The organism is uncultured Bacteroides sp., from assembly GCF_905207245.1.
Classification (GTDB): Bacteria; Bacteroidota; Bacteroidia; order Bacteroidales; family Bacteroidaceae; genus Bacteroides.
Map to the genome: position 1 here is coordinate 1 of NZ_CAJLKP010000007.1, position 115,343 is coordinate 115,343.

The window sequence follows — 115,343 nt, forward strand, 5'->3', positions numbered from 1 at the left end:
GCCGTAGCGGGCGGTACGGGTGTCGAACAGGTAATAGTTGCAAAAACCTTCATAGTCGGAAACGGCGAGGAGGTCTTTGGGAAGAGCGATGGAGAATGCTTTGATAATCCGGAAACCGTTGGAGTGGAGCGTACGGCAGTATTCGGGTGATTCGTCACCGTGCAACTGAATGTAGTCCAGCCCGAAGCGGTCGGCATACATATGGATGTTCTCTTTAGTCTCATTGACAAATACACCGACACGTTTGGCAAGGGTAGGCAGGTATCTGGGCATCTGGTACAGGTATCTGGGGGACTTGGGGTAGAAAATGAAACCGATCATGTCTACACCTAATACATCTACATTGCGGATGTTATCAGCTTCGGTCATTCCGCATACCTTGATTATTGTATCCATATTTACGATTAGACGATTTACAATTTGCACTTGAGAATACTTCGCTTAGAATTTACGAATATATGAATTTATGTGTAAGTTTCCAAACTTATATTTCATGAATGAGTTCTTTTAGGGTATTTCCGGGGTTTTCGGTACGCATAAATGCCTCTCCCATAAGGAAACCACGGAAACCGGCAGAACGCAATTGACGGATGGTTTCGGGACTGGAGATACCACTTTCGGAGACGAGTAGAGGAGGAGTCTCGAACTCAATGCCGGTAACAGCTTGTTGCAGTTCTTCTGCAATGCGGAAGGAATTCTCCACATCGGTGACGAAGCTGCCGAGGTGGCGGTTGTTGACGCCGACCATATCCGTCTCCTTATATATATAGGAGAGTTCGGACGAACTGTGCACTTCAAGCAGGACTTCGAGCCCCAGTTCATGAGCCTGAAGGGTGAGCGTGTGGCATTCGTCGGGCGTGAGGCAGGCGGCAATGAGTAGGACGGCGTCGGCCCCCACGATGCGGGCTTGCAAAAGCTGGTACTCGTCGATAATGAAATCCTTGCGTAAGATAGGTATATTGACGAGTGGGCGCACGGTGCGGATGTCACGCAGGGTTCCGCCAAAGAATTTCTCGTCCGTGAGGATGGAGAGGACGGAGGCACCGGCGGCTTCATAAGCCGGAGGAATAAGTTCGGCCTGTGCAGTTTCCTTAATCCAGCCTTTGGAGGGTGAACGGCGTTTGAACTCGGCGATGATGCCGGAGGGAGAAGAAGCAAGAGACTGCTTCATGCTGCGGTGCCGGAGGGTACCGGCAGCCTGTGCGGTGGCGTCTTCATGAAGCATAGCGGCAGCTTGTTCCTGCAGTTGACTGAGGGAGACTGCTTGTTTCTGCTGTGCTATTTCAATTCGCTTGTGGGCGATGATTTCGGATAAAATATCTTTCATTGTTTATGGTTTTTGGGAGTTGACAACTAATTCCCTTGTCAACTATTAATCATTATAAATTTCTTCAATGTTTCCAGTGCCCGTCCGCTTTCCAGCGATTCGCGGGCGATGGCGATACATTCTTCGATTTCCCTTTCAGGTTCCATCACCTGGATGGCAAAGGCGGCATTGACGATGACGCATTGCGTTTGGGCAGGGGTGGCGCGATTGTGGAGGATATTGTCGAAGATGCGGGCGGCGTCTTCCTTGCAGGCTCCGCCGAAGAGCTCTTCGGGGCGGGCGGCGTGGAAACCGAGGGCTTGCGGACGGTAGATGCGTTCATAATTACGCGTCATAACCTTAAACTCGTCCGTAAGGGAGATTTCATCATAACTGTCGAGGCTGTTGACTACGGCGAAATCAATGCCGAGCCTGTAAAAGACATTGGTGTAAAGACGCATCTGGGCAAGGTCGGCAACGCCAAGCAGTTGGTAGGCAGGCTTGCAGGGATTGACGAGCGGACCCAGCAGATTGAACAGGGTGCGCACTCCCAATGCCTTGCGCACAGGGCCGACGAACTTCATGGCAGGATTGAAAAGTTGGGCGTGCAGATAGGCGAGATTGCACTCGTCCATGCTACGTTTCAACTTGTCGGGGTCGTTGGTGAAACGGACGCCGTGCTGTTCGATGACATTGCTGGCGCCGCTGACGGAAGTGGCACCATAATTGCCATGTTTAGCTACTTTATAACCGGCTCCGGCTACGACAAAACAGGCACAAGTAGAGATGTTGAAAGTGTTCTTTCCGTCACCTCCTGTGCCGACAATATCAATGGGGTGATAGGGCGCGAAGTCGATAGGGACACAAGTCTCCATAAGGGCTTCGCGAAAGCCGATTAACTCTTCTACTGTGATGCTACGCATCTGGAAAACAGTTAGTAATGCGGAAATTTGAGCCTCGGGATACTTCTCCCGGGTGATATTAAGGAGGATTTGCTTGGTTTCCTCCGAAGTGAGCTCTTCGTGATTGAAGAGACGGGTTAATATATCTTTCATTTTTTAATTTACGAATTATGATTTGCGAATTATAATTGAAAAAAACTCAGCATTTGAAATGCCTCACATCAACGCCTGAAATGCCACATGTCAACGATTGAAATGCCACATGTCAGAGGCTGTGAAGTGACGCATCGGGCTTAACGAAGTGTGGCATTTGCCTTACCGAAGTGCCTCATTGAAAAGCCAGTTTTTCAGGATTGTTTTTCCGTCGGGCGTCAGCACCGATTCCGGGTGGAATTGTATACCGTGAATGTCAAACGTCCGGTGTTTCAGCGCCATGATTTGACCTTCGGGACTGAGGGCGGTGATGGCAAGCTCTTCGGGGAAATTCTCGGTATCCACTACCCAGGAATGGTAACGGCCGACAGGAATTTCAGCAGGCAGGCCGGAGAAGAGGGGGTCGGGAGTGATTAGTGGTGCGCTAATCACTATATTCGTTTGCACGCCGTGAAAGACTTCGCTCAGATTGGTAAGTTTGCCGCCGAAGACCTGACCGATGGCTTGCTCACCCAGGCAAACACCGAGTATAGGTTTGCGTCCGGCATAGGTGCGGATGACGTCGAGAAGCAATCCGGCTTCTTCGGGAATGCCCGGACCGGGGGACAGGATGATTTTGTCGTATGCTTCAAGTTCGTCGAGGGTGAAGCAATCGTTGCGCAGAACATCTACTTCTGCACCGAGTTCTTTCACCAAATGGGCAAGGTTGTAGGTGAAAGAGTCGTAGTTATCTATGATTACTGTTTTCATTGCTATTTTTGATTTCTACATTTTTTCTGCCATAATGATGGCCTTTTTCAGCGCTCCCAGTTTATTGTTGACTTCCTGCAACTCGTATTCTTCGTTGCTTTTGGCTACGATGCCACCACCTGCTTGGAACCAAAGAACTCCGTTACGGCTGACAAAGGTGCGGATGGTGATGGCTTGGTTCAGCGAGCCGTTTAGTCCGATAAAACCGATGCACCCTCCGTAGGCACCACGGTTGTGCGGTTCCAGTTCGCTGATGAGCTGCATGGCACGCACTTTCGGCGCGCCGCTCAGAGTGCCGGCGGGGAAGGTGTCGATGAAGGCTTTGATGGGTTTGGCATCCTCATTCAACGTGCCGCTGACACGGCTGACGAGGTGGATGACGTGGCTGTAATACTGCATCTCCTTGTAGAAATCCACTTTTACATCATGGCAGTTGCGCGAAAGGTCGTTGCGGGCAAGGTCGACAAGCATGACGTGTTCAGCATTTTCTTTGGGGTCATCGTGCAGGTATTGGGCATTCTTGGCATCCTGTTCAGGGTCTCCGGTGCGCTTAGTGGTGCCGGCAATGGGGTCGATGTAGGCATGGCGGCCTTCGATGCGACAGTGGGTTTCGGGGGACGAACCGAAGATACGGAAACCGCCGAAGTCGAAATAGAACAGATAAGGAGAGGGATTGATGCTGCGCAGGGCACGGTAGAGCTTGAAGTCGTCGCCTACGAAGCGTTGTTCGAAGCGGCGGGAGAGAACGATTTGGAAAACGTCTCCACGCAGACAATGGGCAATGCCTTGGCGGATATTTGCCTTGTGCTGTTCGTCGGTCAGCGAAGAAGTGGTTTCGCCGACGGCACGGAAGTCGTAGGCGGTGTAGTTGCGGTTGTGGATGGCCTTTTGCACGGTGTCCAGCTCACTTTTTTCACCGGGGGCGAGCATTTCGAGAAGCACCATTTCATTCTTGAAGTCATTGAAGACAATGAGATATTGATAGAGGATATAGAGCATATCCGGTGCGTCGTTGGTGGTTTCGCGGCTGTCCTTGACGGGGATGTCTTCGAAATAGCGCACGGCGTTGAAAGAGGTGTAGCCATAGAGGCCGCAGTAGCTGGCGTATTCACCTTCGACGTGGAAGCGGCTGAGGAAATCTTCCAAAGCATCCTCTACACGGTATTCTTGTGTGACGGGATGTTCTTCGCGGGTGCCGTCGGGCAGGCGGAAAATGGCCGTCCCGTGGTCGATGCTGACGCTTGCCAACGGGCAAAGGCCGATGAAGGAACGGTTGTTTTCGCTGCCGTGATAGTCCGAGCTCTCCATGAGGGCACTTTGAGGGAATACGTCACGGACCTTAAGATAGGTACTTACGGGAGTATGCAGGTCCCCGAGAATCGTACGACTATGCGTTTGGTAGTTGTATATATTCATAACCCTTTAATTTTTAATTTTCAATTTTTAATTAATTCAAGGTATGTCTCTATATCCTTGTCTCCACGTCCGGAAACGGTCAGGACAACCACATCTTCGGGCTTGAAAGTCAGTTTTTCGAGGGCACCGAGGGCATGGGCGCTTTCCAGGGCGGGGATGATGCCTTCCAGTTTCGTCAGTTCGTAGGCGGCACGGATGGCTTCGTCGTCATTTACGGCGAGGACGATGGCACGTTTTTGTGCAGCAAGGTTGGCATGTATGGGACCGATGCCCGGGTAGTCCAGTCCGGCGGAGATGGAATAAGGCTCTTCAATCTGTCCGTCTTCGTTCTGGATGACGTAGGTGCGGGCACCGTGGATGATACCCATTTTGCCGAGGGCGATGGTGGCGGCAGTCATTCCGGTATCTACTCCTTTTCCTCCGGCTTCGGCAAGGACGATTTGAACGCGTGTGTCGTCGATGTAGTGGTAAATGGTTCCGGCAGCGTTGCTTCCGCCACCTACACAGGCGATAAGGTAGTCGGGGCAGTCGCGGCCTTCTTTTTCCATAAGTTGCTTTTTGATTTCCTCGCTGATGACGGATTGCAGGCGGGCTACCATATCAGGATAAGGGTGCGGACCGACTGTGGAGCCTATAATGTAGTAAGTATCAGCAGGATGACAGCACCAGTCGCGGATGGCTTCGTTCGTGGCATCTTTCAGGGTCATGTTGCCGGAAGTGACGGGGATGACAGTTGCACCGAGCATCTTCATCTTTTCTACGTTGATGTGCTGGCGTTCTACGTCCGTCTTGCCCATGTAGACGATGCATTCCATATTCATCAGGGCGCAGACGGTAGCAGCGGCTACACCATGTTGCCCGGCGCCGGTTTCGGCGATGATACGGCGTTTGCCCATGCGGCGCGCCAGGAGGATTTGCCCGATGGTGTTGTTGATTTTGTGGGCGCCTGTGTGGTTCAGGTCTTCGCGTTTGAGGTAGAGTTTGCAGCCATACTTTTCGGAAAGGCGGTGGGCGTAATAGAGTGGGGAGGGACGACCTACGTAGTCACGCAGCAATCGGTCGAACTCTTGCTTAAAGTCTTCACTTTGCAGCACTTTGAGATAGGTGTTCTGCAATTCTTCTACACACTTGTGGAGTATTTCGGGAACATATGCTCCACCGAACTCTCCGTAATAGCCATCTTGATTTACTAAAAAACTCATAATCTTATATTTTTAATTTATTTCAGTTGACAAGGTTTTTAGTTGACAAGGGGACAAGGGGGAAGAGAAAACCGGTGAACTTGTATCTTGCTTCCTTGGCAACTAAAAAGAAAGAGCCCTGTCGCAGGTTGCGACAGGGCTCTTTCTTTTTCTATATAATGTTCACATATATACATACGAGCGCTGCTCCCTTACGACTGTCGGAGTTGTAACGGGCGCCACCACCAATATGTATTTACGAGCATTGTTTTCATTGTCTTTTTGTTTTAGCTGGGGGCAAATGTAATCACTTTGTTTTAAATACCAAAGAATTTCTTGCTTTTTTTCTTTCTAAGAACAATTTTCTTAAAAACTTGTTTTATAATGGTATAAAAAAAACAACCATTACTCATATAAAAAAGAAAGGATGAACTATGAAACGGAAACATTTAGTCGCCATTGGCGTATCGATTGCTATTCTCTTGTTACTTTACTGGTTATTGGTGGCCGAAGATATGAACGCTTGGCTGAACGTTAATTGATTTTTTGTGACTTTCTTGTGGAGTTATGCGGATAAAAATGTATCTTCGCAAAAAATCATAAGCTCATGAAAGGAATAAGTAACTCATTTTTGCGCACGATATGTGCGCTGGTAATAGGTCTGATATTGGTGATGTTTCCCAATGAGGCGGGCGATTACCTGGTTATAACGATTGGTGTCGTGTTCCTGATACCGTCGCTCTTAAGTATTATCGGGTATTTTGCAATGAATGCGGAGGAAAGGCACCGTCTTCCTATTGAGGGAATTGGTAGCTTGTTGTTCGGCCTTTGGTTAGTGATTATGCCCGGTTTCTTTGCTGATTTACTGACGTTTGTATTGGGATTTATCTTGGTGCTGGGAGGTATACAACAGATTGCGTCATTGTCGGCGGCCCGCCGTTGGATGCCGGTTCGTGCAGGATTTTATATCATTCCGGTACTTATTCTGATTGCAGGTCTGATTGCTTTGTTCAATCCGACAGGAGTACGTTCAACAGCGTTTATTATTATCGGCGTCACCAGTATAATTTATGCGGTTTCGGAGTTGCTGAACTGGTTCACGTTTACGCGTAAACGGCCGAAGATGCCGGTTGCACCGAAGGATAGGGATATTGAGGATGCGGAAATCATAATTTAGCGCAAAGTGCTAAATTGAGTTACGAGCTACCAGTTACGAGTTGCTGCGCTGTGTTGGTGTGCGAAAGTTTTTTTGCCTGGCTATTACACTGAAACTTACTCGTAACGGGTAGCTCGTAGCTTGTAACTTAATTTATTTCAGCCATTCATTTATCAGCTCCATCACCTCTTTCTTTTCTTTTTCGGGCAACGTACTGATGCGTGCCAGATGGCTTCCATTCGGCTGGATAAATATGTGAATATTCTTCTTATTTTTCAGCCAGGTGACGCCTGCTGCTGTCCACGGGTCGTTCTGACCATAGATGAAAATCATTTTCGGATCGTTCTTCTTTAGGAACTTTGTTATTTTCTTGCTAAGGGTTTTGTCGAAAGCCATATCTTTCAGTTCTTCGGGGAGCATCAGACGGTGCAGATAACCCTTGCTTGACTTGATGGAGAGGTATTCCTTGAAAGGCTCGATGTCATAACCATAGTAACCCAGTTCGCGGGCTGCCTGCACGAAGAAAGAAGCATTCGGGCTGTTGGGAGTGAAGTAGCCGGGTTCGCTGATGGCAAGCAGGTGCTTGAAAATGTCATCATCCGAAGCGGTGGTGGCGGGAATGGAACTGATGGGAGTACCCCATTGCCACAAGGCGAAGGAATATTCCAATACCGAGTAATCGTAAATTTCTTCGATAGGAACATTGAAGGAATATTTCTTTTCAGCACAATATTTCTCGAAACGGGGGAGCAGGGTTGCTTTCCGTTTCAATACTTCCAGTTGGAAATCTTCAATTTTCTTGCGGTTTTCGGCTGTGGATACATGGTGGAGGAAGGGTTCATGGCGACCGTCTTCTACTCCATAGCAAAGCGGGGCTACGTAGGGGACGGAAATATCTACATCGTCCGGATAGAAGGTGCGGTAGAGGAGGGTGGTTTGTCCGCCCTTACTGATACCTGTGGCAATCCATTTGCCCGGATAGATGTTCTTGAATGCGGTAGTGACGGCGTGCAAGTCGTCTGCGGAATTCTCGGCTGTGAGGTATTGCCAGTCCTTGGGTTCGGGAGTGGATTCCAGGAAATAACGGTATTCCACGAATATCATGTTGGCATTGAGAAGCTTTGAAAGTTCTTCGCGATATTTGGGGCGGAGGGCATAGGCGGCACCATAACCTTCGGTGACGATAACTGTGGGACGGTCGAAACCGACATGGGAAACGATGACGCGCTGGTGGAAACTGCCTTTTTCCGGATGGCGGTGATCCAACGGCTGAGTAAAATAGGTGACGTACTTCTCTGTGAATTCGGAGGTTTCCAACGGACGGACTTCCTTGATGGCGGAAATCTTACTTAATTTTTGTTTCAGAGCAGTTTGTGCGGATAAGGATGCCGGAACTGCCAGCAACACAAAGAGTAAAAAGGTCGCGTAGCGAATGTGTATGTTATTCATTATAATAGGATTTTAAATTCGGGGTAAAGATACTACATTTTCTGAATATTAGGAAGATGTACTTTTCTTTTGCCTTGATACTTTTTCTTTCGGGCAAACGAAAGAAAAAGTATAATCAACAGATTAAAAAAAGAGAGAGAACTGCCTCGCGGCACCTCTCCCCCTGCAAACTTAAAACAACCAACAAAAGAAATTTATTAAATGAGGAATGAAGAATGAAGAATTGCCGTGCGGCGTGCTTGCATAGCGCAGCTAAATTCTTCATTCCTCATTCTTCATTTAACGAATGAACAAGAGTTCTCTGTATTTGGGCAACGTCCACATCTGGTTGTCAACAATCAGTTCCAGCTTGTCGATGTGGTAACGGATCTCTTCCATGGCCGGCACGATGGTGTCGTGGTAGGCGATGGCTTTCTCACGTTCACTCTCAATCTTGTTGGCAACCTTGCGGGCTTCGATCATGGCATCTACATGCTCTTTGATGAAAGCGGTTCGGTCGGCAATCTCTTCGATGAGTTCCAGATTCTTGGCAGACAGTTTTGCAGCTTTATCGCCGGGGAACAGGTCTTTCATCTTGTAAACGTTGTCGATGAGATCCGTTTGATATTGCGTTGCCACGGGGATGATGTGGTTCATCGCCAAATCACCCAATACACGGGCTTCAATTTGGATTTTTTTAGTGTATGTTTCCCATTTCACCTCGTTGCGGGCTTCCAGCTCTTTCCGGCTCAGGACACCGGTGGCTTCAAACATCTTGATGCTTTCCGGTTTCAGATAGCTGTCGAAGATAAGGGGCACGCTGGTTTCGCAATCCAGACCGCGCTTCATGGCTTCGGCTTTCCATTCATCGCTGTAGCCGTTACCGTCGAAGTGGATGGGCTTGCAAATCTTGATGTACTGTCGAATCACTTCGAGAATGGCCGAAATCTTCGGCTCACCTTTTTCGATGAGGGCATCCACATCTTTTTTGAATTCCACCAGTTGTTCGGCCACGGCAGCGTTCAGGGCAATCATGGCGCAAGCACAGTTGGCTTCGGAGCCTACGGCGCGGAACTCAAAACGATTGCCGGTGAAAGCGAACGGGCTGGTGCGGTTACGATCGGTGTTATCGATGAGCAACTCGGGAATCTGCGGAATGTCCAGCTTCATGCCCTGTTTGCCACTGAGACTTACAAGGTCGTCCTTGGTGCTCTCTTCGATGTGTTCCAATACCTGTGACAACTGTTTGCCGAGGAAGCTGGAGATGATTGCGGGAGGTGCTTCGTTGGCGCCCAGGCGGTGTGCGTTGGTAGCACTGGAGATAGCTGCCTTTAGCAATCCGTTGTGCTTGTAAACCGCCATCAGGGTGTTCACTACGAAGGTGATGAAACGCAGGTTGTCTTCGGGCAGCTTGCCGGGACCCATCAGTCCGATACCGGTGTCCGTACCCAATGACCAGTTGTTGTGTTTACCGCTACCATTGACACCCTTGAAAGGCTTTTCGTGCAGCAATACGCGAAAGCCATGGTTGCGGGCTACTTTACGCATCAGTGCCATGATGAGCATGTTATGGTCTACCGCCAGGTTACATTCTTCGAAGATAGGAGCCAGTTCAAACTGGTTGGGGGCTACCTCGTTGTGACGGGTTTTGACGGGGATGCCGAGCTTCAATGCTTCAATTTCCAATTCCTTCATGAAGGCGGCCACGCGGGTGGGGATGGCTCCGAAATAGTGGTCTTCGAGCTGCTGGTTCTTGGCACTGTCGTGACCCATGAGCGTGCGTCCGGTCATCAACAGGTCGGGGCGGGCAGCGTAAAGTCCTTCGTCAATCAGGAAATATTCCTGTTCCCAGCCCAGGTAGGCAACCACCTTCTTCACTTCGGGATTGAAGTAGCGGCATACGTCTACGGCAGCTTTGTCTACGGCACGCAGGGCTTTCAGCAACGGTGCCTTGTAGTCTAGAGACTCGCCGGTGTATGCGATAAAAATGGTCGGGATGCAGAGCGTATCATCGACGATGAAAGCCGGAGAGGAGGGGTCCCATGCGCTGTAACCGCGTGCTTCGAATGTATTGCGGATACCGCCGTTAGGGAAGCTGGATGCATCCGGTTCCTGCTGGACGAGGAGTTTGCCTGTGAATTCTTCCATCACACCGCCTTTGCCGTCGTGTTCGATGAAAGCGTCATGCTTCTCAGCCGTACCTTCGGTGAGCGGGTGGAACCAGTGAGTGTAGTGGGTAACACCCATTTCGAGTGCCCATTTCTTCATGCCGGCTGCCACTTCATCAGCGATGCTGCGGTCCAGTGGGGCACCATTGTCAACCACGTCAATCAGTTTGGCATACACCTTGCTGGGCAGATACCTGAACATCTTTTCCTTGTTGAATACATACTTGGCATAATATTCCGACGGACGTTCCGCGGGGGCTGCCACTGCAACGGGTTTCTTCTTAAACGCCGTTTCAACTACTCTGAATCTCAATTTTGACATAATACCTTGAGTTGTAATTGTTGGTTTATAAAAACATATTTGTTAGAGTAAAAAAACTCTTGTTTAGTTGTAGGCTGATTCGCCATGTTCGTAAATATCGAGTCCTTCTTCTTCCACTCGTTTCGGAACGCGGAGACCGTGCACGATGTCGAGTCCTTTGAAGATGAGATAACCCATACCTGCCGCCCATGCGCCTACCACGAGGGCACCGAATACCTGTGCGCCGAGGAAGCCTGCACCTGCACCGTAGAAGAGACCTTCGCTGGTGGAGAAAAGCCCCGTGAGTATCGTTCCGAGAAAACCGCAGACACCGTGTACGGAAGAGGCACCCACAGGGTCATCAATCTTAAGAACTTGGTCGATGAACTCCACCGAGAAGATCATTACAATGCCGCAGATGGTACCGATGATGACTGCTCCAAGCGGGGAAACCGCATCACAACCTGCCGTGATACCTACCAACCCTGCCAAGATACCGTTCAGTGTGAGTGACAAGGACGGTTTGCTGAACTTCAACCAACTGACTACCAGTGCGAAGAAACCGCCTGCACAGGCTGCAAGGTTTGTGGTGAGGAATACGTGTGAGATAGCTTCCTGATCGGCGGTAGAAGCCGCCGCCAATTGTGAGCCGGGGTTGAAACCAAACCAGCCGAACCACAGGATGAATACGCCGAGGGCTGCAATCGTGAGGTTGTGTCCCGGAATGGCTCTGGATTTGCCGTCTTTGCCATACTTGCCGATACGCGGACCGAGGATAGCCGCACCTACCAGTGCGATCCAGCCACCGACAGAGTGGACCACCGTAGATCCTGCGAAATCGTGGAACGTAGTGCCGAACAGGTTCATCATGAACGAACCCTCTTCACCGTCCATCAGCCATCCGCCGCCCCAGGTCCAATGACCGGATACGGGGTAAATCAGTACGCTGATGAAGATGGTGTATACCAGATACATGGAGAATTTGGTGCGCTCTGCCATAGCCCCCGATACGATAGTGGCTGCTGTGGCGCAGAATACGGTCTGGAAAACCAGAAAACCTTCTGTGGGCAGTCCGCCACCGTCATAGAACGAGAGGTCGAAGAAGTGGGGCATTCCCACGAAACCGCCTACGCCGAACATCAGCCCGAAACCGATGAACCAGTAGAGAAGGGAGCCAAACATGAAGTCTACGAAGTTCTTCATCAGGATGTTGGCGGTGTTCTTCACCCGGGTGAATCCAGCTTCCACCAGTGCAAAGCCCGGCTGCATGAAGAATACCAGCATAGCGGCAAGAAGCATCCATACTGTGTTAAGTCCGTTTACCAGTTCTCCCGAGGTGTCGGGAACGGCTTTTTCTGTAGAAATCTGCTCTGTGATAGTTATAGCTGTGGTTGATAGACTGTCCGTTGTAACGACATCCTGTGCGAAAATTTCTGTTACCATGCAGGTTGCCATAAGGACAACACTGACTATCCACAGCTTGGCAATGCTGCGTTTTTTATATTTATCCATAAGTTTTTGCTTTTTGTTGTACTTGTATTTTTTGCTTCTTATCGATGGGGGTAAATATTCACTCCATTTATGCGAGACATTCGCCCCTTTGTGGTTTGTAGCTGCCCGAGCCTATCTTTCCTGCTCGGCATTATAGAGGGCGATGTCGCCCCTTTCGGCAGTGCGGATGCGGATGGCGTCTTCAATGGGGATGACGAAGATACGTCCGTCGCCGATTTCTCCGGTTTGTGCGGATTTGATGATGGCTTGCACGGTCTTCTCCGCATTCTTATCGCGCACTACGATGGAGACCAGAATGCGTTCAATGGAACTGGTGTCATACATTACGCCACGGTAGATGCGTGCCTGGCGGGATTTTCCTATGCCTCTTACGTCGTAGTAGGAGAACCATTCGATGTCCGCTTCAAGCAATGCGTCCTTTACATCCTCGAATTTGGTTTTACGGATAATTGCTTCAATCTTTTTCATACCTTAAACAATTTGTGGTTTTAACTTCTTTAGTTGACAGGGTTTTCAGTTGACAAGTTGACAAGGGCCTTCCGGTATGCCTGTATCTTATCCTTGTCCCCTCGTCCCCTTGCCTCCTTGTTCCCTATTCTTATTTCTCTTTTTAAAAACTAACGCCTGCTGCGAAGTAGGCTCCCTGCGTATGGGGATTGAATGTCAACTGCGCGAAAACGGGCAGTGAGAAGGAGTTGCTGAATTTGATCTCTTTTTCAGCTTTCAATGTAAGGTTGGTGACGTTGAACTTGTCGGCATATGCACCTTCCCATGGGATTATACCTACTTCTGCCGACCAGTCCAGACCCCCCAGTTTGAAAGGGGCACTGATGCCTACATAAGTGGAATAGGCTCTGTCGCCGTTTTCTTTCATGTAGTCGTCTCCGGCAAAATAAGTGTTCCAACTTAGTGCCAGAGGGCCGAAGTCGTATCCCAAAGTCGCTTCAAAGATATGTGCCGTGCTGTGCGCACCATACTTGAAGTAATCTCCCGTATATCCACCGTCTTTTTTGTGATAAGAGAACCAGTAATCGGTGACTGCCACACTGAAACCGCCTGTGGTGTAGTCCAGTGTAAGGTCAATTTCCCTGGCATCGTCTTTGTCGATTCCTACCGAACCCCATGCCGTCAGCGACAGGCCTTTGTATCCCACCGACATGCTGGGTTGAATGCTCACTCCGCCACAGTCTGTGCCACGCCAGATGTAACCACTTACCAGGTCGGCACCGACTGATGCCTCCACTTTCTCCTGTGCCTTTGCCGTGAAGGGTAGGGCTGCTGATAATAATGCGATTGCTATTACTTTCAATTTTACGTTTTTTGTATTCATATCCTTTTACCTTTTTAAATTTAGAAAAATTGCGGATGATCAGTCCGGTGAAACAGCTGTTATTTAAGTATAATGTTTTCTGTTAGTCGATACCATCTGTCATGCTGAGCTTGTCGAAGCATCTCTTCTCTCTACATCAACCATTTCCTGATTCTCTTCATCGCCTCCGTGCAATCTTCGTGATTGCCGAAAGCCGTCAGCCGGATGTAACCCTCTCCGCTGGGACCGAAACCTACGCCGGGTGTTCCCACTACGTTGGCCTCATACAACATTTGTTCAAAGAATCGCCAGGAACCGACTCCGTTCGGTGTTTTCAGCCAGATGTAAGGGGCGTTTACGCCGCCGTACACTTTCAGTCCGGCTGCTTCCAGACCTTCTTTCATCGTCCGGGCGTTGTTCATATAGTAATCTATGTTTTCCTTTATCTGTCGTTTGCCCTCCGGGGTGTATATGGCTTCAGCAGCCCGTTGGGTGATGTAGCTGGTGCCGTTGAACTTGGTGCATTGGCGGCGGTTCCACAGACGGTTCAGTGCAATGCGCTCGCCGGTAAGTGTAGCGGCTGTCAGTTCTTTCGGAACCACGGTGTATCCGCAACGTACCCCGGTGAACCCGGCTGTTTTTGAGAAACTGCGGAACTCGATGGCACACTTCTTGGCTCCTTTTATTTCATAGATGGAGTGGGGTACGTCCTCTTCTTGTATAAATGCCTCATAAGCTGCATCAAACAGGATGAGGGTATCATTGGCAAGTGCGTAGTCCACCCATTTCTTTAGCTGGGTCTTGGTCAGCGTGGTTCCCGTCGGGTTGTTCGGGTAACAGAGATAAACGATGTCGATGCGCTTGTCCGGTATCTCGGGGACGAAGTTGTTTGCGGCGGTGCAGGGCATGTAGGTCACGTTGCTCCATTTTCCGCCTTCTTCCAGCACTCCGGCGCGGCCACACATCACATTGCTGTCTATGTATACCGGATAGATGGGGTCGGTCACTCCCACACTGTTGTCGTGGCGGAGGATATCTCCGATGTTACCCGTATCGCTTTTGGCTCCATCATTGACGAACACTTCCGTAGGGCTGAAATGAATGCCTCTCGGGGCGTAATCGTGCTTGATGATGGCTTCAATCAGAAAATCGTATCCCTGTTCGGGGCCGTATCCGCGGAAAGTCTTCCCGTTTGCCATCTCATCCACTGCCTTGTGCATCGCTTCGATGCAGACCGGTGGCAGTGGGCGGGTAACGTCTCCGATACCCAAACGGATGACATCTTGCTTGGGGTGTGTTATCCTGAAAGTATTCACCTTTTTAGCTATGTCTGAAAATAAATAACTTCCCGGTAATTTTAAAAAATGTTCGTTTACTAATGCCATACTTTCTTGTTGTTTTAAGCGTATTGATAAATGAAGAATGAAGAATGATGAATGAAGAATTGGCTGCGCTATTGTGCCGCATGGTAATTCTTCATTCTTCATTCATCATTTATAATTAATTTCTCCATCGAACACCCTGACCGCTCCTCCGGTCATCATTACGTGTCCGCTTTTCTCGTCCCATTCAATGGTGAGAGTGCCTCCATCCATGATGATGTCTGATGTTCTTCCTGTTCTTCCTGTGAGGGCGGCTGCTACGGCAGTGGCGCAAGCTCCTGTGCCGCAAGCTTGGGTGATGCCCGAACCTCTTTCCCATACCCGCATCCGGATTTTGCCGTCTTCAAGTATCTGGGCGAACTCAACGTTAATTCGTCCGGGGAATAACGGGTGGTTTTCCAGTTTCGGGCCAATGTTTTCGAGGTCTATCTTTTTTATATCATCTACGAAGATTACCAGATGGGGATTTCCCATTGATACGATGGTTCCGGTGAATTTCCGTCCGTCGGATTCTACGGTTTGTTCCTGCATGTCGGCAGGGGTGCCCATGTCTACGGTGACGGTATCCACTTTTTCGTCTTCTACATGAAGTTTCAGTACTTTGATGCCCGAAAGAGTATCGAGGGTGACTGCTGTTTTTGAGGTCAGTCCATATTCGTATAGGTATTTGCCGATGCAACGGCTGGCGTTGCCACACATTTTGGCTTCGGAGCCATCTGCATTGAAGATGCGCATGCTGAAATCAGCTTTGTCCGAACTGCCGATAAGTACCAGACCGTCACTTCCAATTCCTGTGTGCGGGGCGCTCCATGCAACCGAAAGTTTTTCAGGACTTTCGATGGGGTATTTCGTGGTGTCTACATAGATGTAGTCGTTACCCGCTCCATGCATCTTGGTGAATTTAATCATTCTTGTCATTTTGTACTCTGTTAGTGAATTAATGTTTCCTTTTGTTTTAATCACGATGCAAAGATACGACATTTTGATTGTTATTTAATAAAAACAATACCTTATTTCTATTTTTGGTGTTTCATCTTTCAGTCGCTGCAAATATACACTATTCAAGTTTCAATTTAAAAGTTTGCAGAGGGATATTTGGCAGATTTGTTATTTATAGAATTATTTCCGCATATTCATTCTGGGTGAAAAAGGGAGTTAATGCTTGGTTTTTGCAGAAAAGTGAAGTTTGGGGGATGAAAAAACCGTTTCATAAATATCATTATGAAACGGTTTTATTGTTTTTAGTAACTAAATGTATTTCAAGAAATAGCTTATTACTGTCTTTGAAAAAGTTATTTCTTTTTCAATATCTCCTGCAATAATACAGGTTCATTGGTGGTGATAAAGTCCACACCTTCGCCGATGAGCCATTCCATGTCTTTGACATCGTTCACTGTCCAGGCATTCACTTTCATACCGAGGTCGTGGCATTCTTTAATCCATTCGGGGTGTTTCTTGAATACGCTGAAGTGATAGTCGGGACCGGCGCATCCCCATTCTTTCAACTCTTTTGGGCTGATGTCACCTTCCAGATAGTAGACGGGAGTATCTTTCGGGGCGAGACGGATAAACTCCTTACAGGCGTGGCGGGAAAAGGTGATGTACTCGGTGCGGTCTGCCAAGCTCATTTTCTTTATCATTTTCACGATTTGCTCTACAGCTCGGGTTTCCTGTTCGGGAGTTTTATGCGCTTTAAGCTCCAGGATAAGGCGGGTTTTCAGTTGCTTGGCCTTCTTGAGGTATTGCTTTAGGGTAGGGAGATTCTCACCATTATCGAGGATGATAGAAGTACACTCTTTCTCGGTGGATGTTTCCATACGGACACCTTTGAAGACACCGTCGTGGTCTACGATAAGTTTATTGTCGGCAGTGAGCCATACGTCGAACTCGGAACCGTAGCAATTGATAGAATCGGCTTTTATCAGAGCGGCGATGCTGTTTTGGGCGGAGCCATCTGTTTTCCAGAAGCCACGGTGAGCGATAACTTGGGTGTTTTGTGCCTGCACAGTGCCATATGCTGCAATGGATAGGGCAGAGGCGAATAAAAGTTTTTTCAGATTCATAGGTGTTTGATTTTAAATTCGCCGCAAGTTACGAAATAATCCTATATATGATGTTTCATTTATATGATAATTAACGCCGCATACGCCGTCTGCGACGATGGTGGCGTTTCTTCTGCTTATAGACACTGATCCGTTTCCATACAATCCAGACAAAGAGCGCACCGAAAACGGCAAAGATGAGGAGTACGATGCCGGTGTTCAGATTATCGCCTTTGACGCGGCTCCACATTTCGAGGACGAGTTCCGTGCGGTCGCCAAAGTCGCGAATCATGGCACAACGCTCTACGACTTTGCGGTCGGGGTACTGGATAGGATTGATTTGAATGCTGTCTGCTCCAGGACCGAAGAAGTAACTGAGGTCGGAGAATTGTTCAAGGGTGGTATCGAGCTTTGCCTCCATGATTTCGGGGGTTGCTACGGCACTGACGTAACCAATGGCATCCATGTTGCGCAGGGCAATGTCCGGCTGGCAAAGGTAGTTGATGAAGTAGCTGGCGGCTTTCACGTTGCGGGCATACTTGGGGATGGCCCAGCCATCGTACCAGATGTTGCTGCCTTCGCGGGGAACCGTATAATCGAGGCTGACACCCACGGCTTCGGCTTCTTCGATGGCCCAGACGGCATCACCGCTCCATGTGAGGTTGAGCCATGCCTTGTTTTTGGTCATCATTTCTTTTCCGAAGTCAGCTTCCCAACCGGCGATATTGGGTTTCATGGCTTTTAGGTATTGCTCTGCCAGGGCGATGGCTTCGGGGGAGTTGTCGTTCATCAGTTGCTCAACGGTGATGGTGCTGTCGGCAAGCTGACGGGCGTGGGCGTAGATGATGGCAGTGCCGTAAGCATCGCGGTAGCTGTCTTTCATCAAGATTTTACCACGGTTTACGGCATCCCAGAGGCATCCCCAGGAACTGACTTCTTCGAGGGTTTTGAATTTCTTGTTATAGAGAATGCCGGCCGTGCCCCACATGTAGGGAACAACATAGTCGTTAGTATGGCGGTTGGGCTGGCTGATTTTCTCCAGTTCTTTACGGATGTAAGGTGAGATGTTGGGGATGTAGTCCGGAGTTTTGCCAAAATCGCGGTTGATGGGGAGGAGGAGATCCTTTTTCAACATACGCTCAATGATGTATTCCGAGGGGCATATGAGGTCGAAGTCTTCCTGCCCACGTTCGATTTTGGTGAGCATGATTTCATTGATATCGAATACCTGGTAGATGATGCGGATATCTTCTCCTGTCTGCTCTTTGTACCAGGCGGGGAACTCGGCAAGGACGGTTTCGTCGATGTAGTCAGCCCAATTGTAGACTTTCAGGACACGGCTGCGCTTCTCGCCGGAGCTGGTGCAGGAGGCAAGGAGAAGGATGCAGAGGAGGAAGGATATGTATTTTTTCATTGTTTTTATTCTTTCTTGGAACGTTCCGCTCTCTTATTAATCACAATCAGCAACACTAACACCGTTATGAAGATGATGGTTGACAGCGGGCGCAATTCCGGGGTCAATCCTCCCTTGCGTGCATCGGCGTAGATATAGGTGGAAAGTGTTTCCAGACCTTCGTTTCCAATGGTGAAAATGGTCACTGCAAAATCATCGATGGAAAGGGTGAAGGCGAGGATAAAACCGCTTATCATTCCCGGCAGAATCTCCGGAAAGATGACCTTACGCAATGCCTGGAAAGGCGTAGCTCCCAGGTCGAGAGCGGCTTCGTAAACGTTCTGGTTCATCTTTTTCAGGCGGGGCATGACGCTGAGCACCACATACGGGGTACAGAAAGTGATATGCGCCAGCACCACCGTTGGGAATCCCTGCGAGATGCCGAAGCTGACAAACAACAGGAACAGCGACACACCTGTGATGATGTCTGCATTCATCATTGGTATGGCATTGGTGAAGTTCATCACTTGGCGGGCACGGGAACGCAGGTTGAAGATGCCGATGGCTGCCAGGCTGCCCAGCAGCGTAGATGCCGTGGCTGCAATCAGCGCGATGGCAAACGTGTTCCAGATAGCATTCATCAGCGAGTGGTGCATACCGCCGGTGAAGAGAGAACTGTATAATTTGGTGGAGAACCCGGTCCAGTTGCCCAGCACCTTGGCTTCGGTGAAAGAGAAAATCATAATAATCAGGATGGGCGAATAGAGCAGTGCCAGCAGCAACCACAAATATCCCTTGGCAAGTATACGTGTCATCATATCACACCTCCGCTTTCGTTTTGAGTACTGTCGTCCTCGTTTGTAAACAAGGCGGTGACGCCAATCAGCAACAGCATAATGAGCGACAGGGCAGCACCGTAGTTCCACATTCCGTTATAAATGCTCTCCTGTACGGTGGTACCGAACAACTTGATATTGTTCATCGTCAGCAGCTCGGCAATGGCGAAGGTGGAGACGGTGGGCATGAAAACCATCACCACGCCACTCATAATACCCGGCATGGAAAGAGGCAGAATCACTTTCCGGAACACTTGCAGAGGCGTAGCACCCAAGTCTTGGGCAGCTTCTATCAGGCTGCCGTCCATCTTCTGCAACGTATTGTAGATAGGGTATATCATGAACGGCAGAAAGTTGTAGACCATACCGAACACCAGCGCACCTTCGCCCAACGGCAGGTTGAGGAAGTCGAACAGTGCCACGGTGGCAAGTGTGCGTATCAGGATGTTCACCCACATAGGCAGGATGAACAGTACGACCATGGTCTGGGAAGTGTTGAAGCGTTTCTGACTCAGGATATATGCGGCAGGATAACCCAGAATGAAACATGCCAGTGTGGTGATGACGGCTATCCCGATGGAGTAAACAAATGTGTTGATGGCTTCGGGGTGCATCATGAACTTGCGGAAGTTGGCGAATGTGAACGCGCCTTCGGCGTCCGTGAAAGCGTAGAGCACGATGAGCAACAAGGGCATCACCACGAAGATGACGAGAAACAGGGCGTAGGGAACAGTCCAGTTCCGGCGACGCATGAAGAAACGGGATATATTACTGAGCACTTCCTTTCTTATTAGTGGGTTCAACAATAGCAGAGGGGGGCATCACCCGGATGTTCTGCGGAGCGATGGTGATGCCGACGCGGTCACCGTCGTCCCAGACGTCGTTGGTGTCGACAAAAATATCTTCGTCCCAGTCCGTAAACACGGTGAGATGGTAATGGTTGCCTTTGTAGAGGATAAATTTCACTTCACCCGTCAGATGGCCGTCTTCTTCGTTGTCTTCGAGGATGACATTCTGGAAATCAATCTCTATCTGTACGTTGCTGCCCGGTTCGATGCCTTGCACTTCGGCGCACTCAAAGGTATAGCCGAGGAATTCGACGTGCTGTCCATCAATCAGTCGTCCGGAGAAAGTGTTGCAGGTGCGTTCCTTCTTCATGACGTGGATGTCGAAGGGCTTCACGAGCAGGCCCACTTCGCGTCCGGCTTCGAAGCTGTGGTAGTCCTGCACCATGAATTCGTAACCTTCGTTGGTCTGCACCATCATTTCGTAGTGCACGCCTTTGAAGATGCAGGAGGTGACGGTACCTGTCAGTTGGGCGGCAGCAGAGGGTTCGAAGATATAAATGTCTTCGGGGCGAAGAACGACGTCGACAGGGGTGTTGACGCCGAAGCCCTTGTCCACACATTCAAATTCGTGTCCGGCAAAGGAGACGGATTTATCCTGAAGCATGAGGCCGTTCAGGATGTTGCTTTCGCCGATGAAGTCGGCAACGAAAGAGTTGATGGGTTCGTTGTAAATGTCGGTCGGGGTGCCTATCTGCTGGATGCGGCCTTCGCTCATCACAACGATGGTGTCGCTCAGGGTAAGGGCTTCTTCCTGATCGTGGGTGACGTAGATGAAGGTGATGCCGAGTTTCTGGTGCATCTCTTTCAGTTCCATCTGCATATCCTTGCGCATTTTCAGGTCGAGGGCGGCGAGGGGTTCGTCCAGTAGCAACACTTCCGGCTCGTTGACGATGGCGCGGGCGATGGCTACGCGCTGTTGTTGTCCGCCGGAGAGGGAGTCGACGTCACGGTCTTCGTAGTCCGTCATGCCCACCATGCGGAGGGCCTGTTTCACCTTCTTGCCGATGGTGGCTTCGGGCATCTTCTTGAGTTTCAGTCCGAAAGCGATGTTATTGTACACATTCAGATGAGGGAAGAGAGCATACTTCTGGAAGACGGTGTTCACCGGGCGTTGGTGCGGCGGTGTCTGTGTGATGTCGCGTCCGCCGATGGTGATGATGCCTTCCGAGGCGGTCTGGAAACCGGCTATCAGGCGAAGCAAGGTAGTCTTGCCACAACCGGAGGGACCCAGGATAGTTACAAATTCGCCCTTACGGACAGAGAGGTTCACATCATTCAGTACAGCCTTGTCTCCAAAGAATTTCGATACGTGCTCCACACCGATGATGCAGTCAGACTTTTGCATAAGCGTTATTAAGTTTAACCCAAAAACGAATTGAACGAATTCTGCTTTTTCGAAAAAAGCGGGGCAAAGGTAGGGAATAAATCGGGAATATGAAAGAGGAGGTGCATCGTAAATAATGCAACGGAATATTTTGTTTCGGAAAACATTATTATCTTTGAAGAAGATAAGCTGCATCTCAGCATAACTTTTTCATGCAAGCATGAAAGTTCTGTGTTCGATTTGCATTATCTTTGTCGCATTAATGAGTACCTATTAAATGTGTACTATATAGTATAAGGAGATAAGGACATGAGTAACAGGATATATCCCATCGGGATACAGAACTTCGAGAAGATTCGCAAAGAAGGGTACGTTTATGTGGATAAAACCGCATTGATGTATAAGTTGGTGAAGAGCGGAAGTTATTACTTCCTTTCCCGCCCCCGCCGTTTTGGGAAGAGCTTGCTTATTTCCACGCTCGAAGCCTATTTCGAGGCAAAACGGGACTTGTTTGAAGGCCTGGCGGTGGAAACTCTGGAAAAAGACTGGGTGAAGCGTCCTGTGTTGCATCTGGACTTGAATATCGGGAAATATGATACACCGGATAGTTTGGACAAGATACTGGACAGCAACTTGTCAAAGTGGGAAGAACTTTATGGAACCGGTGTTGCTGAGAGTACCCTTGCCCTGCGCTTTGCAGGAGTTGTGGGACGAGCCTATGAGCAAAGTGGCGAACGTGTAGCCATTCTCATCGACGAATATGACAAGCCCTTGCTCCAAGCTATCGGCAACGAGGAACTGCAACGTGAATTCCGTAACACTCTGAAACCTTTCTATGGTGTACTGAAAACCATGGATGGCTGCATCAAGTTTGCCCTGCTGACAGGAGTGACCAAGTTTGGCAAAGTCAGTGTGTTCAGTGACCTGAACAATCTGAATGACATCTCCATGGACGAGCCGTTTATTTCCATCTGTGGAATCACCGAAAAGGAGATACATCTTAATTTTGAAGAGGACCTGTACGAATTGGCAGCCGCGCAGAAAATGACGTATCAGGAAGTATGCAATGAGCTGAAAGAGTGCTATGACGGTTATCACTTCACGGAAAACACTGATGGCATCTACAATCCTTTTAGTCTGCTGAATACATTCTTTAAGATGAAATTCGGCAACTACTGGTTTGAAACCGGAACGCCTACCTATCTTGTGGAGTTGCTGAAACGCAATCACTACGACTTGGAGCGCATGGCGCATGAAGAAACGAATGCTGACGTGCTGAATTGTATTTATGGCGACGATGAGCCCATACCGGTCATTTTCCAGAGCGGATACCTCACGATAAAGGGGTATGATAAGGAATTCGGTCTTTATCGTCTCGGTTTTCCGAACCGGGAAGTGGAAGAGGGCTTTATCAGATTTCTGATGCCATTCTATACCCGTTTCAACCAGTTGGAAGCGCCGTTTGAGATACAAAGATTTGTTCGTGAGATACGTGCCGGGCAACCTAACGCTTTCTTTAAGAGGCTGCAAAGCTTCTTTGCTGACACACCTTATGAATTAGTGAAAGACTTGGAATTGCATTATCAAAACGTGCTGTTTATCGTCTTTAAACTGGTAGGTTTCTACACACAGGCAGAGTATCACACTTCGGAAGGGCGGGTGGACTTGGTGGTGAAGACTTCCGATTACATTTACGTCATGGAATTTAAACTGGAAGGTACTGCCGAGGAGGCTTTACAGCAGATAAAAGAAAAGCAATATGCTCTTCCTTTTGAGGCAGATCCGAGGAAATTATTCAAAATAGGTGTGAACTTCAGCAATAAAACAAGGAATATAGAGAAGTGGATTGTTGAATGACAGAATGCTACTCTTCATCGTTCCCAATGCCACACTTAAATACATGCAATGCCACACTTCATAACCGTTGAAGTGTGGCATTACGTTTGTTTAGATGTGGCATTCTACTTGCTGAGGTGTGGCATTATTTTTTATAATGTGTATGCCGCTTCATGCACCCCTGTTACAGCGCGTCCGCTCGGGTCATTCTTTCCTTGCAGTGCAGCATCCCAGGCAAGGGCTTCGGCTGTGGAACACGCCACGCTGGGGACGCTGGGAACACTGAGAGCTGCCGACCGACTGGGGAAATGCTCTTCAAAGATGCTGCGGTAATAATATTCCTCTTTGTTTTGCGGCGGATTGATGGGGAAGCGTTCGGCCACATGCTCCATCTGGTGGTCGGTGACGGCGGCAGAAGTGACGGCTTTCAAAGTATCAATCCAGTTGTAGCCCACGCCGTCCGAGAACTGCTCTTTCTGTCGCCAGGCAACGCTTTCGGGCAGCATATCCTCGAAGGCTTCGCGGACGATACGCTTCTCTACTTCTTTGCCCGGACACATTTTAACCCTGGGACTCAGGCTCATGGCTACATCCAGAAATTCTTTGTCAAGGAAAGGTACACGCCCTTCCACTCCCCATGCGGCAAGACTTTTATTGGCACGCAGGCAATCGTACATATGTAGTTTGGAGAGCTTACGCACCGTCTCTTCGTGGAAAGCCTGCGGGGTGGGTGCTTTGTGGAAGTATAAGTATCCACCGAATATTTCGTCGGCACCTTCGCCGCTGAGTACCATTTTGATACCCATACTCTTGATGACGCGCGCCAGCAGGTACATCGGTGTGGACGCGCGGACGGTGGTGACATCGTAGGTTTCGATGAAGTAAATGACATCGCGCAGGGCGTCGAGACCTTCCTGCACGGTGTAGTTGATTTCGTGATGAACGGTGCCGATGTATTCGGCCACTTCACGGGCTTTTATCAAGTCCGGTGCACCGTGCAGGCCAACGGCGAAGGAGTGTAGTTGCGGCCACCAGGCTTCACTCTGGTTGTTGGTTTCGATACGTTTGCGGGCATACTTTTTGGCAATGGCGGAAATGACGGAGGAGTCGAGTCCGCCGGAAAGGAGCACTCCGTAAGGAACATCGGACATGAGCTGGCGTTGGACGGCAGCTTCAAGAGAGAGCTTGATTAGTTGACAAGGAGATGAGGGGGAAAGTTGACAAGGGGACGAGTTGACGAGGGGACAAGGGGCTGCGCTGTCATTCCTACTTGTCAACTCGTCTCCTTTCTTCCTTGTCCCCTCGTCTCCTTCTTCCCTTGTCAACTTCTCCACCCCTTCCCAAGTCATCCAGTTGCGCTTGTACCAGCGTTGCATTTTGCCCTCGCTGCCCCGGTAGTAATGACCGGGAAGGAAGGGCTCGTATTCGTCGCAGAAGCCTTCGAGAGCTTTCAGTTCACTACCTACGTAGATACGGCCTTGGTCGTCGTGCCCTATGTAGAGGGGGATTACGCCAACGGGGTCACGGGCAATGAGGAAATCATCGGTTTCTTCATCGTAGAGGGCGAAGGCGAAGATGCCGTTCAATTCTTCGAGAAAGTCGATACCTTTGTCTTTGTAGAGGGCAAGGATAACTTCGCAGTCCGAACCAGTCCGGAAAGCGTATTTCCCGGCATAACGGGCACGTATTTCGCGGTGGTTATAGATTTCGCCGTTGACGGCGAGGATTTGTTTGTTGTCGGATGAATACAAAGGCTGTCCGCCGCTTTCGGGGTCGACGATGGAAAGACGTTCGTGTGCCAGAATGGCACTGCTGCCTACGTAGATACCACTCCAGTCGGGCCCGCGGTGACGGATTTTCTGCGCCATACGAAGCGCTTTACTTCTCAATTCCTGAGATTGAGATTGGATGTTGAAGATGCCTGCTATTCCACACATGATTATATCTGTTTTTAGGGTTAGTAAATGATAATTTAATGAAGAACTAAAAATGAAGAATTACCTTGCGGCATGCTTGCATAGCGCAGCCAAATTCTTCATTCTTCATTTTTAGTTCTTCATTTAATTAAATACTCATCTATTTTCTCTGCCGCCTTACGTCCGTTAGCCAGCGCATGCACCACGAGGCTTGCACCTCTGGCTGCATCTCCTGCCACGAACACATTCTCCGGAAACTCCGGTTGTTCCGGTTTCAGAAAGCCCATAGCCAGCAGTACCATGTCGGCGTCAATGACTTCCTTCTTTCCGGTGGGCTTCATGGTGGGGCGTCCACCATCTTGTGCTGCAGACCATTCCACCTCTTCCACTTCTACGCCGCATACTTTGCCGTTCTTCCCAATGAACCGGTTGGAAGCAAGGCTCCAATGACGGGTACAACCTTCTTCGTGGCTCGAAGTCGTCTTCAGTACAACGGGCCATTGCGGCCAGGGCGTGGAGTCATTGTGCCCTACGGGAGGTTGTGGCATGATTTCTATCTGAGTCACGCTCACAGCTCCCTGGCGGATGCTCGTGCCGATGCAATCCGACCCGGTATCTCCACCACCGATGACGAGGACTTTCTTTCCTTTGGCATTCACTAATTTATCCTTCGGAAAGGTCTCTCCGTCAAGGATGTGGTTCTGTTGTGACAACATTTCAAGGGCGAAGTGGATACCTTTCAATTCGCGTCCGGGGATGGCGAGGTCGCGTGCCTGCGGGGTTCCGGTGCAGATGCAATAGGCATCGAAGCCTGCGGGAAGTTTCTGTACGTCTACCGTTACGCCCATCTCAAATTGAATACCTTCGGCTTCGAGCACCCGCATGCGGCGGTCGATTACTGCTTTGTCGAGTTTAAAATTAGGAATACCATAGCGCAATAATCCACCGGGCATGGGTTTGCTATCGAAGATAGTTACTTCATATCCCCGGGCATTCAGCCGGCAGGCGGCGGATAATCCGGCAGGACCGGCGCCGATGATGGCCACCCGCTTTCCGTTGCGTTCGGGAAGGATAGGAGTGATATAGCCCTCACGGAAGGCAGCTTCGGCGATGGCGGCTTCATTCTCGCGGATAGTGACGGGTTCGTCGCAAGAGAGTTTCAGTACACATGATTTCTCGCAGAGGGCGGGGCAGATGCGTCCTGTGAACTCAGGAAAGTCGTTGGTAGCGGCGAGAACTTCGTAAGCTTCACGCCACCGGCCTTTATAGAGTGCGTCCTGAAATTCGGGTTGCTTGTTGCCCAGCGGACATGCCCAGTGACAGAAAGGGACACCGCAATCCATGCAACGTGACGCCTGAAGTTTGCGGTCGTGGCTGTTCAAAGTCTGTTCCACCTGACTGAAGTCGGTGATGCGTTCGTGGACAGGGCGGTAGCCCGCTTCCTGCCGTGGTATGGTTAAGAATGCTTTTGGATTTCCCATAATTGGATAAATTGAAAATTGAGAATTAAAAATTAAAAAATGATAGTTGGGAAATTGAGAATTGAAAATTAAAAATTGAAAAATAATAGTTCTGATAAAGCATTCTGTCATTTTTTAATTTTTAATTTTCAATTCTCAATTTAATAATCGCGTTGCATTTCCGCAATCTTTTGTTGTAGCTTCCGCATTTGTTCCTCTTGCAGTACTTTTTTGTACTCGATGGGGACTACCTGAATAAACTCATCCACATAGCGGTTCCAGTCGTCGAGCATCGTGCGTGCCAGACTGGAGCCTGTGTAGAGATAGTGCTGGCGGATAAGCTCGTGCAATTCTTTGCGGTACGAAGCCTCTTCGATGAGTGAGAGTTCCACCATCTCCATATTGCAGAAATAATCGAAGTTGCCGTCTTTGTTCCAGACGTAAGCCACACCGCCCGACATCCCGGCTGCGAAGTTGCGTCCTGTAGAGCCGAGGACTACGACACGTCCGCCTGTCATATACTCGCAACAGTGGTCGCCCACGCCCTCCACTACGGCAGTGGCGCCGGAGTTGCGGACGGCAAAACGTTCGCCTACGCGGCCATTGATATACACTTCGCCGCTTGTAGCACCATAAAGCAAGGTGTTTCCGGCAATGGTATTCTTTTCGGCCTGGAAGTTACTGCGCACCGGAGGCAGGACAGCGATGCGTCCGCCCGACAGTCCTTTGCCGAGGTAATCGTTCGCTTCACCTTCCAGCTTGAAGTTAACACCCGCTACAAGGAATGCGCCGAAACTCTGCCCTGCCGAACCTTTGAACTTCACATTCAGTGTGTGGGCAGGCAGACCTGCTTCGCCATACTTTGCGGCAATGGCACCGGAGAGCATCGCCCCGCAGGCACGGTCAGTGTTGGCAATGGTGTATTCCAGTGAGATTTCTTTCCGGTTCTCCAGCGTTTCGGCAGCGGCATGCAGCATTTCCACATCTTTCACGTGGTCGATGCCATGTTGCTGGTTGATGGTGTGGCGGATGGCAGCATCGTTCGGGATGCGTGCCAGAAGTCTGGAAAAATCAAGAAGCTCAAATTTGGGATTTCCCTCTATTGCCTTTTCTCTCCTCGTCAACTCATCTCCTTGTCTCCTTGTCTCCTCATCCCCTTGTCCCTTTCTTACGATAAGGTCCGTCCGCCCGATGATGTCATCCAGACGCTCCACGCCGATTTCAGCAAGATACTCGCGTACTTCCTGCGCCAGGAAGGTGAAGAAGTTTACCAGATATTCGCTCCGTCCGTGGAAACGCTTGCGCAGTTCTTCGTTCTGTGTTGCCACACCTACAGGACAAGTGTTCTGATGGCATTTGCGCATCATAACACAGCCCAGCACAATCAGTGCGCTGGTGGCGAAACCGAATTCTTCAGCTCCCAGCATTGCCATCAGCACGATGTCGCGGCCTGTCTTCAGTTGTCCGTCCACTTGCAGCATCACCTGCCCGCGCAGGCCGTTCAGTACAAGTGTCTGTTGCGTCTCGCTCAGCCCAAGTTCAGGCGAAATACCGGCATAGCGGATGCTGGAGGCCGGAGAAGCCCCCGTTCCCCCTTCTGCACCGGAAATAACGATGAGGTCGGCTTTGGCTTTTGCCACACCTGCGGCAATGGTTCCCACACCACTTTCCGCTACCAGTTTCACACTGATTTTGGCCCGTGGATTCACATTCTTCAAGTCGAAGATAAGCTGTGCAAGGTCTTCAATGGAGTAAATGTCGTGATGGGGCGGAGGGGAAATCAGAGAGATGCCCGGAATGGAATGGCGCGTCTTCGCAATCACCTGATCCACTTTAAAGCCCGGAAGCTGGCCACCTTCGCCCGGTTTTGCACCTTGTGCCACTTTGATTTGTATCTCATCGGCATTTACCAGATACTCCGTTGTCACGCCAAAACGTCCGGAAGCTACCTGCTTGATGGCGCTGCGCAAGGAAGTTCCGTCTTCACGCGGAGCAAAACGGGCACTGTCTTCACCACCTTCGCCGGTGTTGCTGCGGCCATGAATCTTGTTCATGGCAATAGCCATCGCTTCGTGGGCTTCCTTGCTGATGGAGCCGTAGCTCATGGCACCCGTCACGAAGCGGTGCATGATGCTTTCTGCCGGTTCCACTTTGTCAATGGGTATCGGGCTATGACGGAAATCAAGAAAATCTCTTAGAAAGATAGGTGCTTCCTTTTCGTCCACCAACCGGGTAAATTCCTTGAACTTCTTATAGCTGCCCAATCTTGTAGCCAATTGCAGGGTTGAGATGGTTTCCGGATTCCAGGCATGCTTTTCACCATCCTTGCGGAAGGCGTACAAGCCGGAATGAGGTAATGAAGAATTCTTCATTCCTCGTTCTTCATTTCTCATTATATCGTGCATTGCTATCGCATCACGTGCCACCTCATCCAGGCGGATACCGCCAATAGTGGATTTCAATCCGCCGAAATAAGCATTGCTCAGTTCTTCGCTCAATCCTACCGCCTCGAATATCTTCGCTCCCCGGTAGGAGCGGATGGTTGAAATCCCCATCTTACTCATGATTTTGAATAATCCCTTGCAGATGGACTTGATGTATTTCTTCTCTGCCGTAACATAGTCCAACTGGATATCTTTCTTAGCTACCAGCCTGTCTATTATTGCAAATGCCATGTACGGATTCAGTGCACTGGCACCAAAGCCCAGCAACAGAGCGGCATGCATCACTTCGCGTATCTCACCGCTTTCCACTACCAGTGCCGTCTGTACGCGTTTTCCTACCGAAATGAGGTGATGGTGCACGGCACTGACAGCCAGCAATGAAGGGATGGCTGCATGGGTGGCGTCCACATCACGGTCGGTCAGTACAATGTAGTTTACACCTTCGCTGACGGATTCTTCCGCCTGTTTGCAAAGGGTGGCGAGTGCTTCCTGCAACCCGGCGCGTCCTTTGGATGCCTCGAACAGCATGGGCAGTTTCACCGTCTTGAAACCTTTGTAGCGGATGTTGCAAAGGATGTCCAGTTGTGCATTGCTCAAGATGGGATGATTGAGGCGCACCATCTTGCAGTGGTTTTCGCTGGGTGTGAGGATATTCATGCCCACGGCGCCGATGTATTCCGTCAGTGACATCACCAATTCCTCTCGTATCGGGTCGATGGGTGGGTTGGTGACTTGTGCGAATTGCTGGCGGAAATAATTATATAGAAGTTGTGGTTTATCAGAGAGTACGGCAAGCGGCGTGTCGTTACCCATAGAGTTGATGGGTTCGGCACCCGTGGTACACATGGGGACGATGAGGCGCTCAACGTCTTCCTTGGAATAGCCGAAGGTGCGCAGCATGCGGTGATAATCGGGTACTGAGTGCTCCACTTTACGGCCGCTTTTCAGCTCATCCAGTTCAATGCGGTTCGTTGCCAGCCAACTGCGATAAGGTTTGGCTTCGGCAAGTTGCTTTTTCAGTTCACCATCGTAGTAAATTTCTCCCTTCTCAGTGTCCACCAATAATATCTTGCCTGGTTGTAGGCGACCTTTTTCCTTGATGTCTCCCGGTTCGAAGTCCATGACGCCTACTTCGCTTGCCACCACCATCATATCGTTGTGTGTGATGAGGTAGCGTGCCGGACGCAATCCGTTACGGTCGAGCATGCCGCCTGCAAAACGTCCGTCGCTGAACAGCAGTGCGGCGGGGCCATCCCATGGTTCCATCAGGATGGAATGGTATTCGTAGAAGGCTTTCAGGTCTTCGCTGATGGGGTTCTTTTCGTTGAAGGATTCCGGTACCAGCATAGCCATGGCGTGTGGCAAGCTCATGCCGGACATCACGAGGAATTCCAGCACATTGTCCAGTGAGGCACTGTCGCTCATGCCCGGCTGAATGATAGGGCGTATCTCTTTGATATCGCCCAGCGAAGGAGAGGAGAGCACACTTTCGCGAGCCTCCATCCAGCCACGGTTGCCGCGAATGGTGTTGATTTCACCATTGTGCGCCAGGAGGCGGAAGGGCTGTGCCAGTCCCCAAGTGGGGAAGGTGTTGGTGCTGAAACGGGAGTGTACCAGTGCCAGTCCGCTGGTGAAATAACTGTTGGTCAGGTCGGGGAAGTAGTTGCGCAGTTGCAGCGAAGAGAGCATACCTTTATAAATGATGTTCTTTGTGGACAGTGAGACGATGTAGAAATCCTCCCGTGTCGGGATGTCCCCCTTGCGCACTTTGTTCTCTATTCTTTTCCTTATTATGTAGAGCTTACGGTCTGCCGTTTCGCTTTCCGTAAATCCGGTGATGAAAATTTGTTTGATGTCCGGTTCGTTGGCAAGTGCTGCTTCACCCAATATTTCGGGGCAGGAGGGCACGTTGCGCAGGTGCATCAGCGTCAATCCTTCTTTTTCAATCTCTTCGATGATGATGCTCAGAATGGCTGACTGGGCTTTTTCGTCCTTAGGCAGGAACAGAAGTCCTGTGCCGTACTTTCCCTTTTCGGGAACGGGGATGCCTTGCAAGAGAATAAATTCATGCGGTATTTGCAGCATGATTCCTGCGCCGTCTCCGGTTTTGTTGTCCGCACCTTCCGCACCGCGATGTCGCATATTCTCTAATACTTTTAATGCCGATTCCACCAACTCGTGCGATTTACCTCCGTGAATATTCACCAGCATACCCACACCACAAGCATCATGCTCGTTTTCTGCGTCATACAAACCCAACTGTTTGGGCTGTTGCCGGCAAACGGACCGGTGTTTCTGTTCGGTTCTTGGTTGACCAGCCTTTTCCTTTGTTTTGTTGTTAAAAAGTTCTTCTTTCATCCTATTTGATTTACTTTATTCTGTGGTAATACTTGTTATTGCTATCAAATTGTTTGGCAAAGATATTATTTTGGTTTCAAAATGATGCAATAGTGGAGGGGATTCTAACTTGTAAAATTCCTACTAATAGGGATTGTGTTCTGGATTGAAAGAAAAACACTGTATTTTATTCTGTATTGTAATTAAAACTATGTGTATTTGTAATATATTATAAGTTATTCTGCCCTATATTATCAGAATCTATATCCCAATCCTATCTTCAAAGTGGGGCGTATACTCGAAGTGCCGTTGGTCGAGCCATTATATCCTACACCTCCCGCCAGATCAAGCAGAAAATGTTTCCATACTCTGCGGAATCCCCAGTAGGGGGTGATGGTGTAAATGGATGCTGCTTTCCACCCATTTGTAATGGCTATCGGGAAGGAATAGCCGAAGTTTACCGACAGATAGCCTCCTGAATTGCCAAAAGTGCGTTTATCTTTCCGGTGCCGTTTTTGCAAATTGTAGTAAAAGCGTGGTTCTATGGCAATATCTCCAGTTACCAGATGATAGTCTTTCGTCGAGAAATAAAATCCATTGTCTGAGTCCATCTCCAGGCCCAATAATTTCCCATATGAGTAGGAGCTGCCTGCACTGAATACAAGGGTTGCCCGGGGAGCAAAAGCATATTCATAACTATAAGCCAAGCCAATGCCGTTTAAAAGAATGCTATGTCCTGAGACGGTGGTACTTTGTGCCGATTTATCGCCTTTTTTATCTTGTGGGTGTGCATAAGCAGGTATGCTTAGTTGGAACATAATGAGTATAATCATTGCATAGCCGATGGCGGGCAGATGATGACGGAGGCTTTCTTCTTTTTTCATATAGTCTCTTTTTAAGTTAATAAATTAAGTATTTATCTATAAAGACATGGAGAAGTGCAAAACTCCCTACTGCTGAAGTGAAATTTCAAAACCAGAATTAATGAATAGTATCCTGTGGGATCTTTTCGGTTCACGGGCCAAGGGAAATTATAAACCCGGCTCTGACGTCGATCTTGCGGTAAAAGGTCCGATTTCTAAAGATGTATTATCCGCTTTACTCACAGCTTTTGAAGATTCTATATTGCCTTATTTCTTTGATGTGGTGATCTATGAACACATCACGAACGAAGCACTAAAAGAGCACATCGACCGGGTAGGTATAAGTATCTACAAACCTTTCATAATATTTTCATAAAGGGGAGTGAATCGTGTCTTTATCCCAAAGAAGGAGTAGAGCAATGGTAGTTCATATTGCCAAATTGCCACGTTGCCAAATTGCCAATACGTTAGTCCGTGGCAATTTTATAAAGTATATGCTCCGTAGTATCTCCGTACCATCTCCGTGTAATCTCCATATTATCTCCGTATCCGGTCCGTATCAACTCCGTACCATCTCTCTTCCTATAGATACGGAGCAGGTACGGAGTTGGTACGGACCGGATACGGAGATGGTTATTTCTTTAAGAGTCTCTTAAACTCAGTTTTTACCAGGAGGAAACTGTTATTAAAGCTTTTCAAGTAGAAAAGAGCCAGAATGAATATTCCACAACTGATAGCCGCATCTGCAATGTTGAACACCGGACTAAAGAACAGGAAATGATTTCCTCCTATGAATGGTATCCAATCAGGCCAGTTGAATTCAAAAAGAGGAAAGTGGAGCATATCTACCACTTTTCCATATAGCCAGTCGGCATACCCATGTCCCAAGGGTACAAATGTTGCAATCTCAGTGAATGTACTCTTACTGAAAATAACACCATAAAATATACTGTCGATGATATTGCCAATGGCTCCGTCCAGTATCAATGAGAAGCAGGCAATGTAGCCACGCTTGTAGTCAGCCTTCGCGAGTATGGAAATATACCATATGATCACACCGGAAAATAAGATACGCAAAACAGTTTGAATAAGTTTAGGCATTATCTGCATTCCGAAAGCCATGCCGTTGTTTTCTACAAAATGAATATAAAACCAGTCGGTGATGCGGATACTCTCGCCATAGTTCATATTTGTTTTAACCTCTATCTTTACGATTTGGTCAATAATTAAAACTCCCAATACAATAAGAACAGAAAAATATCCTTTGGAAAAAGCACTCTTCATATTTAATATAGTGTTGTTTATATGCTACTTCTTTAATATATGCCCCAAATGTACGAATTATATTTGATTATATGACAAGTAGATTGCCACGCCTATAAAAATGGCAACGTGGCAACGTGGCAATTTGGCAATATGGGATGTGTCCATCTTGTCGGATTGGAAGAATTTTCCGCTATCTCCTTTCAATATAGAACTAAACTTCTTTTGCTTGATATGAATTCGTAATTAAAAGCCTTTTGCTTTAATAAGTTTGTTTTTGTTAACGTTTTGATATAAAAATAACTTTTTTCTATTCTTTTGATAAATAAATTGAGGAAACATGAACTTTATGTTCTTGAGAATACTTATCTTTGCAGCGCAGAATTAAATACTGAATATATTATGTGTGGAATAGTAGGCTATATTGGTCAAAGAAAAGCCTACCCCATTCTTATCAAAGGATTGAAGCGATTGGAGTATCGCGGATATGATAGTGCAGGGGTAGCATTAATCAGTGATAACCGACAGTTGAACGTGTACAAAACGAAAGGTAAGGTCTCGGAACTGGAAACTTTCGTTACTCAAAAAGATATTTCCGGTAACATCGGAATTGCCCATACCCGTTGGGCTACGCACGGGGAACCTTGTTCCGCTAATGCACATCCTCATTATTCTTCCTCCGAACGTCTCGCTCTCATCCACAACGGCATCATCGAAAACTACGCCGTTCTCAAAGAAAAACTTCAAGCCAAAGGCTATTCATTCAAAAGCAGTACAGACACCGAGGTACTGGTGCAACTGATAGAATTCATCCAGAAATCCAGAAACATTGATTTGCTGACTGCCGTGCAACTGGCTTTGCGCGAAGTGATAGGCGCTTATGCCATTGCCGTGCTGGACAAAGACAATCCGGGTGAGATTATCGCAGCCCGCAAGAGCAGTCCACTGGTGGTGGGTATCGGTGAAGATGAATTTTTTCTGGCTTCGGATGCTACGCCCATCGTGGAATATACGGACAAAGTGGTGTATCTGGAAGATGAGGAAATTGCCGTGATACGTCGCGGAGAGAAACTGAAAGTAGTGAATCTGAAAAATGTGGAGTGCCCCCACGAAGTGAAGACAGTGGCACTGAACCTGGGACAGTTGGAAAAAGGCGGATACCCGCACTTCATGCTGAAAGAAATCTTTGAGCAACCTGATTGTATACACGACTGTATGCGCGGACGCATCAATGTGGAGAGTACGAATGTGGTGCTTTCCGCCGTGATAGATTATAAAGAACACCTGTTGGCGGCTAAACGCTTCATTATTGTGGCATGCGGCACTTCCTGGCACGCTGCCCTCATCGGGAAACATTTGATAGAAAGCCTTTGCCGCATACCGGTGGAGGTAGAGTACGCTTCGGAGTTCCGCTACCGCGACCCGGTGATAGATAGCAACGATGTAGTGATTGCCATCTCACAAAGTGGTGAGACGGCGGATACACTGGCTGCTGTGGAACTGGCACGTAGCCGCGGAGCATTTATTTACGGCATCTGCAATGCCATCGGTTCATCTATTCCGAGGGCTACGCACACAGGTTCCTACATTCACGTGGGACCGGAAATCGGTGTGGCATCTACCAAAGCATTTACGGGGCAGGTGACGGTACTCACCATGCTGGCGCTGACGCTTGCCAAAGAGAGGCGTACCATAGATGAAGGGCAATATCTTGCCATCGTACAGGAACTGAACCGCATCCCCGACAAAATGAAAGAGGTGCTGGAACTGAATAAGGATATTGCCGAGCTTTCCAAGATATTTACCTATGCCCATAACTTCATTTACCTGGGGCGTGGCTATTCCTATCCCGTAGCCTTGGAAGGTGCGTTGAAGTTGAAGGAAATCTCTTATATACATGCCGAGGGGTATCCGGCTGCTGAAATGAAGCACGGACCTATCGCACTGGTGGATGCGGAAATGCCTGTGGTGGTGATTGCCACGCAGAACGGGCTTTATGAGAAAGTATTGAGTAATATACAGGAGATAAAGGCACGCAAGGGCAAAGTGATTGCCTTGGTGACGAAAGGGGATACGGTAATCAGCAAAATTGCCGATACTTGCATCGAGCTGCCGGAAACAATTGAGTGTCTCGACCCGTTGATTACTACGGTACCCTTGCAATTACTGGCTTATCATATTGCCGTATGCAAAGGCATGGATGTGGATCAGCCCCGTAATCTGGCGAAAAGCGTAACTGTGGAATAAAATACTTAACGGGATACCCTTGTCAACTGATTTAATTGCTAAATTCGCATTTGCAAAACTTATAAACAATAACGTATAAGATGGAAGAACTGAAGCATGAATGTGGCGTCGCCATGATACGCCTGTTGAAGCCTCTGGAGTACTACGAACAGAAGTACGGCACATGGATGTACGGTTTGAATAAACTCTATCTCCTGATGGAGAAACAGCATAACCGCGGACAGGAAGGTGCCGGGCTGGCTTGCGTAAAGCTGGAAGCCAATCCCGGTGAAGAATACATGTTCCGCGAGCGTGCACTCGGTTCGGGCGCTATTACCGAAATATTCGATACGGTGCAGAGTAACTTTAAAGATCTGACAAAAGAACAATTGCACGATGCAGAATATGCAAAGAGCGTGCTTCCCTTTGCCGGTGAGGTGTACATGGGACACTTGCGCTATTCTACTACCGGGAAGAGCGGCATTTCTTATGTGCATCCCTTTCTGAGGCGGAACAACTGGCGCGCGAAGAATCTCGCCCTTTGCGGCAACTTCAATATGACAAACGTGGACGAGATTTTTGCCCGTATTACCGCAATAGGTCAGCATCCGCGCAAGTATGCCGATACTTACATCATGCTGGAACAGGTGGGGCATCGCCTCGACCGTGAGGTAGAGCGCCTTTTCAATCTCGCCGAAGCCGAAGGGCTGACGGGTATGGGTGTGACCCATTATATTGAAGATCACATCGACCTTGCAAACGTGCTCCGCACTTCAAGCAAAGAGTGGGACGGGGGCTACGTGATATGCGGACTGACCGGAAGTGGCGAGACTTTCGCCGTGCGCGACCCGTGGGGCATCCGTCCGGCATTCTGGTATCAGGATGAAGAAATAGCGGTGCTTGCCAGCGAGCGCCCTGTAATACAGACCGCCCTCAATGTACCGGCAGACAGGGTTAAAGAACTGATGCCGGGACAGGCTTTGCTGATAAACAAGGCGGGCAAGTTGCGTACTACACAAATCAACAAGGTGCGCGAACTGAAACCCTGTTCTTTCGAGCGCATCTACTTCTCCCGGGGCAGCGACGTGGATATCTATAAAGAACGTAAACTATTGGGTGAGAAACTGGTACCTAACATCCTGAAAGCCATCAATAACGATGTAGACCATACCGTCTTTTCCTTTATCCCGAACACGGCGGAAGTTGCCTTCTACGGCATGCTTCAGGGCTTGGATGATTACCTGAATGAAGAGAAAGTGCGTCAGATAGCTACACTGGGGCATAATCCCAATCTGGAAGAACTGGAACAGATACTTTCCCGCCGCATCCGTAGTGAGAAGGTGGCCATCAAAGATATCAAGCTCCGCACATTCATCGCAGAAGGAAACAGCCGGAACGACTTGGCTGCGCATGTGTATGACATCACTTACGGCAGCCTTGTGCCGGGTGTGGATAACCTCGTCATCATTGACGACAGCATTGTGCGCGGAACAACGCTGAGACAAAGTATTATCGGCATTCTCGACCGCTTGAATCCGAAGAAGATCGTGATTGTTTCTTCTTCTCCGCAGGTGCGCTACCCTGACTACTACGGCATAGACATGGCAAAAATGAGCGAATTTATCGCTTTCAAAGCCGCCATCGAGTTGCTGAAAGACCGGGATATGAAAGATGTGATTGCCGCCGCCTACCGCAAGTCGAAAGACCAGGTAGGACTGCCGAAGGAGCAGATGGTGAACTACGTGAAGGAAATCTATGCGCCCTTCACCGATGAAGAAATCTCTGCCAAGATGGTGGAACTGCTGACACCTGCCGGAACGAAGGCGAAAGTGGAAATCGTGTACCAGCCTTTGCAGGGACTGCACGAAGCATGTCCCAAGCATCGGGGCGACTGGTACTTCAGTGGTGATTATCCCACGCCGGGCGGGGTGAAGCTGCTGAACAATGCATTTATTGATTATATAGAACAAGTCTATCAATTCTGACAGCATTAGCTACAAGCTACGAGTGCCATGCGGTATGATAGTTTGCAGACAGACACAGCGCAGCCACTTGTAGCTCGTAGCTTGTAGCTCGTAACTAAGTAACTTTTATAACAAATATGAGAAATGTAACTCTTATCCTCGACGACGGGAGCCGCTTCCACGGCAAGTCGTTTGGCTACGAAAAACCGGTAGCAGGAGAGGTGGTTTTCAACACAGCTATGTCGGGTTATCCCGAGAGCCTGACAGACCCCTCGTATGCCGGACAGTTGATGACACTCACTTATCCATTGGTGGGCAACTATGGTGTGCCGCCTTTCACTATCGAATCAAACGGGCTGGCTACTTTTATGGAAAGTGAACGTATTCATGCGGAAGCCATCATCGTGAGCGATTACTCGGAAGACTTCAGTCACTGGAATGCTGTGGAGAGCCTTAGCGACTGGCTGAAACGTGAACAGGTGCCGGGCATCACGGGCATTGATACCCGCGAACTGACGAAGGTGCTGCGCGAACATGGTGTGATGATGGGACGAATTATTTTTAATGAAGAATTAAAAATGAAGAATGAAGAATTTCCTGAACAATCTGCTGTTTACGAAGGCGTGAACTATGTAGATAAGGTAAGCTGCAAGGAGATTATTCATTACTTTCCTAGTGGCAATGCCCTTCATAGCGCAGCAGATTCTTCATTCTTCATTCCTCATTCTTCATTAAAAAAGGTGGTACTGGTGGATTGCGGTGTGAAAACCAACATCATTCGCTGCCTGCTGAAACGGGATGTGGAAGTCATCCGTGTGCCTTGGGATTATGATTACAACGGATTGGAATTCGACGGACTTTTTATCAGTAACGGTCCGGGCGACCCGGATACATGCGATGCTGCCGTACAGAATATCCGCAAGGCGATGGAAAATGAGAAGTTGCCCATCTTCGGGATTTGTATGGGAAACCAATTGCTGAGCAAGGCAGGTGGAGCTAAGATTTATAAACTGAAGTACGGTCACCGCAGCCATAACCAACCGGTGCGTATGGTGGGCACAGAACGTTGTTTTATCACTTCGCAGAACCACGGTTATGCAGTGGACAACAACACGCTGACTGAAGACTGGGAACCGTTGTTTATTAATATGAACGACGGGTCTAATGAGGGTATCAGACATAAAAGAAACCCCTGGTTTTCCGCACAGTTCCACCCGGAAGCAGCCAGTGGACCGACGGACACAGAGTTCTTGTTTGATGAGTTTGTGAAACTATTATAAGTTGACGAGTTGACAAGATACAAGTTTTCCTTGCAGCATGAAAGAGCATTTCCTCTTGTTCCCTTGTCAACTCGTCTCCTTGTCAACTAAAAAATAAAAGACAATGAAAGAAAACAATATAAAGAAAGTCCTGTTGCTCGGTTCCGGTGCACTGAAAATTGGTGAGGCGGGTGAGTTCGATTACTCCGGCAGCCAGGCGCTCAAAGCGTTGAAAGAGGAAGGTATCCATACCGTCCTTATCAACCCCAATATTGCCACTGTGCAGACTTCAGAAGGAGTTGCTGACCAGATTTATTTTCTGCCTGTCACCCCATATTTCGTAGAAAAAGTCATTGCGAAAGAGAAACCGGACGGTATCATGCTTGCATTCGGCGGTCAGACGGCACTGAATTGCGGGGTTGCCCTCTACAAAGAAGGTATCTTTGAAAAATATGACGTAAAAGTGCTTGGCACCCCCGTACAAGCTATTATTGACACAGAAGACCGTGAAATCTTTGTTCAGAAACTCGACCAGATAAATGTAAAGACCATCCAAAGCGAAGCTGTGGAAAATGCCGCTGATGCCCGCCGTGCTGCTGCCACGTTGGGATATCCGGTCATTGTCCGCGCTGCCTACGCACTTGGCGGACTGGGTTCCGGCTTCTGTGACAATGAGGAAGAACTGAACGTGCTGGTTGAAAAAGCCTTCTCCTTCTCTCCGCAGGTGCTCGTTGAGAAATCATTGCGGGGCTGGAAGGAAGTGGAGTATGAGGTGGTGCGCGACCGCTTCGACAACTGTATCACCGTCTGCAACATGGAGAACTTCGATCCGCTGGGCATCCATACGGGAGAATCCATTGTTATCGCACCTTCACAGACGCTTTCGAATACCGATTATCATAAATTGCGCGAACTGGCTATCCGCATCATCCGCCACATAGGAATTGTGGGAGAATGTAATGTGCAGTATGCCTATGACCCCGAAAGTGAAGACTACCGGGTGATTGAAGTGAACGCTCGTTTGAGTCGTTCTTCGGCTTTGGCCTCCAAGGCTACGGGGTATCCGCTTGCCTTTGTTGCTGCCAAACTCGGACTCGGTTATGGTCTGTTCGACCTGAAGAACTCCGTGACAAAAACCACGAGCGCATTCTTTGAACCTGCTTTGGACTATGTAGTCTGCAAAATTCCTCGTTGGGACTTGGGCAAATTTCATGGAGTAGACAAGGAACTTGGTTCTTCGATGAAGTCTGTAGGCGAGGTGATGGCTATCGGACGTACCTTTGAAGAAGCTATTCAGAAGGGTTTGAGAATGATAGGGCAAGGCATGCACGGTTTCGTGGAGAACAAGGAACTCGTCATTGCCGATATAGATAAGGCTCTGCGTGAACCGACAGACAAGCGCATCTTTGTTATTTCAAAGGCTTTCCGCGCCGGATATACCGTAGACCAGGTGCACGAACTGACGAAGATTGACAAGTGGTTTCTGGAGAAGCTGATGAACATCATGAATACCAGCAAGGAGCTGCAGGGGCTCTGTCATTCTGAGCTCGCCGAAGAATCTACTCCCTCAGCGCAGTGCAGAGGAGAAGAGATTCTTCACTTCGTTCAGAATGACAAAGCGGCGCAAGAACTATTGCGAAAGGCTAAGGTGCAAGGCTTTTCTGACTTTCAGATAGCCCGTGCTATCGGTTTGGAGAAGTGTATGGATAGTGAAGACGGTATTCTTGCCATTCGTGCACTCCGCAAGAGTGTTGGCATCCTTCCTGTGGTGAAGCAAATTGATACCCTTGCAGCAGAGTACCCTGCACAGACCAATTATCTGTATCTGACGTATAGCGGCGTTGCTAACGATGTCCGTTATCTGGGCGACCGCAAATCCATTGTTGTTCTCGGTTCCGGTGCATACCGTATCGGTTCTTCCGTGGAATTTGACTGGTGTGGCGTGCAGGCATTGAATACCATCCGTAAAGAGGGCTATCGCAGCGTCATGATTAACTATAACCCCGAAACCGTATCTACGGACTACGATATGTGCGACCGCCTCTATTTTGATGAACTCACCTTTGAACGTGTAATGGATATCCTCGAATTGGAAAATCCACATGGGGTCATTGTTTCTACGGGAGGACAGATACCGAATAACCTCGCCTTGCGTCTGGATGCACAGAATGTGCCTATCCTCGGAACTTCCGCTAAAAGCATCGACAATGCCGAAGACCGTGAGAAGTTCTCCGCCATGCTGGACCGTATCGGCGTAGACCAGCCACGCTGGCGCGAACTTACGAGTATGGACGATATTAACGAATTTGTGGAAGAAGTAGGTTTCCCGGTGCTGGTGCGTCCGTCTTATGTGCTCTCCGGTGCGGCAATGAACGTCTGCTCCAATCAGGAAGAACTGGAACGTTTCCTTCAGCTTGCTGCTAATGTATCGAAGAAGCATCCGGTTGTTGTCAGCCAGTTCATCGAGCATGCCAAGGAAGTGGAAATGGACGCTGTGGCACAGAACGGTGAAATTGTTGCCTATGCCATCTCCGAACATATTGAGTTTGCCGGTGTGCATTCCGGTGATGCAACGATCCAGTTCCCGCCACAGAAATTATATGTGGAGACTGTGCGCCGCATCAAACGCATCAGCCGTGAGATTGCACGGGAACTGAATATCTCCGGTCCGTTCAATATTCAGTATCTGGCTCGTGAGAATGATATCAAGGTGATTGAGTGTAACTTGCGTGCTTCGCGTAGTTTCCCGTTCGTCAGCAAGGTATTGAAGATAAACCTGATTGAACTGGCTACGAAAGTCATGCTTGGGCTTCCGGTGGAGAAACCGAACAAGAATCTGTTTGAACTCGACTATGTGGGCATCAAAGCCAGCCAATTCTCTTTCAATCGCCTGCAAAAGGCAGATCCGGTGCTGGGTGTGGACATGGCGTCTACGGGAGAGGTTGGTTGTATCGGAAGCGATACTTCCTGTGCTGTGCTGAAAGCCATGCTCTCGGTTGGTTACCGTATTCCAAAGAAGAACATTCTGCTTTCTACGGGTACGCCGAAACAGAAAGTGGATATGCTTTCTGCCGCCCGTATGTTGCAGAAGAAGGGGTATAAGATTTTCGCCACAGGCGGTTCCAGCAACTTCCTTACAGAGAACGGAGTGGAGAATACCCGCGTCTACTGGCCCAGTGAGCCGGAAAATCATCCGCAGGCACTGGATATGCTGCACAATAAGGAGATTGATATGGTAGTGAATATTCCGAAGAACCTCACCGCAGGCGAGTTGGACAACGGTTACAAAATACGCCGTGCTGCCATTGACCTTAATGTGCCGCTGATTACGAATGCCCGTCTGGCAAGTGCTTTCATCAATGCTTTCTGTACGATGAGTGTGGATGATATTGCGATTAAGTCGTGGGAAGAGTATAAATAATTTCATGTTTCTTTGCATAACAAAGTGAGAAATATATTTGTTAGTCAGGGAGAATGGCTTAACTTTGCAAATATCAATGATAAGTATAGGAGAGTAGATTATGGATACAACGATGGAAACCATTTCATTTGAGTTGCCGAAAGCTGACTTGAAGTTATTTAAGGAATTGGCAAAGAAAATGGGCTGGACTATTACTGACAAAAAGTCGGGTATAGAGAAGGCTATGGAAGATGTGAGAGCCGGTCGTGTGTACAAAGCTAAGGATGCTGATGAGCTGTTTAAACAAATCTTGGGCTGATGGCATATTCGTTAACATATACCGGACAGTTTAAGAAAGACTTAAAACGCTGTCAGAAGCGAGGATTGGATATTGGGCTTTTATATAAAGTGATTACTTTTTTACAGGAGAATGGCTTTATTCCGGCTGAATATAAGCCTCATTTGTTGTCAGGACAATTCTCCGGTTGTTGGGAATGCCATATTAAACCGGACTGGTTGCTAATATGGGCACAGGATGATAAGGAATTGACTTTATTATTGCTAAATACCGGCACACACTCGGATTTATTTTGATAAACCTAAAAATAGGACTCCGTTGCACTTCAGATGCAGCGGAGTCTTTTTAGTTTTTATATGTTGCAAAACATACGCCTCTTTCTTCTTGGTTTCAAATAAATAACCTTACTTTGCGCCAGCACAGTTCAGCATAGTTGGCTTTGCTACTTTAATCCTTGATTAAACCTGTATCAGTATGAAAACAATTTTCACTCAACAGACAACGAAGGTAAAACAACTGGCCGACCTCATTAGCCAGGACATCTCTATGGGGCGCTATAAGACGGATGCCGCCCTGCCTTCCATCAATCAGTTGAGCCATGATTATAAAGTTTCCCGCGACACGGTGTTCAAGGCATTTATCGACCTGAAAGAGCGGGGAATTATAGACTCTACGCCAGGTAAAGGCTATTATGTAGTCAATCGCCAGAAGAATATCCTGTTCCTGCTCGATGAATATTCCCCTTTCAAGGACACACTCTATAACAGCTTCGTCCGCCGCCTTTCTGCTCAATATAAGGTGGATCTTTGGTTCCATCAGTACAATGAATCATTATTCAACGCCTTGCTTCGCGATTCCATAGGGCGGTATAATAAGTACGTTGTAATGAACTTCGACAATGAAAAATTCTCTTCATATCTCTATAAGATAGATACTTCCCGATTGTTGCTGCTTGATTTCGGTCGGTTTGATAAACGGGAGTATTCCTACATCTGTCAGGACTTTGGCGAGGCTTTCTATGGGGCAATGTCGCAATTGTCCGATAGGTTGCAACGCTATCATCGGCTTATTCTTTTTCTGCCGAAAGAGAGCAAGCATCCCAAAGAGACATGCGACTATTTCAAGAAGTACTGTACAGATAATCGTCTGGATTATGCCGTTATAGAAACGATGGATGAACAGGAGGTACGTGCAGGAGAAGTTTACATTGCCATTCGGCAGGTGGATGTTGTGGAGATTGTGAAAAGAAGCCATGTCGCAGGATTGACGTGTGGAGAGGATTTTGGTCTGATAGCCTACAACGATACCCCTGCTTACGAAGTGATTGACAAAGGCATTACAGCTATGAGCGTAGACTGGAGAGAGATGGGGACCATGACGGCAGACTTTATCCTGACAGGTAAACCCGTGCAAGTGTATCTGCCGACAAAAATTCATTTAAGAGGTTCTTTATAGCCTTTTTTATGGAATGCTTTCAGCATAGTTCAGCATAGATGAAGTATTATTAACCCAATAAAATAAGAGTATGAAAAAGTATCCGAAAATCGGGATTCGTCCCACCATTGATGGCCGCCAGGGTGGTGTGCGCGAGAGTCTTGAAGAAAAGACTATGAATTTGGCTAAAGCAGTAGCCGAATTGATCACCAATAATTTGAAGAACGGTGACGGAAGTCCCGTGGAATGTGTGATTGCAGATAGTACCATCGGACGCGTAGCGGAAAGTGCAGCCTGTGCCGAGAAGTTTGAGCGCGAAGGGGTAGGTTCTACCATTACGGTGACTTCCTGCTGGTGCTATGGTGCTGAGACGATGGACATGAATCCGCAGTATCCGAAAGCTGTTTGGGGCTTTAATGGTACGGAGCGTCCGGGAGCGGTGTATCTGGCTGCCGTGTTGGCGGGACATGCACAGAAAGGTTTGCCTGCATTCGGTATTTATGGCCGCGATGTGCAGGATTTGGATGATAATTCTATCCCTGCTGATGTGGCTGAGAAACTTTTGCGTTTTGCCCGTGCCGCACAGGCGGTGGCAACCATGAGGGGAAAATCTTACCTGTCAATGGGCAGCGTTTCCATGGGTATCGCAGGTTCTATTGTCAATCCCGATTTCTTCCAGGAATATCTGGGCATTCGTTGCGAATCTGTTGACCTGACTGAAATCATCCGCCGTATGACCGAAGGTATTTATGATAAGGAAGAGTTTGCTAAAGCGATGGCATGGACAGAGAAGTATTGCAAGAAGAATGAAGGCAAGGATTTCAATCTTCCCGCTAAGACCAAGACCCGCGAACAGAAGGATGAAGACTGGGAATTCATTGTAAAGATGACCATCATCATGCGCGACCTGATGCAAGGTAATCCGAAGCTGCGTGAGATGGGCTTCAAAGAAGAAGCACTTGGACATAATGCCATTGCCGCCGGTTTTCAGGGACAGCGCCAGTGGACAGATTTTTATCCGAATGGCGACTACTCCGAAGCTTTACTCAACACTTCATTCGACTGGAATGGTATCCGTGAGGCCTATGTGGTGGCTACTGAAAACGATGCTTGCAATGGTGTGGCCATGCTTTTCGGTCATTTGCTGACGAACCGTGCCCAAATCTTCTCGGATGTGCGTACGTATTGGAGTCCCGAGGCTGTGAAACGCGTTACAGGTAAAGAACTTACCGGTATGGCTGCCAATGGTATCATTCACTTGATTAACTCCGGTGCCACTACTTTGGACGGTACAGGTCAGCAAACAAATGCACAAGGTGAGCCTGTGATGAAACCTCATTGGGAAATTTCGGAAGCCGAGATGGAAAAATGCCTGGAAGCAACTACTTGGTATCCTGCCAATCGTGACTATTTCCGTGGCGGTGGTTTCTCTTCCAACTTCCTGTCTAAAGGCGGCATGCCTGTAACGATGAGCCGTCTGAATCTTGTGAAAGGTCTCGGTCCCGTGCTCCAGATTGCAGAAGGATGGACGGTGGAGATTGAACCGGAAGTTCACAAGCTGCTCGATGAACGTACGGACCGTACCTGGCCTACGACTTGGTTTGTGCCCCGCTTGTGCGACAAACCGGCATTTGAAGATGTATATTCGGTGATGAACAACTGGGGAGCCAATCATGGTGCTATTAGTTATGGACATATTGGTCAGGATTTGATTACATTGGCTTCTATGCTTCGCATCCCGGTTTGTATGCACAATGTGGATGAGAAGAAGATTTTCCGTCCGGCTGCATGGAATGCGTTTGGTATGGATAAGGAAGGGGCGGATTATCGCGCTTGCACAACTTATGGTCCGATTTATAAATAAACATTGAAATAACAGAAACATGATAACTAACGAACAGATAGAACAATTCATTGCCCAGGCGCATCGGGTAGGAGATGCCGGATTGACAATTTGCAGTAGTGGCAATATTTCCTGGCGCATTGGCGACGAGGTTTTGCTTTCGGGCACAGGCTCATGGGTACCTTCCCTTCCGAAAGAGAAAGTGGCCGTTTGCCGCCTTTCCACCGGAGAAGTGCTGAATGGGGTGAAACCTTCCATGGAGAGCGGTTTCCACCTCGGTGTATTGCGTGAACGTCCCGATGTGAATGTAGTCCTGCATTTTCAGTCGCACTATGCTACGGCTGTGGCTTGCATGAAGAATCGTCCCACGAACTTCAATGTGACAGCAGAGGTACCTTGCCATGTGGGAAGTGAAATTCCGGTAGTGCCTTATTTTCGTCCTGGGTCGAAAGAGCTGGCGCAGGGAGTGATTGACGCTTTGAAAGGCCATAATTCCGTCTTGTTGCTGAAACACGGGCAAGTGGTATGCGGAAAGGATTTTGACCAAGCCTTTGAGCGTGCCATGTTCTTTGAGATGGCGTGTCGCATCATCATCCAGTCCGGAGGCGACTACACGGTGCTTACTCCCGAAGAGATAGATGATCTTGAAACGTACATCTTAGGGAAGAAAACCAAATGATGAATACCTATCTGGCAGTAGATTTTGGAGGTGGAAGCGGTCGTGTGATGGCCGGTTCCACCTGCCAGGGTACGCTGAAGCTGGAAGAGGTGTACCGTTTTCCGAACCGCCAGGTGCGGATGGGCAATCATGTGTATTGGGATTTCCTTGCCTTGTTCGACGAGATGAAGAATGGGCTTCGGCAGGCTGTGCGCAAAGGGTATCATATCAGAAGCATCGGTATTGATACCTGGGGTGTGGATTTTGCTTTAATAGATAGGAATGGAAATCTGTTGGGAAATCCAGTTTGCTATCGTGATTCGCGGACGGATGGTTTGCCGGAAGAATTTTTTGATACTTCGGATCTGAATTCTCCGTGTATGGATGCTAATGTTTTCAGAAACTATCCTGGTGGTAATCTTTCCCGTCATTATTCCGAAGCGGGGATACAAGTAATGTCTATCAATACGCTCTTTCAACTCTACAGTATGAAGAAGAACAATGATGTGCAGTTGGAAGTGGCGGACCGCCTTTTGTTCATGCCCGATCTTTTCAGTTTCTTCCTGACCGGGGTGGCGAACAATGAGTATTGCATTGCCTCTACCTCCGAATTGCTTGATGCCCGTAGCCGTACCTGGAACTGGGAGTTAATTCGCCGTTTAGGAGTGCCGGAACATCTTTTTGGTGATATTGTGATGCCAGGCACCGTGCGCGGCAAGCTGAAACCGGAGATTGCCGAAGAAATCGGTTTTACGGAAGAAGTGGATGTGATTGCTGTCGGTTCTCACGATACGGCAAGCGCCGTTTTTGCTATTCCTGAGACGCAAGTGGATAAATCGCGTTGTGCATTCCTCAGTTCGGGAACCTGGTCTTTGCTGGGGGTGGAACTGGACGAGCCCATTCTCACGGAAGAAGCTCGGATATGCGGTTTCACCAACGAGGGTGGAGTAGGCGGAAAGATCCGTTTTCTCCAGAATATCACCGGCTTGTGGATACTTCAGCGTCTCATGGCACAATGGAAAGAGAGGGGCGAGGAGTGTACTTATGATGTATTGCTTTCTGCTGCTGAAAGTGCGGATATTTCTTCGGTTATTGATGTGGACAATAAAGTATTTCAGAATCCGGCTGATATGGAAGCTACCATAGCTGATTACTGTCGTGAACATCAGTTACCCATTCCTGTCACTTCGGGTGAGTACGTGCGTTGTGTACTTCAATCACTTGCCCAACGTTATAAACGGGCCATTGAGCAACTGAACCGCTTGCTTCCGTCTCCAATAGAGCAACTGAATATTATCGGCGGTGGGGGGCGCAATGCATTGCTGAATCGTCTGACTGCCGATGCACTGGGCATTCCTGTCATCGCCGGACCTGTGGAGGCTACTGCTATCGGAAATATTCTGGTGCAAGCCAGGACTTTTTTAAATGAAGAATGAGAAATGAAGAATGAAGAATTTCCTTTCGGCATGCTTTTACAGCGCAGCAAAATTCTTCATTCTTCATTTCTCATTCTTCATTTAAATTGGTTTATTTGCATTTTAATAAAATAACTATGGACACATCAATCAAACGTTATCCTGCCAAAGAGCATCATCAACCTGTGGAGCGCATCTGCCGGACACTGGAACTTCGTGACGACCCGGAACTGATAGCCGAATATCGTCGTCGTCACAGCCAGACAGCCATCTGGCCCGAAATACCTGCCGGTATCCGTGAAGCAGGTATTCTGGAAATGGAAATCTATCTGTTAGGCACCCGCCTGTTTATGATTGTCGAAGTGCCTGTGGGCTTCGACTGGGATACGGCTATGGAACGCCTTGCCTCCCTGCCGCGACAACAGGAATGGGAAGACTATATGGCCATCTTCCAGCTTGTGAAACCCGGTTCCACTGCCGCCGAGAAATGGCAGCCGATGGAACGAATTTTCCACTTATATGACTAACTGACAAAAGACAGAAATACCATGAACAACACCAAGAAAACCAGTATTATCAGCAAAGACGGAGTAAGTTATCTCATTCCGTTCATACTTATCACCAGTTGCTTCGCCTTGTGGGGCTTTGCCAACGACATCACTAATCCGATGGTGAAAGCCTTCTCCAAAATCTTCCGTATGAGTGTCACTGACGGGGCATTGGTGCAGGTGGCTTTCTATGGCGGATATTTCGCTATGGCATTTCCGGCGGCAATCTTCATCCGCAGGTATTCCTATAAGGCGGGTGTGTTGCTGGGATTGGGACTGTATGCCATAGGTGCATTCCTGTTCTATCCTGCTATGTTAACGGGGAATTATTATCCTTTTCTCATAGCTTATTTCATCTTGACGTGCGGCTTGTCGTTTCTGGAGACGAGTTGTAATCCTTACATCCTCTCTATGGGTGATGAGGCTACCTCTACCCGCCGCCTGAATCTGGCACAGTCTTTCAATCCGATGGGTTCGTTGCTGGGTATGTATGTGGCTATGAATTTCATTCAGAACCGTCTCAATCCGATGGATACGGTAGAACGCAGTCAACTTTCGGATACGGAATTTGCGGCTGTACGCGATTCTGATTTGATGGTATTGATTGCTCCTTATCTCATCATCGGGCTTGTAATTCTGGCCATGTTGCTCGTAATCCGAATGGTGAAGATGCCGAAGAATGGCGACCAGTCTCATGGCATCAACTTCCTGCCTACATTGAAGCGGATATTCATGATACACCATTACCGTGAAGGAGTAATTGCCCAATTCTTTTATGTAGGAGCGCAAATTATGTGCTGGACATTCGTTATCCAGTACGGCACCCGCTTGTTTATGTCGCAAGGTATGGAAGAAAAGGCGGCGGAAGTTCTTTCACAACAGTATAATATCATTGCTATGGTTATCTTCTGTGCCAGTCGCTTCATTTGTACGTTTATTCTGCGATACCTCAGCCCGGGACTATTATTGAAAGTGTTGGCTATTGTCGCCTGTTTGTTTACTGCCGGAGTAATCGGTTTCCAAAATATCTGGGGCATGTATTGTCTGGTGGGCGTATCTGCCTGTATGTCTCTGATGTTTCCCACAATTTACGGTATCGCTTTGCAGGGATTGGGTGATGATGCCAAATTCGGTGCTGCTGGATTGATTATGGCTATTCTGGGAGGTTCGGTGTTGCCGCCACTCCAAGCCAGTATCATTGATTGCCATACATTGCTGGGCATGCCTGCCGTGAACCTCTCATTCATCCTTCCGTTCATCTGTTTCGTGGTGATTGTCGTCTACGGGCACCGGTCGTATTGCAGGGAAAAAAGAAAATTGTAAATCACATCTTTTATCTGCTGTGGAATCATGTAGACAAATGCCACATCTGAACGGGCGGAATGCCACACTTTATCATCCGGAATACCACACTTCAAGTGTTGTCAAGTGTGGCATTCCGGATGATAAAGTGTGGCATTTGGAGTAAAGAGCTAAGCCCCTGTTCCTTTACATTTCTGCGTTCAGAATAATAAAAATTAAACAAGTTTTGTTTTTTATCTACTTTTTTCATTACTTTTGCAATGCGGGAATAAATCATTTCTACAAGACATAAAATATTTCCAACACAGATGAAAATACTATATTCTTTTTTTATTCTCTGTCTTTTGTCTATAAATACACTTAGTGCACAGAAAGACGAGATTAATGCGGAACGATACATTCTATGTATTAATTCGTACACAGACGCTTCTCCCTGGAGCAGCCGGGTGATTTCCAGCATGACGGAATTTGCGCAAGGAGACCCTAATATTGCTCTTTATGCAGAGCATATGAATATGCTGCTGATTAATAATGATACCATTTTGGAGGAGTTTAAGCATACTATTTTATGTAAGTATCAGAAACGTCCCCGTATGGTAGTATTGTTGGGAAATCCTGCTTTGATATTGCGTGATGAGTTGAGAAAGATGTGGGGAGATGTTCCTATCATACTCTGCGCGCAGGAAGATTATGTAGGACCACAAGAAGCCTATTTTCGCAAACAGCCTATTAAGAAGGCCGATCGGATTCATCTTTCTGACTTGTCTGAACCTTACAACTTGACCTTTCTGTATGCTAATCTCTATCTCCGCGAGAATATCGGTTTAATAAAACAGATGATTCCTAATATGGAGGAATTGATTTTTATAGGTGATGGCCGACAGGTCAACCAAAATGGTGCGGCGATTCTAGAAGAAGAGCTGAATACTCATTATCCGAACATCGGTTTTCAGTTTTTATCTTCTGAGCGGATGACCACAAACCAGTTGCTGGACTTCTTGTATCATGAAAATCCCAGAACAACAGGAGTTCTGTTTTCCTCATGGTTTTGTAAATCCACGTTTGCTGGCAATACTTCGCTGACAACCAATTCTCATAAACTCATTGCTACAGTTTCCATTCCCTTGTTCTCTCTGAACTTTGTAGACATCGCAAGCGGAAAGGAAGGTATGGTCGGAGGATATACCTACAATCAGGCACTCTATCACGAGAGGTTGCATCAGGTGATGAAGGAAATATTGGAAGGAAAACAAGCACGTGATATTCCCTTCTATATTCCATTGGACGGGGCGCCTGTCATTAATTACGAAGTGCTACAACGTAAAGGTCTTTCTGCTTCACAGTGTCCTGCCGATACCCATTTCCTTAATAAGCCTCCTACATTCTGGGAACATTACCGTTATTTTATTGTGGGAACACTCCTTGGTACTTTGTTGCTGACTCTATTCTTTCTTTACCGCATCTGTAATTTGAATGAGTTGAAGAGGGCGCAACAGAAAGAGATAGACATGATGGCTACCTATAAAAATCTGGTGAATAATATGCCTTTGCTCTATATGCAGGAGGAACTGGTTACTGATGAAAACGGCGCTCCCCTCGAGCTGATTTATCGGAATGTGAATTCGGAATTTGAGAAACACTTCTATCGTAAAGAAGAGGTTATCGGCAAAAAAGCCAGTGAAATATTTCCTGAATCCATGGCTGAGTTCCTACACTTCACCAAGATTGCATTGGCGGAGAACAGGGCGATCGCATTTCCTTATTACTTCAAGGCTATCAACACCTTCTATGATGTGATATTGAAAGGTACGAATCATGGCAATATGATTGATGTTTTCTGTCTGGACAGTACGGAGCTACATAAGACACAGCAGAAACTGAGTGCTACGAATAATAAGCTTGCCATGGCTCTTGATGTAGCCAATATCGTTCCTTGGAAATGGGACTTATTGAGCAAAACTATTTTGTGTGACATCAACAAGCCGATTGAATTGAGTACTGCTGGGAGAGATGTGGGAGAAGAACAACTGGCTGTGCCCGATTCCCAATATTTCTCCAAGATATTTAAGGAGGACCGCCAACGGGTGGAAAAAGCATATCAGGACCTGATTGAAGGACGGTCGGAGAAAGTGAAAGAAGAATACCGGATAGTCAACGTACAAAAAAATAATCTGCACAAGATAGATTGGGTAGAAGCCCAAGCCGCCGTCGAGACACGTGACGAGAATGGAAAACCGCTTACGCTGGTTGGCTCCTCCCTCGTCATCACCAATCGCAAGAAGATGGAGCAGGAACTTACCACGGCGAAAGACCGTGCCGAAGAGTCCAATCGTTTGAAATCGGCTTTCCTTGCCAATATGAGCCATGAGATACGTACTCCGTTGAATGCAATTGTCGGTTTCTCGGGTATATTGGCATCTACTGAAGAGGAGCAGGAAAAACAGGAATATGTCAGCATCATTGAGAACAATAATACACTGTTGTTGCAACTGATAAGTGACATTCTCGACTTGTCGAAAATAGAAGCCGGTACATTGGATTTCAAGTATTCCAATGTCAACCTGAATGCATTGATGAAAGAGTTGGAATGTGGTCTGCTGCTTAGGGTGAAATCGGATGCGGTGAAACTGGAGTTTGTGGAACCGGCGGAAACTTGCATAGTCCATACGGAGAAGAACCGATTATCCCAGTTGATGATAAATCTAGTGACTAATGCCATTAAATTCACCCAAAAAGGGAGCATCCGTTTTGGCTATGAACTACGGGGAAAGGAGCTGTATTTTTATGTAGCGGATACCGGATGTGGCATTCCAAAAGATAAGCAGCAGAATATCTTCGGACGCTTTGTCAAACTAAACTCTTTTGCACAAGGAACCGGATTGGGGCTTTCCATCTGCAAGACGTTGTTGGATCACATGGGTGGAAAGATCGGTGTGGAGTCGGAAGAAGGACAGGGCTCGACTTTCTGGTTCACATTGCCCTATGCATCGGCTGTGGCTGTGGATAAAACGAGGAAGCAAGAAAATCTTCAACCCATCGTAGTGGAAAAGGGCAAGCTAACTATCCTGATAGCGGAAGATAATGCAAGTAATTACAAATTGTTTGAGTCTATCCTTAAATTTGACTACCATCTGATTCATGCCTGGGATGGTAGGGAAGCGGTGGAGATGTTTAGGGAACATAATCCGCAGATTGTGCTGATGGACATCAATATGCCTGTGATGGATGGGTATGAAGCTACGCAGGAAATCCGTAAGTACTCGGCAAAGACCCCTATCATTGCTGTCACGGCCTTTGCCTATGCTTCGGACGAGCAAAAGGTCATGGAAAGTGGTTTCGATGGCTATATGCCCAAGCCTATCAATGCCAAGCAATTGAAAGCGCAGTTAATGGATATTATGCAGAAACGCATTGTCCTGCTGTAAGACATTTATAATTCTTTCTATATAACTTCGAGAAGAGCGACACCCTTTTGTTTTTTTTACGTATTCTTCTGATACTCTGCCGGAGTCATCCCAGTCATTCGTTTAAAAAACTTTGAAAAGAACGATGGATTGGGAAAGTTCAGCTCATCCGAAATCTGGAATACCAGCATATCGCTATGTTTCAGCAATACTTTTGCTTCAAGGATAACCGCTTGGTTGATCCATTGCATCACTGTCTGCCCACTTGTTTCACGAATCACCGTACTCAGATAATGGGGCGTTAGGCACAGTTTGTCGGCGTAAAAGCTGATGTTTCGTTCATGTTTACCATGCTCGTTTATCAAAGTTATAAAGCGATTGAATGTCTCCTCCTGGCGGGAAAAGCGTGTGCGGGAGGCTGTCTGTTTCTGGTTGAACATATACCTTATATCATATAATATGGCAGTTACCAAATGTTGCACTACTTCGGTGCGGAAGGGTGAACGGTGCATGCTTTCCCAAAGCAGGGAAAAAAACTCGCCGGTATGTTCCCATTCTTCCGTACCCAGCGAGAGCACAATTTCCTGTCTGCCGTATAGGTCCGTTATGCTATTGCTCTGCACAGCCGGCAGGAAATCATTCTCGGGGACAATGACCTGAAAATCATAATCCGGGCTTATATCTATTACTTCTATAAGTGAGTTTGGAGGGATGACGACAATCATCTGTTTCTCCACATCATGCTCTACCAAGTTGATTGAGATTCTCCCTATGCCTTGGATGATGCGAATGATACGACTCTCTTTTGCACGGTAGGGTTGTCCGACGCGGAACAGTGAACTTTGCATCTGTGCAAAGCTGATAACCATTCCGATGCCGCGGTGGATAGAACGGAATTCAGCACGGGTGATGAACTCTGCATTCTCTTTTATTTCTTGAAAATCAAGATTCAGAGGTTTATTTTTCTTCATTGTTTTGCTTCTGTTAGGGATGTATATCTGTGGCAAAGGTAATAAAATCGTGCTGTTTTATGTCTTTATAGACTATGTATCGAACAAATGGAACATATCATTCGACTAATAGAAAGTATTTATGTAGCTTTATGGTCTATCTTTGCACCATAGCTCATAACTAATTAATAATAGACATGAAACGAACGATTTTTTCTTTTGCTTTTCTGTTCACGGCTGCGCTGATGCACGCCCAGTTGACACTGGAAGAATGTCAGCGCCAGGCACAGGCTAACTATCCGCTGGTGCGCCAATACGGGTTGATAGAAAAGGCACGTGAATATAATCTTGCCAATGCTGGAAAAGGATATTTACCGCAGTTTTCTATTTCGGGAAAAGCAACCTATCAGAGCGACGTCACAAAACTTCCGGTGGATATACCAGGCATTGATATAAAAAGTATGTCTAAAGACCAGTATCAGATGATGCTTGAAGTTTCGCAGAACATTTGGGATGGTGGTGATATACACTCAAAGAGGCAACTGACGCGGGCTATTTCGGACGTAGACCGCGAGAAGCAGGAAGTGGATATGTATGCACTGAACGATCGTGTGAATCAGGTTTACTTCGGTATTTTATTACTGGACGAACAATTACGACAGAATCAGCTTCTGCAAGAAGACTTGGAGCGTACCCACAAACAAGTTTCTAACTATATGGCAAATGGTATTGCCAATCAAAGCGACTTGGATGCCGTGAGCGTGGAGATGCTGAATACCCGCCAGAAACGCATTGAACTGGAATCTTCGCGACAAGCGTATCTGAGTATGCTTTCCATATTCATAGGAAAGGAAATCGGTATCACGACTACTTTACAGAAACCTGCGGATATTCTTGAATCGGCGTCACTCGTGAACAACCGTCCCGAACTTCGCTGGTTCGATGCACAGGGAAGCCAACTGAATGTGCAGGAGTCTGCCTTGAAAACCCGTTTGCGTCCTCGCTTCGGTCTGTTTGTGCAGGGAGCTTACGGCAATCCGGGGCTGAATATGTTGAAGGATGATTTCTCTGCATATTATGTGGCGGGAGTCCGTATGTCGTGGAACTTTGGCAGTCTGTATACTTTGCGTAACGACCGCAAGTTGATAGACAATAGTCGTAGGCTGTTGGAGACAAACCGAGATGTTTTCCTGTTTAATACCCATCTGCAATCCACCCAGCAGAATTCTGCCATACTTTCTATGCGCAAACAGATGGCGGATGATGACGAGATTATCCGTTTACGTGTCAACATCAGAAAGGCTGCCGAGGCAAAAGTGGCGAATGGGACGCTTACCGTTACCGATATGCTACGTGAAATTACATCTGAGAATCTGGCACGCCAGACTAAAGCTGCACATGAGGTGCAATTGCTGATGAATCTTTGGAATTTGAAATATACATTGAATAATTAAAGGCATATAAAAATATAGATCATTATGAAATCAAAGAATTTACTGAGACTTTGTTCCCTATTGGCCCTTTTCTCCGCTTGTGGAAATGGTACTCCAGAATATGATGCTACCGGAACATTCGAGACTACTGAAGTGCTTGTGTCCGCCGAAGCATCGGGCAAGTTGCTTTACTTCAATATAGAAGAAGGCACTGTGCTGAAAGCAGGTCAGGAAGTCGGTGTAGTGGATACCGTGCAACTTTATCTGAAAAAGCTGCAACTGGAAGCCAATATTAAATCCGTTGAAGAACAGCGCCCCGATATTTTGAAGCAAGTGGCTGCCACCAAGGAACAGATAACGGCTGCTGAACGGGAACGTAACCGTGTGGCAAACTTATTAAAAGTGGGTGCCGCCAATCAGAAACAACTGGATGATGCGGACGACCAGCTTGAAGTGCTCCGGAAACAGCTTGTGGCACAAAACTCCACATTGTCCAACAGTCACCAGAGTCTGACGTGGCAGAGTTCATCTGTCGGCATTCAGGTGGTTCAGGTGGAAGATCAATTGAAGAAGTGTTATATCACCTCTCCGATAACCGGAACCGTGCTGGCCAAATACGCCGAAGCAGGAGAATTGACCGCTGTGGGCACACCACTTTTCAAGATTGCCGATACACAGCAGATGTATCTTCGCGCATATATCACTTCCGAGCAACTGTCACAAGTAAAGTTGGGACAGAAGGTTACTGTTTTCTCTGACTATGGCACCGATGAGCATAAACAATATCCGGGTGTTGTTACCTGGATTTCGGATACTTCCGAGTTTACTCCGAAGACCATTTTGACGAAGAATGAACGTGCCAATCTGGTATATGCCGTCAAGATAGCCGTGAAGAATGAAGGCTATCTGAAGATAGGTATGTATGGAGGGGTGGAGTTTAAAGATAAATGATAAGTGTTATGGAACATGCAGTTATTGTAAACGGAGTCACCAAAAGTTATGGTAAAGTGGAAGCCCTGCGCGGTGTTTCCTTTACTGTTCCGCAAGGCGAATTGTTCGGAATCATCGGGCCCGACGGGGCGGGGAAGACTTCTCTTTTTCGTATCCTTACCACCTTGCTGCTTTCCGATAACGGGACTGCTTCCGTCTGCGGCTTGGACGTGGTGCGGGATTATAAGGAAATTCGCCGCTGTGTGGGTTATATGCCCGGACGTTTTTCTCTCTATCAGGATTTAACGGTAGAAGAAAATCTGAACTTCTTCGCCACTGTTTTCCATACCACCATTGAAGAGAACTACGACTTGGTGAAAGACATCTACCAGCAAATAGAACCTTTCAAGAAACGCCGTGCCAGAGCATTGTCCGGAGGCATGAAGCAGAAGCTCGCCCTTAGTTGTGCGCTTATCCATAAACCGGATGTCCTCTTTCTCGATGAGCCTACGACGGGTGTTGACCCTGTCTCCCGTAAGGAATTCTGGGAAATGCTTCGTCGTTTGAAAGCACAAGGTATTACCATCATCGCCTCTACACCTATCATTGACGAAGCGCGCCAGTGCGACCGCATCGCCTTCATCAATGAAGGACAGATACATGGAATAGACACTCCGGAACGCATTCTGGAGCAATTTTCAGATATACTTTGTCCGGCAGGCTTGCAGCATGGCAAGGCGGAACAGAAAGAGGAATATGTCATCGAAGTGGACGGACTGACCAAACGTTTCGGAAGTTTCACCGCCGTCGACCATATCTCTTTCCGCGTTCATAAGGGAGAAATCTTTGGCTTCCTGGGAGCTAATGGCGCCGGAAAGACTACTGCCATGCGTATGCTCACCGGACTGAGTCGTCCGACGGAAGGCATGGCACGTGTGGCAGGTTTCGACGTAGCTGCCCAAACGGAAGAAGTGAAGAAAAACATCGGTTATATGAGCCAGAAGTTTTCTCTTTATGAAGATCTTAAAGTATGGGAGAACATTCGCCTCTTTGCCGGAATTTACGGCATGGCGGAAGATGATATAGCCCGGAAGACCGATGAACTGCTTACACGTATTGGCCTGAGTGCGGAGCGTGATACATTGGTGAAAAGCCTTCCTCTAGGCTGGAAACAGAAACTTGCTTTCTCCGTTTCCATCTTTCACGAGCCGAAAATCGTTTTTCTGGATGAACCTACCGGTGGTGTGGACCCTGCCACCCGACGCCAGTTCTGGGAGCTTATTTACCAGGCAGCCGACCGTGGCATCACTGTCTTCGTCACCACCCATTTCATGGATGAGGCTGAGTATTGCGACCGTATCTCCATTATGGTAGACGGTGTGATTCGCGCCCTTGATACGCCTGATAAACTAAAACGACAATTCAATGCCGTCACTATGGACGATGTGTTCCAAAAACTTGCGCGGGAGGCAGTGCGGACGGCGGATTAATAAAGAATTAGACAATGAAACAATTCATAGCTTTTGTCCGAAAGGAATTCTTCCATATCTTCCGCGACAGGCGTACGATGCTGATATTGCTGGGGATGCCTGTTGTGCAGATTATCCTTTTCGGCTTTGCCATTACAACGGAAGTGAAGAACGTGCGTGTAGCCATCCTTGATCCGTCCAACGATATGGTTACCCGCCGTATCATCGACCGTCTGGATGCCAGCGAATACTTTTCCGTTACTACCTATCTACATTCTCCCGGAGAGGTGGAAGCTGCTTTCAAGCGAGGAGACATAGATCTGGCGCTCATCTTCAACGAGCAGTTTGCCAACCGCGTTTATACAGGTGAAGCCCGCATGCAGTTGATTTCCGATGCCACCGACCCTAATACGGCAACTACACAGGCGGGATATGCTGCCAATATCATAACCGTTGCCGGACGGGAAATGCTTCCTCCGGGTGTGCAGGCAACTTCCATTATTCCCGAAGTCAAGCTGCTCTATAATCCGCAGATGAAGAGTGCGTACAACTTTGTACCGGGTGTGATGGGACTTATCCTGATGCTGATTTGCGCTATGATGACTTCCATCTCCATTGTCCGTGAAAAAGAAACGGGTACGATGGAAATTCTGTTGGTGTCTCCCGTGAAACCCTTGTTCATCATTCTTGCAAAAGCGGTGCCTTATTTTGTATTGTCGTTTGTCAATCTTACGACTATCCTGTTGCTTTCAGTCTATGTGCTTGATGTACCCGTAGCTGGTAGTCTGTTCTGGCTCATAACGGTGTCATTGCTCTTTATCTTTGTTTCGCTGGCTCTGGGGCTGCTTATTTCTTCGGTGACGCGGACACAGGTTGCCGCCATGCTTGCATCCGGATTGATATTGATGATGCCTACCATGTTGCTCTCCGGCATGATATTTCCGATAGAGAGTATGCCGGTGATACTGCAGGGCATTTCAGCCGTGCTGCCTGCCCGCTGGTATATTCAGGCAGTGCGTAAACTGATGATTGAGGGAGTGGATATTTCGCTTGTTCTGATGGAAGTCGGCATTCTTGCTACAATGGCAACGATACTGATTACTATCAGTTTCAAGAAGTTTAAGAACCGATTAGAATAGGAGGGTGGCTGTTATGATAAAATTTCTGATAGAAAAAGAATTCAAGCAATTATTGCGCAACTCATTCCTGCCGAAGATGATACTTGTCTTCCCATGCATGATTATGATACTGATGCCGTGGGCTGCGAATCTGGAAATAAAGAACATCAACCTGAACATTGTGGACAATGACCATAGTGTCCTTTCCCGCCGCCTTGTAGACAAGATAGGTGCATCCACTTATTTCCGCACGACGGCTCTTCCTGATACATATGACGAGGGTTTGGAAGGTGTTGAAGTAGGCACTGCTGATATCATTCTGGAAATTCCCCGTGATTTTGAAAAAGACTGGGTGCATGGTAAAAGTCCCCGTCTGCTGATTGCTGCCAATGCGGTGAATGGGACTAAGGGTGGTTTGGGAAGTTCTTATCTTTCCTCCATTATCAGTGATTATACACGCGAATTGCAGGCGGAATCTCCTTCACATGGAGTACATTCCGGCAGGGCACTCCCCAAAGTGAGTATAACGACTCAGAATTTGTTCAATCCCAATCTGAACTATAAACTTTTCATGGTACCGGCATTGATGGTTATGCTGCTGACAATGATTTGCGGCTTTCTTCCGGCTCTCAATGTGGTTGGCGAGAAAGAGGCAGGGACTATTGAGCAAATCAATGTAACTCCTGTCGGGAAATTCATCTTTATTCTTGCAAAATTGATACCTTACTGGCTGATTGGGTATATAGTACTTACTATCTGCTTTTTCTTGGCCTGGTTGCTTTATGGCATTTTGCCTGCCGGGCACTTCCTGACTATTTATCTTTTTTCGATGGTTTTCTTGCTGGTGGTTTCGGGCTTTGGACTGGTAATTTCCAATCATTCGGGCACTTTACAACAAGCGATGTTTGTTATGTGGTTCTTTATGCTGATTCTTATTCTGATGAGTGGTTTATTTACGCCTATACATAGCATGCCGCAGTGGGCGCAACTTATAGCTGCCCTCAATCCGCTGAAATATTTTGTGGAGGTGATGCGCACTATATATTTGCGTGGAGGTGGTATCGCAGATCTTTTACCACAGTTGGGGACTTTGCTTGCCTTTGCGATTTTCTTTAATCTGTGGGCTGTGAAGAGTTATCGGAAAAGTAGTTAGGGTGAATAAAGCTAAAGGAGTCGGAAAACTCAATTTCCCGACTCCTTTAGCTTTATTCAGTAACTCTGTTTTTCAGATAATCCGGAGGTAGTAATACTCCGTTTGTACTGTGTCTTTCTATAGACTGGTAAACAGGTATGCGCATTCTTTCTTTTTGGGAACCAACAGTGCGAGAGGAGGGTGCTGTGCCCTTAATCACTTTTAATGCATAACTTAGCATATATTCGTCAGGATCACCTAAAGGAAGTAACTGATTGCTCTCGAATTCGTCAAGCGGGTAACTCGGATCGAGTCCTGCGCTATAATCGTTGCTTGCTCCTTCTTTATTTGTGATACGCATCACAATCGGTTGAATAGCCCATTCGTATTTCTTATCAGAATAATGAAGAGAACCTACGTTTTTACCTTCCGTGGTTTCACCGATAAGAATGATATTATCTTTTCCATAATAAGGCATCAATCCGTTTATTACAGCTTCAGATGCGGAAGCAGTTGATGAACTTGTCAGAATGAACAGCCGATTCAACTTTAAATGTGTAGTTTCCCCCTCAGCATTGAATCTGATGTTAAAAGATTTACCTTTATTGTCTGTCTCTATCCCGAATATATCACTCTTATGACTCTCGTCCACTAATAAACTTGCAAGTATGGTTGCCGAACTTACGTAACCGCCACCATTGTAGCGTAAATCGAGTACGAATTCATCTACATTTTGTGAAGCAAACTCACCGAGAATCTCTTTCATTTCGTTATCATAAGCTTTGTCGTTAAAGCCATCCGGTCCTGTTGTAAAATGGTTATAAAGTAAATATCCAATCTTTTTGCCACCTGCATCCAGTGTTGTGTGACAATATAGCGGATTGTCTTCTACTTTTCGGGAAGCAGATAATGCCACATTCTTCGTTTTACTTTCGTCTGAAAAATCTAACAGGATTGTTAATTCGATAGCCGGACCTTTGAGCAGTTGCGTAAAATTGTCCTGATTCAACTTGACACCATTAATGTGGCTTAGCCAATCTCCCCGTTTAAGTCCGGCTTCTTCTGCCGGACTGCCTGGTAAGACGTATAACACCCATGAACGATAATAGCCCAAAGGCTTATTATTTTTATCGACCATATTGAAAGTTACAAACTCCATACCGTATGTATCGTCCGAATCAATGCTGGTACGTGTGTCAGGCACATAATCTTTGTTCTTTTCAATATAAGAATAGTAGTGATGTGTTCCATTACGTGTTTTCCCATCTTTCAAACTAAGTAGAGATTGAAAGAAGGTTTCTGGCTCAGCATTGAAATCCAGTTTACTCTCTTGAGGAATCTCACTATGCCATAAATAGTTTTCCCGCATAGTCTCTTCTATCCAATGATTTACTGCCAGACCTTCTTTGGGAGGGTCAGGTGTTTCTCCGGAATCATCATCGGAACATGAGGTGAACAGGGTTGGGCTGCATAACAAACCTAACCAGGCGATGATTGCATATAAAGATATTTTTTTCATATGTAATGTTTTATAATTAAGTAACTACAAACGAACGCAAAATTAGCCATATAAACAAGTAAAAAGATTAATTTAATAGGATAATAGAATAATTTATTCTTGTTTATTGGCAATATATATAATGAGTAATTTTGTATTATTGTTTTTTATCCTACTTTTGCAGGCAAATTTAAAATATCTGATACCTCAATGAATACGCAGACAACTTATCTCGCTTCCAAGCCGCATTATGAAATCCTGGATGGATTGCGTGGTGTAGCAGCCGTTATGGTCGTAATCTTCCACCTTTTCGAAGCGCATGCGGGTGGCAGTCATCTCACGCAAATTATCAATCACGGTTATCTTGCCGTAGACTTTTTCTTTATGCTTTCAGGTTTTGTAATCGGTTATGCCTACGATGACCGTTGGAACCGGATGAGTATTGGCACTTTCTTTAAACGCCGTGTCATCCGTTTGCATCCTATGGTGATTATAGGTAGCATCATCGGTGCTGTTTTCTTTTTCTTCCAGAAATCCCCCTGTTTTCCGAATATGGATAATGTTTCGGTCGGAACAGTTCTGATAATCATGCTCTATGGCTGTACGCTGCTTCCCCTTCCTTTGAAGTGGGACATTCGCGGATGGACGGAAATGCATCCGCTGAACGGGCCGGCATGGTCGCTCTATTATGAATATATCGGCAATATACTATATGCTTTGTTTGTCCGTAAATTCAACAAGGTTGCTTTGTCCATCCTTGTTTTTTTGGCAGCCTGTGCCACTTTGCATCTCTGTCTTACTGCACCGAAAGGTGATATTGTAGGCGGGTGGGCTTTGAATTGGGAGCAACAATATGTAGGCTTTATCCGTTTGCTCTATCCGTTCTTTGCAGGCTTGTTGCTCTCACGCCTGGGCTGGCTCATACGGGTGAAAAAACGTGCATTCTGGTGGTGCAGTCTGATGATTGTAATAGTTCTTTCCGTTCCCCGTATTGGCGGTGAAGATGGTTTCTGGATGAACGGACTCTATGAGGCGCTTTGTATTATCTTTGTTTTTCCAATTATTGTTTCGATGGGAGCCGGTGGCAAAGTTACGGGAAAGCGCTCTGTGGGTATCTGTAAGTTTTTGGGTGATATCTCATACCCCGTTTATATCACTCATTACCCACTGATATATACATACACAGCTTGGGCATGTAACAATAATGCAACCATTACCGAAGGTCTTCCTTATATGATACTGACCTTTGTCGGAGCTTTCGTCCTTGCTTATGCCTGCCTGAAGCTTTATGACGAACCGGTACGCAAATGGCTGACCAATCGTTTTCTGAAAGGAGCGCGTAAGGCCAAATAAATACATTCGGAGATATAAAAAGAAACGGGCAACTTCTCGCAAGAGAGGTTGCCCGTTCTGGTTAATTCATCCGTAGGGTTTATCGGAAACCTTATTTCACTTCAATAGACTTCTTGTTCTTCTGTTTTTCTTCGGCTGAGAACTTCGGCAGATTGATGTTCAGCACGCCATTTTCTACCTGTGCTGCAATCTTTTCCTTGTCCACATTGTCCGGCAATATCATGGTTTGTTGGAACTTAGAGTATGAGAATTCACGACGCAGATAGCGACCGTCTTTCTTTTCCTCCTTGTTTTCAGTCTTCTTTTCCATGCTGATAACCAGATTGTTGTCTTCGTCAATATGAACGTTGAAGTCATCTTTGGTCATCCCCGGAGCAGCCAATTCTACTTTGTATTCTTTTTCCGTTTCCATCACGTTGATAGCAGGAGCGGTTGCATTGGCTTTTTCCATCCATTCGTTATCAAAGAAATCATTGAAGATACTTGGTAACCAATTTTGAGTTCTTCTAACAGGCATCATAATTTTAGTCTCCTATCCTTTAAGTTAAACATTCGGTTAGTTCTGAACTTCCGGTCCTAAACTGCTTTCAGGAACTATTTTTCAATCACTTCCCATGCGGTTTCTGAACCGTCGTTCACAAACATAATTGCAAAACGTGTGCCAATTGATTTTAGTTTCGCTGATTAACAAAATGTCACTAATATTCTGACAAAATTACTTGTTTTATGCCTTTTTGTACGTCTATTATATAAAATTGCTTTATAACGCTACTAATTTGAAACGCATTCTCCAGCGTTTGGCTTCTTCGTTCCAGTCGTGGCTGATCACTTTGAAGGCTCCTATTTCGGAGGTATTCTTTACGTGCGTTCCCAAACAAAGACATTCATCATAATCGCCTACTTTCACTATGCGTACGGTTTCCGAAGCATCTTCCGGCAGTCGTTTCAAGTCAAAGCATCCTTGTGCTTCTTCTTGCGTGATGAATTCTGTGGTAACATCCAATCCTTGCGCAATCACCGCATTTACAGTTTCTTCCAGTCGTTTTACATCTTCCTCGGTAGGAGCAGTTTCCAAAGCATAGTCCAGCTTGCTTTTCTTTCTCTCTATATGTGCGGATACTGACCGTCCACAACCGAAAAGATTCATCATGGCACGGTTAACTATATGCTCGCAGGTGTGCATAGGTGGGTATTCCTGTTTGTTGTGGTCGTTGAGTTGAATTTGTTGTTCCATATTATTTAGTAACTTTTTATTGTATTCCTATTTCTTAGCTAATCGAAAATGAAAAAACATCTTTGGTTTTTTAAGATGCCTGTAAGGCATATCTAATCCTCATTATTTACGTTTAATATTTTTGCGTAAAGATAGGGCTATATTCTGATATTGAAAAGATTTATATTGTAATTTGTCCAGCCGTAATTAGCCGTATGTATGGGTATTCTTTTATTTTCGTCTTATATACGAAATAAGTCTACTGAATATATTCTTCTTTTTGGGGAGAGATGCATTGCAATTATTCTCTCGTAGAATTTTATATTTAGGATCAGGATTTTCTATCCACAGTTTGAAGAACCTGAGAGTATATTCATACCAATTCTCTTTTGTTAAAGATGCATCATTCCAATACCATTGCTCCCCTAATGCTTTCAACTCGTCTATGGCATTAGATAACAAATAAAAATCGTATAAGAAGGTGTTGTACTCATTATTTATACATTCTTGTTCAAGTTTATTCAAAGCAGCAGACACTTTATTCTTATCAGGAGATTGTATTACTGATTTTACTATGAACAAGCTATATAATATAATGATAGAATTTGAGTCGATTTCATTAAGATGCAGTTCTTCGAAAATCTTATCTGTTAATTCTGCAAATTCAAAAGGATTGCAATGAATGTCTTCACCAGCTAATATAAAAAGATTTTCCATCTCATATCCGGCCATCAACATCTCTAAAGCCCAATCTTTCCATTGAGCATTGATGTTGATATTTTGTTGCTTATAAACCAATATCTCTGCTGTAGATGGCACTTTCTGTAGTAGCTCATTGAGAGGGGCGTCAAGTTTCACTATATCAGTAAGTGGGTATTCCTGCCTGTCTTTATCGTCGGTTTGAAGATTTTGCTCCATTTTTTAATTACTTCTGTTTATATATCTATTTTCATATTAAAAGCATAATTATCGGCACTATTCTCAGATTTATATCTGGCTGCCTTATTACGAACCAATGTTTCGTTTACATAATGTCCAATCTCATGCAATAGCAGACGTTCCAGATAATATCTTCTTGCGCTTTCTTCTGTAAATTCAATATACCAATTGTCTTTTTCTTTTTGAGGTTCGGAAGCATATCCCTTATACCATGTCAGTAATTTATGGGTAGGTCTTTCTTTCCCAAGAATAAGTTGATTGCTTTTGGGGAAAGGATATAGGGTAATGAGACGAACACCACTACCGACTGTATAACCTCCTTGATATTTTTCTTTCTTATTTGTTTTTCGTAACCAGATATGTGTCAGACCTTCTATATGTTCAGGTGGAAAAGGGGGCTATCCTGCTTTGGGGATAGCCCTTGCCGAGCAAAATTTAAACAGGCCCTAAGATTACTTTTTTTGTTTCAAAAGTTGCTTGAACTTCTCAACAAATGGCATATAAGAATCTAAAGCTTTATTAGATGGAATTTGTATAGCATCCTCACCATATATTGCTTGCATTACCCTGTATTCATCTATATTTATATCTTTAGAGCGTTTTTTTATAGACTCCTCTACTGTTTTCAATGCTTGTTCACTGTTCCCATGCAAATAGTACAATACAGGTAAAATATAATCTTTTGCTTCTCCGATATACGAATACTTCGAAGCTACAAGCCCATAAATCACCTGGTCCACATTCGACAACTCTTCAAGATAGGGCAAACCATAGTCTATAATAGCTCTTGCCATGTTATCAACACTTTCACTGACATCTGTATCTATGGTGAATTTCCATTCTTTGAAATCGTTCTCAGGCATAAGATAACCAATGGGGAGGCAAATCATGGGAGTATACATTTCAAGACAACTATTTGTCCTTTCTCTAAGTTGTACCATTATTTCATCCACATCCTTATAAATAACTCCTACAACAGGATTCAGATAGATCACATGTCTTTCACCATGAGTTGTCGTAGTAAAGCCAATATCTTGTATTACATTACCATCTTTAATGCGTATATAATTATTAAGCTTCTTTTTCTTGAACCCATATTGGGAAAAATGTTCTTCCAATAATAACTGCATTTTCTTTTTTTGTTCTTTCATTAAAAATAATGCTTAATTCTGATACCTTAATATTTTAGGATAAAAAAACGAAACAATATAACCAATAATTTTGTCTGAAACAGACTCTTCATTTTATCTAATGTTCTATTCCAAATTATCCATTACGTTTTCTATTTGCATTAGTATTACTGACAAATAATCAACGCAAATACTATTGTGAAAAGTTAAGTAGCTTTGAGGCATTTGAGTATCGGAAATACAACCATTCAAATGGATTATTTCTTTTTCTTTCATCTGGAACCTAAGACTGAAGAACTCTCCTAACGGAGTAAAGGAAAATTCTTTGTGGCACTTACGAAGCATTAAACCCAAATTCTTCTTAAATAAAAGAAGTTCCTCTATGCTAACATTGCAAACTGTTGAAACTTTTAAAATGGAACTTATAAGTTCAAGACTAAACTGAAGATAATCAACACTCACACTACGTTCAAAATCATAAAAGCGGATAAAAAAAGAACCGTCTTCATTTCTTACAAGAATTTCATTCATGGCATTTCCCTAAGTTTTTTATTTCGATAAGCACATCATCTATATCAGCCTCCAGCTCAGGCAAAAATGTCTGATCAAAATGACATCCGACTTCTAAACAACTACCAGTCTGTTCTTCAACAATCACAAACTTTTGTTTGATATGTCCCATATTCTCCCATTCCAATTCAACCCTTAGCCGCTCGTTCAAGGAAGAATATACAATCTTATGAATACGTTGCTGATACAACAAATTGATATGGTTCTTCAGGGCAAGTAAATCCTTCTGATTAGTATTATATGTTGCAGCCACAGTAAAAATTGATTTCTGAATTTTTACGTCAAAAGTCAGAATATCTTCCTTTCCTCTATCGACCAAGAGGAAATTATACCATTGCATAATTGGTATTCTTTCCGAATTATAAAAGATTATATTTTTCATTCAATTACCAGGAAATAATTATACAATTTACTTTGTTACTCACTATTCCAGAACCATATCTTTCTGACTTTGATATAATACCAATAGTATTGGTCGTCTCTCCATCCCTTTTTGTGGAGAAAGATTTTCGCCATATTTTGATTTTTCCAGTAAAGGTAAGGTTATATTCTAAAATGACGAAATGCATATCATTTTTTTGCAGTTCTTATTTTTGCTAAAACTTTCTGCTTAGACATAATTAAGGAGTTTATTGGTTTTTCCTTTTATTTATTACTTTGACAATCTCGAATATAATTTTGATTATTGCACTAGTCGAAAAAGCTAATACAGTAATGGTCGTCATTATATTATTAGAAGCTAGTTTATATATTCCCCAATAAAATATGAGGGCTAATGCAAAAATAAGAATAATATATAGCCAATAGGTATATTGGTTGAATAAATATATTTCTGCCGTTTTTCGAAATTTAGATTTCTTATTCCATTTATTATAAAGTTGACTACTGGGATTTTTTATCCATTGTTCCAGATATTTTCTGGTATATTCTTCCTTATTATTGAAATCTAATCCATCCCAATAATTTTGTTCTCCTTCTTTTTTTAGTTCTGTATATGCTAAGTAAAGAGTGTCGAAATCGTAAAATACATAGTAATTTGTCACTATAAATAGGTTGGCAAGCAGGGTTAATATTTCATATACATCTTTATTCTCAGCAAATCCTTGCCTTATAAGATAGATGCCATAGCATTTACATATCGTAGGTATATCGTTTAAATCTATATTAAGTTCATCGAAAATAACGTTGGTCAGCCCTCTTAAATAAATTTGGTCATCCGTATCGGTTTTATGGCTTAATTCAATGATGTGAGGTGTTTTATATTTGGTTTGCGCTAATTCTGCTGCCCATTCAATCCATTCGGGAGTAATCTCGAAGTTGGCATCTTCTATCGCTATTTTGTAAAATACCAGTTTTGCAGTTGATGGTACTTTGGTTAGTATTTCATTTGTGCATAGATTTATTTTATTTTCCATCACATGGCGTTTTTATGATCGTCAGTTGCAAAGATAAATATTGTTTGCCGAAAATTTGAACTTATTTCATTCTTTAATTCTTGAGTTTGTTTACCTTTGCTTCTGAATTTTCATTAGTTATACAAATCAGAAGTTGAAATTCATTCATAAAGTATCTTCTCAATTAATTTTACTTCTGATTCGCATTAGTCAATTAAACTTGAGTAAAATAAATGGAGGACGGAATTAATACACTGCGTTATTCGGATATCTTTTTGGCAATGTACTTCAATGAGGGAGTGAGTTGCCTGCATCGGAATCATTCACACGTGTTGGTCTATATGTATTCCGGTGAACTGGAAATCAATGAACGGGGGAGAATCACCCGCTTATACAAAGGAGACTGCGCATTTATCCGCAAGGATTTCAGCGTACAGATGACGAAACAGGCGAGAGACGGTGAACAATTTAAAGCTATTTTCCTGATGTTCACCACAAAATTCCTGCGTGATTTTTACAATCAGTTAGACAAAGATACAATACCCGAGGAGGCGAAACGAGAGAAGGTAAGTCTTTGCAAACTACCATCCAATCGCCCCGATATTGTAAGCTTGTTCGAGTCTATGACTCCTTATTTCAATTCAAACATTCAGCCTACAGATAAGTTACTCCAATTGAAAATGACTGAGGGGCTTTATGTACTGCTCAATACCAGTAAAAACCTTTATGCTTCCATTTTTGACTTTACCGATCCTTGGAAGATTGATATTCTTGAATTTTTGGAACGAAATTACATGAATGATCTGTCAATAGAAGAAATAGCCAACTACACGGGACGCAGTCTCTCCACGTTCAAACGGGATTTCAGGAAATATAGCAATCTCTCTCCGCAGAAATGGTTGATACAACGCCGTCTTGAAGCCGCGCACGAGTTGATAAGGAGAGGTGGACGCAGAGTGTCGGAGATTTGTTTTGAAGTGGGTTTTAAAAACCTTTCTCACTTCTCGAAGATATATAAGGGAATGTATGGGGTGCCTCCGACAGAGGAGATATAAGAAAATATCGTGAGCCTTACAATTTTTGACGTTGCAAGGCTTTTTTATTTATGACCTTCCGAACAAAATACTTTGAGCCGTGCAACAAAGTCCATGTATCCTGTTTCACGTACCTTTGCCGCAGAATATTAAAAACAAAGAAGCTATGAACGATATTTTTGTAAAAGATTTAAGTGGTGAGATGGTTTCACCTAATGAACTGGGCTATGACGAACTGATAACTGACATCTTCGCCACAATGAAGACCGCAACCGAAATGAATACAGGTTATCACACTCCCGAAGTAGTGCATGAATATATGGGACGTATTTTGGGTAAGGAACTGGATGCAAGTACCACTGTTCTGCCGCCACTCTACATTGATTACGGAAAGCCCGTAACTATCGGTAAGGGATGCTTCATCCAGCAATGCTGCACGTTTTTCGGACGAGGTGGAATTACGATAGGTAATGAGGTGTTTATCGGACCGAAAGTGAATCTGATTACGATTAACCATGACGTGAATCCGGAGAGCCGTAGTGCCACATACGGTCGCCCGATTGTGATTGAAGACAAGGTTTGGATAGGTATAAATTCCACGATACTACCGGGCGTTAAGATTGGTTACGGAGCCATTGTGGGAGCCGGTAGTGTGGTGACAAAGGATGTTCCTGCGATGACAATTGTGGCCGGCAATCCTGCGCGGATCATCAAAAAGATAGAGATAACCGGGTAGGAGTGGAGGTCGCATTTAAAATAATCCTCTTTGGTTGTGAATTGACTATATTCTGTCATATTAAAAAATCCTGTACATATTAATATAACGTACAGGATTTTTCTATTGTAGCGATGAGTATTTAGTGCATAATGAAATTGCGGAAAAATCGCCAGCAAGCAATGTACATGATGCCAATACCTGTAAGCAAGTAAGCTAAAATAACAATAAATACAGAGGCTTGTACTTGCGAGTAATCATCATAACGATATTTATTATCTCCGGTAATAGTATCAATGGGGTCTTGAGTATCAAATATATAAGTGATAACTTTCGCATTTCCTACAATTTGTGCCAATGTGCCTAAAAATCCGGTTGGAGCATGAGAGCAATTAGCCACTTTATTCAGTATAAGATATTGAGGAGCAAAAGAGGCAAAATAATAAACGGCTATTGCCCCTGCAAAAAGAATGGCAATCAAAATATCACTCATCAAATAACCCACCAATAGTGTTGCAATACCAGCGGCTACCATGACGGAATATGAACCGTCGAACAAACGTCTCTGACTATTTGTAAGGATATGTGCGTATCGCTGTAAATCAGATATTACTTCAGGATGGGTAGAAGCTACATCTATTGCTTGACGTAAATAGTCGGCACACTTTTTATATTGCTTTTTCTTTAATACAACCAGGTATGAAGCATCGTTCGGATGATTCTGAAATACGGTTAGTTCTTGGCGTAACTTGTCAAGCAATCCTTTGGCTTGCGCATCTTCTGCCGGAGAACTTTGGGAGTCTTTTCCGTTAGAACGTCTGATTGTCGAGAAGTATTCTGAAGTGTATACCTGATCGAACTCACTTTTCTTGTTGATTATGAAAAGACTATAACCTATCATAATCACAATCAGGATCATTGCCCCCACAATACCGGTCCAATTAATAGGAGATGATGTTTCATTGTCAACTTCATTAATAATGGGGCTCTCGGCACTTGTTTCCTGATTTTGAATATCCGACTTCCTGAGTAGAAGTTTATCAGGTAAACCGTTTGCTCCGTTTGTGTTGAGTTCAATAGACTGATTGGTAGAATTATAGGTCATTTGCATTCTAAATTCTCCCATTTCAGTATCAAATACTTTTTGTAGTAAAGCATTGTTGCCTTCTACTTTAACTTCTTCTATCGAATAGTAACTGCCATCGGAAAAGGCAAATGTTCCGTAGCACAAGGCTCCATTCATATCGAATCCGTTTTCAACACTTTTCTGATACAGGTCAAGCTGGATAGTTCCGCTTTTTTCTCCTTGTTCATACAGCCATGTACCTTTAAAAGTCTTTTGCTGTGCTGTTATCATGGTAATGCCCATGAAACAAAGGAATAATACTATGGTTATTCGTTTCATATTACTTGTTTTTTTAGTTTTGATGTTTTCACTAATTTCTTGTTATTATTAGATACAGTTATTAGAGGGAGATTGCATCTAAGAAGGAGGGGGTTTTACATGATTCCCCGTAGGAGCATTGAATAGAATAGAGCATGAAAAGGAGAAATGCCCCCTTGCCTGTGCGTTTGTCCTGTTGGCTGTTTCCATTACAGATATAAGTATTATATGCCCGTCAATTCCCCAAAGCAAGCGGGTTATAAAATAGAAGAACGTGGGAACTGTTACTATGGCATCCATATTTCGAGGCTCTGGTAAAGCCCACCTACGATGATAACAAGCAACAGTCCCACGCTCCATACGGATATATAACAAATATATATATACGATGTGCGTGAGACCCGTTTACTTATTATTAACTCGTAGGTTTGAAATTTACCAGATTCCGAAATATGAGTAATAATAAAAACGTCCTCAAAAAATAAAGTGTCGCTTCTTTTTCATTAGAAGCCAACACAATACAAATATAAAGATTTAAACATTTGTATAGATTGCATAGAACGTAAAATTACTTTTTATTAACGTAAGCATGGCTAAGTATAGCTAATCTAATCTTCTCCTTTTATATTTAAATAATCCTCTTATTAACACCCGGAAAAAAGAATTGATTATCTTTGTAATCCTATGCCTAAGATATTCATTAAGTGCTTTAGGCTCTTAATGAAAAGAAAAATAGACCGAAAAATGAAAAGCTACCAATGAAACAAGAAATCTACAATACACTTGACAGGTTAGGTATCGATTACACCCGTTTAGAACATCCTCCCATTATGACTATGGAAGAAGGTATGACGATAGCGCAGGAATTGGGTGTTACATCCTGTAAGAATCTGTTTTTGGTCAACAAACAGAAAGAATATTTTTTGCTTCTACTTTCGGGAAATAAAAAACTATCAGCCAAAAGTATTGCAGAGCAAACAGGAAGTTCACACCTTTCTTTCGCTTCTGATGAAGATATGGAAACACTCCTTTTTACAATACCCGGAGCTGTAAGTATTCTTGGACTTATTTATGACAAAGAGAATAAGGTTAAATTATTAATTGATAAAGACGTTATCCAGGCAGATTATATAGGCTGTCATCCATGTGAAAATACTTGTAGCCTGAAACTAAGGACAAAAGATATATTAGATGTTTTACTTCCAGCGATTAATCATGCTGATTTTGAAGAAATAAATACGGAACTATAAATGAATGTAAATAAGCGGGGTTAAAAGAATTTTCGAAAGTATGAAAATGTTACATGGCAATGTCGGGACGGAATATAGTAAAAACGATCTATATCCGCTCAGGAGATAGCTGTAGCCCTGCCAGAAGGACGGTTTACTAACACTGGTGATTGAAGAATGTTATTTGACAAGTAATGCTTTACCTTTAAAGATATTCTGATTTAAGTGCTATCCGCATGGGATTCTATTAAATTTTACTTATTTTTGCATAGAACTTCTTGTAGAAGTAACCTTTAACCAATCGAAACTCAGATGAAGAAAATACTCACATTCTTATATATATTATGCTGTGTATGTATGTGTCAGCTTCATGCCGCCAACAATGTTGTAGACTCCCTCTTATCCCAACTGGACCATGTAATTCAAAACCGTCCTGTATACATCGAGCAAAAAGAAAAGAAGCTGAACGACCTGAGACGAGCCTTGAGACAACGTATCTCTGACGAAAACCGCTTTACCCTGTTGGGGGAATATCTGGATGAATACCGTTCCTACAACACCGACTCTTCGCTCTACATCTCACGCGAGAGATACCAGGTAGCCCTGCGACTGAAAAACAAGGAACATCAGGACAACGCCCTCATGAACACTGCCGAGATTATGGGTACGGCAGGCATGTATAAAGAAGCAATCGACCTGATGCACAACGTACAAATCAATCAACTGCCGGATGAACTCCACCCATATTATTACCATATTTACCGTACCGTCTATGGCCTCATGGCCGATTACGCCGTTACGGAACAGGAGAAAAAACTTTATGCCGAGATAACGGATAGATACCGTGATTCCCTGTTGCTGGTCAACAAAGACAATCTTTTGGTGTACACGCTGATTCAGTCCGACCAGCACAATGTGCGGGGCGAGTTCGATAAAGCCATCCAGTTATTGACCGACTATCTGGCGGGACAGATAGACAATGTGCACGATGTGGCAATCTGTGCCTACACTTTATCAGAATCATACCGCCTGAAAGAAGACACAGAAAAAGAGAAAGAGTATTTGATTCTTTCCTCCATTGCAGACATGAAGTCCGCAGTGCGCGAATATATTTCTTTGAGGAAACTGGCTGTGTTGCTCTATCAGTAAGGAGACATAGACCGTGCCTATTCATATCTGAAATTGTGTATGGACGATGCCGTGTTCTGCAACGCCCGGTTGCGTATTCTGGAAATCCTGCAAATCTTTCCCCTCATCAACGACACTTACCAGCAAAAGGCCGAAAAGCAACAGGAACAAATGAAATGGGCGTTAGTCTCTATCAGCTTGCTGTCCATCTTCCTGCTGATTGCCATCTTCTATGTGTATAAGCAAATGAAACGCGTAGCAGCCGCACGCCACGAAGTGATAGATGCCAACAAGCGTCTGAAAGAATTGAATGAAGAACTCCATCGCTACAATCTGCAACTGAAAGAAGCCAACCACATCATTGCCGAAAACTCCTACCTGAAAGAGGAATACATCGGCCGCTATATGGACCAGTGTTCCGTATATCTGGAAAAGATGGACAACTATCGGCGTTCACTGGGCAAGATAGCCGCTACGGGCAAGGTAGATGAGCTATACAAAAACATCAAATCTTCCAAGTTCATAGAAGAGGAACTGAAAGAGTTTTATGCCAATTTTGATAATACCTTCTTGCAACTGTTTCCCACTTTTGTAGAAGACTTCAACACCCTGCTTGCCGAAGGGGAGCAGATTTACCCCAAGGCCAACGAACGAATGAGTACCGAACTGCGTATCTTCGCCCTTATCCGTTTGGGAATTACCGACAGTGTGAAGATTGCCCAATTCCTGCGCTATTCTGTGACTACCATTTATAATTACCGTACCAAAGTTCGCAATAAAGCTGCAGGCGACCGTGACCAACTGGAACAGGAAGTAATGAAAATAGGTAAGTCGAGAGACTAAAACCACACTTTTAAGGCATATAAGTGTCTTTCTTACGCTTATATTTTTACTACTTTTTTGGAACAATGCATCTTCTTGATAACATTGATTATTAGTGTTTTATGTCTTATAAAACGCCTGAAACTACTACTTTTTCACTCTTTTCCCCCTTATTGCTTCCTCTTATCAGATACATTTGCATTGTTCCTTCACAGAGGGGACAAATGTATGTGAATCTATATTTTTATTATTAACTTTAAACTCTTATATTATGCAAAAGTACAAAATGCCGATCAGGCTTCGAATCATGGTTTGTCTGATAGGAATGTTACTTCCGATGTGCATGTTCGCACAGCAAATCACAGTACAAGGTGTAGTGAAAGACCAGACCGGAGAAACCGTTATCGGTGCCAGTGTGGTGCAGAAGAACACAACGAACGGTACGATAACGGGTATTGATGGCGATTTCTCGCTGAATGTGCCTTCGGATGCCGTTATAGTAGTTTCATTCGTGGGCTATAAGTCTTTGGAAGTTCCCGTAAAAGGACAGAAACAGATTATAGTAACACTCTCGGAAGACAGTGAGATGCTGGACGAAGTGGTGGTTATCGGTTATGGAACCATGAAGAAAAGTGACCTCACCGGTGCTGTTTCCTCTTTGGGAAGCAAGGACATCAAAGATGCTCCCGTTTCTAATCTGGGACAAGCCATTCAGGGCCGCATCTCCGGTGTGCAGGTAGTGGATGCCGGAAAGCCCGGTGACAATGTATCTATCAAGATTCGTGGTCTGGGTTCCATTAATAACTGCGATCCGCTGGTGGTGATTGACGGTGTGCCTACCGACCTGGGTCTGTCTTCACTGAACATGGCGGATGTGGAACGCCTGGACGTATTGAAAGACGCATCGGCTACAGCCATTTACGGTTCGCGTGGAGCCAATGGGGTAGTGATGATCACCACCAAGCGTGGAACGGAAGGGAAAGGCAAATTGTCGGTATCGGCTAATTGTGCTTTCCAGAATGCCACGAACGTTCCTTCTTTGCTGAACGCAAGCCAGTATGCCGATTTGAGTAATGATATGATGGTGAACAGCGGTCGCAACCCGAACCCGAATTGGGCAAATCCTTCGGAACTGGGTGCAGGTACCGACTGGATGGACGAATTGCTGCGCACGGGTGTGATGCAGAACTATACGGTAAGTTATTCCGGAGGAAATGAGAAGTCTCATTATTATGTGTCCGGTGGTTTTCTCGATCAGTCGGGTACGGTGCGCAGTGTAAACTATCGCCGTTTTACGTTTCAGTCCAACAGCGACGCACAGGTGCTGAAGTGGTTGAAGTTTTCCAATAATATCACTTTCAGTACTGATACGAAGGATTCGGGCAGCTATAATATCGGTGATGCACTGAAAGCTCTTCCCGTTCTTCCTGTGAAGAATGAAGACGGCTCATGGAGTGGCCCGGAAGGTAATTCGGAATGGTACGGTAGCATCCGCAACCCGATAGGGCCTACGCAACTGAACAAGAGCCAGACGAAAGGTTATAACTTCCTTGCCAACCTGACGGCGGAACTGACTTTTACCAAATGGCTGAAATTCAAGAGTACTTTCGGTTACGATGCCAAATTCTGGTTCATCGATAACTTCACTCCGAAATATAATTGGAAGCCTATTCCGACGGAAGAAACTTCACGTTACAAGAGCGATAATAAATCATTCACTTACCTGTGGGATAACTATTTCCTATTCGACCATACTTTTGCAGAAAAGCATCGTGTGGGAGTGATGGCAGGTTCATCTGCACAGTGGAATGAGAATGATTACCTGAATGCGCAGAAGAACGTCTTCATGTTCGACAATGTGCATGAAATGGATAACGGTCAGGAGATGTACGCCATTGGCGGCAGTTCCAATGAATGGGCATTGCTCTCTTACATGGCACGTATCAACTACTCTTACGAAGACCGCTATATGCTGACGGCAACTGTCCGTCGCGATGGTTCCAGCCGTTTCGGTAAAAAGAACCGTTGGGGTACTTTCCCTTCTGTATCTGCCGCATGGCGCATTTCACAGGAAAGCTGGTTCCCGAAGAATGACGTTGTGAACGACCTGAAAATACGTGTAGGATATGGAGTGACGGGTAGCCAGGCAAGTGTCGGCAATTATAGTTACCTGGCATCTTACAATACCAGTGTATATCCATTCGGAACAACGAGCGGCAATCAGACCGCATTGGTTTCTTCTACGCTTGCCAATCCTTACATCCATTGGGAAGAGGTGGCACAGACGAATATCGGTTTTGATGCTTCCCTGTTCAATTCACGGATCGTATTCTCACTGGATGCTTATCTGAAAGAGACAAGGGATATGTTGGTAAAGGCATCCATTCCCATCACATCGGGATTTGAAGATACCACCACCACTTATACGAATGCCGGTAAAGTGCGCAACCAGGGCTTGGAAATGAGTCTACACACCATCAACCTGACCGGAGAACTGGGTTGGGAAACAAACGTGACCGCCACTTATAATAAGAATAAGATTAAGGACCTGAACAGCGCGGTTCCTTACTATATCAACCAGATCAATAACTCGTATGTCACGATGCTGGCAAAAGACTATCCGATTAATGCCTTCTACGGCTACGTGACGGACGGCTTGTTCCAAAACCAGGCGGAAGTGGATGCGCATGCCGTGCAGCCGGGAGCTGAACCGGGTGATATCCGTTTCAGGGATTTGAACAACGACGGTGTCATCAACGATAGTGACCGCACGGTGATTGGCAATCCCAATCCCAGTTGGTTCTTCTCAATGAACAATAACTTGTCTTATAAAGGATTCGAACTTTCCGTATTCCTTCAGGGAGTGGCCGGCAATAAGATTTATAACGCCAACAATATCGACAATGTCGGTATGGCTGCCGCATACAACCAGACGACTGATGTACTGAACCGTTGGCGCGGAGAGGGGACAAGCTACTCCATGCCGCGTGCCGTGTTCGGCGATCCTAACCAGAACTGCCGTGTATCCGACCGCTTTGTAGAAGACGGATCTTACTTGCGTGTGAAGAACATCACTCTCTCTTATACCTTCCCGAAACAATGGTTGCAGAAGTTGCAGATAGAGAATGCACGCCTTTCCCTTTCCTGTGAGAATGTGGCTACCATTACCGGGTATTCCGGTTTCGATCCGGAGGTGGATATCAACGGTATTGATTTGTCCCGTTATCCCATTTCCCGTACATTCAGTGTAGGATTAAACTTTAACTTTTAATTGATTTGGATATGAAAAAGATAACAAACTTACTATACGTGCTGGCTGTATTGATGCTGGTATCATGTAATGACTTCCTGGATAAGTCGCCCAAATATGCCGTTGACCCTGAAACAACCGTGACCGATGATGTGGCCGTGGCACTGACAAATGCTTGCTACAAGGCGCTTCAGTCTTCCAATCTTTACAACCAGCGTATGTGGTCGCTGGATATCGTTGCGGGCAACAGCCTGGTAGGTGCAGGCGGTGGTACGGACGGTCTGGAAACCATACAGGCATCCAACTTTATCACGCAGAGCGATAATGGTATGGCCCTGTATATGTGGCGTTCTCCGTGGGTAGGCATCGGGCAGTGTAACATTGTGCTGACCAGTCTTCCGCAGGCCGAAGCCGTATCGGAAAGCATAAAGAACCGTTGTATGGGTGAAGCATATTTCCTTCGTGCCCATTACTATTATATCTTAGCCCGTTTGTATGGCGGCGTTCCTTTGCGTCTGGAACCTTATAATCCGGGTGAATCTACTGCAATAGCACGCACTACGTTGGATCAGACTTATGAGCAGATCATTTCGGACTGTAAGAATGCGGTCGATTTGCTTCCGGCGAAAGCGGAATATAATGAAGAAGAAAAAGGACGTGCCTGTAAGGATGCCGCCCTTGCCATGCTGGCGGATATCTACTTGACACTGGCTCCTAACCATACGAGCTATTATGAAGACGTGGTGGAACTGTGCAATGAGATTACGAACCTGGGTTACGACCTTTCCACCTGTAAGTATGAAAATAACTTCGATGCTACCATCAATAACGGTCCCGAATCTCTGTTTGAAGTGCAGTATTCCGGAAGTACGGAATATGATTTCTGGGGAACGGACGGTCAGTCTTCCTGGCTTTCCACTTTTATGGGACCCCGTAACTCGGACTTTGTTGCAGGCAGCTACGGCTGGAACCAGCCTACGGAAGAATTTGTGAGCCAGTATGAAGAAGGTGACAAACGGAAAGAGCTGACGGTTCTTTATGCAGGTTGTCCGGACTTCGACGGAAAGACTTACAAGAGTTCTTATTCTAATACCGGATATAACGTACGCAAATTTCTGGTGTCCAAGACCATTTCGCCGGAATACAATACGAACCCCAATAACTTTGTTGTGTACCGCTACGCGGATGTCTTGCTGAAGAAAGCGGAAGCGCTGAATGAAATGGGACAACCCGGGCAAGCGGCCGCTCCCCTGAATATAGTTCGCAAACGTGCCGGACTGCCGGAAGTTTCGGGTCTGTCGCAGGAGGCGATGCGTGAGAAGATTATTCACGAACGGCGCATGGAACTGGCTTTCGAAGGACATCGCTGGTTCGATATGATCCGCGTCAATAATGGAGAGTATGCCATCCGTTTCCTGCAATCCATCGGCAAGAACAGTGTGAACAAGAATCGCCTGTTGTTCCCCATTCCGCAGACGGAAATGGATGCGAATATACTGATGACACAGAATCCGGGTTATTAATCACTTAAATCAGAAGAAGAAGATGAAAAGATATATTTCACATTTAGTATTTGCATTGCTGGGTTGCATGGCACTGTCTGCATGCGTGGACAATGACTATATGGAACTGGACAAGGGGCACAATGAACTGGCGCTTTCCACCAGCAACACGGAAGTCGTTTTGAACGAACAGGCGCATGGCGATGATGCCTTGGAACTCTCCTGGACAACGGGCACGAATTATGGTACGGGAAATAAGATTTCCTATACACTGGAACTTGCCAAGGCGGGCAGTAATTTTGCCGCTTCTTATGTGGCTTTGGAGAGCGTCGGGCAGGAATATACCTGGAAGAAGAACGTGGAGGAATTGAATAACATCCTTCGTGAGCATTTCGGTGCGGAAGCTACTGAAAACATCTCTCTGGAAGCACGCCTGACAGCCAAAGTAACGGATCGGGAAGAGACGCAGGTAGCCACCACCTCTTTTAGTGTCACTGCCTACAAACCGTTGACTTCCACTCTTTACCTGATAGGTGATGCCACTCCCGGCGGTTGGAGTGCGGACGATGCAACGGAAATGACTCGGAAAGACAATGGTATCTTTACATGGACGGGAAAAATGACTGCGGGTTCCTTCAAGTTTATCACTACGTTGGGTTCTTTCTTGCCGTCGTACAACAAAGGAACTGACGGAAAACTGGTGCTTCGTACCAGTGCCGATCAGCCGGACGAACCGTTTACAATTGAAGAGGAGTTCAACTATGTTGTTGAAGCGAATCTGTTTACCGGTGTTGTCACCTTGACTCAGACCGAGAATCTCAGACCGGCTTACGATCAGCTTTATTTCGTTGGAGGTATGAACGATTGGGGATTTGTGCCGATGAAAAAGGATGTGCTCGATCCGTTCCTGTTCCGCTATGCCCGTTTGTTCGATGCAGGCCAGGGTGGGGAATTCAAGTTCGGAACTTCGGAAGGAAGCTGGGAGAATATGTATAAGGCAAAGAATGCCGATGCCGCTTACACCGATACGGAAATGGTATTTGTGAAAGGGTTTGATCCTGACAATAAATGGGTGCTGAAAGATGCCGAGTGTGGTAAGGCCTATAAGCTATGTGTCGATATCCGTGTAGGGAAAGAGCGCATGATGATGAGCGAATTTGTTCCTTATGAGATGATTTATATGGTAGGGGATGCTGCGCCTGCGGGATGGAGCATTGGAGATGCCACGCCGATGCAGGCCACGGATAATCCGTATGTATTTACCTGGCAAGGTGTACTGAATGTGGGTGAGTTGAAGCTGACCTGTGATAAGAAAGAGGACTGGAACGGTGCCTGGTTTATGCCGACCGTAGCTGATAAGCAGCCTTCGGGCGAGGCAGAACCAATGTTGTTCCTGGATAAGGCCAGCGATGCTTTCAAAGCTCAATATCCGGATGTAATGATTGGAGGCATCGACCTGAAATGGAAGATCACGACGGCAGGTTCTTATAAGATTACTCTGAATCAACTGGAAGAGACGATTTCGATTGTGAAATAGCTACAAGCTACTAGCTACGAGCTACAAGTGCCTTTCGGCATGATAGCCGGGTTATTAGCCCACGAGTACAGCGTAGTAACTTGTAGCTCGTAGCTCGTAGCTAATTAATAATTCAATAGGATGAAATATATAGTTTATGCAATGGCTGCCATGTTCTTTTTGGCTTCGTGCAGCAAAGACAATGATGAAACCGGCGGTGGTAACGGTGGTGGAGGAGAAACAGGAGGAGTGACTGATGTCACTCCCGTTACCTCCGATTTAACCGTGAACCTGACCACTGACAAGGCTTGTTACCGGCCGGGTGAAACCGTTTCTTTCACAGCCGATGCCCTGCCTGCGGGAGCAAAGATACGTTACCGTACTTTGAACAAGGTAATTTCCGAACAGGCAGTCGCAGGCAGTTCCTGGACGTGGACTGCCCCTGCAACGGATTTCACCGGATATCTGGCGGACGTTTATCGCACTAAAGAAGACGGTACGGAAGTCATTCTCGGTACTATTGCCGTCGATGTATCCAGCGACTGGACACGCTTCCCGCGTTATGGCTTTGTCGCCACCTTCGACGCTTCTAAAACGGAAAGTAAAATTCAGGAGGAAATGGCTTTTCTGAACCGCTGCCATATCAATGGTGTGCAGTTTCAGGATTGGCACAACAAGCACCACTGGCCGTTAGGCGGTACGCGTGAACATCTCGATGTGGTATATAAAGATATTGCCAACCGGGATATCTATACACAGTCGGTAAAGGATTATATCCGCATCCAGCACTCGTTTGGAATGAAGGCTATGTTCTATAATCTTTGTTTCGGTGCGCTCGATGATGCAGCCAGTGACGGTGTGAAAGAAGAATGGTACATCTTTAAAGGCACAGGGCATACGGATAAGGATGCGCATACGTTGCCTGACAGTTGGAAGAGCAATATTTATCTGCTCGATCCGGGTAATGCCGAATGGCAGGCATATATTGCCCAGCGCAACGATGATGTTTATGCCAATTTTGACTTTGACGGCTATCAGATAGACCAGTTGGGAAACCGCGGTGATCGCTATGATTACAAGGGGAATAAGGTGAATTTGCCTAAGACTTATGTTTCGTTTATTGAAGCTATGAAGGGGAAACATCCTGATAAGCGCTTGGTGATGAATGCAGTAAGCAGCTATGGCGCATCCCAGATTGCAGGTACGGGGAAAGTGGATTTCCTGTATAATGAAGTTTGGGGGGATGAAGCTGATTTCACGGATTTATATACGATCCTGAAAGCCAACCATCAGTACGGAAATCAGGCACTGAAGACGGTGTTTGCGGCTTATATGAATTATGAAAAAGGTTCCGGCGAGTTCAATATGCCGGGAATCTTGCTGACGGATGCGGTGATGTTTGCTCTGGGAGGTTCGCACCTGGAATTGGGAGGCGACCACATGTTGTGCAGTGAATATTTTCCAAATACCCGTTTGCAGATGAATGATGCCTTGAAGACGGCTGTTGTGCGCTATTATGACTTTATGACTGCTTATCAGAATCTTCTTCGCGATGGCGGGGAGGAGGAGAAGGTAACTTTGGTATGTACGGATGCGAGCAAGAATCTGAATCTGAACACTTGGCCGCCACAGAAATCAGCCATTACTTCTTTCGCCAGAAGGGTGAACGGCAAACAGGTGGTTCATCTGCTGAACTTCCTTAGTGCAAACAGCCTGAGTTGGAGAGATCTGAACGGGACAATGCCCGAACCACGGTTGGTGACTAAAGTGCCCTTGAAGCTGAATGTTGCGGGGAAAGTGAGCAAAGTGTGGGTGGCTACTCCCGACGCACATGCCGGAGCTTCGCAGGAATTAGCTTTTGAACAGAAAGACGGAGCGATAACCTTTACGCTTCCTTCACTGAAATACTGGAGCATGATTGTAATAGAATAAAACGGTTATTGGGGTTGATTCAAAATGGTACAGAAAGGAACTAATTTATCATTTCAAATAGCCTATTTGTCTCATTTTTTCAGCGCTAAAGAGACTTCCTGTTAAACATCTGATTATCAGTTATATTACAGTGATGGTATCTCAGTATACGACTGAGGTAGCCTAAGTATGATACTGAGGTACCCTAAGTATCATACTGAGATACCCTAATTATATGACTGATCTCACAATCGCCCTGTTACGTAAATATTTATCATACACACATAGGATGTTTATCATACAGGATCATCGTTTTGCCCATAACCGTATAGAAAAGAACATATTATAAAAGATATAGAACCATGAGAAAATATATATATTTATTTTTAATACTGTGTAGTCTGTCTCCGAATTTATATTGCGGAAATGTAACGGGAAACTGTACTTCTTATTCGCAGGAAGGGAGAGACGTTACGTTTCATTTAGACGATAATTCGGCTGTGCAGTTGCAACTTTGCAGTTCCTCCGTTGTGCGCGTCTGGTTTTCGCCGGACGGTAAGTTGCAGCGGGGAAATCCTTCCTTTGCGGTGATTAATGAAGAATTGGAAGATGTAGGCACTGTCCGGGTGGACGAACAGAATGCCTGTTATGAGATATTTACACCTAAACTGCGTATCCGCATCAACAAGGCTCCGTTCAGCTTGCAGATATTCGACAAGTATCAGAAGCTCTTGTTTAGCGACTATGCCGACAAGGGGCATATCAGCGATGGAGAACGTAAAGTGGAGTATAAGACTTTGCGCCGGGATGAGCATTTCTTCGGTTTGGGTGAAAAGACCGGCAAGCTGGACCGTCGTGGCGAATATTATAAGATGTGGAACAGTGATAAACCTTGTTACAGCGTTGTGGAAGATCCCCTGTACAAGAGTATCCCTTTCTTTATGAGCAGTTATCGCTATGGTATATTTCTGGATAACACGTATAAGACAGAATTCAAATTCGGCACTGAAAGCCGTGATTATTACAGTTTTGAAGCTCCCGGTGGGGAGATGATTTACTATTTTATCTTCGGTAAGGATTATAAGGAAATCATGAAACAGTATGTCGCATTAACCGGACAACCCATCATGCCTCCGAAGTGGGCACTGGGCTTTGCGCAATGCCGTGGCTTGCTGACTACCGAGAAGCTCTCTTATGAAATAGCCGAAGGATACCGTAAGCGTGGCATTCCTTGCGACATCATCTATCAGGACATTGGCTGGACACAATACCTACAGGACTTCAACTGGCGGAAAGAAAACTATCAGAACCCCAAGAAGATGCTTGCCGACCTCAAAGGGATGGGCTTCAAAGTGATTGTTTCGCAAGACCCTGTCATCTCCCAGGCCAACAAAAAGCAATGGGAAGAAGCGGACCGCCTCGGCTATCTGGTGAAAGACTCCACCACGGGCAGAAGCTATGATATGCCCTGGCCCTGGGGCGGCAACTGCGGTGTGGTGGACTTTACCATTCCCGAAGTGGCGGACTGGTGGGGAGCCTATCAGCAGAAACCGATCAATGACGGTATTGCCGGCTTCTGGACGGATATGGGTGAACCTGCCTGGAGCAATGAGGAACAAACGGAACGCCTTGTCATGAAGCACCACCTGGGTATGCACGATGAAATTCATAACGTGTACGGCCTAACCTGGGACAAGGTGGTAAAGGAACAGTTTGAGAAACGGAATCCGGATCTTCGTGTCTTCCAGATGACACGCGCCGCCTATGCAGGATTACAGCGTTACACCTTCGGCTGGACCGGAGATTGCGGCAATGGAGATGATGTGTTGCAAGGCTGGGGACAGATGGCTAATCAGATCCCGGTACTTTTATCTGCCGGACTGGGTGTGATTCCTTTCGTGGCATGTGACATTTCAGGTTATTGCGGGGATATTGAAGATTATCCCGCCATGGCGGAACTTTATACCCGTTGGGTACAGTTGGGAGCGTTCAATCCTCTGAGCCGTATTCACCATGAAGGAGATGTGGCGGTAGAACCGTGGCTCTTTGGGGAAGAAGCGGAGAAGAACGTTAAAGCTGCCATAGAAATGAAGTATCGCTTGCTGCCTTATATTTATACTTATGCCCGCGAAGCGCATGAAACGGGTTTGCCGATTATGCGCCCCATGTTTATGGAATATCCGGCGGATTTGGAAACGGTTTCTACGGATGCACAATTCATGTTTGGCAGCGAACTGCTGGTGGCTCCGGTGGTGAAGAAGGGGGCAACTAATAAGAATGTTTATCTGCCCGAAGGTACCTGGATTGATTATAATGACAAGCGCACGGAATATAGCGGCGAACAGTGGACTACGGCAAATGCTCCGCTGAATACCATTCCTATGTTTGTGCGTAAAGGAAGCATCATCCCTCAGATGCCTGTGATGAATTATACGGATGAGAAGCCCGTTTATCCGATTACATTTGAGGTATTTCCGGCTGCGGCGGGCGGTGAAACGTCTTTCTCCCTGTATGAAGATGCAGGAACTGATCTGGGATATCAGCGTGGAGAATTTATGCGTACTCCTGTATCTTGCCGGACAACGGAAAAGGGATATGTGCTTGAAATCGGGGAAAGGGCGGGAGAGAAGTATGCCCTTCCGGGAGAACGCAACCTGATGTTTTGCATTTATACCAGTCAGATGCCGAAGGAAGCGCTTATTGACGGACAGAAAGTAAGGAAGATGAAAGCGGAAAAACTGAATGAAGGGATGGAAACGGAGTTCAAGGTTACCGCATGGTGTCCGGATAAGAAACAGAATCTTTGTATGTTGAGATTGCCGGATGACGGGGTGAAACACACGATTGAATTTATTTATTAAACCATATTCCGCATGCTGTTATATGCTGATAGTGTGTATAGGGTAGCATGTGAAACTTAAATTATTAAAAAGTATAGTTATGAGAAAGTTAATGCTTAGTGCAATTTGTCTTCTTTTTGCCTTAGCGGGAAAAGCGGAAGGTGTGTCGTCTCCTTCGGGCCAGGTGAAGCTGGATTTCGAATTATCAAAGAATGGCGCTCCGACCTATCAGGTAGAGTATAAAGGGAAATCCGTGATTAACCCCAGCACCTTGGGACTGGAATTGAAGAATGCCAATAATCTGTTGGATGGTTTTGAAGCCCTGAAAGCTTCTACCTCTACCTTCGACGAAACCTGGCAACCGGTGTGGGGAGAGACGAAAGATATTCGTAATCACTACAACGAATTGCTGGTTGAATTGAAACAACCCGCCACGGATCGTTATATGAACCTTCGTTTTCGTGTATATGATGATGGTGTAGGATTCCGTTATGAGTTTCCGCAACAGAAGAATCTGGTTTACTTCGTGATTAAGGACGAACATACCCGGTTCGCTATGACGGGCGATCATACCGCCTGGTGGATTCCCGGTGATTACGATACTCAGGAATATGATTATACGGAATCCAAACTTTCGGAAATTCGTGGTTTGATGCAGGGAGCCATTACTGATAATGCGTCACAAAACCAGTTTTCACCGACAGGTGTACAGACTTCCCTCCAGATGAAAACGGCTGACGGAATCTATCTCAATCTCCATGAAGCCGCTTTGGTGGATTATTCGTGTATGCATCTGAATCTGGATGATAAGAACCTTATCTTTGAATCCTGGCTGACGCCGGATGCACAGGGTGATAAAGGGTATATGCAGTCACCTTGTCACACTCCGTGGCGTACGGTGATAGTCAGTGATGATGCCCGTGAAATGCTGGCTTCCAATCTGATACTGAATCTGAATGATCCCTGCAAATATGAAGATACATCCTGGATTAAGCCTGTGAAGTATGTAGGCGTATGGTGGGAAATGATTGCGGCAGGCAAGCCGTGGGCTTATACATTTGATCTCCCTTCCGTAAAACTGGATGAAACGGATTATACGAAAGTGAAACCGAATGGTATTCACCCCGCCAATACGGAGAATGTAAAGAAGTACATTGATTTTGCTGCGGAGCATGGTTTCGACCAGGTATTGGTAGAAGGCTGGAATACCGGTTGGGAAGACTGGTTCGGCAACAGCAAGGATTATGTTTTCGACTTTCTCACTCCATATCCTGATTTTGACATCAAATACCTGAATGAGTATGCCCACTCCAAAGGTGTCAAACTGATGATGCACCATGAGACATCGGCTTCCGCACGCAACTACGAACGCCACATGGAGGCTGCCTATGACTTGATGAACCAATACGGTTACAATTCCGTGAAAAGCGGTTATGTGGGCAATATCATTCCACGCGGTGAATATCATTATGGGCAGTGGATGAACAACCATTACCTGTATGCCGTGACCGAAGCTGCCAAGCATAAAATTATGGTGAATGCCCACGAGGCTGTACGGCCTACTGGTTTGTGCCGTACGTATCCGAACCTGATAGGAAATGAATCTGCCCGTGGCACGGAATATGAAGCTTTCGGAGGCAGCAAGCCTTTCCACACGACCATTCTTCCTTTCACCCGTCTGCAAGGCGGACCGATGGATTATACGCCGGGTGTCTTTGAAATGGATATGAATAAACTGAATCCGAATAGTCACGCTCATGTAAACTCTACATTGGCGCGTCAGTTGGCTCTCTATGTCACGATGTACAGCCCTCTGCAAATGGCAGCCGATCTGCCTGAGAACTATGAACGCTTTATGGATGCTTTCCAGTTCATTAAAGATGTGGCTCTGGACTGGGATGACAGCCGATACCTGGAAGCAGAACCGGGACGCTATATCACGGCTGCCCGCAAGGCGAAAGGTACGAATGATTGGTTTATAGGTTGTACCAGCAGTGAGCAGGGACATGCTTCTACTCTGAAACTGGATTTTCTGGATGCTGATAAACAGTATATAGCTACTGTTTATGCGGACGCAAAGGATGCTGATTATAAAACGAATCCGCAGGCTTACGTAATCCGTAAAGGGATTGTTTCTCCTAAGACCGTGCTGAAATTGAAAGCTGCTCCGGGTGGTGGTTACGCTATCAGCATTATGGAGGTTAAGGATAAATCAGCAGTAAAGGGACTGAAAAAACTAAAGGTTGCTCAATAAAGTTGCTTTGCTTGTCAAGTGCATAATTACAGAACATTAACAGAATGGGAGGGCTTTAGCTTTCCCATTTTCATTTTATCTAATAAAGGGTCTGTTTATTCAATACTTCACATATTCCAAACGTATGGACATAAAAAAAGGAGTACCGCTGTACTCCAACCTTTGTTAACCTTAAATCTAATACTATGAAAAACACAGTGCAAAGGTACGGATATTCTGCGTATTTCCAAATGGTTAGACCTATATAAGTGTTTTTATAACACTAATTAAAAGTTAGACATTGTTTCTTTACTTTTTTTTCAAAGTTTTATTCGTTGATACGCTCTTTTATCTTTCCCCAGGCGTGTGTATCGAACAGGCAACTTTCGCGCATGGTGTGATACATCTCTTTGAAACGGGACATGGGAATGGTGAAGCTCAACAGATTGGCTTCAAAGTGGGGACGCACGGATGGATCGAAGAAGCCGAGGAAACAGCGCTTACCGTCTTTTTGGTTTTCGAGAACAGTGAGGGTTACAACGGAACTGCAACCGGAACCGAAAGGAGTAGATACGGTATCGAATGCATTCGTATCATAAAAAGCCCATGTGGTAAGTCCTGACAGGATATCAGGCGTAGCAAGGAACAGCAAACCCTCTACATGATCGAAAGAAGCAAGTTTATCTATCCGGGCAAAATGCAGATAGGCTTTTTCTGTACGCGGTACCTGGATTTGCTTTATGAAATCTGTTACCATTTCAGGAGTCTTTTTGTATTTCTCTTTCAGGGATACGAAGTTAGGTACGTGTATCGGCATTTCCGTGAAGCCGGTGTAGAATTTTCCACCGCCACATCCTATGACGTCGCTGTTCAGGCTGATGGTTTTACCTTCCCTTACCTGTTGCAGACCCTTGAAAAAGCAACCGCCGATTTTTTCTGTTTTGCTTTCCTGTTTGTCAGAGTACCAGAAGGCGATGGGAAGTTCGGCACGTTCACCAAATGCTTCCCGATAATTAGTCATAAAAGTATGTATATCCATGATAACAGAGTTTTGGTTTGGAAGTAAAGATAACGATTGATTGCCGGATTATTGAGGATTTTACTTATTTTTGCATAGAAAACTATAATTCCATATTGATTATGAAAGCACGCATTTCTTGTTTCTTCCTATTTGTTTTTTTCTTTGTGCAGATGGTGAAAGGAGAAGATGACACTTTGTGGCAACTTCATGCCTCTGATATAAATGCTCCTTATGTAGGCGCTCCTATGGCGAATGGTGGAATCGGCATTCTTCCCTGGAAAGAACCTTTCTCTGTGCGGCAGGTGATACTGAATCATGTGTTCGATACGGACGGTCCTCAGGGGGTAAGCCGTGTGTTGAAAGGAATCAATCCTTTCCTGATGTCGATGGATATAGATGGAAAAGAGGTGAATACGGAATGTATCACAAACTGGAAGCAGTGTGTTGATATGAAAGAAGCAACTCATAACAGTAGTTTCCGGGCAGCCGGGAAAGTTGATGTGGATTATAGCATTTGCGCTTTAAGAAATATGCCTTATGCGGGGCTTATCCGTGTGGATGTAAAGGCTCTGTCCGATGTATCCCTGAAAGTTGCTGCCCGGATGGATATTCCCCAAGAATACAGTCAGCCGACACAGCGCTTCCGGAAAATGAGGGCGGATGATACACAAATGTATATGCTGCAATCTTATGCTGTATCTGCTCATCGGCAACAAAAAGTTTCCGCTTCTTCCGCTTTTATTTTTAATAAGGGAGAAGCGCAGGAGCCTCTTTATGATGAAGTGACTAAAGAGATGTCTTTTGTGTTGAATCTGAAGAAAGGAGAGCGGATGTCTTTTGCCTTGGTGGGTTCGGTATGCTCCGCCCGTGACTTTATCGATCCGTATAATGAGGCTGAACGGCAGGTGATTTATGCTATTCATGAAGGTACAACTTCACTGATGACTGCACATCGCCGTCTTTGGAGTGAATTGTGGGAAAGCGATATCCTGATAGAAGGGGATGACGAAGCACAACGGGCGGTTCGGTTTGCACTTTTCAACCTTTATTCTTCTTGCAGGGAAGGAAGCGGATTGAGCATTTCTCCCATGGGACTTTCTTCGCAAGGTTACAATGGACATATATTCTGGGATTCGGAACTTTGGATGTTTCCCCCGATGCTGTTGCTGAATAGGGGAATTGCAGAATCTATGATCGATTATCGTATTGAACGCTTAATGGCCGCCCGTAAGAAAGCAATGGCATACGGCTTCAAGGGAGCTATGTTTCCCTGGGAGAGTGATGATTACGGGGAAGAATCAACTCCTACTTTTGCTTTGACAGGCCCTCTGGAACATCATATCACTGCGGATATCAGTATTGCTTGCTGGAATTATTATTGCCTTACCCGTGACGGACAGTGGCTACGGACAAAAGCATTTCCGCTGATGAAAGCGGTTGCTGACTTTTGGGTAAGCCGTGTGATGCGTAATGATGACGGTTCTTATTCCATTTGCAATGTAGTGGGAGCCGACGAATATGCAAATGGGGTGGATGATAATGCTTTCACGAACGGTGCGGCTATCCGGGCTTTGGAATATGCTTGTGAGGCGGCAAAGATATGTAATGAGCCTGTTCCGGAAATATGGGAAGAAGTGGGCAAGGGCATCCGTATTCTTCGTTTTAAAGATGGAGTTACTCGTGAGCATGCCACATACAATGGTGAGATGATAAAGCAGGCTGATGTGAATTTATTGGGATATCCATTGTATTTTGTCGGGGATGCTGAATCGCAAAAGAAGGATATGGAATATTATGTCGATAAGATTGATCCGCAGAATGGTCCGGCCATGTCTTATTCCGTATTCTGTGTGCAGTATGCCCGGATGGGGGATGCGAAGCGTGCCTATGAGATGTTCTGCCGTTGCTATCAGCCGAACTTGCGTGCGCCTTTCGGTGTATTGGCGGAAACGCCCACCAGTGATAATCCTTACTTTATGACGGGAGCAGGCGGATTGCTGCAAGCTGTTATAAACGGTTTCTGTGGATTGCAGATAACAGATGACGGTGTGGAGCAATTATCTTCCGTACTTCCTGCACATTGGAAAAAGGTTACGGTGAAAGGAGTAGGACCGGAGAAAAAGATGTATGTACGTGAGAGGTAAGGAAACGTACGGGCATAAAAAAAGGAGTACCGCTGTACTCCAACCTTTGTTAACCTTAAATCTAATACTATGAAAAACACAATGCAAAGATACGTACTTTCAGGATAACTGCAAATTATCCAAATAAAAAAGTATGTTCTATAACATTAATTAAAAATATAGACTTAATCTTATATCTTTGTTAACCTTTAGCCTCTTGATACATAAACCGTTTAATAGATTTTTTGGCTGTCTTTTCAAACTCTTCAAAATGTATCTTCACCTTTGATATCTGGCAATAAGCCGGTAATTGCTGGTTGAGTTCGTTACGGTTAGCTTCCATCATACGCTCTACATCCGTTTGTTGTAGTCCATTGGCAAATGCATCGTCAAAGTCCGGATAAATCAGTGCTACCAGTTTTTCTTTTTGCAACACAATGAGCGACTCGGAAACGTAAGGCATATTATTCAGTTTGCTTTCAATCTCTTCCGGATAGATGTTTTGTCCGCTGGAAGTGAGCAACATATTCTTGCTGCGTCCGCGAACGGTTACATAACCTTCCGCATCCATTGTGCCTAAATCGCCTGTATGTAGCCAGCCATTTACGTCAATGATTTGTGAAGTTGCTTCCTGGTTCTTATAATATCCCAGCATCAGGTTGGTACCTCGACAAATGATTTCTCCCGCCTCCTTTTCCGGATCAGACGAATCTATCTTCACTTCCATGCGCGTGGCTGCTTTGCCGCATGATGCCAGCTTCATGGTTTCCCAGCGGCTGGAACAGATGATCGGGCCACATTCCGTCATACCGTAAGCAATGGTGTAGGGGAAGCCTATCTGTTTGAGAAAGCGCTCGACTTCTGCATTGAACGGGGCTCCACCGATGATAATTTCATCGAAGTTACCACCGAATATCTCCATTGCTTCTTTGCGTGCAAGGGCTCTGATCTTATCATTGATGATAGGAACATGGAGCAGTAACTTACCAATTTTATTATCTACACGGGGCAGAATATTCTTCTTGATAATCTTTTCTACAATCAGAGGCACGCATGAGATGACACGTGGTTTGATTTCGGCGAAAGACTGTGCGATAATTTTAGGAGTCGGCATGCGAGTGAGGAAGTAGAGGTGTGCCCCGGCTGAAAAACCGTAAAGGAAATCGTAAGTCATTCCGAACACATGTCCCATAGGAAGCATGGAAACTATGTTATCGCCCGGTTTCACCGGAAGCATCTCGTGGCAGTAATTCACGTTGGACCAAAGGCTGCGATAGGGGAGCATGACACCTTTGGAATATCCGGTAGTACCGGAAGTATAGTTAATGATGGCAAGTTCTTCCGGTTCATCCTTCCGGTAACAGATGTGTTCGGGACGGAAGTTTTTAGGATAGCGTTGTCCGTAAAGAGTATTGCGGTGCTCAAAAGCTTCCATCAATCGTTTGTCGCGACAGACTACAGGGGTGAATTCGGTCATCAAAATAACGCCCAGCAATTGCGGCATGGCTTCTTCATTGAGGTTTTCCCAAACTTGGTCGCCAACAAACAAAAGTTTTGCTTCGGAATGGTTGACGATATTATGTACATTGTCTGCCTTGAATTCATGCAGGATAGGAACAATGACAGCTCCGTAAGTAATGGATGCCAGAAAAGTAACTGCCCAGTGTGCACTGTTACGACCGCAGACGGCAATCTTATCACCCGGTTGGATACCGGCACTTTCCAGTACAATATGAAATTTTGCAATCTTACGAGCTACGTCTTTATATTGGAGAGTAGCACCTTTATAGTCAGTCAGGGCGTTTAAGTTCCAGTTCCGAATGATGCTTTGTTCAATGTAATCAATGAAGTGTTGTTCTTGTTTCATCTGTTAAATTTGCACACTTTAGTTAAAACTGCGCAAATATAGAGCTAAATGCAATGTCGTGCAAGTTTCTATATTTATTCTTTAGTAAGAGACGAAAGAAAAAGAAAAACTAACCAATTGGGGAAGTTACGAGCTACAAGCTACAAGCTACAAGTTGCTGCGCTGCACTCGTAGCTTGTAGCTTGTAACTCGTAACTCAATTACATGTGCTAATTTTCATTGTTCTTTTTGTCTGAAATCAGCAATAGCTTATCTCCGAGATGTAACTTTAACGAACCATTCGGAATCAAAAATTCTGTGCCTCGTTTCACTATCATTACTAATGCTCCGTTAGGCAGTGTTATATCTTTCAGCGTATCACCTTCTTCCAGCATTTCTGTGGTTACGGTCATATCACTCAGATCTGAGTCGATTTCTTCGGGCAGTTCCACACCGAAATCATTTCCGGTTTTCTCCAACGGGGTAGAGAGTTTCAGCATACGGGCAGCCAAAGAAACAGTGGTACCTTGCACTACAAGAGATACAATCGTAATAAAGAACACGATATTGAAAATAACATCAGCGCCCGGTACTTGTGCCACTACCGGATAAGTGGCAAAGATGATGGGTACTGCACCACGCAAGCCTACCCAGGATACGAATAGCCGGGAACGGTTTGTTATCCTCTTGCCAAAGGGCAACAGGCAGAGGAAGACACTGAGCGGACGGCCGATGACAATCATAAACACGCCGATAAGAGTTGCTACCAAAGCAATGTCGAGCAATTCGTGAGGATTCACCAACAAGCCGAGGCAGAGGAACATGATGATTTGGAACAGCCAGGTTAACCCATCCATGAAAGTATATATCTCTTTGCGGTGCATGATTTTGTTGTTGCCAACCATAATACCAGCAATGTAAACCGCGAGATAACCATTTCCTTTCAGGAGATCGGTAATAGCGAAAGTGAAGAATACGAATGAAAGTAAAAGAATGGGATAGAGCGCCTGATTATCAATATTGAGCTTATTCAGCATAAGGATGGCAAGTTTACCAAGAAGATAACCCGCAGCCGCACCTACAATGAACTGTATAACAAATGAGCCAAAGATACCTGCAACACCCATTCCACTGGATTGTATGAATTGTATCAGTACAATGGTGAGCATGTATGCCATGGGATCATTACTTCCACTTTCGAGCTCCAGCATGGGACGAAGATTGTGTTTCAGGTTCATCTTCTGAGAGCGCAGGATAGCGAAAACTGAGGCAGAGTCAGTAGATGACATAGTGGAAGCAAGTAACAGTGAAGTAGTGATTGGCAGGTAAATGTTCGACCAACTCATGCCTGCAATCCACCAGATGAATAATCCGGTAAATACAGCCGTGAGTAGTACTCCGAATGTGGAAAGAACAATGCCGGGAACAAGGATTGGTTTTATTTCACTAAATTTGGTATCCATACCGCCGGAAAACAAAATAACGCTAAGAGCAACCATACCAATAAACTGTGCTTCCTTAGCGTTATGAAATTGTAGTCCGAATCCGTCACTGCCGAAAATCATGCCGACGACAAGGAATAACAGTAAGGCAGGAACCCCAAAACGATAACCGGTCTTACCGACAATGATACTAATGAAAAGTAAAATAGAACCAATTAAAAGAATATTTTCTGCTGTAAAAATCATAAGTTATGTGTTATTTAAGATTGTTTATTCAAGGATTTAGTTCTTCAGAAGCGAAGATTATGTGTTTTTTAAAACAATTTTAAGGGTAGAAATGTTCAGACTTGATTTTACATTTTCAATGTTATGTTTACTTATAAGAGTGAAGAATCATTAGTCCGATTTTCGAAAGAGGTATGTCACTCATATGGAGAAAATAGTATTTCTATTTGCGAATTAGCTTCCGTTTTCTCGCTCTTTAGCTTTAGTGACTTTTTTAGTTGAACTTCAGTACAAACATGGTTCCCTTTCCCGGATACAAAGAAAGGCTTCCGCCGGACAGCCGCATGATTTGCCGGGAAATACTCAGCCCAATGCCGCTGCCGCCTTCTTTGGTGGTGAAGAAAGGAATAAATATATGTTCAGCTATTTCGGGTGGGATGGCAGGACCATTATTGGATACCTCGATAAGCACAGCTTCACTTTCGTTGCAGTAGGCGCGCAGGGTGATGATACCTCCGGAAACTCCTGCCGTTTCAATGGCCTGGATGGCATTTTTCAATAAATTGATGAGTACTTGGGATATAAGGTTTTCATCCGCATAGAGGATAAGGTCGTCCGGAGTAATATTTATTTGGAAAGTGATGTGCGAGTCGGGATATTGGTGCCGTGCAAGCTCTACCATGCGGTTGATAAAGCCTTTCACATAGAACAGAGAAGGTTCCGGTTTCGGTATGCGGGTGAAACGGCGGTAATTCTCCACAAAAGAGATAAGCCCTTTGCCCGTGGTACTAATAGTGTGCAGACCATTGCGGATTTCTTCGGCAGTTTCTTTATCAGAAGAGATATGTTCGCTTTTCATTTTCAGTTCTTCACTTCCTTGTATCAGTGTTAACAGGGTGTCGCTCAATGAAGTGATAGGAGTGACGGAGTTCATGATTTCATGTGTCAATACGCGGATAAGGCGTATCCAGGAGTCGATTTCTTTTTCGTCGAGTTCGTTATTGATATCATTCAGTGCAAGGATGCGCAGATGTTCCTGGCGGATGGTTATGTCGGACACACGGATAGACAAATTTACCGTTCCGCGTTCGTTGGAAAGGCGGGTTTGCATTTTGTCTCCGGGGCGACAGTGGGTAAGAAGTTCCATTAGGTGGGCATCAATACGGACAAGCTGGCTGACATGGGTGAAAACTTCCAGTCCCAGCAGGCGGAGCGCTTCATTATTCTTTTGATAAACGGCCCCGGTGTTGTTCAGCACCAGAACTCCTGTATTGATACAGTCCAGAATAAGCTCGTAGTATTTTTCTTGTTGTGCCGTTTCACTCTTTACATTATATAATATAGAAGCAACGCGGTTCAATGCTTGATTCACGATGCGATTATCCGGAATATCTTCGTGTTCGGAGAAGTGGATGGAGGCATCATCGTTTTCGATAGCATCGAGGAGGAACAGTACCTTTTGCGTATGTCGGCGATAGAGGTTCCATTGCCACCGTATGCTCGCTAACAGCATGAGAGAAGAGAGAGCAATCCACAGGAAATCTCCATAAATGGATGACAAAGTTACAGCACCCGCCAGCAAGAGGGAAACAAAGAGGCGGAAAAAGTAACGGTCGGTGATATAGCGGTAGAAATGCTTCATAGTCCGAACTTTTTCATTTTGTTATAAAGGGTCTGTCGCGTAATGCCCAGTTGGGCAGCTACGGCAGAAAGATTGCCGTTGCATGTGTCCAGGGCCTTTTGTATCATTTTTCGTTCCATCTCTTCAAGAGTGGCGGCTTCTGCACTGATGCTGTTTTCTGAACGGAGCGTATCGGTGCGCTTGGGCAGTTGAAACAACTCTGCGGGCAGTTCGTTGCCGTCGCAGATGATGACGGCTTTTTCAATGGCATGTTCCAGTTCGCGGATATTTCCATACCAGGGATGAGTCTTCAACCTTGTGCAGGCGGCATCGGACAAGCGTAACAGGGTCTTGTCATATTGCTTGCAGAAGCGTGCGATGAATCGTTCAGCAAGTGGAAGAATGTCTTCCGGGCGTTCCCGTAAAGGTGGTATTTCAAGATGGATGGTATTGATGCGGTAAAGCAAGTCTTCACGGAATTCGTTGGTCTGTACCATTTCGTTCAGATTCCGGTTAGTAGCACAAATCAGGCGGATATCAACGGAAATGGGTTGGTTGCTGCCTACACGGATGATGCTGCGTCGTTGCAAGACTGTCAGGAGCTTGGCTTGCAGATGATAAGGCAAATTGCCGATTTCATCGAGGAACAGTGTGCTGTGGTCGGCGGTTTCGAATTTACCGGGACGGTCGGTATAGGCATCGGTGAAAGAACCTTTTGTATGTCCGAAGAGTTCACTCTCGAAAAGGCTTTCGGTGATGGCACCCATATCCACAGCAACCATTTCTTTGCTGCGACGGGAAGAAAGGGTATGGATTTCACGTGCCAGCATCTCTTTACCCGTTCCGTTCTCTCCGGTGATAAGGATATTGGCATCGGTGACGGAAACTTTCTCTACCAGCGAGCGGAGCTGTTGCATGATGGGGCTTTCGCCCCAATACATGGAGGAGGACATGAGTGGAGTGCTTTGTCCGTTTTTCCTGTTGTTGGTGGTTTGCGCGGCATTCAGTAGGGTTTCCACCAGTTTTTGGTTGTCCCATGGTTTCACGATGAAATCTGTGGCACCTTCTTTGATTCCACGTACGGCAAGGTCAATATCACCGTATGCGGTGAAGAGAACCACAGGCAGAGATGGATGGAGCCGTTTGATTTCCTGCAACCAGAACAGCCCTTCGTTTCCGCTATTGATTCCGGATGTGAAGTTCATGTCAAGCAATACCACTGACGGGGTTTCTTCACGCAGTGCGGAAGTAAGTGTGACGGGAGAGGTGAGCGTGATAATCTTCTCAAAATGGGGCTTCAGCAGTAGTTGCACGGCGGTGAGTACACCGCGGTTATCATCGACGATGAGGATGTTTCCGGGCTTTTTCATACGGGAGTTTCTGTTTTATAGGGTCAAAGATAATGCAAAATTTCAATTAAACGCTTCATCACAATTAGTTTATGCACTGAAAAGCACTTGTCGCATTTTCTACATATCAGTGTAATACGGATAGCTGACCTTTGCCTGCAACTAAAATTGAAGATTATTGTTTCTTATGAATTAAAAGAAAATACAGATGAAAGTTCTATTTATTGTTCAAGGAGAAGGTCGTGGTCATCTGACACAGGCCATCACGCTGGAGGAAATCTTGCGGCGCAACGGGCACGAGGTAGTGGAAGTACTGGTAGGTAAAAGCAATACCCGCCATCTGCCGGGGTTCTTCAACCGCAGTATACAGGCACCAGTGAAGCGTTTCCTCAGTCCGAACTTTCTACCTTCACCCTCTAATAAACGGATAAGCATGACCCGCAGCGTGGTATACAACCTGTTGCAAGTCCCTGCTTATTTGCGTAGTATTGCCTATATCCACCAGCGTATTCACGAAACCAGTGCTGAGTTGGTCGTCAATTTCTACGAGTTGTTGACAGGGCTGACTTATCTCTTTTTCCGTCCCTCGGTGCCGCAAGTCAGCATCGGTCATCAATATCTCTTCTTACATCGTGACTTCAAATTTCCCCGGAAGAACCCTGTCAGCCTGCTGATGCTTCGTTTCTTTACGAGACTTACGTGTATCGGAGCTAAAGAAAAACTGGCGCTCTCATTTCGTCCGATGAACGAAGATGAAGAAGCCCATATACGTGTGGTGCCGCCCTTACTGCGGCGTGACGTGCTTTGCTGCGAAGCCACTGACGGAGAATATGTGCATGGCTACATGGTAAATGCCGGATTTGGCGAAAGCATCTCTCAATGGCACGAACAGCATCCCGAAGTACCATTACACTTTTTCTGGGATAAAACGGACGAACCGGAAGTGTGCCGGATGGATGAAACATTGTCGTTTCATCAGTTGGATGACGAGAAATTCCTTCGTTATATGTCAGGTTGCCGGGCGTATGCCACCACGGCAGGCTTCGAGTCCGTTTGCGAGGCTATGTATCTGGGTAAGCCTTTGTTGATGGTGCCTGCGCACATCGAACAGGATTGCAATGCCTATGATGCGGCACGTGGCGGAGCTGGCATCATATCTGATGGCTTCGAGGTGGACCGCTTGTTAAACTTTGCCCGGAATGAATATCGACCCGAAGAAGATTTCCGTAGTTGGGTGCGCAGTTGTGAGTGGCGGATGCTGAATAGCTTGGAGACGGTGGAAGGAGTAGGTTTTATGAACTACCGTCCCTTTGCTCAGGCGGCTTCCTGTCCTCAGGATTCATTCTAATTTATCCCCCTCTTTTTTCTTTGGCTTTTGCTGATGGTTGGGGAGCAATATCAGGTTCCTCCGGTTGCTTCTCATTGGTCTTTTCCGCTTCTTTTCTTTCCATTTCTCGTTGCAACCGTTTCAGTCTCCATCTATTCCAGAACATCAGTTCTTTCCATCGGTTAAAGTCTTTCTTGAAGATGATGCCTATGCCTTGAGTTGTCAGATTCGTGCGGGTATAGTAGCGGTCATTGGTTTCATTATATGCTTTTAGTCGTATGTCTCCGCTACGGTTCACGAGCCATTCAGCTTCAAAGTCACCCACGAAATTGGTATTTGCCAGTGGATTGTCACGGTAGCCGAAGTTACCGTTGATGAGCAAACGGTTGTTCAGCAACTGTCCGGACAACATGCCCTCAAATTCCATATCTGTCCATCCTTTTTCTCCGGTACTGAGGTTTGTACCGATGTTCCAGTTATTGCTGTTGATGATGCTTGAAAGTGCATTGTTCAATTGTCCCGAAAGGGTGGATGAAAGCACGGAAGTCATCATATTGGAGTTTTGAGTACCCCCCACATTTTCCGGCGGATAGAACTTGCCGATACCCAACAGGTAGAGTATCTGCATATTCATTTGCTCGTCCGTAGGGATATAGTTACGGATAAGTGCCTGTACTTCGTCCCGTTCATTGGGCACTTCCAAACCTAATTTGATATTAGGTGAAGTAAGTTGCCCTGTCAGATTCATGGTACAGTTAACTCTGATATTTGTCTGAATTTCATAGTTGACTAAATTAGGTACCAAATCGTTCAGCGAAACGGAATTCACCGTGTAGTTTGCCTGAATATCCATAGTGGCATCCAGTGGGCGACCGTTGAAGTTGATGGTACTTCCGTCTTTGATGGTAAAGTCTTTACGTATTACCTCCTGCAAACTGAATTTATAAACTCCCTGGCTGATGCGGTAATTGCCGAACATCTTTACATCGTCGCCTTTGTTATAGAATTCCGTGCGGATATTTCCCGAACCTCGCCCGCTGATGTAATCACCGGCAATAGGGTCCATAACGATACGCATTGTTGCATCCGGAGTAGCTTCAACGAGCAGATTGAGGCGGATATCCGTATGGCTCTCTTCTTCCTGTTGTATTTCCTGCTGTGCCAGTTCGTAGTCAGAAGTCAAGCTTATGGAATCCAATACTGCTCGGCGTGGTGTTTTATCCACAAACTTAATGAACTGATTGCTGGCGGCTGAAGATACATTATCTTTTATATAGACGAAGTTAGTATTACGATTGGTGGTCATGGCTACATCAATGTTGACGCCATCGCGGGCATTGCCTGCTATCGAGGCACTACCTGTTCCATAGACAGTTCCGTAGAAAGGGAAGTCCAGCGATTCCTTCGTATCCATCACCAGCATATCATTCACCTCAAATTGGAAACGGTATTCCAGATTTTTGAAGTGTTCGTAATGCAAATAGCCGTTTACGCGCCCCTGGCTACCATGTGTGTCAAAGATACGGTTATTGTTAAAAGTCAGTCCGTTGGGTTCTATGCGAATACTGTCTTTTATGAAGAAAGTGGTATTTAGTACGTCCACTTTCATGGAAGCATCACCAAATACGCGGCCTTCCATAGTGAGACCTTTGAATTTACCATAGAAATGCACATTACCACTGGCACGTCCGTTAAACTCTGGAGTAATGCTTCTCATGAAGTATTCTATGAATTTCAGATTGGTGCTATCGGCTTCAATTTGCAAATCAAGTGCACTCTTGGGCTTTATTGGATATATGTAGCCGGATACATGAGTTTTAGCAATGTCTTTTTCACGGATATGGGCATCAAGGTAAATACCTTCCACTTCGTGGTGCCATTCTCCGTGGATATTGGCATCTCCCAGCAGACCATCATTCAGTCCGAGCCGTCGGATAAATAGGTCAGTGTACATGACAGGCTTCTTTAATACGCCGCTGGCGTATGCAGGACCGGTGGCTTCGCCCTGGAAGTTAACTCCGAGGTCGGCAATGTCGAATACATAACCTATATTGATGTCTTTCAAATCCAGGCGAACCGTATCTTCAGGCTGTTCTGATATGACGCCGTTGATGCGGAGATGACGGTCTTTATGGCTGAAATAGAAGTCATTAATATGTACCTTGCCGGAGTCGATGACCACTTGCGACGGATGTATTTCCCACAACGTATCGTTCAGGATGACATCAGTCTTTTGAACATCGACAACGGTTCTCAATGCCGGAGCTCCTTTACCTGAATGGATGTGCTTATTGTCCTGTTCCCCGGCTTGTGTCCGGATGAAGTGTGTGGTAGCGGCTAATTTTCCACTATATGTAACGGTGCTACTGTTACCCCAGTTCAAAGAGGTCTGGATAATATCATCTTTGGCTTGTGTTTCCAGCGCTACGTTTATTGCACCTGTCGATTTACGGTTACTGAACCGTAAACGTGCATGGAATTTATCACCGGGATTCTCACACAATATCATGCCGGATTCAATGAATTTATCTCCGTAGCGCAGGCGTGGGAAATATCCTTCCACCCGCAGGCGTTGGGCTTTATCATTGAAGTACCCTTTGAGGGTGGAGTGTGTGTAGACTTTAACCGGAATATTGAATAGGGTAGAGAATAAGTCCGTATTGAAAATATTCACATCAAAATGGAAGTTATTTTCACTTTCTACCTGTTGTTTATTTGGTAATATCAGGGCAGGGATATACCTCCGCATAATATTCAGTACACTGGCAGGCAGTGTACGATAGGAGTAATCCCCTTCAATACTTGCGTTCAGGAAGTTGGAGGCTATTTTCAGTTCCTTATGAGATTCATCTCTCCGGATGGCGGCTATTTTCAGGTTATCCAGAAAATAGTTCTTATCAGGTGCTGTGAATTGCAAGCTGTCAATGTTGATTTCTCCATTCATTTCATCAATGGAACCACCGGTGAAATCGGCTGTCAATTGAACGGATACTTCCGCATCTTCATAGTTGGGTGTCAGGTGGAGTTCATGAGGGCGCACTTTACGGATATCCGCTTGGAAATTAAAAGTCGGTACGTGGCTGGCAGTGTTAATATTGCCATTCAGCAGCACGGAACCATTTTCATCATTCAATGCTACTTTCCCATTGAAACCGCCCTGTTTGTATTCTCCATCAAGGGTGATATTCTCATAGGTGTAATCACTGTAATCGATGGATGCAACCAATCCTTTCATCACAATGGAAGGATATTGCTTTTCGTAATGACTACCTTCTACATTAAGATTGAAGGTCACTTTTCCAAGCTTTTCGTTAGCCAACATGTTGCCTAATTCAAATTCTTCGGTTTTCACAGCTCCCGAATAAGCGAAGTAGCCTTTTTCCTTATTAGAACTTAACTTTAAGTCGGTCTTGATGGAGCCAATATCGGTATGCACCAAACCGTAAGTTACGAGGTCTGTGAAATATCCCGATACTTCTCCACGAAAGGAAATTGTTCCCAATCGTTGCAATATTGGTGGAACACCTTCGTAATTCTTGCTCAAGTTGCGGACAAAGAAAGCAACTCCTTCCGGGTCGGCATACAGACTGGAAAGGTTACCAAACACGAAGGCGTCCTGGGGGCGGGATAAATCCTGCAGAGAAACATCTCCTCTCAAATGGAAATGCTGGTTTCCTGTAATGGACAGATGTGGGCAGTTTAATTGGTTGACAGTGCCGTTAGTCTCTACTGCTATCTGCAATTTCTCCCTAAAAGGGGAAAATGCCGGCACAAATGCCGCCAGGTCACAAAGAGCAATATCCGAAGGCAGCATGCGGAACGAGAAGTGTACGTCGTTGGCAAAATTATTGAAAGCCTCCAGACTGTCATATTCCATACGTATGGTGTCCATTGCAAGCGAAGTGTTCGGCAAATCAATAGCAAAATTCTCGATATTCATTTTTTGATTGTTCGCTACAATCTTAAGGCTCAACTTCCTCAGCTCGAAGCCGGAGTTTCCTTCTTCAATGCTTAAACGCTTGATAGCTGCATTGATGGAGTCGTTTTGGAGTGCTTTCAACGAGATATTGGCAATAATATTGCGCAACTGGATATGTTGTGCATTGAACTTTCCCGGTGTCTCCTCGGCCGACAATACATTATAGGACATTCTGCCACGCCGTATTAATAAAGAATTAATGCGTAAGTCCAGGTTACTTTCTTTCTTGATAGTGTCTTTTGAGGCGAATGCGTCAAGTACAAACTGGAAGTTGGGTATATCTTCCGGTGTTTTTTTCTCCAGATTGATATTGAAACCAAACAATTGTACATTACTGATTGATATTTTGCCTTTGAATAGGGGCAGTATATCAAATTTAGCAGAGAGCCGGGATACTTTCAACATCTCTTTGCCGGATTGGTCATCCAGTAGTAAATCGTCAATAATGATGCGGTTCAGAAGTCCCATATTTATCCGCCCGATAGTTAATTGTGTACCCAGCACATTCGATAATTCGTTTGCAACGAGCACAGACATCTGCCGTTGAACGTAAGGAATGTTCAACAACAAGATAGTCCCGATATACAAACTTAGTATAATACCGAGCATCCAGCGAACTGTCTTTTTTAACTTTCTGATAGGCGGTTTGTTTGATTTAGCCAACAAAAATATGAAATAATACGTTATCAATCGTACTTTTATCATTACTTTTGCAGCGTTTAAACGTAAATAACGATATGAGTACAATAATTTTAGGAATAGAAAGTTCTTGCGACGACACTTCAGCCGCCGTTATTAAAGATGGGTATTTACTATCGAATGTGGTTTCCAGTCAGGCAGTGCATGAGGCCTACGGTGGTGTAGTTCCAGAATTAGCTTCACGCGCACATCAGCAAAACATAGTTCCGGTGGTTCACGAAGCACTGAAACGTGCCGGAGTGACAAAAGAAGAATTGAGCGCAGTTGCTTTTACAAGAGGTCCGGGACTGATGGGTTCTCTATTGGTAGGCGTGTCGTTTGCTAAAGGTTTCGCCCGCTCTTTGGGTATTCCTATGATAGATGTTAACCATTTGACAGGACATGTGTTAGCACATTTTATTAAAGCAGAAGGTGAAGAAAATATTCAGCCGGAATTTCCTTTTCTTTGCTTGCTTGTTTCGGGAGGAAATTCGCAGATAATCTTGGTGAAGGCATACAATGATATGGAGATTTTGGGACAGACTATTGATGATGCCGCAGGTGAAGCCATTGATAAATGTTCCAAAGTTATGGGACTGGGCTATCCTGGCGGTCCGATTATTGATAAACTGGCTCGTCAGGGCAATCCGAAAGCTTTTGCTTTCAGTAAGCCCCATATCCCCGGGCTGGATTACAGTTTCAGTGGATTGAAGACCTCTTTCCTCTATTCCCTGCGTGATTGGATGAAAGAAGATCCCGATTTCATCGAACATCATAAGGTGGATTTGGCAGCTTCGCTCGAAGCTACTGTTGTTGATATACTGATGGATAAACTGCGTAAGGCGGCTAAGGAATATAAGATAAAGGAGGTAGCCGTGGCCGGTGGCGTTTCTGCCAATAATGGTTTGCGCAATGCTTTCCGTGAACATGCCGAGAAGTATGGCTGGAAGATATTTATCCCTAAGTTCAGTTATACTACGGATAATGCCGCCATGATTGCCATCACTGGGTACTTCAAATATCAGGATCAGGATTTTTGTTCTATAGATGCACCGGCTTACTCGCGTGTCACATTGCAATAAAAAGACTTTTGGAACAATATTTTGTCTGAACTGTACCCGGTCCGTGTCAAGGTCGTACCAAGTCCGTATCTGGTCCAAGCGTATAGATACGGAGCAAACACGGGCTTGATACGGTTCGGGTAATACGAGCAGGAAAAAAAGAACAAAATATTGGATTATATATAATAAGGTGTATGAAATTGGAAGAAAAAATAGGCGAACTGCTGAAAGAGAAGAATTTGTCCCTTTCCACCGCAGAAAGTTGCACCGGAGGAAGTATTGCGGCTTTACTGACTTCTGTTCCGGGGAGTTCGGCGTATTTTAACGGTGGAATTGTGGCATATTCCAATGAGGTGAAGATGGATTTACTTCACGTTTCAGCCGAAACACTGGAAAGGTATGGAGCTGTTAGTCGTGAAACGGTAACAGAAATGGCAAGAGGTGCGATGAAAGCGCTGAAAACAGATTGTGCTGTTGCCACATCAGGGATTGCCGGACCGGGAGGAGGTACGCCGGAAAAGCCTGTAGGTACTGTATGGATTGCCGCTGCCTATAAAAATGAAATTGTAACTTTCAGGCAGGATGGAGATGATGGAAGAGACAGAAATGTGCAAAAAGCTGTTCAAAATGCTCTAATGATGCTTTGTGAGTGCTTAAAATGAAGAAAAATTGCTATCATACAGTGAATTATTTTACGAAAAACTTGTTTGGTATCGATAAAAGTACTTACTTTGCGCTCTGTTTGAAATAAGTATAGATAAAAACTATAAAAATAAGATAGAAATGTCGAAGATTTGTCAAATTACCGGAAAGAAAGCCATGATTGGCAACAATGTTTCACACTCAAAGAGAAGAACTAAGAGAACCTTTGATTTGAACTTGTTTAACAAGAAGTTCTACTATGTAGAGCAGGACTGCTGGATCAGCCTTAGCATTTGCGCTAACGGTCTGCGTATTATTAATAAGAAAGGACTGGACGCTGCTTTGAACGACGCAGTAGCTAAAGGTTATTGTGATTGGAAAAGCATTAAAGTAATTGGCTAAAAAGTAGAGGAGAATACTGATTATGGCAAAGAAAGCAAAAGGTAACAGAGTACAGGTGATTCTGGAATGCACAGAACACAAAGATAGCGGTATGCCGGGAACTTCTCGTTATATCACTACAAAGAATAGAAAGAATACAACTGAAAGATTGGAATTGAAGAAATACAATCCGATTTTGAAGAGAGTAACAGTACATAAAGAAATTAAATAATAAGTATAACCCATGGCAAAGAAAACTGTAGCAAGTTTGCACGAAGGTTCTAAAGAAGGTCGTGCTTATACAAAGGTTATCAAAATGGTTAAGTCTCCGAAGACTGGTGCTTACACCTTTGATGAACAAATGGTATTGAATGAAAAAGTACAGGACTTTTTCAAGAAATAAGATAGTCTGTCGAAAGACGTTTGATTATAAAATCCTCTTATCGTATTCCGGTAAGGGGATTTTTTTTATACTTTATTCTTATACTTTCATTACTTTGTTATATCTTTGTGGAATAATGTACTGCATAAATAAAATAGGATATGGGATTTTTTAGTTTTTTCTCGAAGGAAAAGAAAGAAACATTAGATAAAGGATTGTCTAAGACGAAGGAAAGTGTATTTGGCAAGATTGCCCGTGCTGTGGCAGGAAAGTCAAAAGTGGATGACGAAGTGCTTGATAATCTGGAGGAAGTGTTGATTACTTCGGATGTGGGTGTGGAAACTACGTTAAATATAATTGAACGTATAGAGAAGCGTGCTGCAGCTGAAAAATATATGAATGCGCAAGAACTGAATAGTATTTTGCGCGATGAAATCGCTGCTTTATTGACAGAGAACAACTCGGATGATGTAGCTGATTTTGAAGCACCGATTGAAAAGAAACCTTACGTTATAATGGTGGTGGGAGTGAACGGTGTTGGTAAAACAACAACTATCGGCAAGTTGGCTTATCAATTCAAGAAGGCGGGCAAAAGCGTTTATTTGGGTGCGGCGGATACTTTTCGTGCGGCAGCCGTTGAGCAGTTGGATATCTGGGGTGGACGGGTAGGAGTACCTGTTATTAAGCAAAAGATGGGGGCTGATCCGGCTTCTGTGGCTTATGATACTTTGAACTCTGCTGTTGCCAATAATGCTGATGTGGTGATTATTGATACTGCCGGACGTCTTCATAACAAGGTTGGCTTGATGAATGAGCTGACTAAAATTAAGAATGTTATGAAGAAAGTGGTTCCTGATGCTCCTGATGAGGTATTGTTGGTTTTGGATGGTTCTACCGGGCAAAATGCGTTTGAACAGGCTAAGCAGTTCACTTTGGCAACGGAAGTGACAGCAATGGCTATTACAAAATTGGATGGTACTGCCAAGGGTGGTGTCGTTATCGGCATCTCCGATCAGTTTAAAATCCCCGTGAAATATATCGGACTTGGTGAAGGAATGGAAGACTTGCAAGTATTCCGCAAGAATGAATTTGTTGACTCATTGTTTGGGGAGAATGCATGAAACGGAAGACTATTGATATTATCACTTTAGGGTGTTCTAAAAACTTGGTGGATTCGGAGCACTTGATGCGTCAACTGGAAGAAGCCGGGTATCATGTGACTCATGATGCGGAAAAGCCGGAGGGAGAGATTGCTGTTATCAATACTTGCGGCTTCATCGGTGATGCAAAAGAAGAATCCATTAATATGATTCTGGAATTTGCACAGGCCAGGGAAGAAGGTGAATTGGAAAAACTTTATGTGATGGGTTGTCTTTCTGAACGTTATCTGAAAGAACTTGCTATTGAAATTCCGCAGGTAGACAAATTTTATGGTAAATTCAACTGGGCGGAGTTGTTGCAGGATCTTGGAAAAGCTTATCACGAAGAGCTTCATATTGAGCGTACGCTTACTACTCCTAAGCATTATGCATACCTGAAAATTTCAGAAGGTTGCGATAGGAAGTGTTCCTATTGTGCTATCCCTATTATTACGGGGAAACACGTGTCGCGTCCGATAGAAGAAATCCTGGATGAGGTGCGTTATCTGGTGGCTAAAGGGGTGAAAGAATTTCAGGTTATTGCTCAGGAGCTGACGTATTATGGCGTGGATTTGTATAAAAAACAAATGTTGCCTGAGCTTGTAGAACGTATCTCTGAAATTCCCGGTGTGGAGTGGATACGTTTGCATTATGCTTATCCGGCACATTTTCCTACTGATTTATTCAGAGTAATGCGTGAGCGTCCCAATGTATGTAAATATATGGATATTGCCCTTCAGCATATCAGTGATTCGATGCTGGAGAAGATGCGCCGTCATGTAACAAAGGAAGAAACCTATCGTTTGTTGGAGCAATTTCGCAAAGAGGTACCGGGGATTCATCTGCGTACGACGTTGATGGTGGGGCATCCCGGAGAAACGGAAGCTGATTTTGAGGACTTGAAAGAGTTTGTCCGGAAGGTTCGTTTCGATAGAATGGGGGCTTTTGCCTATTCGGAAGAGGAGGGTACTTATGCAGCCGCACACTACGAAGATGAAATTCCTCAAGAAGTGAAACAAGCGCGTTTGGATGAATTGATGTCTATTCAGCAGGGTATTTCTGCTGAATTGAGCGCGGCAAAGGTGGGTCGATGCATGAAAGTGATAATAGATCGCTTGGAAGGTGATTATTACGTGGGTCGTACAGAATTTGATTCTCCTGAAGTAGATCCGGAAGTCTTGATAGAGCAGGACGGGCAGACCTTGCTTATTGGTAACTTTTACCAGGTAGAGATAATAAATTCCGATGATTTCGACCTTTTTGGACGGGTAATTTAAATATTTTTCCCGAAGAATTTGTGTATATGCGGAAGTTTTGCTAATATAGCACCGAACTTTATAAAAAATATCTGGATTTTGAATAATAAAGAGTTTACTTCAGAACTGTCACGAAGATTGGGATATACCATAAAGGATACATCCGAACTGATTGCATCTTTGCTGTCGGATATGACGCAACAGTTGCAAGAGGGGAACGTTATTTCTGTGCAAGGTTTCGGCACTTTTGAGGTTAAGAAGAAGGCTGAGCGTATCACCATTAATCCTACTACGAAATTGCGTATGTTGATTCCGCCTAAATTGGTGTTGAGCTATAGACCGAGTAGTACCCTGAAGGATAAATTTAAGTAACCCTGTCTCACTCCAAGTAATCTCCATAATTATGAATGAAAAACTGAACATACAGAATTTGATAGAACTGCTTGCCGAAAAGCATGGCATGGATAAAAAAGATGCCGAGAGTTTCGTGAAAGAGTTTTTCCAGTTGGTTGAAGAGTCGCTGGAAACAGACAAGTATGTGAAGATTAAAGGTTTAGGTACATTTAAGCTGATAAATGTAGAGAACCGTGAAAGTGTGAATATAAATACGGGAGAGCGGTTTGAAATACAGGGGCACACTAAAGTCTCATTTACTCCGGAACCAACTCTGAAAGATTTGATAAATAAACCTTTTTCACATTTTGAGACAGTAGTGTTGAATGATAAAACAGTGCTGGAAGATACGCCGATGGAAAGCAGTTCTGAAGAGGAGGAAGAAAAGGAAGAAGAAAATTTAGTAGGGCAAACTGCTGAAATGCCTATTGTTGCATCGAAAGAGCCCGTAGAGAGCGCAGAATTGCCTGTAGATGAAGTGGACGAGTTTATTGAAAATGCACCTACTGAAATAGAAGAGATGGCTGTCGAAATAGAAAAAGTGGTTGTTGAAGAAGAAAAGGTAGCTGAAGAAGAAACTATTGCGATAGCTGAAGAAACGATAGAAGTTGTCGAAGAAATAATTCAGGTAGTAGAAGAACCTGGCCTTTCCTCTGACGAACATGCCGCTCAGCCTGATGGGCCTGTTACAGAACTTTTGATTGAGCAACAAGAGGAAGATAGGATACCTACCTATGAGATACCTGATGCTGATGAATCTGCAGCTCCTGTAGATAAACCGGATAGTTCTACTATGAAATTCTTTATTGGTATTGTAGTACTTGTGGTTGTGTTGTGTGTTGGTGCTGTGACTTTTATGTATTATCCGGATTTATTTGATAGGTCTGTACCGCCTACTGAAAAAGTAGCCGACGGAAAGACGAAAGAACCGGCGTCTTCTGTTGCCTTGACGGATAGTGTTGTCCGAAAAGATACAGCATTGGTTGTTAAAGCAGATACGGTGGCAGAGGTCATCACACCAAAATCCACTGAGCCAGAGCCTGTCATTGAATCGAAGCCGGCTACTGCTGCGCCGAAACCGGTTGCTCAAAAGGAAAATCCTGTAGCTGCCTCTAAGAAAGATAATAAGAAAGCGACTCCTTTTGAACCTGATTCTGTAAACTATAAGATAGTAGGAACAAAGGCTACCTATACTATAGCGGAAGGAGAAACTTTGACGAAAGTCGCACTTCGTTTCTACGGAACCAAAGCTCTCTGGCCGTATATCGTGAAGTATAATCCTGATGTTATAAAGAACCCGGATCACGTGCCCTATGGAACTGTAGTCAAGATACCGGAGCTTGTGAAGAAATAACAGAAAATATTGCACCCCTGCAAGTTGACCACTACGTTGCTTGCAGGGGTGAATTGTAGTTTATTCCTATTTGCGAAATTGAAAATCTTTTTAGAAACTATTGTTAACTACTAAACTCTATGAAAGTAGTTTAATCTAATCGTTTTTTAATAAAAATTAGTTGGTATGGTTAATTTATTCCTGTACTTTTGGGAGCGAAAAAAATAATTACCAGTAGTATGCTGGATAACCAATGGAATTTAAACAATAAAAAATAATAGTATTTATGGCTGAAACAATTGATATCCGCGAATTAAATGAACGGATTGAAAGACAAAGTTCTTTCGTTACCAACCTTACTACTGGCATGGACCAGATTATCGTAGGACAAAAACATCTGGTAGAGTCATTGTTAATCGGTTTACTATCCGACGGACACGTATTATTGGAAGGTGTGCCCGGTTTGGCAAAAACATTGGCAATCAAAACGCTGGCTTCGCTGATTGATGCGCAATACAGTCGTGTACAGTTTACGCCTGATTTGCTGCCTGCCGACGTTATTGGTACAATGGTATATAGCCAGAAAGACGAAACTTTCCAGGTAAAGAAAGGTCCTATTTTTGCTAACTTTGTTCTTGCGGACGAAATTAACCGTGCTCCGGCCAAAGTGCAGAGTGCTTTGCTTGAAGCTATGCAAGAACGCCAGGTAACTATCGGTAAGCAAACATTCCTGTTGCCCGAACCTTTCCTTGTACTTGCTACTCAGAATCCTATTGAACAGGAAGGTACTTATCCGTTGCCCGAAGCACAGGTAGACCGTTTCATGCTGAAAGTAGTCATTGACTATCCGAAGATGGAAGAAGAAAAACTGATTATCCGTCAGAATATCAATGGTGAGAAATTCAATGTGAAACCTATCCTAAAAGCAGAAGAAATCATAGAAGCCCGTAAGGTTGTTCGTCAGGTATACCTGGACGAAAAGATTGAACGTTATATTGTAGATATTGTGTTCGCCACCCGTTACCCAGAGAAATATGATTTGAAAGACCTGAAAGATATGATCGGTTTTGGTGGTTCACCCCGTGCTTCTATCAATCTGGCATTGGCTGCCCGTACTTATGCTTTCATCAAACGTCGTGGTTATGTTATTCCTGAGGATGTACGTGCTGTGGCTCACGACGTATTGCGTCATCGTATCGGTTTGACGTACGAAGCAGAGGCTAGCAACCTGACTTCTGATGAAATCATCAGCAAGATACTAAATAAGGTTGAAGTACCTTAATGTAAGTATCTTTAAAATAGCTTTTGAAAGCTATTAATAAACGTTGCCAACGTTTTTAAAGAATCTTGCCGACGTTTTTAAAGAACGTCGAAGGTATTTATTAACGGAATTATTCTACTATATAAATGGAAACAAGTGAACTGTTAAAAAAAGTCCGTCAGATTGAAATCAAGACGCGAGGATTATCCAACAATATTTTTGCGGGCCAGTATCATACGGCCTTCAAGGGTAGAGGTATGGCATTCTCCGAAGTGCGCGAATATCAATTTGGTGACGATATACGCGACATCGATTGGAACGTGACTGCACGCTTCAATAAACCTTACGTGAAGGTGTTTGAAGAAGAGCGCGAACTGACCGTGATGTTGCTGGTGGATGTTTCCGGTAGTTTGGAATTCGGTACGGTGAAGCAGATGAAAAAGGATATGGTGACGGAGATTGCGGCTACGCTGGCATTTTCGGCTATACAGAATAACGACAAGATCGGTGTTGTCTTTTTCTCTGACCGGATAGAGAAGTTTATCCCGCCTAAGAAAGGGCGAAAACATATCTTGTATATCATCCGCGAACTGATTGATTTCAAAGCGGAAAGTCGGCGGACAAATATCCGTCTCGGATTGGAATATCTGACAAATGTGATGAAACGCCGTTGCACAGCATTCCTCTTGTCTGATTTCATCGATCAGGGAAACTTTAAGAATGCAATGACTATCGCCAACCGGAAACATGATGTGGTCGCTATTCAGGTATATGACCGTCGGGTAGAGGAACTGCCAGCTATCGGTTTGATGAAAATTAAAGATGCTGAGACTGGACATGAACAGTGGATTGACACTTCATCACGTGCCGTTCGTCGTGCCCATCATGATTGGTGGGTGGATAAACAGGTAGAATTGCATGAGGCATTCACTAAGAGTAATGTTGATAATGTGTCGGTACGTACTGACCAGGACTATGTCAGAGCATTGATGAATTTGTTTGCGAAACGAAATTAATCGGAAAAATGAAAAGATATCTATTTCTGATAACCCTATTGGGCATATTGACCGGCAAGGCTGTGGCGCAGTCGGTGACAGTGGATGCTACCATTGATTCCCTGCAAATATATATTGGTGATCAGGCGAAGATTAAACTTCAAGTGGCGTTGGATGCGGACAAACAGGCTATTTTCCCTGTTTATACGGATACGCTGGTGCGAGGAGTGGAGATTATAGATGTTGCAAAGGCTGATACGCAGTATATAAATGATAATAAGCGAATGCTGATTACACAGGAATACACTGTTACATCATTCGACTCGGCATTGTATTATTTGCCACCGATGGAGGTGACAGTGGATAATAAAGCATATCGTTCGAAGGCGTTGGCACTGAAAGTCTATTCAATGAATGTTCCGTTGGATCCTGAAAATCCGGAACAGTTCTTTGGACCTAAAACTGTGATGCAGGCTCCATTTGTATGGGAAGACTGGTATGGAATTATCATTTGTGGGATACTGCTTATTCCATTTGCGCTGCTGCTTATCTATTTGATTATGCGTATCTGTGATAATAAGCCGATAATACGTAAAGTGAAAGTTGAGCCGAAGTTACCGCCGCATCAGCAGGCAATGAAGGAGATAGAACGTATCAAGAGTGAGAAAGTATGGCAAAAGGGTCAATCTAAAGAATACTATACGGAGTTGACGGATACTTTACGTACTTATATCCGAGGGCGTTTTGGCTTCAATGCACTGGAAATGACTTCATCGGAAATCATAGAGAAGCTGTTGGATATGGAGGATAAAGAAGCTATTGCTGATTTGCGTACTCTCTTTCAGACTGCTGACTTGGTGAAGTTCGCTAAGCATGCTCCGCTGATGAATGAGAATGATGCGAATCTGATTAACGCTATTGATTTTATCAATGAAACAAAAGAGGTAGAAGCTGAGAATGTGAAACCTCAGCCAACTGAAATTACGATCATTGAGAAACGTTCTTTGCGTACTAAGATATTGTTGGGCGTAGGTATTGCTGTATTGGCAGCTGCCTTGATTGGTGTGCTTACTTATATTGGAATGCAGTTATACAGCTATTTTGCTTAATTGCAAAATCAGTAGTAACTTCAATCGTAAATTGTAAATTGTTAAATAGTAAATACAATGGTTTTTGCCAATATTGAATATTTGTTTTTGCTGCTGTTGCTTATACCTTATATAGTATGGTATATCATGAAGCGGAAGAATAATGAAGCGACGCTTCAGATTTCGGATGCACGTGTGTATGCACATACGCCAAAGAGTTATAAGAACTATTTGTTACATGTGCCTTTTATGCTGCGTATTGTTGCTTTGGCATTAATTATTGTGGTACTGGCACGTCCTCAAACAACGAATAGCTGGCAAAACAGTGAAATTGAAGGTATAGACATCATGCTGGCTATCGATGTATCTACCAGTATGCTGGCAGAGGATTTGAAACCGAATCGTCTGGAAGCTGCTAAAGATGTGGCTGCGGAGTTTATTAATGGTCGTCCTAATGATAATATCGGTATAACTTTATTTGCCGGTGAAAGTTTTACGCAATGTCCGTTGACGGTGGATCATGCAGTGCTTCTGAATCTGTTTCAAGGCATTAAGTGTGGTATTATTGAAGATGGAACAGCAGTCGGTATGGGTATTGCTAATGCCGTTACCCGCTTGAAAGACAGTAAAGCGAAGTCTAAAGTCATCATCCTGCTTACGGACGGTACAAATAATAAAGGAGATATATCTCCGCTGACTGCGGCGGAAATAGCTAAGAGTTTTGGTATTCGGGTTTATACTATTGGTGTAGGTACGAACGGAATGGCTCCGTATCCTTATCCGGTGGGTAACACTGTGCAGTATGTCAATATGCCGGTGGAGATTGATGAAAAGACACTGACGCAGATTGCGGCTACCACAGAAGGTAATTATTTCCGTGCCACCAGTAATTCTAAGCTGAAAGAGGTATATGAGGAGATTGATAAGTTGGAGAAAACCAAGTTGAATGTGAAGGAATACAGCAAGCGTCAGGAAGAATACCGTTGGTTTGCTCTGGCGGCGTTCTTGTGCGTGTTACTTGAAGTATTGCTTCGTAATTCTATCTTGAAGAAGATACCTTAAAACAATGCATTGATTGTAAATTACTAAATTGTACATAGAAAGATGTTTCGATTTGAAGAACCTACATATTTATATCTGTTGCTCCTGTTGCCTCTTTTGGCAGCTTTCTACCTGTACTCCAATTACCGGAGACGGAAAGCAATCCGCAAGTTTGGCGACCCGGTACTAATGGCACAGTTGATGCCGGATGTATCTAAATATCGTCCGGATGTGAAGTTTTGGCTGGTGTTTGCTGCAATCGGGCTGTTTGCAGTATTGTTGGCACGTCCTCAGTTTGGTTCCAAACTGGAGACTGTGAAGCGTCAAGGAGTGGAAGTAATGATTGCATTGGATATATCTAATTCCATGTTAGCACAAGATGTGCAGCCCAGCCGTTTGGAAAAGGCTAAAAGGCTGGTGGCACAGTTGGTAGATAGGATGGAAAATGATAAGGTCGGTATGATTGTATTTGCCGGTGATGCTTTTACGCAGTTGCCCATTACAAGCGATTATATCTCTGCCAAGATGTTTTTGGAGTCTATTAATCCGTCACTGATATCAAAACAGGGTACTGCAATTGGAGCGGCAATCAATCTGGCAACACGTAGTTTTACGCCTCAGGAAGGAGTAGGACGCTCTGTGATTGTTATTACTGATGGTGAGAACCATGAAGGTGGTGCGGTAGAAGCTGCTAAAGCTGCTGCTGAGAAAGGTATTCAAGTCAACGTTTTGGGTGTAGGTATGCCCGACGGTGCGCCTATTCCTGTAGAAGGAACGAATGATTTCCGTC

86 protein-coding genes and 1 pseudogene (1 of these 87 running past the window's edge) are annotated in these 115,343 nt (G+C 45.4%); 48 read left to right on the forward strand and 39 right to left on the reverse strand.

Going from position 1 to position 115,343, the window contains the following annotated elements; translation table 11 throughout:
- The 6 genes from QZ135_RS03635 to trpB all read right to left on the reverse strand — a co-directional run.
- On the reverse strand, positions 1-396 hold a 396-nt coding region (locus QZ135_RS03635; protein ID WP_294606047.1), incomplete at its 3' end, for a phosphoribosylanthranilate isomerase.
- An 88-nt stretch (positions 397-484) separates the two neighbouring features.
- The gene (gene trpC, locus QZ135_RS03640; protein ID WP_294606049.1) at positions 485-1,327 is read right to left on the reverse strand and encodes an indole-3-glycerol phosphate synthase TrpC; all 843 of its coding nucleotides are present in this window, start codon (positions 1,325-1,327) and stop codon (positions 485-487) included.
- Positions 1,328-1,365: 38 nt separating this feature from the next.
- On the reverse strand, positions 1,366-2,361 hold the full coding sequence (trpD, locus tag QZ135_RS03645; RefSeq protein WP_294606051.1) for an anthranilate phosphoribosyltransferase: 996 nt from the start codon (positions 2,359-2,361) through the stop codon (positions 1,366-1,368).
- 162 nt (positions 2,362-2,523) lie between these two features.
- Complete coding sequence (locus QZ135_RS03650; RefSeq protein WP_294606053.1) at positions 2,524-3,111, reverse strand: aminodeoxychorismate/anthranilate synthase component II; 588 nt, start codon at positions 3,109-3,111, stop codon at positions 2,524-2,526.
- Between the two features lie 15 nt (positions 3,112-3,126).
- Positions 3,127-4,527 carry an anthranilate synthase component I family protein gene (locus tag QZ135_RS03655; protein WP_294606055.1) on the reverse strand — a complete coding sequence of 467 codons (1,401 nt, stop codon included), beginning with the start codon at positions 4,525-4,527 and terminating at the stop codon, positions 3,127-3,129.
- Positions 4,528-4,547: 20 nt separating this feature from the next.
- Positions 4,548-5,732 (reverse strand): tryptophan synthase subunit beta, encoded by a 1,185-nt coding sequence (gene trpB, locus QZ135_RS03660; protein ID WP_294606137.1) that lies wholly within the window; start codon positions 5,730-5,732, stop codon positions 4,548-4,550.
- Positions 5,733-6,315: 583 nt separating this feature from the next.
- On the opposite strand from trpB, the gene QZ135_RS03665 reads away from it, so the two are divergent.
- Complete coding sequence (locus QZ135_RS03665; RefSeq protein WP_294606057.1) at positions 6,316-6,885, forward strand: DUF308 domain-containing protein; 570 nt, start codon at positions 6,316-6,318, stop codon at positions 6,883-6,885.
- Between the two features lie 132 nt (positions 6,886-7,017).
- Here QZ135_RS03665 and QZ135_RS03670 read toward each other — a convergent pair whose 3' ends face one another.
- The 12 genes from QZ135_RS03670 to potA form a co-directional block, all read right to left on the reverse strand.
- A complete protein-coding gene (locus QZ135_RS03670) occupies positions 7,018-8,313 on the reverse strand; it encodes a S28 family serine protease (protein WP_294606059.1) in 1,296 nt (431 codons plus the stop codon).
- 279 nt (positions 8,314-8,592) lie between these two features.
- A complete protein-coding gene (locus QZ135_RS03675) occupies positions 8,593-10,782 on the reverse strand; it encodes a glutamine synthetase III (protein ID WP_294606060.1) in 2,190 nt (729 codons plus the stop codon).
- A 63-nt stretch (positions 10,783-10,845) separates the two neighbouring features.
- Positions 10,846-12,273, reverse strand: a complete 1,428-nt coding sequence (locus tag QZ135_RS03680) for an ammonium transporter (protein ID WP_294606061.1) — start codon at positions 12,271-12,273, stop codon at positions 10,846-10,848.
- Positions 12,274-12,384: 111 nt separating this feature from the next.
- Positions 12,385-12,741 (reverse strand): P-II family nitrogen regulator, encoded by a 357-nt coding sequence (locus QZ135_RS03685; protein WP_025833288.1) that lies wholly within the window; start codon positions 12,739-12,741, stop codon positions 12,385-12,387.
- Positions 12,742-12,883: 142 nt separating this feature from the next.
- Positions 12,884-13,603, reverse strand: a complete 720-nt coding sequence (locus QZ135_RS03690; protein ID WP_294606062.1) for a hypothetical protein — start codon at positions 13,601-13,603, stop codon at positions 12,884-12,886.
- A 131-nt stretch (positions 13,604-13,734) separates the two neighbouring features.
- Positions 13,735-14,967, reverse strand: coding sequence for an LL-diaminopimelate aminotransferase (locus QZ135_RS03695; RefSeq protein ID WP_294606063.1), 1,233 nt, complete (start codon positions 14,965-14,967; stop codon positions 13,735-13,737).
- Between the two features lie 105 nt (positions 14,968-15,072).
- Entirely contained in the window at positions 15,073-15,882 is an 810-nt protein-coding gene (gene dapF / locus QZ135_RS03700; RefSeq protein ID WP_294606064.1) for a diaminopimelate epimerase, read from the reverse strand.
- A 374-nt stretch (positions 15,883-16,256) separates the two neighbouring features.
- Positions 16,257-17,027, reverse strand: a complete 771-nt coding sequence (locus tag QZ135_RS03705) for a glycerophosphodiester phosphodiesterase family protein (protein ID WP_294606065.1) — start codon at positions 17,025-17,027, stop codon at positions 16,257-16,259.
- Positions 17,028-17,097: 70 nt separating this feature from the next.
- Entirely contained in the window at positions 17,098-18,420 is a 1,323-nt protein-coding gene (locus QZ135_RS03710; protein WP_294606066.1) for an ABC transporter substrate-binding protein, read from the reverse strand.
- Positions 18,421-18,425: 5 nt separating this feature from the next.
- The gene (locus tag QZ135_RS03715; protein ID WP_294606067.1) at positions 18,426-19,217 is read right to left on the reverse strand and encodes an ABC transporter permease; all 792 of its coding nucleotides are present in this window, start codon (positions 19,215-19,217) and stop codon (positions 18,426-18,428) included.
- Entirely contained in the window at positions 19,214-19,987 is a 774-nt protein-coding gene (locus tag QZ135_RS03720; protein ID WP_294606138.1) for an ABC transporter permease, read from the reverse strand. Before QZ135_RS03720 ends, QZ135_RS03715 begins: the two co-directional genes overlap by 4 nt.
- 16 nt (positions 19,988-20,003) lie before the next feature.
- On the reverse strand, positions 20,004-21,428 hold the full coding sequence (potA, locus tag QZ135_RS03725) for a polyamine ABC transporter ATP-binding protein (protein ID WP_294606068.1): 1,425 nt from the start codon (positions 21,426-21,428) through the stop codon (positions 20,004-20,006).
- A gap of 288 nt (positions 21,429-21,716) precedes the next feature.
- Between potA and QZ135_RS03730 the strand changes: the two genes are divergently transcribed.
- Positions 21,717-23,264, forward strand: coding sequence for an ATP-binding protein (locus tag QZ135_RS03730; RefSeq protein ID WP_294606069.1), 1,548 nt, complete (start codon positions 21,717-21,719; stop codon positions 23,262-23,264).
- A 131-nt stretch (positions 23,265-23,395) separates the two neighbouring features.
- Here the strand turns inward: QZ135_RS03730 and asnB are convergent, their stop codons facing one another.
- The 4 genes from asnB to QZ135_RS03750 all read right to left on the reverse strand — a co-directional run bounded on the left by asnB (position 23,396) and on the right by QZ135_RS03750 (position 32,284).
- Complete coding sequence (gene asnB / locus QZ135_RS03735; protein WP_294606070.1) at positions 23,396-25,180, reverse strand: asparagine synthase B; 1,785 nt, start codon at positions 25,178-25,180, stop codon at positions 23,396-23,398.
- A 119-nt stretch (positions 25,181-25,299) separates the two neighbouring features.
- A complete protein-coding gene (locus QZ135_RS03740; RefSeq protein WP_294606071.1) occupies positions 25,300-26,640 on the reverse strand; it encodes a glutamate synthase subunit beta in 1,341 nt (446 codons plus the stop codon).
- A 140-nt stretch (positions 26,641-26,780) separates the two neighbouring features.
- Positions 26,781-31,421 (reverse strand): glutamate synthase large subunit, encoded by a 4,641-nt coding sequence (gene gltB, locus QZ135_RS03745; protein ID WP_294606072.1) that lies wholly within the window; start codon positions 31,419-31,421, stop codon positions 26,781-26,783.
- A gap of 233 nt (positions 31,422-31,654) precedes the next feature.
- Positions 31,655-32,284, reverse strand: coding sequence for a hypothetical protein (locus QZ135_RS03750; protein WP_294606073.1), 630 nt, complete (start codon positions 32,282-32,284; stop codon positions 31,655-31,657).
- A 100-nt stretch (positions 32,285-32,384) separates the two neighbouring features.
- Here QZ135_RS03750 and QZ135_RS03755 point away from each other — a divergent pair, with 100 nt between their 5' ends.
- Entirely contained in the window at positions 32,385-32,639 is a 255-nt protein-coding gene (locus QZ135_RS03755) for a nucleotidyltransferase domain-containing protein (protein ID WP_294606074.1), read from the forward strand.
- Between the two features lie 257 nt (positions 32,640-32,896).
- Here the strand turns inward: QZ135_RS03755 and QZ135_RS03760 are convergent, their stop codons facing one another.
- Positions 32,897-33,547 carry a lipoprotein signal peptidase gene (locus QZ135_RS03760; RefSeq protein ID WP_294606075.1) on the reverse strand — a complete coding sequence of 217 codons (651 nt, stop codon included), beginning with the start codon at positions 33,545-33,547 and terminating at the stop codon, positions 32,897-32,899.
- Positions 33,548-33,928: 381 nt separating this feature from the next.
- Between QZ135_RS03760 and glmS the strand changes: the two genes are divergently transcribed.
- From glmS to QZ135_RS03825, 13 genes are all read left to right on the forward strand, one after another.
- Positions 33,929-35,773, forward strand: a complete 1,845-nt coding sequence (gene glmS / locus QZ135_RS03765) for a glutamine--fructose-6-phosphate transaminase (isomerizing) (protein WP_294606076.1) — start codon at positions 33,929-33,931, stop codon at positions 35,771-35,773.
- Positions 35,774-35,853: 80 nt separating this feature from the next.
- A complete protein-coding gene (locus QZ135_RS03770) occupies positions 35,854-37,737 on the forward strand; it encodes an amidophosphoribosyltransferase (protein WP_294606077.1) in 1,884 nt (627 codons plus the stop codon).
- Positions 37,738-37,853: 116 nt separating this feature from the next.
- Positions 37,854-38,996: a glutamine-hydrolyzing carbamoyl-phosphate synthase small subunit gene (gene carA, locus QZ135_RS03775; protein WP_294606078.1), complete on the forward strand. Its 1,143-nt coding sequence runs from the start codon at positions 37,854-37,856 to the stop codon at positions 38,994-38,996.
- Positions 38,997-39,099: 103 nt separating this feature from the next.
- Complete coding sequence (gene carB / locus QZ135_RS03780) at positions 39,100-42,396, forward strand: carbamoyl-phosphate synthase (glutamine-hydrolyzing) large subunit (protein WP_294606079.1); 3,297 nt, start codon at positions 39,100-39,102, stop codon at positions 42,394-42,396.
- Positions 42,397-42,496: 100 nt separating this feature from the next.
- Complete coding sequence (locus QZ135_RS03785) at positions 42,497-42,694, forward strand: hypothetical protein (RefSeq protein ID WP_294606080.1); 198 nt, start codon at positions 42,497-42,499, stop codon at positions 42,692-42,694.
- Positions 42,694-42,969: a type II toxin-antitoxin system YafQ family toxin gene (locus QZ135_RS03790; protein WP_294606081.1), complete on the forward strand. Its 276-nt coding sequence runs from the start codon at positions 42,694-42,696 to the stop codon at positions 42,967-42,969. Before QZ135_RS03785 ends, QZ135_RS03790 begins: the two co-directional genes overlap by 1 nt.
- Before the next feature lie 178 nt (positions 42,970-43,147).
- Entirely contained in the window at positions 43,148-44,128 is a 981-nt protein-coding gene (locus QZ135_RS03795) for a GntR family transcriptional regulator (RefSeq protein ID WP_294606082.1), read from the forward strand.
- Positions 44,129-44,198: 70 nt separating this feature from the next.
- Positions 44,199-45,971 (forward strand): L-fucose isomerase, encoded by a 1,773-nt coding sequence (fucI, locus tag QZ135_RS03800; protein ID WP_294606083.1) that lies wholly within the window; start codon positions 44,199-44,201, stop codon positions 45,969-45,971.
- Positions 45,972-45,990: 19 nt separating this feature from the next.
- Positions 45,991-46,629 (forward strand): class II aldolase/adducin family protein, encoded by a 639-nt coding sequence (locus QZ135_RS03805; protein WP_294606084.1) that lies wholly within the window; start codon positions 45,991-45,993, stop codon positions 46,627-46,629.
- Positions 46,629-48,044, forward strand: coding sequence for a rhamnulokinase family protein (locus QZ135_RS03810; protein WP_294606139.1), 1,416 nt, complete (start codon positions 46,629-46,631; stop codon positions 48,042-48,044). Before QZ135_RS03805 ends, QZ135_RS03810 begins: the two co-directional genes overlap by 1 nt.
- A 116-nt stretch (positions 48,045-48,160) precedes the next feature.
- Positions 48,161-48,550 (forward strand): L-rhamnose mutarotase, encoded by a 390-nt coding sequence (locus tag QZ135_RS03815; protein WP_294606085.1) that lies wholly within the window; start codon positions 48,161-48,163, stop codon positions 48,548-48,550.
- A 21-nt stretch (positions 48,551-48,571) separates the two neighbouring features.
- A complete protein-coding gene (fucP, locus tag QZ135_RS03820) occupies positions 48,572-49,894 on the forward strand; it encodes an L-fucose:H+ symporter permease (protein WP_294606086.1) in 1,323 nt (440 codons plus the stop codon).
- A gap of 287 nt (positions 49,895-50,181) precedes the next feature.
- Positions 50,182-53,298: an ATP-binding protein gene (locus QZ135_RS03825; RefSeq protein ID WP_294606087.1), complete on the forward strand. Its 3,117-nt coding sequence runs from the start codon at positions 50,182-50,184 to the stop codon at positions 53,296-53,298.
- A 56-nt stretch (positions 53,299-53,354) separates the two neighbouring features.
- Here QZ135_RS03825 and QZ135_RS03830 read toward each other — a convergent pair whose 3' ends face one another.
- Positions 53,355-54,248: a helix-turn-helix domain-containing protein gene (locus tag QZ135_RS03830; RefSeq protein WP_294606088.1), complete on the reverse strand. Its 894-nt coding sequence runs from the start codon at positions 54,246-54,248 to the stop codon at positions 53,355-53,357.
- 170 nt (positions 54,249-54,418) lie between these two features.
- Between QZ135_RS03830 and QZ135_RS03835 the strand changes: the two genes are divergently transcribed.
- Genes QZ135_RS03835 through QZ135_RS03855 form a run of 5 tightly spaced genes read left to right on the forward strand, consistent with a single transcriptional unit; the run spans position 54,419 to position 60,330 of the window.
- Entirely contained in the window at positions 54,419-55,681 is a 1,263-nt protein-coding gene (locus QZ135_RS03835) for a TolC family protein (RefSeq protein WP_294606140.1), read from the forward strand.
- Positions 55,682-55,705: 24 nt separating this feature from the next.
- On the forward strand, positions 55,706-56,611 hold the full coding sequence (locus QZ135_RS03840; protein ID WP_294606089.1) for an HlyD family efflux transporter periplasmic adaptor subunit: 906 nt from the start codon (positions 55,706-55,708) through the stop codon (positions 56,609-56,611).
- An 8-nt stretch (positions 56,612-56,619) separates the two neighbouring features.
- Positions 56,620-58,080: an ATP-binding cassette domain-containing protein gene (locus QZ135_RS03845; RefSeq protein ID WP_294606090.1), complete on the forward strand. Its 1,461-nt coding sequence runs from the start codon at positions 56,620-56,622 to the stop codon at positions 58,078-58,080.
- Positions 58,081-58,094: 14 nt separating this feature from the next.
- Positions 58,095-59,198 (forward strand): ABC transporter permease, encoded by a 1,104-nt coding sequence (locus QZ135_RS03850; RefSeq protein ID WP_294606091.1) that lies wholly within the window; start codon positions 58,095-58,097, stop codon positions 59,196-59,198.
- A gap of 13 nt (positions 59,199-59,211) precedes the next feature.
- Positions 59,212-60,330, forward strand: a complete 1,119-nt coding sequence (locus QZ135_RS03855; RefSeq protein WP_294606092.1) for an ABC transporter permease — start codon at positions 59,212-59,214, stop codon at positions 60,328-60,330.
- Positions 60,331-60,382: 52 nt separating this feature from the next.
- Here the strand turns inward: QZ135_RS03855 and QZ135_RS03860 are convergent, their stop codons facing one another.
- Positions 60,383-61,828: a S41 family peptidase gene (locus QZ135_RS03860; RefSeq protein ID WP_294606093.1), complete on the reverse strand. Its 1,446-nt coding sequence runs from the start codon at positions 61,826-61,828 to the stop codon at positions 60,383-60,385.
- A gap of 189 nt (positions 61,829-62,017) precedes the next feature.
- On the opposite strand from QZ135_RS03860, the gene QZ135_RS03865 reads away from it, so the two are divergent.
- Positions 62,018-63,160, forward strand: coding sequence for an acyltransferase (locus QZ135_RS03865; RefSeq protein WP_294606094.1), 1,143 nt, complete (start codon positions 62,018-62,020; stop codon positions 63,158-63,160).
- A gap of 91 nt (positions 63,161-63,251) precedes the next feature.
- On the opposite strand, the gene QZ135_RS03870 is transcribed toward QZ135_RS03865, so the two are convergent.
- From QZ135_RS03870 to QZ135_RS03900, 7 genes are all read right to left on the reverse strand, one after another.
- A complete protein-coding gene (locus tag QZ135_RS03870; RefSeq protein WP_181983227.1) occupies positions 63,252-63,680 on the reverse strand; it encodes an Hsp20/alpha crystallin family protein in 429 nt (142 codons plus the stop codon).
- A gap of 240 nt (positions 63,681-63,920) precedes the next feature.
- Positions 63,921-64,394 carry a hypothetical protein gene (locus tag QZ135_RS03875; protein ID WP_294606095.1) on the reverse strand — a complete coding sequence of 158 codons (474 nt, stop codon included), beginning with the start codon at positions 64,392-64,394 and terminating at the stop codon, positions 63,921-63,923.
- Positions 64,395-64,604: 210 nt separating this feature from the next.
- A complete protein-coding gene (locus QZ135_RS03880; RefSeq protein WP_294606096.1) occupies positions 64,605-65,291 on the reverse strand; it encodes a hypothetical protein in 687 nt (228 codons plus the stop codon).
- Between the two features lie 473 nt (positions 65,292-65,764).
- Positions 65,765-66,463 (reverse strand): DUF4304 domain-containing protein, encoded by a 699-nt coding sequence (locus QZ135_RS03885; RefSeq protein WP_294606097.1) that lies wholly within the window; start codon positions 66,461-66,463, stop codon positions 65,765-65,767.
- Between the two features lie 105 nt (positions 66,464-66,568).
- Positions 66,569-66,973, reverse strand: a complete 405-nt coding sequence (locus QZ135_RS03890; RefSeq protein ID WP_294606098.1) for a hypothetical protein — start codon at positions 66,971-66,973, stop codon at positions 66,569-66,571.
- Entirely contained in the window at positions 66,966-67,394 is a 429-nt protein-coding gene (locus QZ135_RS03895) for a hypothetical protein (protein WP_294606099.1), read from the reverse strand. The genes QZ135_RS03890 and QZ135_RS03895 overlap by 8 nt, the downstream gene beginning before the upstream one ends.
- Positions 67,395-67,641: 247 nt before the next feature.
- On the reverse strand, positions 67,642-68,427 hold the full coding sequence (locus QZ135_RS03900) for a hypothetical protein (RefSeq protein ID WP_294606100.1): 786 nt from the start codon (positions 68,425-68,427) through the stop codon (positions 67,642-67,644).
- Between the two features lie 212 nt (positions 68,428-68,639).
- Between QZ135_RS03900 and QZ135_RS03905 the strand changes: the two genes are divergently transcribed.
- Together QZ135_RS03905 and QZ135_RS03910 are read left to right on the forward strand one after the other, a co-directional pair.
- The gene (locus tag QZ135_RS03905) at positions 68,640-69,461 is read left to right on the forward strand and encodes an AraC family transcriptional regulator (RefSeq protein WP_294606101.1); all 822 of its coding nucleotides are present in this window, start codon (positions 68,640-68,642) and stop codon (positions 69,459-69,461) included.
- Between the two features lie 145 nt (positions 69,462-69,606).
- Positions 69,607-70,176, forward strand: coding sequence for a DapH/DapD/GlmU-related protein (locus QZ135_RS03910; protein ID WP_294606102.1), 570 nt, complete (start codon positions 69,607-69,609; stop codon positions 70,174-70,176).
- A 121-nt stretch (positions 70,177-70,297) separates the two neighbouring features.
- On the opposite strand, the gene QZ135_RS03915 is transcribed toward QZ135_RS03910, so the two are convergent.
- Positions 70,298-71,560, reverse strand: coding sequence for a hypothetical protein (locus QZ135_RS03915; protein WP_294606103.1), 1,263 nt, complete (start codon positions 71,558-71,560; stop codon positions 70,298-70,300).
- 737 nt (positions 71,561-72,297) lie between these two features.
- On the opposite strand from QZ135_RS03915, the gene QZ135_RS03920 reads away from it, so the two are divergent.
- The 8 genes and pseudogenes from QZ135_RS03920 (at position 72,298) to QZ135_RS03955 (ending at position 87,991) form a co-directional block, all read left to right on the forward strand.
- Complete coding sequence (locus QZ135_RS03920; protein ID WP_294606104.1) at positions 72,298-72,789, forward strand: prolyl-tRNA synthetase associated domain-containing protein; 492 nt, start codon at positions 72,298-72,300, stop codon at positions 72,787-72,789.
- A 291-nt stretch (positions 72,790-73,080) separates the two neighbouring features.
- Positions 73,081-74,739 (forward strand): annotated as a pseudogene (locus QZ135_RS03925) (DUF6377 domain-containing protein).
- Between the two features lie 250 nt (positions 74,740-74,989).
- On the forward strand, positions 74,990-77,989 hold the full coding sequence (locus QZ135_RS03930; protein WP_294606105.1) for a TonB-dependent receptor: 3,000 nt from the start codon (positions 74,990-74,992) through the stop codon (positions 77,987-77,989).
- An 11-nt stretch (positions 77,990-78,000) separates the two neighbouring features.
- The gene (locus QZ135_RS03935) at positions 78,001-79,491 is read left to right on the forward strand and encodes a RagB/SusD family nutrient uptake outer membrane protein (RefSeq protein WP_029428161.1); all 1,491 of its coding nucleotides are present in this window, start codon (positions 78,001-78,003) and stop codon (positions 79,489-79,491) included.
- A 22-nt stretch (positions 79,492-79,513) separates the two neighbouring features.
- A complete protein-coding gene (locus QZ135_RS03940; protein ID WP_294606106.1) occupies positions 79,514-81,007 on the forward strand; it encodes a SusF/SusE family outer membrane protein in 1,494 nt (497 codons plus the stop codon).
- 120 nt (positions 81,008-81,127) lie between these two features.
- Positions 81,128-82,918 (forward strand): glycoside hydrolase family 66 protein, encoded by a 1,791-nt coding sequence (locus QZ135_RS03945; protein WP_294606107.1) that lies wholly within the window; start codon positions 81,128-81,130, stop codon positions 82,916-82,918.
- A 341-nt stretch (positions 82,919-83,259) separates the two neighbouring features.
- The gene (locus tag QZ135_RS03950; RefSeq protein WP_294606108.1) at positions 83,260-85,758 is read left to right on the forward strand and encodes a TIM-barrel domain-containing protein; all 2,499 of its coding nucleotides are present in this window, start codon (positions 83,260-83,262) and stop codon (positions 85,756-85,758) included.
- Positions 85,759-85,837: 79 nt separating this feature from the next.
- The gene (locus QZ135_RS03955) at positions 85,838-87,991 is read left to right on the forward strand and encodes a glycoside hydrolase family 97 protein (protein WP_294606109.1); all 2,154 of its coding nucleotides are present in this window, start codon (positions 85,838-85,840) and stop codon (positions 87,989-87,991) included.
- 307 nt (positions 87,992-88,298) lie between these two features.
- Here the strand turns inward: QZ135_RS03955 and QZ135_RS03960 are convergent, their stop codons facing one another.
- A complete protein-coding gene (locus QZ135_RS03960) occupies positions 88,299-89,009 on the reverse strand; it encodes a DUF169 domain-containing protein (protein ID WP_294606110.1) in 711 nt (236 codons plus the stop codon).
- A gap of 101 nt (positions 89,010-89,110) precedes the next feature.
- On the opposite strand from QZ135_RS03960, the gene QZ135_RS03965 reads away from it, so the two are divergent.
- The gene (locus QZ135_RS03965; protein ID WP_294606141.1) at positions 89,111-91,135 is read left to right on the forward strand and encodes a glycoside hydrolase family 65 protein; all 2,025 of its coding nucleotides are present in this window, start codon (positions 89,111-89,113) and stop codon (positions 91,133-91,135) included.
- Between the two features lie 181 nt (positions 91,136-91,316).
- Here the strand turns inward: QZ135_RS03965 and QZ135_RS03970 are convergent, their stop codons facing one another.
- From QZ135_RS03970 to QZ135_RS03985, 4 genes are all read right to left on the reverse strand, one after another.
- Positions 91,317-92,981 carry a long-chain fatty acid--CoA ligase gene (locus QZ135_RS03970; RefSeq protein ID WP_294606111.1) on the reverse strand — a complete coding sequence of 555 codons (1,665 nt, stop codon included), beginning with the start codon at positions 92,979-92,981 and terminating at the stop codon, positions 91,317-91,319.
- Between the two features lie 209 nt (positions 92,982-93,190).
- Positions 93,191-94,648 (reverse strand): potassium/proton antiporter, encoded by a 1,458-nt coding sequence (locus QZ135_RS03975; protein ID WP_294606112.1) that lies wholly within the window; start codon positions 94,646-94,648, stop codon positions 93,191-93,193.
- A 253-nt stretch (positions 94,649-94,901) separates the two neighbouring features.
- Positions 94,902-96,269, reverse strand: coding sequence for an ATP-binding protein (locus QZ135_RS03980; protein ID WP_294606113.1), 1,368 nt, complete (start codon positions 96,267-96,269; stop codon positions 94,902-94,904).
- Positions 96,266-97,618 (reverse strand): sigma-54 dependent transcriptional regulator, encoded by a 1,353-nt coding sequence (locus QZ135_RS03985; RefSeq protein WP_294606114.1) that lies wholly within the window; start codon positions 97,616-97,618, stop codon positions 96,266-96,268. The genes QZ135_RS03980 and QZ135_RS03985 overlap by 4 nt, the downstream gene beginning before the upstream one ends.
- A gap of 187 nt (positions 97,619-97,805) precedes the next feature.
- Between QZ135_RS03985 and QZ135_RS03990 the strand changes: the two genes are divergently transcribed.
- Positions 97,806-98,945, forward strand: coding sequence for a glycosyltransferase family protein (locus QZ135_RS03990; RefSeq protein WP_294606115.1), 1,140 nt, complete (start codon positions 97,806-97,808; stop codon positions 98,943-98,945).
- Between the two features lies 1 nt (position 98,946).
- Here the strand turns inward: QZ135_RS03990 and QZ135_RS03995 are convergent, their stop codons facing one another.
- Complete coding sequence (locus QZ135_RS03995; protein WP_294606116.1) at positions 98,947-103,608, reverse strand: translocation/assembly module TamB domain-containing protein; 4,662 nt, start codon at positions 103,606-103,608, stop codon at positions 98,947-98,949.
- Positions 103,609-103,640: 32 nt separating this feature from the next.
- Between QZ135_RS03995 and tsaD the strand changes: the two genes are divergently transcribed.
- From tsaD to QZ135_RS04065, 14 genes are all read left to right on the forward strand, one after another.
- On the forward strand, positions 103,641-104,663 hold the full coding sequence (gene tsaD / locus QZ135_RS04000; protein WP_294606117.1) for a tRNA (adenosine(37)-N6)-threonylcarbamoyltransferase complex transferase subunit TsaD: 1,023 nt from the start codon (positions 103,641-103,643) through the stop codon (positions 104,661-104,663).
- 173 nt (positions 104,664-104,836) lie between these two features.
- A complete protein-coding gene (locus QZ135_RS04005) occupies positions 104,837-105,304 on the forward strand; it encodes a CinA family protein (protein ID WP_294606118.1) in 468 nt (155 codons plus the stop codon).
- A 121-nt stretch (positions 105,305-105,425) separates the two neighbouring features.
- Positions 105,426-105,686: a 50S ribosomal protein L28 gene (rpmB, locus tag QZ135_RS04010; protein ID WP_007214256.1), complete on the forward strand. Its 261-nt coding sequence runs from the start codon at positions 105,426-105,428 to the stop codon at positions 105,684-105,686.
- A 22-nt stretch (positions 105,687-105,708) separates the two neighbouring features.
- Positions 105,709-105,897, forward strand: coding sequence for a 50S ribosomal protein L33 (gene rpmG, locus QZ135_RS04015; protein ID WP_002560155.1), 189 nt, complete (start codon positions 105,709-105,711; stop codon positions 105,895-105,897).
- Between the two features lie 12 nt (positions 105,898-105,909).
- On the forward strand, positions 105,910-106,068 hold the full coding sequence (locus tag QZ135_RS04020) for a DUF4295 family protein (protein ID WP_007214255.1): 159 nt from the start codon (positions 105,910-105,912) through the stop codon (positions 106,066-106,068).
- Between the two features lie 140 nt (positions 106,069-106,208).
- Positions 106,209-107,168: a signal recognition particle-docking protein FtsY gene (ftsY, locus tag QZ135_RS04025; RefSeq protein WP_294606119.1), complete on the forward strand. Its 960-nt coding sequence runs from the start codon at positions 106,209-106,211 to the stop codon at positions 107,166-107,168.
- The gene (gene rimO / locus QZ135_RS04030; protein ID WP_294606120.1) at positions 107,165-108,463 is read left to right on the forward strand and encodes a 30S ribosomal protein S12 methylthiotransferase RimO; all 1,299 of its coding nucleotides are present in this window, start codon (positions 107,165-107,167) and stop codon (positions 108,461-108,463) included. Before ftsY ends, rimO begins: the two co-directional genes overlap by 4 nt.
- A gap of 78 nt (positions 108,464-108,541) precedes the next feature.
- The gene (locus QZ135_RS04035; RefSeq protein WP_294606121.1) at positions 108,542-108,814 is read left to right on the forward strand and encodes an HU family DNA-binding protein; all 273 of its coding nucleotides are present in this window, start codon (positions 108,542-108,544) and stop codon (positions 108,812-108,814) included.
- A gap of 31 nt (positions 108,815-108,845) precedes the next feature.
- A complete protein-coding gene (locus QZ135_RS04040) occupies positions 108,846-110,189 on the forward strand; it encodes an HU family DNA-binding protein (protein ID WP_294606122.1) in 1,344 nt (447 codons plus the stop codon).
- A gap of 265 nt (positions 110,190-110,454) precedes the next feature.
- Positions 110,455-111,450: an AAA family ATPase gene (locus QZ135_RS04045; protein ID WP_294606123.1), complete on the forward strand. Its 996-nt coding sequence runs from the start codon at positions 110,455-110,457 to the stop codon at positions 111,448-111,450.
- Positions 111,451-111,575: 125 nt separating this feature from the next.
- Complete coding sequence (locus QZ135_RS04050; RefSeq protein ID WP_294606124.1) at positions 111,576-112,445, forward strand: DUF58 domain-containing protein; 870 nt, start codon at positions 111,576-111,578, stop codon at positions 112,443-112,445.
- Between the two features lie 8 nt (positions 112,446-112,453).
- Positions 112,454-113,533 carry a hypothetical protein gene (locus tag QZ135_RS04055; RefSeq protein ID WP_294606125.1) on the forward strand — a complete coding sequence of 360 codons (1,080 nt, stop codon included), beginning with the start codon at positions 112,454-112,456 and terminating at the stop codon, positions 113,531-113,533.
- A gap of 57 nt (positions 113,534-113,590) precedes the next feature.
- On the forward strand, positions 113,591-114,574 hold the full coding sequence (locus QZ135_RS04060; protein ID WP_294606126.1) for a VWA domain-containing protein: 984 nt from the start codon (positions 113,591-113,593) through the stop codon (positions 114,572-114,574).
- 42 nt (positions 114,575-114,616) lie between these two features.
- A protein-coding gene (locus tag QZ135_RS04065) for a VWA domain-containing protein (RefSeq protein WP_294606127.1) crosses the window boundary here: on the forward strand, positions 114,617-115,343 show its 5' portion. It continues 320 nt past the right edge of the window; the window shows 727 of its 1,047 coding nt (coding positions 1-727); it begins with the start codon at positions 114,617-114,619; the stop codon falls past the right edge of the window.

Excerpts from the sequence above, each read along its gene's own strand:
- trpC (WP_294606049.1), bottom strand. The coding sequence starts at position 1,327 with ATGAAAGATATTTTATCCGAAATCATCGCCCACAAGCGAATTGAAATA.
- trpD (WP_294606051.1), bottom strand. The coding sequence starts at position 2,361 with ATGAAAGATATATTAACCCGTCTCTTCAATCACGAAGAGCTCACTTCG.
- QZ135_RS03650 (WP_294606053.1), bottom strand. The coding sequence starts at position 3,111 with ATGAAAACAGTAATCATAGATAACTACGACTCTTTCACCTACAACCTT.
- QZ135_RS03655 (WP_294606055.1), bottom strand. The coding sequence starts at position 4,527 with ATGAATATATACAACTACCAAACGCATAGTCGTACGATTCTCGGGGAC.
- QZ135_RS03665 (WP_294606057.1), top strand. The coding sequence starts at position 6,316 with ATGAAAGGAATAAGTAACTCATTTTTGCGCACGATATGTGCGCTGGTA.
- QZ135_RS03670 (WP_294606059.1), bottom strand. The coding sequence starts at position 8,313 with ATGAATAACATACACATTCGCTACGCGACCTTTTTACTCTTTGTGTTG.
- QZ135_RS03675 (WP_294606060.1), bottom strand. The coding sequence starts at position 10,782 with ATGTCAAAATTGAGATTCAGAGTAGTTGAAACGGCGTTTAAGAAGAAA.
- QZ135_RS03680 (WP_294606061.1), bottom strand. The coding sequence starts at position 12,273 with ATGGATAAATATAAAAAACGCAGCATTGCCAAGCTGTGGATAGTCAGT.
- QZ135_RS03685 (WP_025833288.1), bottom strand. The coding sequence starts at position 12,741 with ATGAAAAAGATTGAAGCAATTATCCGTAAAACCAAATTCGAGGATGTA.
- QZ135_RS03690 (WP_294606062.1), bottom strand. The coding sequence starts at position 13,603 with ATGAATACAAAAAACGTAAAATTGAAAGTAATAGCAATCGCATTATTA.
- QZ135_RS03695 (WP_294606063.1), bottom strand. The coding sequence starts at position 14,967 with ATGGCATTAGTAAACGAACATTTTTTAAAATTACCGGGAAGTTATTTA.
- dapF (WP_294606064.1), bottom strand. The coding sequence starts at position 15,882 with ATGACAAGAATGATTAAATTCACCAAGATGCATGGAGCGGGTAACGAC.
- QZ135_RS03705 (WP_294606065.1), bottom strand. The coding sequence starts at position 17,027 with ATGAATCTGAAAAAACTTTTATTCGCCTCTGCCCTATCCATTGCAGCA.
- QZ135_RS03710 (WP_294606066.1), bottom strand. The coding sequence starts at position 18,420 with ATGAAAAAATACATATCCTTCCTCCTCTGCATCCTTCTCCTTGCCTCC.
- QZ135_RS03715 (WP_294606067.1), bottom strand. The coding sequence starts at position 19,217 with ATGATGACACGTATACTTGCCAAGGGATATTTGTGGTTGCTGCTGGCA.
- QZ135_RS03720 (WP_294606138.1), bottom strand. The coding sequence starts at position 19,987 with ATGCGTCGCCGGAACTGGACTGTTCCCTACGCCCTGTTTCTCGTCATC.
- potA (WP_294606068.1), bottom strand. The coding sequence starts at position 21,428 with ATGCAAAAGTCTGACTGCATCATCGGTGTGGAGCACGTATCGAAATTC.
- QZ135_RS03730 (WP_294606069.1), top strand. The coding sequence starts at position 21,717 with ATGAGTAACAGGATATATCCCATCGGGATACAGAACTTCGAGAAGATT.
- asnB (WP_294606070.1), bottom strand. The coding sequence starts at position 25,180 with ATGTGTGGAATAGCAGGCATCTTCAACATCCAATCTCAATCTCAGGAA.
- QZ135_RS03740 (WP_294606071.1), bottom strand. The coding sequence starts at position 26,640 with ATGGGAAATCCAAAAGCATTCTTAACCATACCACGGCAGGAAGCGGGC.
- gltB (WP_294606072.1), bottom strand. The coding sequence starts at position 31,421 with ATGAAAGAAGAACTTTTTAACAACAAAACAAAGGAAAAGGCTGGTCAA.
- QZ135_RS03750 (WP_294606073.1), bottom strand. The coding sequence starts at position 32,284 with ATGAAAAAAGAAGAAAGCCTCCGTCATCATCTGCCCGCCATCGGCTAT.
- QZ135_RS03755 (WP_294606074.1), top strand. The coding sequence starts at position 32,385 with ATGAATAGTATCCTGTGGGATCTTTTCGGTTCACGGGCCAAGGGAAAT.
- QZ135_RS03760 (WP_294606075.1), bottom strand. The coding sequence starts at position 33,547 with ATGAAGAGTGCTTTTTCCAAAGGATATTTTTCTGTTCTTATTGTATTG.
- glmS (WP_294606076.1), top strand. The coding sequence starts at position 33,929 with ATGTGTGGAATAGTAGGCTATATTGGTCAAAGAAAAGCCTACCCCATT.
- QZ135_RS03770 (WP_294606077.1), top strand. The coding sequence starts at position 35,854 with ATGGAAGAACTGAAGCATGAATGTGGCGTCGCCATGATACGCCTGTTG.
- carA (WP_294606078.1), top strand. The coding sequence starts at position 37,854 with ATGAGAAATGTAACTCTTATCCTCGACGACGGGAGCCGCTTCCACGGC.
- carB (WP_294606079.1), top strand. The coding sequence starts at position 39,100 with ATGAAAGAAAACAATATAAAGAAAGTCCTGTTGCTCGGTTCCGGTGCA.
- QZ135_RS03785 (WP_294606080.1), top strand. The coding sequence starts at position 42,497 with ATGGATACAACGATGGAAACCATTTCATTTGAGTTGCCGAAAGCTGAC.
- QZ135_RS03790 (WP_294606081.1), top strand. The coding sequence starts at position 42,694 with ATGGCATATTCGTTAACATATACCGGACAGTTTAAGAAAGACTTAAAA.
- QZ135_RS03795 (WP_294606082.1), top strand. The coding sequence starts at position 43,148 with ATGAAAACAATTTTCACTCAACAGACAACGAAGGTAAAACAACTGGCC.
- fucI (WP_294606083.1), top strand. The coding sequence starts at position 44,199 with ATGAAAAAGTATCCGAAAATCGGGATTCGTCCCACCATTGATGGCCGC.
- QZ135_RS03805 (WP_294606084.1), top strand. The coding sequence starts at position 45,991 with ATGATAACTAACGAACAGATAGAACAATTCATTGCCCAGGCGCATCGG.
- QZ135_RS03810 (WP_294606139.1), top strand. The coding sequence starts at position 46,629 with ATGAATACCTATCTGGCAGTAGATTTTGGAGGTGGAAGCGGTCGTGTG.
- QZ135_RS03815 (WP_294606085.1), top strand. The coding sequence starts at position 48,161 with ATGGACACATCAATCAAACGTTATCCTGCCAAAGAGCATCATCAACCT.
- fucP (WP_294606086.1), top strand. The coding sequence starts at position 48,572 with ATGAACAACACCAAGAAAACCAGTATTATCAGCAAAGACGGAGTAAGT.
- QZ135_RS03825 (WP_294606087.1), top strand. The coding sequence starts at position 50,182 with ATGAAAATACTATATTCTTTTTTTATTCTCTGTCTTTTGTCTATAAAT.
- QZ135_RS03830 (WP_294606088.1), bottom strand. The coding sequence starts at position 54,248 with ATGAAGAAAAATAAACCTCTGAATCTTGATTTTCAAGAAATAAAAGAG.
- QZ135_RS03840 (WP_294606089.1), top strand. The coding sequence starts at position 55,706 with ATGAAATCAAAGAATTTACTGAGACTTTGTTCCCTATTGGCCCTTTTC.
- QZ135_RS03845 (WP_294606090.1), top strand. The coding sequence starts at position 56,620 with ATGGAACATGCAGTTATTGTAAACGGAGTCACCAAAAGTTATGGTAAA.
- QZ135_RS03850 (WP_294606091.1), top strand. The coding sequence starts at position 58,095 with ATGAAACAATTCATAGCTTTTGTCCGAAAGGAATTCTTCCATATCTTC.
- QZ135_RS03855 (WP_294606092.1), top strand. The coding sequence starts at position 59,212 with ATGATAAAATTTCTGATAGAAAAAGAATTCAAGCAATTATTGCGCAAC.
- QZ135_RS03860 (WP_294606093.1), bottom strand. The coding sequence starts at position 61,828 with ATGAAAAAAATATCTTTATATGCAATCATCGCCTGGTTAGGTTTGTTA.
- QZ135_RS03865 (WP_294606094.1), top strand. The coding sequence starts at position 62,018 with ATGAATACGCAGACAACTTATCTCGCTTCCAAGCCGCATTATGAAATC.
- QZ135_RS03870 (WP_181983227.1), bottom strand. The coding sequence starts at position 63,680 with ATGATGCCTGTTAGAAGAACTCAAAATTGGTTACCAAGTATCTTCAAT.
- QZ135_RS03875 (WP_294606095.1), bottom strand. The coding sequence starts at position 64,394 with ATGGAACAACAAATTCAACTCAACGACCACAACAAACAGGAATACCCA.
- QZ135_RS03880 (WP_294606096.1), bottom strand. The coding sequence starts at position 65,291 with ATGGAGCAAAATCTTCAAACCGACGATAAAGACAGGCAGGAATACCCA.
- QZ135_RS03885 (WP_294606097.1), bottom strand. The coding sequence starts at position 66,463 with ATGAAAGAACAAAAAAAGAAAATGCAGTTATTATTGGAAGAACATTTT.
- QZ135_RS03890 (WP_294606098.1), bottom strand. The coding sequence starts at position 66,973 with ATGAATGAAATTCTTGTAAGAAATGAAGACGGTTCTTTTTTTATCCGC.
- QZ135_RS03895 (WP_294606099.1), bottom strand. The coding sequence starts at position 67,394 with ATGAAAAATATAATCTTTTATAATTCGGAAAGAATACCAATTATGCAA.
- QZ135_RS03900 (WP_294606100.1), bottom strand. The coding sequence starts at position 68,427 with ATGGAAAATAAAATAAATCTATGCACAAATGAAATACTAACCAAAGTA.
- QZ135_RS03905 (WP_294606101.1), top strand. The coding sequence starts at position 68,640 with ATGGAGGACGGAATTAATACACTGCGTTATTCGGATATCTTTTTGGCA.
- QZ135_RS03910 (WP_294606102.1), top strand. The coding sequence starts at position 69,607 with ATGAACGATATTTTTGTAAAAGATTTAAGTGGTGAGATGGTTTCACCT.
- QZ135_RS03915 (WP_294606103.1), bottom strand. The coding sequence starts at position 71,560 with ATGAAACGAATAACCATAGTATTATTCCTTTGTTTCATGGGCATTACC.
- QZ135_RS03920 (WP_294606104.1), top strand. The coding sequence starts at position 72,298 with ATGAAACAAGAAATCTACAATACACTTGACAGGTTAGGTATCGATTAC.
- QZ135_RS03930 (WP_294606105.1), top strand. The coding sequence starts at position 74,990 with ATGCAAAAGTACAAAATGCCGATCAGGCTTCGAATCATGGTTTGTCTG.
- QZ135_RS03935 (WP_029428161.1), top strand. The coding sequence starts at position 78,001 with ATGAAAAAGATAACAAACTTACTATACGTGCTGGCTGTATTGATGCTG.
- QZ135_RS03940 (WP_294606106.1), top strand. The coding sequence starts at position 79,514 with ATGAAAAGATATATTTCACATTTAGTATTTGCATTGCTGGGTTGCATG.
- QZ135_RS03945 (WP_294606107.1), top strand. The coding sequence starts at position 81,128 with ATGAAATATATAGTTTATGCAATGGCTGCCATGTTCTTTTTGGCTTCG.
- QZ135_RS03950 (WP_294606108.1), top strand. The coding sequence starts at position 83,260 with ATGAGAAAATATATATATTTATTTTTAATACTGTGTAGTCTGTCTCCG.
- QZ135_RS03955 (WP_294606109.1), top strand. The coding sequence starts at position 85,838 with ATGAGAAAGTTAATGCTTAGTGCAATTTGTCTTCTTTTTGCCTTAGCG.
- QZ135_RS03960 (WP_294606110.1), bottom strand. The coding sequence starts at position 89,009 with ATGGATATACATACTTTTATGACTAATTATCGGGAAGCATTTGGTGAA.
- QZ135_RS03965 (WP_294606141.1), top strand. The coding sequence starts at position 89,111 with ATGAAAGCACGCATTTCTTGTTTCTTCCTATTTGTTTTTTTCTTTGTG.
- QZ135_RS03970 (WP_294606111.1), bottom strand. The coding sequence starts at position 92,981 with ATGAAACAAGAACAACACTTCATTGATTACATTGAACAAAGCATCATT.
- QZ135_RS03975 (WP_294606112.1), bottom strand. The coding sequence starts at position 94,648 with ATGATTTTTACAGCAGAAAATATTCTTTTAATTGGTTCTATTTTACTT.
- QZ135_RS03980 (WP_294606113.1), bottom strand. The coding sequence starts at position 96,269 with ATGAAGCATTTCTACCGCTATATCACCGACCGTTACTTTTTCCGCCTC.
- QZ135_RS03985 (WP_294606114.1), bottom strand. The coding sequence starts at position 97,618 with ATGAAAAAGCCCGGAAACATCCTCATCGTCGATGATAACCGCGGTGTA.
- QZ135_RS03990 (WP_294606115.1), top strand. The coding sequence starts at position 97,806 with ATGAAAGTTCTATTTATTGTTCAAGGAGAAGGTCGTGGTCATCTGACA.
- QZ135_RS03995 (WP_294606116.1), bottom strand. The coding sequence starts at position 103,608 with ATGATAAAAGTACGATTGATAACGTATTATTTCATATTTTTGTTGGCT.
- tsaD (WP_294606117.1), top strand. The coding sequence starts at position 103,641 with ATGAGTACAATAATTTTAGGAATAGAAAGTTCTTGCGACGACACTTCA.
- QZ135_RS04005 (WP_294606118.1), top strand. The coding sequence starts at position 104,837 with ATGAAATTGGAAGAAAAAATAGGCGAACTGCTGAAAGAGAAGAATTTG.
- rpmB (WP_007214256.1), top strand. The coding sequence starts at position 105,426 with ATGTCGAAGATTTGTCAAATTACCGGAAAGAAAGCCATGATTGGCAAC.
- rpmG (WP_002560155.1), top strand. The coding sequence starts at position 105,709 with ATGGCAAAGAAAGCAAAAGGTAACAGAGTACAGGTGATTCTGGAATGC.
- QZ135_RS04020 (WP_007214255.1), top strand. The coding sequence starts at position 105,910 with ATGGCAAAGAAAACTGTAGCAAGTTTGCACGAAGGTTCTAAAGAAGGT.
- ftsY (WP_294606119.1), top strand. The coding sequence starts at position 106,209 with ATGGGATTTTTTAGTTTTTTCTCGAAGGAAAAGAAAGAAACATTAGAT.
- rimO (WP_294606120.1), top strand. The coding sequence starts at position 107,165 with ATGAAACGGAAGACTATTGATATTATCACTTTAGGGTGTTCTAAAAAC.
- QZ135_RS04040 (WP_294606122.1), top strand. The coding sequence starts at position 108,846 with ATGAATGAAAAACTGAACATACAGAATTTGATAGAACTGCTTGCCGAA.
- QZ135_RS04045 (WP_294606123.1), top strand. The coding sequence starts at position 110,455 with ATGGCTGAAACAATTGATATCCGCGAATTAAATGAACGGATTGAAAGA.
- QZ135_RS04050 (WP_294606124.1), top strand. The coding sequence starts at position 111,576 with ATGGAAACAAGTGAACTGTTAAAAAAAGTCCGTCAGATTGAAATCAAG.
- QZ135_RS04055 (WP_294606125.1), top strand. The coding sequence starts at position 112,454 with ATGAAAAGATATCTATTTCTGATAACCCTATTGGGCATATTGACCGGC.
- QZ135_RS04060 (WP_294606126.1), top strand. The coding sequence starts at position 113,591 with ATGGTTTTTGCCAATATTGAATATTTGTTTTTGCTGCTGTTGCTTATA.